Raw genomic sequence first — 113,754 nt, forward strand, 5'->3', positions numbered from 1 at the left:
CGCCTGCCCCAGCACAGTCGCGAGTTCCGCGAAGGCGAGAGGCGCAGGGCGCTCCACGCGCAACTCGTACCCCATAACGCGCGAGACTAGCGAACGTTCCCGGTTTTCCGGGGGGTGAATCCAGACATCCGGGCTACCGCATCCGAACGGTGTCCAAAACGCGTTCGAATCGCAGTCGAATTACGGTTACCTTCGCGATCTACCGCGCCGGACCGGCTCGAAGGCCGCCATCGCCGGCCCGTCCCTGCCGGAGTGCCGGTTGAGCATCGCCACGGCTCCCGCGAACGCCAGCAGGCCGCCCGCGAGGCCCACGCCGTACAGCCAGAGGCGCGCGGGCTCGGGGCCCGGCCTGCTGGGTTCGGTGGGCAGGGTCCCGTCACCGAAGCGCCTGCCGTCGGGCACCGGGACCTCCGCCGCGCCGGCCACCAGCCGGCCCGCCTTGGCCAGCGCCGCCGCGGCGTCGACGACGCCGAACCCGATGTGGTCGTCGTAGCCGGTGGCGGGACCCGCCGTCGCCGTGGAGGTGAGAGCCTGCGACACCATTTGCGGCGATATATCCGGGTATTTTGCTTTTATGAGGGCGGCGACCCCGGCGACCAGCGCGGTCGCCGAGCTGGTCCCCTCCGAGGATCCGTACTTCCCGCCGGGAACGACCACCGGCACGTCGACGCCGGGCGCCGAGACCAGGACCGACAGGTTGTCGCTGCTGAACGTCGCCGGCCTGCCCAGGTCGTCCACCGCGCCCACCCCGATGACCCCGGAGTATCCGGCGGGGAAGTTCCAGAAGGAGGTGGCGTTGTCCATGGCGTACTGGGAGTCCCCGTCGTTGCCCACGGCGGCGACGAGCACCACCCCCCGGGACAGCGCGTAGGAGACCGCCTCCCGCTCGCTCCGGTGCGGCCCGTAGGCGCCCAGCGACATGCTGACGACCTTGGCCCCGTGGTCGGCGGCGTAACGGATCGCGCGGGCCAGAGGGCTGTCGTTGCGCGAGCGCAGGTCCTCCTCGGGCAGGGCGGACCCGTCCTCGGGCCGCTCCTCGACGATCAGCGGCAGCGAGAGGATCCTGGCCTCGGGCGCGACGCCGAGAAGGCCCTCCTCCCCCTTGCCCGCCCCGGCGATGAGCGAGGCCATCGCGGTGCCGTGCCGCCCGGCGTCCGGGGTGTCCCTGTCGAACCTGATCGACCCCATGTCGGGACCGGAGATCACCCGCCCTCGCAGCTCGGCGACCTGGTCGTCCACCCCGCTGTCGACCAGTGCCACGATGACGCCCGACCCCTTGGTGACCTTCCAGGCCTCCTCGGCGTTGAGCATCTCCAGCACCCAGCGCTGGTCCTCGCGCACGTCCGCGGCGCCCTCGGCAGGCGCGGGCTCAGGCGGTGCCGACTCCGACCCAGGCCCTGACGACTCAGGTCGTGCCGACTCCGACGGCGCGGCCGGCTCCGGTGGCGCGGTCGACACGGGCCCGGCCAACGCCGAGGTGGCCGTCGCCGGGGCGGCGACCGGGACCGGACCCGCCACCGAGAGCGCGACCAGCACTCCCGCCGCCCAGAACCGCCGCCTCAGCACACGTTCCCCTGGGTGCACTGGGGCACGGCGCTGGGCTCGTCGCCGAGGGCGCGGGCGATGCGTCCCGCGACCGCCTGGGCCGCGGGCCACAGCTCGCTGTGCAGGATCTCCTCGGGGGAGACCGCCTGCCGGGTGCGGCCGTCGGTGTAGCCGGCGGTGGAGAAGACGATGTAGGGACCGACGCCCACCCAGGCGTTGCGCTGGCGTTGCGCGGCCCCGAACAGCTCGGTCGCCGTGCCGGGGAAGGCCACGGGGCGCACCCCCACCCGATCGTCCACGGCGAGCTGCGCGGAGGCGGCGATCCGCCGCTCCTCGTCGGCGAGCACGGCGATGCCCACGGTGAAGGCGAAGGAGGACGTCTGGTCGACGTAGGTGGCCCGCAGCAGGGTGCGGCAGCCGTACTCCGAGAGCACCGAGCCCACCGGCGCGTCCGTTCCCGCCGCGCAGGCCACCTCGGGGGCGAGGCCGACCCTGCGGGCGTACTGCTGGACCCTGCCGAGGCCGATGTACTGCAGCTCGACGGGAAAGACCAGGTCCGCGCTCCAGGTGTGCCAGCGCCTGGCGATGTCGTCCTGGATGTAGCGGGCCTGCTCGGCGGCGGTCAGCGGGCGCGAGCTCGTCTCGCGCACCAGGCCGACCGTACCGGTCAGCACGTTGGTGGCGGCGATGGCGAGGATCGTGCCCATCAGGATCAGGAAGATCGTACGAAAGCGGATGCCCTGTTCCAGGGTCGCCAGCTCGGTCCGCTTGACCGCCGCGCGGTCGCGCCCCGCCGCCGGCCAGGCCCGCACGCGGGCCCGCCTGGCCGCGGAGCCCGGCGCGGGCGCCCGCCGGATCCGGCCACCACCGGACCCGCCGATGCCGCCCACCCGGGAGCCTGACGGCGGCCAGCCGCCGCGAGCGCGGGGGGCGGGGGTTCCCAGAGGCCGCTCCGGCTCCTGGGACCGCCCTTGCTGCGACATACTCCGATGCTACGTCGAAGGACCTCTCCGCCCTATCGGCGGCGGGTATTTTCGCGGCACTCTCCGTGGCAGCACCAGGCCTCGGGAGTTCGCCCGGCACCGCCGGGAGCTCACGGCCAGGGGGCCGCGACCCGGTCGGGCCCAGGTTCGTCGAAGGCCTCCGGCGGGCGGGTACGGCCGACGAACACGGCGAGCGCGATCAGGGAGACGACCGCGCCGAACCCGGCGGCCACGGCCACGCCGCCGTACAGGGTGATCCGGTCCCGGTCGCGGTGGACGACCCGCACCGGCTCGACCGCCACGCCCAGCGGGCGGGCGGGGTCGTGTCCCCCGGCCCCCTCGGCGGTGAGGGTGTGCCGGGAGATCCTGGCGGCGGCGGCGAGGGCCCGGGTCGCGTTGACGACGCCGAAGCCCGTACCGGTGTCGTAGCCGCCCGTGGGCCGCCGGGTGGCTCCCTCGGTGATCGCCTGCACGACCAGCACGGGCGACATTTTTGGATATTTTGCCTTAATGAGGGCGACAACCCCCGACACCAGGGCGGTCGCCTGGGAAGTGCCCCGGCCGACCCAGTACTCGTCCCCCGGACCGGCGCCGAGGATGTCCACCCCCGGCGCGGCCACCAGGACCGAGGGGTTCCGGTTGGAGAACGAGGCCCGGCGCAGCCCGCGGTCCGTCGCGGCGACCGAGACCACTCCCGGGAAGGCCGCCGGGTAGGAGTAGGGGGCGTGGCCGCTGGCGTCCGGCTTCCCGGCACCCTCGTTGCCCGCCGCCGCGACGAGCACGACCCCCTTGGAGATCGCGTAGCGGATCGCCGACCGCTCCTCCCTGGTCGCCAGCTCCTTGGAGATCGACATGTTGATCACGTCGGCGCCGCGGTCCACCGCGTGCCTGATGCCCCTGGCCACCACGTTCTCGTAGCGCTCGGCGGTGTTGAACTCCCGGAAACCCGGCTCCTCGTCCTCCAGGATGACCCGTACCGACAGCACCCTCGCGCGGGGCGCGACGCCGATCACCCCGTCGGCCCCGCCCGGCCCGTGGCCGTGCCCGGCGATCAGCGACGCCATGTACGTGCCGTGCAGCCTCAGGGGGCTCACCCCCGGCGGGTTGGCCCCGGCCGTGAAGTCCTTGCCCTCGGTCACCGAACCGGCCAGGTCACGGTGGTCGCGGTCCACGCCGGAGTCGAGCACGGCCACGGTCACGCCCTCGCCCTCGGAGATCCGCCAGGCGGCGGGCAGGTCGAGGGTCCGCAGCACCTCCCGCTGGCTGTCCCTGACGTCGTCGGCCCGCGCGGCCGGAACCGGGGCCAGGATCACCGGCACCACCACCGCCGCCAGCACCACCGGCACCGTCCGCCTCGCGACGTTCCACAGCGCCCCCAGCGCCCCCAGCGCCCCCGGCACCCGGCCCCCCGGCCTCGCCCTCGCCCTCGCGGGCGGTCCGGCGGTGGCGGGGAGACGCCTCGGCGTGTTCAGCATCGCCACTCCGTGGAGACGCAGTCGGGGCGGGCGGGCATGGACAGATCGGCGAGGATGCGGTCGGCGATGTCCCCGGTGAACGCGAACAGGGTCGGCCGCTGCTCGCCGACCGCCCTGGCGGGCCGGCCGTCGGTCTGGCCGACCGTGGCCATCACCACGTACGGGCCCGCCCGCCGGGCGAGGCCCGCCTGGCGTCCCGCGGAGACGAACCGGTCGGTCACGGTGCCGCGGAAGGCCAGTGCCCTCAGGCCGGGCGAGGGACGGCCGCCCCTGGGCAGCGCCGCTTCGGCCCTGGTGGCGCCGGACTCGTCCGCGAAGGCCGCGACGCCGACGGTGACCACGATCCCCTGGAGCGCGTCGATGTAGGTGGCCCGCAGAATGCCCAGGCAGCCCGCCCGCCGCAGCGCCTTGCGCAACCTGGCGTCGACCGCGCCGTCACAGCGGGTCTCCGGCGAGATGCCCACCCGGCGGGCCTTCTCCTCACCGCCCTGCTCCGCGGCGTAGGGGACGGTCTCGGGGAAGACGCGCCCGGCGGGCCAGGCCTGCCATCGCCTGGCCACCTCGTCGAGGGCGGCCCGGTCGAGCTCCGCCTGGGTCGGCCCCCGGGTGAGTTCCGTCGCCGCGGCGCTGCTCGCCACCCCGGCCACGATCGCGCAGAGCAGCGTCAGGGCGGAAGCCACGACCAGCGTCGGCCATGAACGCCGCCGCTGACGTGGGACTTCATTCACGCACCCGACCTTAATGCGGTGTGGCGGGTGTCATCCGCCGTTCCGTCCAGATCCGTCAGCGTGGAGAGGACTTGGTGACCTCGGCGGAACCCCGGCGGAACCCTGAACGGCGGGCGCCCCGCGGAGCGGGTGCTCCACGGGGCGCGGGTCGCGCGGGACGCGAGGCCTTTCAGGTCGTGCGGGCCCGGGGCCTTCGGACGGAGCCTTCGAACAGGGCCTTAGTAGGTGGGCAGGCTCGGGTCGACCGTCTTGATCCAGCTGAGCACGCCGCCGCCCACGTGGACGGCGTCGGAGAAGCCGGCGCTCTTGACGACCGCGAGGACCTCGGCGGAGCGGGCGCCGGACTTGCAGTGCAGGACGATCTTCTTGTCCTGCGGCAGCCTCTCCAGCGCGGAGCCGTTGAGGAACTCGCCCTTGGGGATGAGCACGGCGCCGGGGATGGACACGATCTCGTACTCGTTCGGCTCGCGAACGTCGATCACGTAGATGCTCTCGCCCCTGTCCTGCCAGGACTTGAGCTCGGCGGCGGTGATCGTGGAGCCGGAGGCGGCCTCCTGGGCCTCCTCGGAGACCGCGCCGCAGAACGCCTCGTAGTCGTCGAGCAGCTGGGTGACCGTCGGGTTCTTGCCGCAGAGCACGCACTCGGGGTCCCTGCGGACCTTGACCGAGCGGTAGTTCATCTCCAGGGCGTCGTAGATCATCAGACGGCCGACCAGCGGCTCGCCGATGCCCGCGAGGAGCTTGATGGCCTCGTTGACCTGGATGGAGCCGATCGACGCGCACAGCACGCCGAGCACGCCGCCCTCGGCGCACGAGGGGACCATGCCGGGCGGCGGGGGCTCGGGGTAGAGGCAGCGGTAGCAGGGGCCGTGCTCGGCCCAGAAGACGCTGGCCTGGCCGTCGAAGCGGTAGATCGAGCCCCAGACGTACGGCTTGCCGAGGAGGACCGCCGCGTCGTTGACCATGTAGCGGGTGGCGAAGTTGTCGGTGCCGTCCACGATCAGGTCGTAGGCGGCGAAGATCTCCATCACGTTGTCGGTGGTGAGAGCCTCGTTGTGGACGACCACGTTGACGAGCGGGTTGATCTCCCTGACGCTGTCGGCGGCGCTCTCCGCCTTGGGTCGTCCGACGTCGGACTGGCCGTGGATGACCTGCCGCTGGAGGTTGGACTCGTCGACCACGTCGAAGTCGATGACGCCGAGCGTGCCCACTCCCGCGGCGGCGAGATAGAGCAGCGCGGGGGAACCCAGGCCTCCGGCGCCCACACAGAGCACCTTGGCGTTCTTCAGGCGCTTCTGCCCGGCCATGCCGACGTCAGGGATGATCAGGTGGCGCGAGTAACGACGCACCTCGTCGACGGTCAGTTCGGCTGCCGGCTCTACCAGCGGTGGCAACGACACAGTTCTGCTCCCGTTTCAGGGGTCCTTGATGCGGCTGGCGCAGCACGCTCCCCTCACAACCTAACCCGGTGCCCCCGTCATTCCCCAACCGGCGCGAGGACCGTCTCGGCGATCAGGAGCCCGGCCTCGCGGGCCACCCGCTCGGGGAACTCCATCTGGGCCACGTGCCCGGCGTCGGGCAGCAGCATCAGCCGCACGCGCGGGAACGTCCGGACGGCGCGGGCGGCCATCCGGGGGTTGACGAGGCGGTCGTGGCGGCCGTGGATGACCAGCGTGGGCGCGGTCACCATGGCCGCCTGCCGCCACAGGTTCGTCTCCCCGCGCCTGAAGTACTCGGCGACGATGCCGCGGGCCGAGTTGATCATCGCCTCCACCGCGTACGGCAGGCCGTCCCTGCGGCGCAGTTCGTCGGCCGCCTCCCTGAGCCGGTCCGGGTGGATCCGCCCCATGTCGGCGTAACACAGGGCGAGCGTGACGCCGAGCCTGCGCTCGGCGGGCACGAGGGTGAGCCGACTCGCGGCCCACTCGCCGATGCGGGGCACGGTGGACAGCGCCACCCGTGCCGGGCCGTACCGGGGCAGGAGGTCGGGCAGGGCCGGCGAGATCAGGGTCAGCGAGCGGACCAGGTCGGGGCGGGTGGCGGCGACCCGCACCGAGACGGCGCCGCCCAGGGAGTTGCCGAACAGGTGTACGGGGGTGTCGGAGACCCGCTCGATCAGGGCGGTGACGGTCCGGGCGTGGGCGTCGACGGAGTAGTCGCCGCCGGGCGGCTCCGGCGAGTATCCGGCGCCGGGCAGGTCGAGGGCGTGCCCGGACACCACTCCGGACAGCTCGCCCATCAGATCGGTCCAGTTGGTCGCGGAACCCGCGAGACCGTGCACGTAGACGGCGGTCTCGGCGGGCCCTCGCGGCGTCGACCGCACGTGGATCCGCTGGTCGCCGAGGTCGATCATCTCGCCCGGCCAGATGGGGATTGGGCTGTTCACCGCGCCTCCTCCTGTCGTTCCACTGCCTTCCACGATAGTTCGGCTCTCCACACGCCAGGCAACAGCCTCCGGGTCTCACAAAAGACACATAAGCCCATTTTCCCCCGATGTCCTTTATTACACGATTTATCATCATTAACTCGGCGGCACTTCCACCCCGCCCCCACCTGTCGAGCACAACCCCCGGCGGCGGAACCCCGCTCACCCTCGATGAACAAAAGCGACATTGAAGACATTTCACTTCAAAACGACTAATAAGAGTTCAACACGTGCCATAAATAGATAAGAGGTTAGCAAAACCCCTCGATTCCCGTTTCTCGCCAGACATGGGCGGAAATCATGACAAGCAGGGATGGCTCATCACCGGCCATCTCTGGCAATTCCGCCTTATGCGGAAAATGTCGAAAATCGGGATAACCGATCATTTCAAGGGGGAAACGCATGCCCAAGTTCAAGAGTGTCATCGCAGGGCTCGCGATCAGCACTGCGCTGACCGGTGGAGCCGTCGCCATGGGCGCAGCGACCACCGTCACGAGCGCCAGCGCGATGACCACCGCGATCACCACAGCCGCCTACCCGACCTGGGGCGGCGGCTGCGGCTGGCGTCGCGGCTGCGGCCGTTGCTGCGGTGGCCACCGCCACCACCGTCGTAGCCACCACCGCTTCAGGCTGATCATCAACAACCACAACAACAACGACAACTACCTGCGCAATGACAACCGCAGCGACCGTCTTCGGCCCCTGACCTTCGGCGGCGACGACGACTAGTCGCCAGGCCTGGAGTCGCGCGTCCCCGCGGAGGCGCGGCGCCGTCAGAGGACAGGACCACTCACGGCTCGATCCGCGATTTCCGGCGGCTTCGAAACCGTGACAGAGGGACAGGACCCCCGCATTCGCCGCGGCGCCGCCTCTCACCCAGAGAAGCCGGCCAAACAGCGACAGCGGAAACTTGAGGAGAGATCCCCAGGACCCTGACCCTCGCCACAGTGCGAGTTCTCATTTCACGAAGTCACAGGCGAGGCCCCGCGGTTTCCGGACCGCGGGGCCTTCGCGTGCGCCCCGGCTTCCCGCGCACCGCCTTTCCCGCCCCCGCCCGCACTCCGGTCCTCGCCCCCGTCCCGCCCCCGCCGTCTCGGCGCCGGTACGCGAGGGTCACCCCGGCCCACCGGCGGGCGGCGTCTCGCCCCCGCCTCCGTTTCCAAAGAACAAATCCGACATTAAATGCATTTCATTTCAAAACGACCAATAGGCATCCAACATCGACGATAAATAGCTAAGAGGAGTGCAAAAGCCTTCGATGTCCGTTTGTCAGCAGACATGTGAGGAAACTATGACAACCAGGGATGGCTCATCACCGGCTATCTCTGACGTTTTCCGGTTTATAGGGAAAATGTCGAAAACAGGGATAATTAGTCCTTCCAAGGGGGAAACGCAATGCCCAAGTTCAAGAGTGTCCTCGCAGGGCTCGCGATCAGCACGGCACTGGCCGGCGGGGTCGTCACCATGGGCGCGGCGACCACTGTCATGAGCGCCAACGCGATGACCACCACGGTCACCGCCGCAGCCTTCCCGACCTGCGGTGGCCACGGCGGGCGTCGCTGCTGCTGCGGCGGCGGCGGCCACTGCCACCGTCACCACAGCCGCAAGCGCTTCAGGCTGATCATCAACAACCACAACAACAACGACAACGAGCTGTTCAACGACAGCCGCAACGACCGCATCGTTCCGCTTCTCACCGGCGGCGTCCGCGAGTAGTCGCCGGCCCGAGGCCGCAACCCTGATCGGGGCGTGGTCGCAGGACGAGCTCATTCACGGTCGGATCCGCGCTAGTCCGCGGCTTCGAGACCGTGACGGAGGGACAGGATCCCCGTATCCGCCACGGCCGGACTTCCCACCCGGAAACATCGGTCGAACGGCGACAGGGAGAACCTGAGGAGAGATCCCCGGGAACCTGACCCTCATCTACAGTGCGAGTTCTTCATTTCACGAAGTCACAAGCGAGGCCCCGCGGTTTTCGAGCCGCGGGGCTTTCGTGCGTTATGTCCCATTTGTGGCGCACCTCCCGTTCCCCGCCACCTCGGGACTCCCGTCTCCACCACCTCGAAGCCGAAGCACACCGGCCGATCGCCCGCGGCAGGGGCCGGCCCCCTCCACGCCCCTTCCCCGAGTCCCTGTACCACGCCTGCGGAGCCGAGGCCCCGCGGCGGCACCGAGCGGCACGCGAGAGGACAGGCGCGAGCGGCACCGGACCGCCTCCCGGCGGTACCCGGACCCATTCTTCTCCGCCCCGAAGAACAAATCCGACATTAAATACATTTCACTTTAAAGCGATCAATAAGTATCCAACGTCGACGATAAATAGCTAAGAGTAGGGTAAAAGCCTTCGATCTCTGTTTGTCAGCAGACATACGAGGAAACTATGACAACCAGGGATGGCTCATCATCGGTCATCTCTAGCCATCTCTGGCAATTTCCGACTCATGCAGGAAATGCCAAAAATTGGTAAATCGATCCTTTCAAGGGGGAAACGCAATGCCCGAGTTCAAGAGTGTGCTCGCAGGGCTCGCGATCAGCACGGCGCTGGCCGGCGGGGTCGTCGCCATGGGCGCGGCGACCACCGTCACGAGCGCCAACGCGATGACCACCGCGGTCACCGCCGGCACCTTCACCACCTGGGGCGGCGGCGGCTGCTGCGGCCGCCGCCACAGCCACTACCGTCGTCACCACCACCGCTTCAGGCTGACTCTCGACCAGGACAACTGCAACCGCAACCGCCTGGAGAACAGGACCCGTTCCGACCGCCTGGTGCCCCTGGAGACGGACAACAGGCCTCCTGGCCCTCCCGGACCGCCTGTGGCCGCGTCCTGATCCACGCTTGACACGGGATCGGAATACGACGCCGGAAACGGCTGGAACCGTGTTTCAGAGCGGCTCCGGAACCGTGACGGAGAGGTAGAAGTCCCGTATCCACCAGGATCGCGTTCCTCCACGGAGAAATGCCGATCCGAACGGTGAGCGCGGAAGGCCGGGGAGAGATTTCCCGGGATTCCGGCTCTCGATACAGTGCGAGTTATCATTTCTCACGAATTGCAGGCGGGGGCTCCGCGGTTTTCCGACCGCGGGCCCCCGCCCTGTCATATCCGGGACACCCGACGCCCGGCGCGGGAGTCCCCGCCGGCGTTCTCCCGCCGCCCTCTCGGACCCCCATCTCCCCGGAACCACTCCTCCCCCTCCCGCCTCTGGCGGCGCGGCACACCTCCCGGCCTCCCGGCACGGTTCTCCCGGCCGGACACCTCGCCATCGGCATCGCACACAGGTTCGAAACGCGTCCGCGTGGATGCGAAACGCCGTCAACGCGGCAGGTGCCACCATGGGCAATCCGATGCCGCGTCTTTCTCGGCGCGCGACATCCGAGGTCGTACGCTGGGCGATGTCCGACGTTTGCAGGAGCCGGGTGAGGAGAGGGAACATGCCGAAGCCCGGATGACGACAGGGGATGTCAGACATATGAACGCGCGCGGCGACACATCGCACGGGAAAGCGGTCGACGACCTTCCCGAGGAGCTCTCCGTCGAGACGCCCGAGGCCGACGCCGCCGAGCAGCACCGGCCGGTGCGCGAGAACGGCTCCGGCGCGCCCGTCGATCTCCCGGTCGAGGTGGACCCCGCCGACGCCGCCGAGCAGAGCCGCACGGTGCGCGAGGGGGAGCCGGAGTGGCCCGACTCCATCCCCCTGGAGGCCGATCCCGCGGACACCTTCGAGCAGCGGCGCACCGTCGAGCTCGACGAGGACGATTATCGCTGACCCGGGTTACCCACGCGTAGGATGGCCACAGACGCCAGGAGCTTGACACGAGGAGACCACGTGACCGCTACCCCGGACGCCAAGCCCCGGGGCACCCGGCTGCCCCGGACGGCCCGCCGCCGCCAGTTGCTCAGCGCGGCGCAGGAGGTGTTCGTGGAGAACGGCTACCACGCGGCCGCGATGGACGAGATCGCCGAGCGGGCAGGGGTCAGCAAGCCGGTCCTCTACCAGCACTTCCCCGGCAAGCAGGAGCTCTACCTGGCCCTGCTCGACCTCCACGTGGACGACATGATCACCCGCTGTCGCGACGCCCTCGCCTCCACCACGGACAACAAGCAGCGCGTCCAGGCCGCGATCGGTGCCTTCTTCGACTTCGTCTCCAGCCAGGGTGAGGCGTTCCGGCTGGTGTTCGAGTCGGATCTCCGTAACGTCGCCCCGGTCCGCCAGCGCATGGAGCGCAACCTCCGCGAGAGCGCCGAGATGATCAGCCAGGTCATCCAGGAGGACACCGGCTGCTCCAGCGACGAGGCGCGCCTGCTCGGCGTCGGGCTCGTCGGCATGGCCGAGGTCAGCGCCCGTTACTGGATCAGCAGCAACGGCTCCATCCCCAAGGACGCGGCCACCCAGCTCATCGCCCGCCTGTCGTGGCGCGGCATCTCCGGCTTCCCCCGCACCGTCGCCGACCACTGAGAGACCCCGGCACCACCCGCGATCCCGGCGCCGGCCCGGGCCGGTTTCCCCCGCTCCCTCGCCGGACGTCGAGGAACCCTCCGATGTCCCGGCCCCCGACCGGCTGTTCGCCTATCGCGATCATCTGTTCGCTCGGCGCGATCAACCGGCGCGTCGGCCTCCCCGTGGGGCGACCATGGGACGAGCAACCCTCATCGAAAGGGAGCACGATGGAAATCAAGATCGGCGTACGTTCCGTACACCGTGAACTCGTAGTGGAGACCGACCTCACGGCCGAGCAGCTCGAGAGCGAGATCAGCGCCGCCCTCGCGTCCAGCAGCGGTGTCTTCACCATCACCGACGTCAACGGCCGGAAGATCATCGTCCCGGTCGCCTCGCTCGGCTTCATCGAGATCGGCGAGGAGGAGGCGCGCCCCGTCGGCTTCGGCGGCACGCTCTGACGGATTCCGGGCTCGCGCCAGGTCGCCCTACGCGGCATGGCGCGGTCCGCGGATCCGGCGCGAGCGTGGCCCTCAGCCGCCCGAGCACTCGTCCCGCTCGCCGAGCCCGCAGCAGCGCGGGCGTCTGACACGGCGGAGATGCTCCCGCCCCCGGCTGATGGCCGGACAGCCCGCGCCTCCCCTGCGCAGCACGGGACGCGAAGTCCAGCGGTTCGGCCCACATCTCGTCAAGGAACTGCCATAGCGGCGCGAGGCCCTCATGTCCCGCACGCTACCGGATTCGTCCGCGGTGCTCCGGCGTTCACGCCAAAGGTGAAGCGGGCTCCCCCACGTAGCGGGGCGGAAAGCGCTGATTCGTCACCACGGCGGACCGGCACCCGGAAGGTCGCCCGCGCCCGGTCCCGCCGGGCGGGAACGGCGGTCACGACGTCCGGAAGGCCGGTGGAGACCCGGACGCCGCGCTACGGGCCCGGGGTCAGCCCCAGGGCGGTCATCCGCTGGCCGTGCTTCTCGGTCAGCCGGGCGAACATCCGGCTGATGTCCTCCCCCGCCGCCTCCACCAGCAGGGCCGCGAGCTCGGGCCTGGCGGCGGCCACGTGCTGTCCCTGGCTCAGCGCCTCCCCCACCATGCGCCTGGCCCACAGCGCCAGCCGCCCGGCCTGTTTGGGATCCTCCTGGAGCGCCGCGCGGACCCTCTCGACGGCGAACTGCGACCGCCCCTCGTCCGCGAGGACCTCATCGACGAGGTTCCGCGTCTCGTCGTCCACGCCGATGGCCGCCTCGCGGTAGAAGTCGAGCGCGATCCCCGTGCCGACGTACGCCTTGACCAGAGCCTCCAGCCAGTCTCCGGGGAAGGTCAGGGCGTGCCAGTCGTCCAGCGGCCCGGTGAACGGCGCCATCGCCTTCTCGGGATCCACCCCGAGGGAGGCGAGCCGGTCGCGGAGCAACTCGAAGTGCGCGTACTCGGCCGCCGCGAGACCGCCGAGCGCCGCCTGGTCGGTCAGAGAGGGGGCGTACCGGGTGGCGTCCTCGGCGAGTCTGAGGAAGGCGGTCAGCTCGGCGTAGGCGAGGACACCGAGCAGGTCGGAGACACCGGGAGGGGAATCGGTCATGGAGGCAGCCTACGAGCTGAGCGACCTCGCGATTCACCGGGAATACGAAGAAATCGGTTCTCCGTTGTGGTATCGAGTACACTGCTCTGTGAAAGTGCGACCGCACCGTGTTAATCCGGGATATCCACTCTCGGACGCCCCCAAAAGTCGGCGTGACGCCGCAGCGGTCGCTGATGACATGAGAGGGCTGGACCTTCCGCGAGGACCCGGCACGGGGAACACGTTTTCTGCCCGTGGTCCCGGCAGGCCTGCCTTCAACGGAGATTTAGGCAGGCCAAGCTGACGACGTTCCGAGACCTCGGAGTCACCCCAGAGATCGCCGATGCCCTTGAGACCGAGGGCATCATCGCGCCGTTCCCGATCCAGGAAATGGCACTCCCCCTGGCCCTCAACGGCCAGGACATCATCGGCCAGGCGCGTACCGGCACCGGCAAGACCTACGCCTTCGGCGTGGCGATGCTGCAGCGTGTCGGCAAGCCGAGGAAGAACCGCAAGAAGCCCCGCGGGCTGGTCGTCGTACCGACCCGCGAGCTCGCCGTCCAGGTCACCGAGGACCTCGTGACGGCGGCCGGCAAGCTCGGCTCGCGGATCCTCACCGTGTACGGCGGACGCGCCTACGAACCCCAGATCGAGGCGCTCAAGCAGGGCGTCGACGTCATCGTCGGCACCCCGGGCCGCCTGCTCGACCTGGTCAAGCAGAAGCACCTCGACCTCAGCCAGATCGGGACGCTCGTCCTCGACGAGGCCGACCGGATGCTCGACCTGGGCTTCCTGCCCGACATCGAGCGCATCATCAAGCTCATCCCCGCGGAGCGGCAGACGATGCTGTTCTCCGCGACCCTGCCGGGCGAGATCGTCGCCCTGTCCAGGCGTTACCTCACCCGCCCCACCCACGTGCGGGCCGAGAACAACGACATCGAGGCCGAGGCGACCCCGCAGACGACGCAGTTCGTCTGGCGCACGCACCGGATGGACAAGATCGAGATCGTCGGCCGGCTGCTGCAGTGCGAGGGCCGCGGACTCACGATGATCTTCTGTGAGACCAAGCGCGCCTGCGACATGGTCGTCGAGCAGCTCAAGGAGCGCGGCTTCGCCGCCGCGGCCGTGCACGGCGACCTCGGCCAGGGCCAGCGCGAGCAGGCCCTGCGGGCCTTCCGCAACGGCAAGATCGACGTGCTGGTCGCGACCGACGTCGCGGCGCGCGGCATCGACGTCGACGACGTCACCCACGTCGTCAACTACGACTGCCCGCAGGACGAGAAGGCGTACGTCCACCGGATCGGCCGCACCGGCCGGGCCGGCAAGACGGGCGTCGCGGTGACCTTCGTCGAGTGGGAGGACCTCACTCGCTGGAAGGTCATCAACAACGCGCTCTCGCTCGCCTTCCCCGAGCCGGTCGAGACCTACTCGACCTCCCCGCACGTCTTCAGCGACCTGGGCATCCCCGAGGGCACCAAGGGCGTGCTGCCGCGCGCCAACCGCTCCCGGGCGGGCCTGGCCGCCGAGGAGGTCGAGGATCTCGGTGAGACCGGCCGCATCCGCTCCCGCTCTCCCCGCAAGGGGCGTGAGGACGACTCCCGCAGGGGGCGCGAGGACGATCGCGAGGAGCGCCGCGAGCGCCCCGCGCGCACGTCCCGCGAGCGCCGTCGCACCCGCGGAGGCCGTACCGGCGAGGAGATCCCCGCGCCGGTCGTGGCCGAGGAGGTTCAGCCCCCTGTCGTCGAGATCGCCGAGGTGGAGACGGACATGGCAGCCCGCAGGGACATCCGTGACGAGCAGCCCGCCGAGACCGCGCCCCGCAGGGGCCGGGCTCGCAAGGCCGGGCTGAACCCCGAGGTGAGCCTCGTCGGCACGGCAGAGACCCCGGCGACCCCGGCGACCCCGGCGACCCCGGCGACCCCGGTGGCCGCGGTGGCCGCGGTTCACGCCGAGCCCGCGGCGGAGGAGCCGGTTCGCCGGCAGCGCCGCGGCAGGCGCGAGCAGCCGGCGGACGTCCCGGCGACCCCGGCGATCTCGGCGATCTCGGAGGCCCCTTCGGCTCCGTCGTGGACCGAGGAGCGGGTGGCGGAGTTCACGGATCGCGGAGAGGACGACGACACCATGGCAGAGCGCTGGGACGACGAACCCGTGGTGGAGGCCTCCAAGCCCCGGCCGCAGCCCGAGAAGATCATCCCCCCGAGCCCGTTCGCGGTGATCTTCAAGTCGCCGGACCTCGCGTCGGAGGACGACGAGATCGCCCCCTCGGCGGCCTCGGAACGCGTGCAGAGCCGTCGCCGCCCGCCGGTACGAGGCGGTCAGCAGCAGCGGGGAACGCGTCGCCCCAACTAGCAAGTGTCACCATGAGAAGGGGCGCGACCATGTCGGTGGCGCCCCTTTTCACGCTCCCGGCCCCTCCCGGACGCACGGAGCGATGTCACCAAGAGAGGTATCGTGGGGCCACGTGAGTACGCCGCGTTTTCTGACCCTGCCTCCTGGCGTCCGCTCTCGCCAGATCGAGACGGCGGTGGGCGCCTTCGCCGTACTGGAGGCCCTGCCCGTCAGCGGCATTCCCGAGCGGTGGCCCGCCCTGCTGGTTCCCGGCCTGACCGGCAGCAAGGAAGACTTCATCGCGGTCCTGCAGACGCTCGCGCAGTCGGGCCGTCAGGTCGTCGCGATCGACATGCGCGGCCAGTTCGAGACGAACGGCCCTGACGACAGGAGCGCCTACACCTGCGCCGCGCTCGGCAACGACGTCGACGTCCTGGCCCAGGTGATCGGCCACGGCGGCCCGATCCACCTGGTCGGCCACTCGTTCGGCGGCCTGGTCACCCGGGAGGCGGTCATCGACGGCCGCACCCGGTTCGTGTCCTACACGCTCATGAGCTCCGGGCCCGGCGCGATCGTCGGGCCCCGCGAGCGCGCGGGCCGCTTCATGATCTCGGAGTTGCCCGGCGTCGGCCTGGAACACCTGTGGCACACCCGGATGGAGCCGGAGGCCCTGGCCTCGGGGGTGTCCGACGAGATCATCGCCTTCCTGCGCAAGCGGCTGTTCGCCAACTCGCCCGTCGGCATGATCACGATGACCGAGGAGGTGCTCTCCGCGCAGGACCGGTGCGACGAGCTCACCCAGGTCGGGGTCGACACCCTGGTCCTGTACGGCGAGCACGACGACGGCTGGCCGCCGCGCGTGCAGTCGGAGATGGCCCGCCGCCTGGACGCCGACTGCGTGGTCGTGCCGGGCGCGGCCCACTCCCCCGCGGTGGAGGCCCCGGAGACCACCGCCGCCGCCCTCATCCGCTTCTGGAACGCCGCCGAGAGCCGTCTGAGGAGCTGACCGGCCGGGGACCCCGTTGGACGGGCCGCCGGCCACCGTGTAACCATGTGCCGACCATGGCCAGCATCAAGGACATCGAGGACATCAAGGACGTCGAGGACATCGTCGTCCAGCCTCCGCACACCGTGACGTGGCTGGTGCACATCGACCGCTCCATGTGGGTCGGCGGGGTCGGCGGCCTCATGCTCCAGGCCCTGCACCCGCTCGCGATGCGCGGGGTCTGGCAGAACTCCGACTTCCGGCGGGATCCGTTCGGGAGGCTCCGCCGTACGGCGGACTTCGTGGGCAGGGTCACCTTCGGCAGTCCCGCGGAGGCCGACGAGATCGGCCGCCGCGTCCGGGGGATCCACCGACGGCTGCGCTTCGACGACCCCGACACCGGCCGGGTCCGCCGGGTGGACGACCCGGAGCTGCTGCTCTGGGTGCACTGCGCGGAGGTCTCCTCCTACCTGTCCGTGGCACGGCGGGCGGGCCTGGGGCTCGACGACCGCCAGGCCGACCGCTACCTGGCCGAGCAGCGCCACAGCGCCACCTATGTCGGCCTGCACGCCGAGGACGTGCCCGGCTCCGTGGCGGAGCTGGACGACTACCTCGCCTCGACACGCCCGCTGCTGAGGGTCACCCCCGAGGCCGTGTCCACGGTCCGCTTCCTGATGTGGCCGCGCCTGCCCGCCGGGCTGCGCGCCCTCACCCCCGGCAAACCCGCCTACTTCCCCTTCGGGGCGCTCTGCTACTACGCGCTGCCCGGCTGGGCCAGGCGGATGTACGGCGTGCTGCCCGAGGTGCCGCCGGGCGCGGTGACCGCGGCGCTGAGGGCGTTCCGGCTGGCCATGGACACGCTTCCCGAACGCGTCCACGACCGGGCGTTCATGCCCGCCACCCGCGAGATGCTCGCCCGCTCGCGCGAGCGGCTCGGCGCGGCGGGCTACGACATGGCGGGAGGGCTCAGGGGACTGACCGACCCGCGCCGCTGGCCGTCCCGGCCCTCCTGACGGCACCGGCGGCACGCTCTCGCGAACGCGGCCCCGGCCCGGTCGGGCAGGTCTCGCGGCTCAGTCGGCGAGGGCGGCCCAGGGCTCGCGGTCGTCGCCCGCGGCCTGGCCCTCGGGGCAGTGGCGGCGGAAGTCGCACCACGAGCACAGCGGGCCCGTGCGGGGCGGGAAGACCGCGTCGATCTCGGGGGGCACCGCGGGCGGGGTGCGGTCGCCGTCGCCGCGCGCCCTGGGTGGGGCGGTCCCCCTGGGCCGGGTGGTGGCCGACCACTCCTTGTAGCGCTCGTCGGCCTCGGAGGCCTCGACGGCGATCTCCTCGGCGTGGCCCAGGTGGCGGGCCAGCGACTCGTCGGTGTGCTCCCACTCCACGATCGAGGCGGTCGGCAGGTGGTGCAGCTCGACCCGGTGGCAGGGGCGGCGCATCATCCGGGAGGAGGCGACGGCGTAGACCGCCAGCGCGAGCGAGGAGCGGGCGTCGTCGGTGCTCAGCGGGCGGCGGCCGGTCTTGTAGTCGACCACGACCAGCTCCTCGCCGCGCCGGTCGAGCCGGTCCACGCGGCCGGAGAGCGCCACGACGGAGGTGCGCGTGGCGACCGTACGCTCGACGCCGACCGGCTCGGCGGACGGGTCGAGGCTCGCCACGTATCCGGAGACCATCTCCCCGGCCCGGTCGCGCCAGGTCCGCGACTGCTCGGCGTCGCGGAAACCCTCGTTGATCCATCCCCTGGTGAGCAGGCTCGCCGCGACCTCGGGCGTGCGCCGCTCGTACGGCTCGCGCCACCAGGCGGCCAGGGCGTTGTGCACGCTGGCGCCCACGCTGTTGTGCGCCCACGGCGGGCCCTTCTGCGGCGTGGGCCGGTCCATGTAGGTGAACCGGTAGCGGCGGGGGCAGTCGAGCCAGTTGTTCAGCCGCGACGGCGTGCAGGCGTAGAGCCGCCGCGGCATGCCCTCCAGGGGAAGCTGGTCCATTTAGAGCAGGTCGTTCCGGGGATTCAGCCGGATTCCCGCCGCGCGCGTGCCGTCGGTCAGCGGACCCTCCTCTTCCGGCGCCTCGGGGCCACGGGTCAGCGAGCCGGAGAGCCAGGCGTCGAACTGGGGCTCCAGATCACCGATGGTCGTCTCCTCGCCGTGCGCGGGCAGCACCCGGGTGCGGTGCGGCAGGGTGAACAGCCGCCCGCCGATGGCGGTCAGCTGGTCGGCCAGCGCGGGATACTCACCGCCGATCCTGCCGGGGCCGTCGGCCTGGAGGGTCTTGCCGGTGAAGACCACGTCCAGGGCCTCGCAGTACAGCGACACGCCGCCGTGGGAGATGCCCGGGGTGGACATGACCTCCAGCTGGACGCCGCCGACCTCGAACAGGCCCTCGTCCTCCATGTCGATGTCCGGCCAGGTGTCGGGCCAGGTCAGCCGCCACAGTGGCCGGTCCTTCGGGTGGAGGGCGACCACCGCCTCGTCTCTGGCCGCGACCTCGATGGCCGCGCCCACGTGGTCGGGCAGGCCGTGGGTGCAGATGATCGCCAGCACCTCACGCTCGCCGACCTTCTCCAGGATCCTCTCCGCGTCGCGCGCGGCGTCGATGACGATGACATCCTCGTCGTCACCCAGGATCCACGTGTTGTTCTCGACCTTGTGCTCGACGCCGTCGACATCGACGACGCCCTCGGTCACCACTCGCTCGATACGCGCTGTCACGCTTCCGAACTTTACTGCCTCCCCCCGCCCCCCGGTTCGGACGCGAGGGTCAAGGCTCCGGAGAGGGAGCGGGCGGGAAGGCGGGCGCGCGGGTGGGCGGTGTCAGGGTGCCGGGACGTCCAGACGCGGGGAGAACGCCCCGAAGGGCAGGTCGAGGGTCTGGTCCTGGTCGCGAAGGTCGCGAAGGCACAGCTCGGCCAGGGTGATCAGGTAACCGGCCTCGGGGGGCCACACGACCGCCCAGAGCCAGTTTCCCAGCGCCTCACCCGCGTAGACGGCCCGGTCGGGGGCGGCGGTGACGCACCACAGGGCGGCCGGATGGCCCCTGACGGCGATCTTGGCGTGCGGCGGGCCCTTGTCGAACCCGGTTCCCGGATCGGTGCCCTCCAGCCCCGCGAACGCCGCGCCGAGCCCCACTCCGGGCTCCTCGGCGATGATCAGCAGGTCGGCGGGACCGTGGGTCAGCGAGGGACCGGAGAGCGCGACCACGGTGGCCCGCACGTCGCTGCGCTCGTCGCCCACCTCGCCGAACCCCGTGACCAGCCACCCCGCGGGCAGCGGCCAGGGAACCCAGACGGGTACGCGGGAACCTCGGGTGACGGCCTCCACCGCGGCGGAGGACGGAGGTCTGGGTGGCTGGAACGGCAGGACATCGCCGTGGGGACCGCATCTCCAGGAGCTTGACCAAGCACTCGGCGGACGAAGCGGGCCGAAACACCGTGGGCACGTAGGGGCGGCTTTCACGACTACCCACGCTGCTTCTTCGGCGGGCCATCCGTCAAGAGGCGCGGTCGTTATCACAACGTAATCTTTTCCATGTGCGCGTAAATTGTGTCGGAGCGATCATCCTTGACGGCTCGGGGCGGATGCTTCTGATCCGCCGTGGCCGGCCGCCCGGTGAGGGCCTGTGGTCCATCCCCGGCGGGCGGGTCGAACCCGGGGAGTCCGATCCCGAGGCGGTCGCCAGGGAGGTCCTCGAGGAGACCGGCCTGACGGTCGTCCCCGGGCCCCTGGCCGGGACCGTGGACCGCCCCGGCCCCGGCGGCGCCGTCTACGAGATCCGCGACTATCTCGCCGTCGTCTCCGGTGGCACGCTCGCCGCCGGGGACGACGCCGCGGACGCCCGCTGGTTCGCCCCCGAGGAGCTTTGGCGCCTCCCCCTCACCCCGGGCCTGCTGGACGCGCTGGTCGAGTGGGCGGTCATCGCGCCCGGGTGAGCTCGCGGGGTCCGGTCACGGGACCGCCGCGAGCGTGGAGCACCGCGGTTCCCGGTCATCGCGACGAGGTGAGCGTGGAACGCCACAGGGTGAGGTGGTCCGCGCTGTAGGTGGTGGAGCGGCCCAGGGCCACGACCTGGCCGCCGGAGACCGCCACCGCGCCGAGCCACTGGGCGCCGTCGCCGTCCAGGCCGCCCTGGCTCGGGGTGTGGCGCTGCCACTTCAGCCCGTCCTCCGAGGTCCAGGCCGCGCTGTCTCCGGCCCCCGGCGCCCCGTGCCAGCCGACGGCCACCACGCCCTCCGGCGTCGCGGCGAGGTCCTGGACGGCGGACGCCCGGTCCGCGGGGAACCAGGAGAACTCCCAGCTCGCCCCGTTGTCGTCCGACACCGCGCCGAATGCCTTCGTGCCGTCCTCGGTCCTGGCCGTGCCCGCCGCGACGACGTACCCGCCGTACAGGACCACATGCCGCAGGCCCGCGGACGTCGCCCCCGGGGGCAGGACCGGTTTGCGCGCGGTCCAGTTGACCCCGTCGGCCGACACCCAGACCACCCCGGTCTCGCGCTCGGCCGTGCCGGTGCCGCCGACCGCCACGTACCCGGACGAGGTCGCCGAGACGTCGTGCAGCCGCACCCCCGTACCGCCCGCGGGAAGCTTGGCCGCCCTGGAGTAGCGCTTGAGGTCGGTGGAGAACCACAGGACGGGCACGGTGGCGGCGGGTCCGCGGTCCTCGCCCGCGATGACGTAGCCGGACGGCCCCGCCGCCACCGCGTGCGGGGCGAGGAAGTCGTGGTCGCCCGCCGGGGCGAGGGGACCCAGCACCGGCACCCTGCGCCAGCTCTGCCCGTCGGAGGAGGTGAGCAGCAGCGGTTCGGTGGAGGAGGCGTCGGTCATCGTGCTGCCCGCGGCCAGCCAGCCCCGCCTGCCGTGCGCGACGTCGGAGAGCGCCTGCCGCCTGGGGCCGCCGAGGAGCTGCGCCGGGCCGCCGGCCTTCCAGTCCTCGCCGCTCGCGCTGCTCCAGATCCCGGCGTCGCCGGAGACGGCGCCGACCGCGACGAACCTGCCGTCCCCCGCGGCCACCCTGGCCGTCTCGCGGGCGGCTCTGGCGAGGCCCTGGATCCCGCTCAGGGGCACCGGCCTCGGCTCGCCGCCCTTGGGCGCGGTGATGAGGACCACCCGGTTGTCCACGTCGGCGGCGCGCTCGTCGCCGCCGACGACGAGCGTGCCGGTGTCGGACAGCGCGAGTGCCCGCAGCGAGCCCGGCACCTCGCCGAGGTCGGTGGTCCTGTTCCAGTCGCGGCCGTCCTCGCTGGTGTGGACGGTGTAGCGCTCGAAGCCCGACTCGACGACCGCGGCCACCCCCGCCGAGGAGGAGGCGAGGCGCTTGACGCCCGTGCCCTCGGGCCCCAGGCCGGTGATGGTGCCGCAGGCCTTCCAGTCGGCGCCCTCGGGCGAGCAGTAGACGCGGACCTCGCCCTTGTCGCTGCGCTGCTGGGTCGGTACGAGCACGAACCCGCCGGCGGCCACGGCCAGCGCGCCCGGCTCCGGGACGACGTCGTTGAGCGCGGCGCCGGTCCGCTGCCAGTTCCTGCCCCCGTCGGCCGAGCGCAGGATGACCGAGGTGGACTGGCCCTGGGCCGGGTCCGCCAGCGCGACGACGGCGTCCCCCCTGGCGACGACCGCCTTGATGCCACGCACCTTGTCCGGCATGCCGATCTCCCGGGTCTCCACCCGGTCCCAGGCCCGCCCGTCCGGGGAGACCCAGGCGACGGCCCCGGTGGTGCCGTCGTCCAGTACGGCCGCGCCGACCGCGACGAACCCGGAGTCGGTCCTGGCCAGATCCATGATCTTGTCCCCGCGCGTGAAGGCGCCCAGCTCGCCGGGGTCGGCGGCGGTCCAGTCCTGTCCGTCGGAGCTGGTCCACAGGCCGTGCCCGGAGCCGAGGGGGTCGTTGCCCGCGGCCAGCCAGAGGCCGTCGCCGCCCGCCACCCGGCCCACCGTGGTCGGCCCCGGCTCGTATCCCTCCGGACCGGTCACCTTGCCCAGCCGCCAGGTCGTGCCGCCGTCGGGAGAGACCAGGAACAGCGGTCTGGGAACCGGGCTGGTGGTGTCGCTGCCGACCGCGACCATGACGGAGCCCACCGAGGCCACCGCGTTGAGCACCTGGTTGGATCCGTTGCCGCCGACACCGGCCTGCGGCACGAAGTTGTCGTCGCCCGAGCTCACCTCGTCGCCGACCAGCCGGAGACCGGTGGCGAACGGGCTGCTCACCCAGCCCCACAGGACCAGGCCACCGCCGACGGCGACGGTGAGGACCAGGACCATCAGGAACGGGATCACCAGACCCCGGCCGCGCCTGCGCCTGGTGGGTGTGGAACGGCGCACGGCGGAGGGCGCGCTGGCCGGACGGTGGTGCCGCCCGCCGTTCGGCCCCCGCCTGTCGGGCGGTCCCTGCGCGACGAGGAGGTCGGGCCTGGCGGGCCTGCCGCCGGGCGGGCGCCCCACCCGGCGTACGGGCTCGAAGTCGTCCTCGACCGGCACGGGGGACCGCTCGGGCCCGGCAGGCCGCTCGGGTCCGGGGCCGGGCGCGGATCCGCGATCCGGACCGGCGTCCGGCCTGGCCCGCGCTCCGGGTTCCGCCCTGGGCTCGGGGCCGGGTTCCGGGGCCGGCGCCGGTTCCGGCGTCGCCGCGATGCTCGGCTCGACCCTGATCCGCTCCTCGGGCACGGGTGGCGGCGGGGGCTCCGTCCGTTCGTCCCTCACCGGCTCCCTGGGGGGCGCCGAGGCGACCAGGAGATCGGGCCGCTCCGCCCTTCTCCTGCCCCTGCGCTCGGAGGCCGGCCCGGAGGCGACCAGGAGGTCCGGGCGGTCCACCAGGCGCGGCCGCCCCCGCTCGGGCGTGGCGTGGCGTCCCGGCCCCGCGGGCCTCTCCTCCTCGGGCGGAGGAGAGGCGGCGGCGGGGCCGGCGGGAGGCTCCTCCGGGGGCGGCGGTCCGGCGGGCCTGGAGGGAGGCTGGGGTGCGGGGCCGTAGGGGCGGGTGTACGGGCGGCGGCGCTCGCCGCCCAGTCCCTCGGGACGGGCCTGGGGCGGCTCGCTGTCGTCCGGAGTCGGTGCCGCGAACGGCGGGAGCATCCACGGGGAGGCCATGGGGCGCCCTCGCGCCCCGTCGTCGGAGGGACCCGGCGGGGAGTGCTGGATCGTCGGCGGGGACGTGTGGGACTCCTGGGACCTGCCTTCGTGTACAGCATCGTCGTGAACGCCGTCGTCGTCCGCCGGCCACTCTTGCGAGCGCGGGTCGTGAGGGCCCGAGGCCACGCTCAGCACCTCCTTGCAGGAAGCCCGTTCCAGCCCGGGGTCACCACCCCGGACCGTTCCAGTCGTCTCCGTAACAGCAGGCCGCAACCCCTACGGATGCGGCGAATCGCACGCGACCCTACTACTACCCCGTTCTCCGGAAACGATCACCTCCCACGGCCGGATACCCGGCCCCGCCCGTACACAGTCAAGAGCAACACGTCCGGGCCGCGATGACGAGACCTCTCTAGTCAGATTTATCAACCCAGCGCCGGAATTGTCCGGCTTTATCCTTTAAATTTCAAAAACATCAGCCACTGGAAGATCCCCCTGAATCCCCCGTCGCGGGGCCCGGACGGCCCGCGAGCCCGGGAGCACCTCGGCGCCGGCAGCCCCGCCCCCACCCTCCCGGCGTCGCGGGGCATGACCTCTTCGGCCATAAGCTCTTCGAGAAGAATCCGGCTTCGTCCACCCGTGTGCGGATTAGTTCACAGACTCCCGGAACGACGGCGTGTACACCTGACTTCACAACCCACCACCCCAGGGAGCAGATATGACACGGCTGGGGCCCGTATACACACTGGCGGCAGGAGCGGTGATGGCCGTCGCCCTCGGCGTGGCCAGCGCCACCACCTCACCCGCCACACAGACCGTCAACGCGCAGGACGACGCACCCCCTCCGGTGGCCCAGGCCACCACGGTGGCGTCGCCGACACCGGAGCCGGAGGTCGTCAAGACGGCCAAGCCCACCCCCGTCAAGGCCGACTACGCCGGGCGGGTCACCGGCAACGGCGGGCTGATCGCCATCTCCATCAGGAACGGCAAGGCGGTCGGCTACTTCTGCGACGGCAAGATCGAGGCCTGGATGAAGGGCAAGGCCGCCGACGGCAAGGTCACCCTGTCCGGCCACGGCAAGGCCTCGCTCACCGCCCAGCTCGGCGGCGGCAAGGCCGCGGGGACCCTCGGCTTCGGCGGCAGGAAGTGGAGCTTCAAGGCTCCGACCGTGAAGAAGCCCTCCGGCCTCTACCGGGCGACCGCGCTCGTCCGCGGCGCGAACGTCCGCGCCGGATGGATCTACCTCGACGACGGCACCAGGGTCGGCCTCACCCTCGTGGGCGACAAGGTCGCCGACGTGCCGATCCCCGAGCCGGGCGAGAACGCCGTCGTGAACGGCGTGGAAGTCGATCCGCAGGACGTCGACGAGTTCATCGAGGGGTTCTGATGAGTGACACGCAGATCACACCTGTCCAGCACCGGCAGCCGAACAACCTCGCGCCGCTCCTCGTCCCGCTCGTCGTCGGCGGGCTGGTCGCGGTCGGGCTGGGCGTCTACGGGCGGGTCCACGCGCCCACCGGGTACGCGATCGGCCTGGCCGGGTTCTCCGGGGCGCTGGCCATGAAGGCCTGGCTCACCACCGGCGCGTTCCTGCTGGCACTGGTCCAGCTCTTCTCGGCACTGGTCATGTGGGGCCGGATCAAGCTGGACGTGCCGTGGATCGGGACCCTGCACCGCTGGTCGGGGCGGGTGGCGTTCATCCTGACGATCCCGGTGGCGCTCCACTGCCTGTACGCGCTGGGCACCCAGTTCGACGTGCCGCGCGTGATGATCCACTCGCTGCTCGGCTGCTTCTTCTACGGCGTCTTCACCGCGAAGATGCTGTCGCTTCCCAAGCGGGGCCTGCCCGGCTGGACCCTCCCGGTCCTCGGCGGGCTGACCTTCGTCGCCCTGACCGGCCTCTGGCTGACCTCGTCGTTCTGGTTCTTCACCACCATCGGGGTCAAGCTGTAGGCGGGGTGAAGGCCGTGGTGCGCCGCAGACCTGCGGCCCTGCCCTTCGCCGCGACCACCAGCGCCATCTTCCTGGACGCCTCGTCGATCATCTCGTCGCCGAGCATGACCGCGCCGCGCCTCTCGACCGTCGTGTAGTACTCGTACGCGTCGAGGATCAGCTCGGCGTGGTCATAGTCCTCCTGCGGCGGCGAGAACACCTCGTTCGCGATCTCGATCTGGGAGGGGTGCAGCACCCACTTCCCGTCGAATCCGAGCGCCGCCGCCCGCCCCGCCACGCGGCGGAAGCCGTCCAGGTCCCTGATCGCCAGGTACGGGCCGTCGACGGCCTGCAGGTCGTGCGTCCTGGCGGCCATCAGGATCCGCATCAGGATGTAGTGGTAGGCGTCGCCCTCGGTGTAGCCGGGCGGCTGCTCCCCGACCACCAGGGTCCGCATGTTGATCGAGGCCATGAAATCGGCCGGGCCGAACACGAGCGTCTCCAGGCGCGGGGACGCGCCGCCGATGGCGTCCACGTTGACCAGGCCCCTGGCGTTCTCGATCTGGGCCTCGATGCCGATCCGGCCGACCGGGAGGCCGTTCGCCCTCTCGATCTGGGTGAGCAGCGTGTCGAGCCACATCACCTGGGCCGCGTCCTCCACCTTGGGCAGCATCAGGCAGTCGACGAACTCCCCCGCGCCCTCCACGACCTCGATGACGTCCCGGTAGGTCCACTGGGTGCCGAGGTCGTTGACCCGGACGACCCTCGTCCTGCCCGACCAGTCGCCCTCGCGCAGGGCGGCCACGATGTTCTTGCGCGCGCCCTCCTTGGCGAGCGGCGCGACGGAGTCCTCCAGGTCGAGGAAGACCTCGTCGGCGGGGAGCCCCTGTGCCTTCTCCAGGAATCTGGGGTTGCTGCCGGGCACCGCGAGGCACGATCGTCGGGAACGCATGGGGAACACGCTAACGCCCGTCGGTGGACGGACGACAGGCCGGACGGACGTTATGGCGTCCGCACAAAGACCCCGCCCCGTTCTTGGCGATGATCTCGTAGGACCCTTGCCGGAGATGTCAGAAGAATGGACATCAAGAATCTGCCAAAGGAGACACGCACCATGGCAAACGCTTCTTCGGTGGCCAGGCCCGCCGTACTGTCCGACCTCATCCCGGCCTCCCGCGTCCGCGACGTCGCGCTCGTGGTCGGTGGCGCCGCCCTGACGGGCCTGGCGGCGCAGCTCAGCTTCCCGCTGCCCGGCTCGCCGGTACCGGTCAGCGGCCAGACCTTCGCGGTCGTGCTGGTCGGCGCCGCCCTCGGCATGAACCGCGCGGTGCTGAGCATGGCGCTCTACATGCTGGCCGGGGTCGCGGGCGTGCCGTGGTTCGCCGACGGCGCCTCCGGCTTCGGCGGAGCGTCCTTCGGGTACGTCATCGGCTTCGTCGCCGCGGCGGCCGTCGTCGGCAAGCTCGCCGAGCGCGGCGGCGACCGCACCGTCCCGCGCACGATCGGCACGATGATCCTCGGCAACCTGGTCATCTACGCCTTCGGCCTGCCGGTCCTCGTCGCCGTCGCCCAGGTGGATCTCGCCACCGGCCTCGCCCTGGGCGTGGTGCCCTTCCTGCTGGGCGACGCCCTCAAGATCGTCGTCGCGGCGGGGCTCCTCCCCGCCGCCTGGAGGCTCTCGCGGCGCTGACCTCGCGGCGTGTACGGCCTGTACCGCCATTCGGGGGGCACAGGCCGTACATTCGTCTCATGGGTGTGATCGAGGAGGGCGCGAAGAAGTCGAGCGTCCTGTGGCTGTCGCTGGACCGGCCCCGGCTGGCCTGGCACACCTGGCACGACGGCGCGATCTACCTGGTCACCGGCGGGGGCGAGCAGCCGTTGCCGGGGCTGGCCGAGGCCGGGGAGGTGCGCGTGACGCTGCGCAGCAAGGACAACGGCGGGCACCTGGTGGCCTTCGAGGCCTCCGTGGAGGTGGTGGACCAGGCGAAGGCCTCCGACGCGGTCGCGGCGCTCGCCAAGGAGCGGCTCAACGCCCCCGACGGCACGAGGCTCCTGGAGCGCTGGGCGGCGGCCTCCAAGGTGATACGTCTCGTCCCGCGCGAATCCGCCTGACCGCCGCCGTCCGGGACGGCCCCGTCGGCCGCCGGTCCATCCGGCGACGCCCTTACCGGCTCATCCCGGCACCCCGACTCATCCCTTCTCACCCCACGGGAGCCGGTTCCCCGGCCTCTCGCACGGGTGCGGGCGCCGGCAGCGCGGCCGTGGCCCGCTGGGCCAGGTAGGCGCCGACCAGGACGATCACGCCGCCCGCGACCTGGAAGGGCCCGAGCGCCTCGCCCAGCAGGATCCAGGCGACCACCGCCCCGGCGATGACCTCCAGCGAGGCGACCGTGGAGCCGATGGCGGCCGACAGGCGGCGGATCGCGAGAACGCCGAGGACGTAGGCGGCGGCCGTGGCGACCACGATCAGCCAGACCAGCGCTCCGACGACCGGCAGCGTGTGGCCGCCCTCGGGGGTGGCGGTCCCGCTGAGCGCCTCCCAGGGGATGTTCCACGGCCGGGAGATCGGCAGGAGCGCCACGGCGGCGCCGAGCAGGCCCCAGGCGATCAGGCCGAGCGGGTCGACGTCGTCGCCGAAGCTGTCGCTGAGCAGGAAGTATCCGGCGCAGCCCGTCATCGCGGCGAAGGCGAGCAGCAGTCCCACCGGGTCGAGGGCGAGACCCGACCAGACCTCCACCACGATGCCGAGCCCGACCACGGCGACGACGGCACCGACGAAGGCCGCCCGCGGCAGCCGTACCCGCCGGACGAACCGCACCCAGAGCACCACCACCACCGGCGAGGTGTACTCGATCAGCAGGGTGACGCCGACCGGCAACCGGGTGATCGCCGCGAAGAACAGCGCCTGCACGCCGGCGACCGCGATCATCGCGTACGCCAGGAGGAACGGCAGCCGCGAGCGGGGGATGCGCAGCGCCGAGGGGCGGGCGACCGCGAGGATGCCGACGAGCAGCAGCCCGGCGCCCGCCATGCGGACCCAGACCGCCTCCAGCGGGGCCAGTCCCGCCGCGCCCAGGTATTTGGCCATGGGTCCCGAGAAGGCGAAGCACAGGGAGGACGCGAGCGCGATCAGCAGTCCTGCACGTCTCATGACCCACCGTTTCTGTAATTACCGTTAAGCACGTTTGATGCTGGCATGTCGGGATATCGGACAGCAAGCCGATTCCGGATTGTGAGCCGGGATGCGTGGCAGCGACCGGTCGGCCCGAGATGCGGCCTACGCTTCAGATGTGAGGATCTTCATCGCGCGTCTCGCCGGCACCCCGGTCTTCGACCCCGCCGGGGACCAGATCGGCCGGGTCCGCGACGTGGTGGTGGCCATCGCCGGCAGCGCGCCACCGCACGTGCACGGGCTGGTCGTCGAGGTGCAGCCCCGGCGCAGGGTCTTCCTGCCGATCACCCGGATACGGTCCGCCAAGGCCGGCGCCGTCGTCTTCAGCGGCCAGCTCAACATGCGCAGGTTCGAGCAGCGGGCGACCGAGACCCTGGCCATCGCCGAGCTGCTCGACCTCGGCGTGCAGGTCGACGGCGAGCGGATGACGGTCCTGGATCTGGCCATGGAGGAGACCAGGCGCTCCGAGTGGCTGATCACCAAGGTCGCGGTGGTCGGGAGTCCCCCCGGCATCGGACTGCGCCGGCGCGGCGCGACCAAGATCGTCGACTGGGGCGAGGTCCGCGGCTTCGGCGCCGTCCAGAAGGACCAGGGCGCGGCCAACCTGCTGGTCGCCTTCGAGTCGATGCGCGCCGCCGACCTGGCCGGGGCCCTGCACGAACTGCCCGACAAGCGGCGGGTCGAGGTGGCGGCGGCCCTCGACGACGTACGGCTCGCGGACGTGCTGGAGGAGCTTCCCGAACGGGACCAGATCGGCATCCTGAGCAGGCTCGCCCCCGAGCGGGCCGCGGACGTGCTGGAGGAGATGAACCCCGACGACGCGGCCGACCTGCTCCAGGACCTCCCCGCCGAGCAGGCCGAGGCGCTGATGGCGCTCATGGAGCCCGAGGAGGCCGCGCCGGTCAGGCGGCTGCTGATCTACCCCGAGAACACGGCGGGCGGGATCATGACGAGCGAGCCGGTGGTCCTGCCGCCGAACGCGACGGTCGCCGAGGCGCTGGCCAACATCCGCCAGCGCGAGCTCACCCCGGCGGTGGCCGCGCAGGTCTACGTGGCCCGCCCGCCCGTCGAGACGCCCACCGGCCGCTTCCTCGGCCTTGCCCACTTCCAGCGGCTGCTGCGCGAGCCGCCCTCGACCCTGCTCGGCGGCATCCTGGACACCTCCCTGGACCCGATCAGGCCGGGGTTCAGCCTGAACCAGGTGACCTCCTACCTGGCCAACTACAACCTCGTCGCGGCTCCCGTGGTGAACGAGGCGGGCCGCCTGGTCGGCGCCGTCACCGTGGACGACGTGCTCGACCACCTGCTGCCGGACGACTGGCGTGAGCGGGACGACCGGCCGAGGGAGGGCGAGAATGCCTGACCGCCTGGACCAGCCCAGGCAGCCCGGCCCGCGGTTGCGCCCCCACTACGACCCCGAGGCGTTCGGGCGGCTGTCGGAGCGGATCGCCCGCTTCCTCGGCACCGCCAGGTTCCTGGTCTACATGACGGGTTTCGTCGCCATCTGGGTCCTGTGGAACGTCTTCGCCCCACAGTCGCTGAAGTTCGACCCCTACCCGTTCATCTTCCTGACGCTGATCCTGTCGCTCCAGGCCTCGTACGCGGCGCCGCTGATCCTGCTCGCCCAGAACCGGCAGGACGACCGCGACCGGGTCCAGAACGAGCACGACCGCAGGGCGGCGGAGCGCAACCAGGCCGACCTGGACTACCTCACCCGGGAGATCGCCGCCCTGCGGATGGCGCTCGGCGAGGTGGCGACCCGCGACTACATCCGCTCGGAGCTGCAACGCCTGCAGGAGGACCTCCAGGAGCCCCAGGAGGCCGTGGAGTCGTGAGCCGGGGTTTGTCCCCGCCCGGCCCCCCGCCCGGCGGACGCGCGGGCTGAGCGCCGTACCCGGTGACACGGGACGGGGGGTGAACCGGGCGCCACGCCCGGCTCACCCCCCGCGGGCCTCCCGAGTATCAGAGGCTCCTGGAGATCACTCCTGGATCAGAAGAACCGGTTCTCCGGCTCCGGCAGGTCCAGCTGCCCCGGGCCGCTCCACCTGGTCGTGTCCTTCGGCACGTCGGTGCTCCGCAGGGTGCTGATCGCCAGCGGCAGGAGCACCCTGCTCCCGGCCAGGTCGACGGTGACGTTCGCGCCGGTGGCCGTCTCGTCGCTGTAGGTCGAGTCGGTGCCCGCGATCACGAGGGCCAGCCTGTGCCCCTTCTTGAAGACGTAGTCCTGCGGCAGCGTCTCCCAGCTCACCCTGCCGTAGGTGCCCGCGGGCAGCGGCGAGGGCGTGCTGAGCGAGTCGCGGTTCTGCACGTCGATCCAGCCCCGGGCGACGATCTCCAGCGGGCGGGTGGCCCGGTTGGTGACGACCTGCTTGTAGCAGGCGTCGTCGTCGGTCGTGCTCTCGCCGTGGCAGCTCTCCTCGGTGACCGTGGTGATGCCCTGGCCGCGCCGCCAGTCGATCCGGGTGTCCTCGCCGAAGTCGACGAGGAGTGCGGTCAGGTTCGAGGTGGGCTTGTCGAGCGCGACGCGCAGGTCCACCACGGGCGTGCCGGACAGGCGCAGGTCCAGCGGCAGCGCGCCGGTGGTGAAGGCCACCCTCCCCGGCTTGGCCGTGCCGACGTCGGCGACCATCGCCTCCTCGGACTGGCGGATGTCGGTGAACGTGGCGGTCTGACCGCTCTTCGCCGGTACGAGGCCGAACGAGCCGTCGGCCGCGGGACGGAAGGGGATCTTCAGGGCGAGCGGGGCGGGCCAGTCGTGCTGGGTGGTCCAGCGGTCGAGGCTGCTCTGCACGTCGGCGCGGGGCTCGCGCATGATGCCGTTGCGCACGCCGAGCAGCCAGTGGTCGAACCAGCGGTGCAGCGTGTCGACCCAGATGTCACGGCGCCCCTCGAAGTCGAAGGGGTCCACGTGCTGGTACTGCCCGACCCAGATCTTGCGGGGCACGTTCCGGTCGGCCAGGGCCTTCCACCACGTGGAGAAGTTGTCGGGCATGACGTTGAGGTCGTTGACCGTGTGCACGGCGAAGACGCTGGCACGCACCTTGGAGACGTCGGCCAGCGAGCCCGCGATGTAGTCGCGCTCGGCCCAGAAGCCGTTGTAGTTCCCGGTGTCGTCGCCGTCCTCGGCGTCCAGGCGCGCCCAGGTGGCCGCGCACTTGGCCGTGGGTTCGCTGTCGACGTAGTTGCCCAGCCACGACATGTAGTCGTAGTTGTAGATCACCCCGTTGGAGCGCTGGTACTTGTACCAGGAGCTGATCGCCGAGATCGGGACGATCGTCTCCAGTCCCTGCACCCCGGTCGCCGCCACGGCGTTGGCCAGCGTGCCGTCGTACGACTTGCCGATCATCGCGGCCTTGCCGGTGGTCCAGTCCGCGACCGCGGGCGTGCCGTCGGCGCGGTAGGCGGTGGCGCGGCCGTTCAGCCAGTCGATGACGGCCTTGCCGCCCAGCACGTCGGCCCGCCCTCCGACGTCGGGACAGCCCTCGGACCTGGTGGTCCCGATCATGTCGACGTTGAGGACGGCGTAACCACGCGGCACGAAGTAGTTGTCGTAGTACAGGGGGAATTTCGTGACGTTCCCGGCGGCGTCGTAGACCTTCCTCTCGGCCTCGTTCCCCCGGCCGGAGTTGTCGTAGTACGGGCTCTCGTCGATGATCACCGGCACCTTGAGCCCGGGACCGGACTCCTTCGGCCTGATGATGTCGACCCGGACCCGATCCGGCCTTCCGTCGGCGTCGCTGTCGACGCTCGACTCGACGTAGACGTGCTCGCGGACGGCGTCGGCGTACGAGAAGACCGGCTGGGTCCGTCCCCGCTCGACGGTGAGAGTGGGTTGGGCGGCCGCGTGGGCCGGGGTGACACCCGACGCGACCACGATGAGGGCGGTGAGGGCTGCTCGTAACGTTGGCATCGAGCCTCCGCACTAGTCGTGAATATCCGCAATCTCCACGAGTGTCCGTATAACCGGCAAGATCCTTTATGCGTTCGACATCACTCTGGGTCTGGCATGTGACATGGCGCCCGACGACCTTGTCCGGAGGAGGGTCAGGACGGCCGAGGCGGGTCGCGGCGGGACGGAAGACCGTCATGCCGCCCGGAAGAGCCCGCGGCCGCGTCTCGGGAACGCCTCGGTGACACTCCGCGCCGGAACGGCCCGGCCCGGCGCGACAGGCCGGCATGGACGGCATGGACGGCGCCGGACGGGACCCTGCCACCCGGGCAGGACCGGTGCCGGCACGGGGCCGTGCGACTCAGGACAGGCCGGTACCGGTGCCGGTCCCGCGGCTCAGTACGGGTCGGTGCCGGCCCGGGGGCCGGGGAAGAGCTTGGTCAGCATGGCCGCGCACCGCCGCAGCTCGTCGGCGTCGAGCATGTCCGGGAACTGGGCGCGGACCCCGCGCAGGTAGGTGGGGCCGGCCTCGGCCAGCCGCGCGGCGCCCGCGTCCGTCAGGACCGCGAACAGGCCGCGCGCGTCGCTCGTGCAGGTCTCACGCTCGACCAGGCCGTCGCGCTGGAGGCGGTCGATGAGCCGGGTCAGGCCACTGCGCGAGAGCAGCACCCGGTCGGCCAGGTCGTTCATCCTCAGCCGCCGCTCGGGTGCCTCGGACAGCTGCGACAGCACCTCGTACGAAGCCAGGGCCAGGTCGTGCTCGACCAGCAGGTCGGCCTCCAGGGCCCGGGTGATGCGAACCTGGGCCCGCTGGAGCATGCGCCAGACCACCAGCTCCGCCGAGCCGAGGCTCTCTCTTGACTCGCCCGCCGTGAGGGTCACGGAGTAACCTTAGAACGTTGCACGCGCATCTACACAGCGAATTGTCCGAATTCAGTGATCGTCGCCGGATTCGGAATTCCTTCCGGTGTCCCCGGGTTCATACCATGGACTCACGACGCCGACCGTTCCCCGATGGGATCGGCCTCCTGCCAAGCCATACGGGCGCCACGACGGGCAGGTCCTGCCCGTGAGACGCCTCATCGATAACAGACAAGGAGGGACGGCATCCCCCGTCGCCCCCGGGTGACGTGATTGCCGACACTTCGATGGCACCTACCCCGGAACTGGTGATGGCCGCCCTCGCGACCGTCAACGACCCTGAGATCCGTCGGCCGATCACCGAACTCGACATGGTCAAGAGCGTCGACATCTCCCCCGAGGGAGCCGTACGTGTCGCGATCTTCCTGACCGTGTCCGGCTGTCCCATGAAGGACACCATCACCCGGGACGTCACCGGCGCGGTCTCCAAGATCGACGGAGTGGCCGGTGTCTCCGTCGAGATGGACGTCATGAGCGCCGAGCAGCGCAAGACGCTGCAGACCAAGCTGCGCGGCAACAAGGGGCCCGAGAAGGAGATCCCCTTCGCCCAGCCCGGCTCGCTGACCCGCGTCTTCGCGGTCGCCTCCGGCAAGGGCGGCGTCGGCAAGTCGTCCGTCACCGTCAACCTCGCCGCCGCGATGGCCGCGAGCGGCCTGAAGGTCGGCGTCGTCGACGCCGACATCTACGGCCACAGCGTTCCCCGCATGCTCGGCATCTCCGAGCGCCCGACCAAGGTCGAGGACATGATCATGCCGCCGGTGGCGCATGACATCAAGGTCATCTCGGTCGGCATGTTCAAGCCCGAGGGCAACACCCCGGTCGTGTGGCGAGGCCCGATGCTCGACCGGGCCCTGCACCAGTTCCTGGCCGACGTCTACTGGGGCGACCTGGACGTGCTGCTGATGGACCTGCCCCCGGGGACCGGCGACATCGCGATCTCCGTGGCGCAGCGGATGCCGTCGGCGGAGCTCCTGGTGGTGACCACCCCGCAGCAGGCCGCCGCCGAGGTCGCCGAGCGCGCCGGATCGATCGCCGTCCAGACCCACCAGCAGATCGCCGGTGTCATCGAGAACATGTCGTGGCTGCCCTGCCCGCACTGCGACGAGCGGATCTCGGTCTTCGGCGAGGGCGGCGGCCAGACCGTGGCCGACGCGCTGACCCGCACCCTCGGCTCCCGCGTGCCGCTCCTGGGCCAGGTGCCCATCGACATGCGCCTGCGCGAGGGCGGCGACGAGGGCAAGCCGCTGGTGCTGACCGACCCGGACGCCCCCGCGGCCACCGAGCTGAGCCGCATCGCCGCCTCCCTGAGCAAGAAGTCGGGCAGCATCAAGGGCCTCCAGCTCGGCATCTCGCCCACCCGGCGCGGCTGAGCCCCGGCCGCTGTCGGCCACCGTCCCGCCGGACCGGCCACACGCCCCGGGGAAACGGACCGGCTCCACCCGGACCGGCCCGGCCGGTCCGGACTCTCCCCCGGCACGACGACGGCGGCGCCCCTTACGGGGCGCCGCCGTCGGCCGTATGAGACGCGTGTCAACCGGATGAGACCCGAAGACCGGGCGAGGTCCGGCGATCAGGTCGCGTCGGAGTCGTACGGGGGGATCTCGCCGTAGCCCAGCTCGTCGGCGACGCTCATCGCGTGGTCGGCCGGTTCGGCGGTGGCGGTGGTGGCCGAGGCGCCGTTCCAGTCGTCCTCGAGGTCGGCGGTGAGGTGCTTGCGGACGAAGTTCTTCGGGTTGAGGTCGGCCGGGTCGAAGTCGGCGAACTCGGGCCCGAGGCCCGTCCGCAGGTCGTCTCTCGCGTTGTTGGCCATCCGGCGCAGGTTGCGCAGCGTCTTGCCCGCCTGCGAGGCGGCCTGGGGAAGCTTCTCCGGGCCGAAGACGAGAAGGGCGATCACCACCAGCGCCACGATCTCAGGCCAGCCGAGTCCGAACACGGTGATCTCCTACCGGGAGGATGCCAGAAGCTCCTCTCCGGCCACACGCCGGAGAGGTTCCACACTAACGCCCCCACTCGTGAGCACGCGCCCCGCCCTCACGCTCAGGAGGGTTTGGGAGAGGGCTGCTCGGGGGCGGCGCCGACGGTCACCGTCGCGGTGTTCTCCTGGCCGCCACGCTGGTACTTGATCGAGAGCTTCTCGCCGGGGGCCCTGTTGCGGATCATGGCGATCAGCTCGTTGCCGTCCTGGAGCACGACACCCTCGACCTCCAGGATGACGTCTCCGGGCTTGAGCCCCGCCTGGGCGGCGGGACCGTTCGGCTCGACCGGCTGGGCGCCCTGCCTGGACTCGGTGGCGATGCGCACCCCGACGCCCTGGTACGTCGGGTCGATGGCGACGCCGATCCGCGACTTCTTGGCCTTGCCCGTGGTGATCAGCTCCTGGGCGACCCGCCGGGCGTGGTTCACCGGGATGGCGAAGCCCAGGCCGATGCTGCCGCTCTGGCCGCCGACCGATCTGCCGAGCGTGGCGATCGCCGAGTTGACGCCGATGACCTCGCCGTTGACGTTGACCAGCGGGCCCCCCGAGTTGCCGGGGTTGATCGCGGCGTCGGTCTGCACGGCGCTGAGCCAGGTCGCCTCGGAGCTGTTCTCCTCGCCCGCCTGGACGGGACGGTTGAGCGAGCTGACGATGCCGGAGGTGACGGTGCCGGTCAGCCCCAGCGGGGATCCGATGGCGATGACCGGATCGCCCACGACCACGTTGTCGGAGTTGCCGAGAGTGATCTCGGGGGCGCCGAAGGTCTCCGCGGGCTTGACCACGGCCAGGTCGGACTCGGGATCGGTGCCCACGACGATGGCGGAGGTGGACTTGCGGTTGTTGAACTGGATCTGGATCTGGCCGCTCGGTTCGGCGTTGGCCACCACGTGGTTGTTGGTCACCACGTAGCCACCCTTGATCAGGAAGCCGGAGCCGGTGCTGGAACTCGCTCCGCCCTCGACCGCCAGCGACACCACGCTGGGCAGGACCTTCGAGGCCACACCCGCGACGGATTCTGGGGGCCGGACGTTGGAACCCGTCGGCGCCCCTCCCAGGCTGAAGGAGGGGTCGCGCCCCGAGCCCGCGGGCTTGGTGAGGAGGTAGGTGCCGACGCTGCCCAGCGTGGAGGCGAGCAGCGCGACCATCAGGGCGAGGATCACCAGCGTGGCGGTACGCGGCCCGCGCCGGACGGGCGGGGGCGGCGGGCCGCCGAAGCTCCCGGGAGCCCCCAGGCTCCCCGGAGGCGGCGCCCAGCCCGGTCCCATGCCGAACGCCTGGGCGGGCGGCGGGGGTGGCGCGGCCGGGGAGGCGAAGGCCGCCGTGTCGTGCTTGGGCCTGCCCGAGGGGTCACCCCAGTGCTCCCCGGTGAAGCCGGGGTCCCGGCCGCCCTCGCCGGGCGGCACGTCCCTGTCGTCATACCTGTCGTCGTGGCGGAACAGCTCGGGCTGGTCCTGCCGCCCGCCCCAGCGGGCGCGGTCGGGCGGGGCGCCCAGCTGGCTCCAGCCGTCGTCCCGGGGCTGCTCCGCCTGGAAGGACCCCTCCCCGGCGGGCAGGAACTCCGGGCGGGAGAACTCAGGGCCTGAGGAGTCGGCGCGCCGGGACTCGGGAGTGCCGTGTCCGCCGTCGGTGAAGTCCGACGGCGTACGCCCCTCAGCATCGTGCGCCTCATGGGAAGTACGGGCATCGTCGGTCATCGAATACTCACTACTCCTTGCCTCGCAGGCGGCCGCTCACCGAGTCAACCCGGCAATCTTCCCCCGAGCGGCATACGAGATGTGTAAAGCATGCGTTATCCGAAGGGATTGACCCAGGAGAGCAGGCGGCTCGCGCCTCGGCCGAGCCGCGTCCAGAGATCGGGAACGGGCTCGTGCGGCAACGCCGCGACAGCGGCGTCGACCATGTCGGCCGGCGCGTCGGCAAAGACGGTGTAGACATGACCCCCACTCGCCCAGATCGTCTCCTGCCCAGCTGGGTCTCGAACCCAGATCGTATGCCCCTTGCGCTCCTCCGCATGCCAACCACGGAGGCGTTCCTCATCAAGCATCCCAGACTGGATAAAAACCGACACGACCGACAGGCCGTCCGAGTAGCCCAGGTACAAGTATCCAGGGGGGATGTCGTGCGCGGCGAACAGCTCCAGGCGTCCGGGCAGGGTGCGGGGGAACCGCCGGCCTTCGGCTTCCAGCCGGGGAAGCTCGGCCAGGTCCGGGCCGCCGGCGGCCATCGCGGGCACCGTCCCGCTCGCCACCGGGTCGAGCGTCAGATCGACGAAGGCCCCGGCGCTGACGACCCGGCCCTCCGCGTCCATGAGTTCGCGGCGCAGCACCGGGCCCCCGGACTCGTCGAGCCAGTATCGGGCGGCGGCCGTGCCGTCGGCCCGCAGGACGTCCACGAGGCGGGCGGGGCGCCCGCAGGCGAAGCCCTCTCCCACCGTCACGACCCGGTAGTTGCGGGCCAGGACCTCGAGCATCGCCTCGGACGGGCTGGACATGCCCCCGGCCGGGGTGCCGGGATCGGCCTTCCGCACGGAGCCGGAGGGCTCGGCGCGGACCGTCATTCCCTTTCCGGGGACGTTTCGCACCTCCAGCACCGAGGCGGCGGCGCCGGAGGAGCCGTCGGCGCCCCAGGCGGTGACGTACTGGGTGCCGGAGTATCCACGGGACCGGCCCGCGACCGCCGCCTCACGGAGCAGGTGCAGGCCGGTGTCCTCGCTCTCGACGTCGTCCGGCGGCACGGCGTGCGGGGACCGGACGGCGTACGCCGGACCGCCCGCCACCAGCCCCAGCAGCAACAGGGCGGCCAGGATGACCGTGGCGGGCAGCCGGATCACGGAGAGGGGGAGAGAATCGGCGTCGCCGATCCGCCATAGGGCGCGGTGTTCCTGTGCTGGTTGGCGAACATGTCGACCGGTGGCACGACGCGGGGGTTGGGGTCGGTCCCGCCTACCACGAACAGCGTCCCGATCGCCACGGCCGCCGAGGCGACGCCCACCGCGACGTATCCCGCCCTCCGGGCACGGCGAGGGCCCCCGGAACGGCCCCGGGGCCGGTTGTCGGGGGGAGCGACGCTGTGCATGCTCGGAATGGGCGCGCCGCCGAAGGTGCGTGAGGCCGGAAAGGGGCGCTCACGCGGGGGCAGCGGGCCGCCGGGCTCCGCCATCCGCAGCAGGGACATCGTCAGGTCCGTCGGCATCGAGGGACCGTCGAGGGACCGCAACCGGCTCTTCAGCGCCCGCATGGCGTCGACCTCGGCCCTGCAGGGGGCGCAGAAGGTCAGATGCGACAGGGCACGGTCGCGCTCGTGGTGATTCAGCTCACCGTCGACCAGTGCGGAAACGCGTTCTCCGAGGTGACTCATGCGCACTCCTTGCCAAGCGGCTCGTCGTGACATTCGTCATGACTGTGGTTTCTCATGCGAATTCCTCCCCGTGGGTAACGCTCGGGGGGAATTGGTCGTTCCGCGGCGCGCGATGCTCAAGCGCCTCACGCAGCTGCGCCCTCCCACGGTGGATCCGGCTGCGTACCGTGCCGAGCTTCACGCCCAGCGTCGCCGCGATCTCCTCGTAGGACAGCCCCTCGATGTCACACAGAACGACGGCCGCGCGGAACTCGGGCGCGAGCGCGTCGAGTGCCGCCTGGATGTCGGGCTCCAGATGGGTGTCGTCGTACACCTGTGCGGGAGAAGGCTCGCGCCCGCGCAGCCGCTCGGCGGCGTCGTCGGCGAGCCCCTCGAACCTGATGCGCTGCTTGCGCCGCGCCATGTCGAGGAACAGGTTGGTGGTGATGCGGTGCAGCCAGCCCTCGAAAGTGCCTGGCGTGTAGTTCGACAACGACCTGAAGACCCGGACGAAGACCTCCTGTGTGAGATCTTCCGCATCGTGCACGTTGCCGGTCAGCCGATAGGCCAGCCGGTAGACGCGCGCCGAGTGCGTCCGGACCACCTCCTCCCATGTAGGAGGCGTCCAATCAGACACGGGAGCTTCGGCCTGGTGGTCGGACTCCTCCACCAGCACTCCTCTCTCCGGGACCACCGCTATCGCCATAGTGCCTGGTTTCGTCCCTTCGTGCGCACTGACTACCTTCAGGACCGGCAAAGGCCGCTTAAACCGTGCAACGCACCGGGGGTGACATGAGTTCCCGATCGGGCCTGCCTCCCTTAGGCTGCGACCCAGTGCCTATATGACTGTGTACGGAGAAAGCGGGAGGAGAGGCCGATGGCAGAGACGCCGACAAGTCCGTTGGAGGCCACTCTGGCCTATGCCGACGAGTTCCACAGGGAGGACGACATCCTGCGGGCCGCGCGCATGCGCGGCGCGGAAGTGGGAGCGCCCCCGATCCTGCCCGGTGGCGGCGCCGCTCTCTGCTTCCTCGCCACCGCCATCAACGCCCGCGCCGTCGTGGAGATCGGCACCGGCTGCGGAGTCTCGGGGCTGTGGCTGCTCCGCGGCATGCGCCAGGACGGCACGCTCACCAGCGTGGACGTGGAGCCGGAGCACCAGCGGCTGGCCAGGCAGAGCTTCGCCCAGGCCGGATTCTCCGGCGGCCGGATCCGCCTGATCACCGGCCGCGCCCTCGACGTGCTCCCCCGCCTCTCCGACGGCGGCTACGACCTCGTCTTCTGCGACGGCGCCATGCACGAGTACGCCGACTATCTGGCCGAGTCCGTACGGCTGCTGCGGGTCGGCGGCATCGTCGTCTTCGACAACGCCCTCTGGGGCAACCGGGTGGCCGACCCCGTGCAGCGAGACCCCGACACGGTCTCCATCAGGGAGCTGGGCAAGCTGGTCCGCTCCGACGAGCGGCTCCGCCCGCTGATGATGCCCCTGGGGGACGGCATCCTGGCGGCCGTCAAGCTCGCCGACTGACACCGCCCCGTCAGCGTCCCCGGTCGTCCCCGGTCGTCCCCGGTCGTCCCCGGTCGTCCCCGGTCAGCGCTTCTGGAACCCCGACAGCCATTCGAGCAGCAGGCGCACGCCGAACCCGGTGGCCCCCTTGCTGAAGACGCCCTCGTCCGCGCCGCTGCGGCCGACACCCGCGATGTCCAGGTGCGCCCACGGCCGCCCACCGGTGAACTCGCGCAGGAACAGCGCCGCGGTGATGGAACCGGCGCCGTAGGTCGAGCCCGCCTCGATGTTGGTCATGTCGGCCACGGACGAGTCGAGCGCGGGAACGTAGTCCTCGATCAGGGGCATCCGCCAGAGCCGCTCCCCGCTGGTCGTCCCCGCCCCGGCCAGCGCGCCGGCCAGCTCGTCGTCGGAGGCGAAGACCGCGCCGAGGTCCTTGCCCAGGGCGATGCCGATCGCCCCGGTCAGCGTGGCGATGTCGACCATGACGTCCGGGTCCAGCTCCGCGTCGGCGTAGGCCAGCGCGTCGGCCAGGACCAGGCGCCCCTCGGCGTCGGTGTTGAGCACCTCCACGGTCCGGCCGCCGTACTGCGTGATCACGTCGGAGGGGCGCTGGGCCGTGCCGGAGAAGGCGTTCTCGGCGGCGGCGACGAGGCCGGTGACCCGCACCCGCACGCCGAGCGCGGCCAGCGCGCCCAGGACCGCGATGACGACGGCCCCGCCGGCCATGTCGGTCTTCATGAACACCATGTTGCTCGTCGGCTTGAGCGAGATGCCGCCGGTGTCGTACGTGATGCCCTTGCCGACCAGGACCACGTGGCCGGTCGCGTCCTCGGGCTCGTAGGAGAGCTGGATCAGCCGGGGCGGGTTCACCGACCCCTGCCCGACGGCGAGGATGCCGCCGAACCCGCCGGAGCGCAGTTCCCGCTCGTCCCACACCCGCACCGCGACACCCTGCTCGGCGGCGCGTTCGGCGAGCCAGGCGGGGGACTTCACCGAGGAGGGGGTGTTGGCCAGGTCCCTGGCGAGCGCCACGGCCCCGGCGATCACCTCGGCCTCGGCGACCTCCGCCTCGACCCCATCGCCGACGAACTCGAGCGTCACCGGGGCGGACTTCGCCTCGCCGATCCTGAAGGTGTACGTGGCCAGCAGCGCGCCCTCCACGAACGCGGCCACCGGCCCGCTCGGGAGCACGATCCTGATGGCGTCCCTGCCCTTGCCGCGCCGCGCCACCGCCGCGCCCGCCTTGCGCAGGGCGGTCGCCGAGCCGTCGCCGACCCCGTAGAGGAGCACCCGGCCGACGGCGTCGCCGTTCGCGACGGGAACCTCGACGATCTCACCCGCCTCGCCCTTGGCCTTGTGGTGGGCGAGCAGTGCCGCCGCGGGCACCGGCAGCTCGATCTCGGGCGCGAGGTCCTCGGCGAAGGGGACGGCCAGCAGCTCGGCGTCACCGGGGAGCCCGGAAAGCACGGTCCCGGCTTCCTCCCCGGTGGCGGGCTCCGCGCCCACGGGGGACACGGCGGAGAGCCCCTGCGCGTAGGGAACGCGAGGCAGGAGCAGATAGGGGGAGATGGGCATAGGGGTAACTCCAGTCATCAGGCCCGGCGTGGTGGAGAACGCCGGGGAGCACACCGCGGCCCTGGCGCGAGCCGCCGTGAGGCGGTCCGGCGGCCAGGGCCGTGTTCGTCGTCGGTCGCGCGGGCCATCGCAGGTGTCATGCTCCCCGAGCAAGCTCAAATAGGGCCCGGCTCCACCACTTCTGTCTTAGATCGGGATCAACCGACTATTTTCTTCAATTCCTCAGCGAGGGCACTTGCCTCGTCCGCCGAAAGCTCGACGACAAGGCGGCCGCCACCCTCCAGAGGAACCCGCATGACGATCCCCCTGCCTTCCTTGACGACCTCCAGCGGACCATCACCGGTCCTCGGCTTCATAGCCGCCATGCGTGTATCCCTTCCTGCTTCGGGCTCCGGATCTCCGACTGACCCGAGGGTGGCCGACGCATTCACGTCTTCTGTGATGTCCTATTATCCCGCCTCCGCACGGAGAATGGGAACGATCAGTCTCAGCGTCGGCTCATCCGGCGATCAAGACCGTTGTCCGGGGCCCCTCAGACGACCAAACTTGTCCTCGTGAACGCCCGCGCCGCTCTCTTCGATCTGTACGGGGACCACCTCAGGTCCCGAGGCGGTCGCGCGTCCGTGGCCGCCCTCGTCCGGCTGCTCGCCCCGCTGGACATCGCGGCTCCCGCCGTGCGCACCGCCGTCTCGCGGATGGTGCGGCAGGGCTGGCTCGCGCCCGCCCGGTTGCCCGGAGGCCCCGGTTACGAGGTCACCCCCAAGTGCGTGCACCGCCTCGACGAGGCCGCGCTGAGAATTTACCGAGTCGGGACGATCACGTGGAACGGCCGGTGGCACATCCTCGTGGTGGAACCCGTACGCGAGCGGTCCAGGCGGGAGCGCCTGCGCTCGGATCTGGCCTTCATCGGGTACGCGCCGATGTCGGAGACGACCTGGATCGGGCCGCGGCCCTCCCCCGAACTGGACGCGATCCTCGAGGGCGAGGACCTGTCCGTGGACCGGTTCGACGCGGTGCTCGACGGTGACCCCGCGGCGCTGGTCGCCAGGACCTGGGACCTGGACGGCATCGGGGCCGCCTACGAGGAGTGGATGGCCCAGGCGATGGAGCTGGTCGGCCGGCTGCCCGGCAACGCGAGCGGCGACCAGGTGTTCGCCACCCGGAGCAGGCTGCTGCACGGGTGGCGCAACTTCCTGTTCCGCGACCCCGGGCTTCCCGCCGAGCTCCTGCCCCGGGGCTGGCCTGGGGAGAAGGCCAGGATCTACTTCGAGCACGAGGCCGGACGGCTGCTCCCGGCCGCCGCCGCCTTCGTCGACCGCCACCTCGGCGAGGTGTAGCGGACATCGTGCCGCAACCGTGACGGACAACCGTGACGGAGACCGTGGCGGGCCCCTGGCGGACGTCCGCGGACGGAAGCGAGGCCTGAATCCGCCGGCGGAGCCGTACGAACGAGCCGCACAGACGACCCCGTACCGACAACCCCGTACAGGCAGGGCCCCGGTGAGCCCTCGGGCGAAGCCGGGACCGTTCGGAAGGAGCATCCGTTGAACGACGTTCTCTACTCCGTCGACGACGCCGTCGCCACCATCGTCCTCAACCGGCCGGAGGCGATGAACGCGCTGACGGTCCGGGCGAAGACCGCCCTGCTGGAGGCGCTGACCTCGGCGGCGCGGGCGTCCTCGGTGCGGGCGGTGGTGCTGACCGGGTCGGGACGGGCGTTCTGCGCCGGCCAGGACCTGACGGAACACGCCGCGAACCTGGAGGCGGGGCGGGGACTGGACGGGACCGTACGCACGCACTACAACCCGATCGTCCGGACGATCACCGAGATGGACAAGCCGGTCGTCGCGGCGGTGAACGGCGTCGCCGCGGGCGCGGGCGCCTCGCTGGCCTTCGCGTGCGACCTGCGGATCGCCTCGGAGAGGGCCAGATTCGCGACGGCCTTCTCGGGGATCGGCCTGGCCCCCGACTCGGGCGCCTCCTGGACCCTCCAGCGCCTGGCCGGCCCGGCGCGCGCGGCCGAACTCCTGCTGCTCGGCGAGCCCTTCGGCGCGGACCGCGCGCTCGAACTCGGGGTCGTCTCGCGGGTCGTCCCGCCCGGCGAGCTGGACACCGCGGCCCGCGCTCTGGCCGTACGGCTGGCGCAGGGTCCCACGAGCGCCTACGCGGCGACCAAACGCGCCCTGCGGTTCGCCGCGACCAGCTCCCTGGCCGAGGCCCTGGAGCTGGAGGCCGACCTCCAGGACGCCTGCGCCAAGACCGGCGACCACCTGAACGCGACCCGCGCCTTCCTCGCCAAGGAGAGCCCCGTCTTCGAGGGGCACTGACCTCCGAAGCCCCGGACGTCAGGGGCGCCGGCTCCGGGGGCGCGGACCGTGAAGGGCGCCGGCTCCGGGGGCGCGGACTTCTGGAATCGCCGGGTTCGAGGGCCGTCGGCGGCTTCCGCGGGCCGTTCCCGGCGCGGGGGCGTCAGGCCCGGCGTGTCCAGCAGTCGGCCAGGTGATCGTTGACCAGGCCGATGGCCTGCATCAGCGCGTAGGCGGTGGTCGGGCCGACGAAACGGAAGCCGCGCGCCTTGAGGTCCTTGGACAGGGCCTTGGAGCCGGCGGTCTGGGCGGGCACGTCCGCCAGGGTCTTCGGGACGGGCGCGCCGGGGTCCGCGTGCTTCCAGACGAGGTCGGACAGGCCGCCGCCGAGCGCGGCCCGCGCGTTGGCGATCGTCGCCTCGATCTTGGCCCGGTTTCTGACGATGCCCGCGTCGCCGAGCAGGCGGGCGACGTCCTCGTCGCCGAATCCGGCCACGGCCGGGATGGAGAACCCCTCGAAGGCCCTGCGGAAGTTCTCCCGCTTGCGCAGGATGGTGATCCACGACAGGCCGGACTGGAACGACTCCAGCGCGATCCGCTCGAACACCCGGTCGTCGCCGGTGACCGGACGGCCCCACTCCTCGTCGTGGTAGGCGACGTAGTCGGGGGCGGAGGTCGCCCAGCCACAGCGCACGAGCTCCACCGGCTCCACCGGCTCCACGGCCTCGACGTGGCCCGCGGCCCGCGAGGTCTCGGTCACCGCGGGTCCTCCGTCTCCTGCCGCTCCCCCGTACGAAGGCCGACGGAACCGGGAGACGACTCCTTCGAGTCCGAGGTCCCGGAATCCGAAGTCCCGGAAGTCCCGGAAGAGGGCGATGACGGCGAATCCGGCACCGAGGACGTCTCGGACGGTTCGGCCGGCCTGGCGAACCGCGACCTGCCGGACGGCCCGGCGGCCTCGGTCGTCCCGGGGGCCTCAGCGATCTCAGGGGTCTCGGAAAGCTTCTCCGGCTCGGACGGTTCCTCCGGCTCGGAGGGCCTGGCGAACCGCGACACACCGGACGACGTGCCTCCTTCGGCCGCCCCGGGGGCCTCAGGGTCCTTGGGAGCCTTCTCCGGCCCGGAGGGCTCACCGGACCCCTCGGGCTCGCGCCCGGCCGGCGACCCGTTGGACAGCTCCTCGGCCGCCCCGAAGCCGTCCCCTGCGGAAAGCTCGTACGGCGCCTCGAGCCCGCGCTGAGGGGGCTGGGAGCCGGGGTTGAGCTCGTGGCGGGCCTGGAGCCTGCCGGCGAGCAGTTCCGACACCCGCTGCTCCAGCACGGCGATCCTGGTGTCACGCTCGCTCAGGGCCCCGGCGACCCGGTTCAGGGTCTCGTCCACGCTCTGCGTGTTGTATCCGACGAGGCTCACCGGAAGCTGGAGGGCCATGAAGTCGACCGCGCCGAGCTGACCCGCCTGGGGCAGGTTCAGCGGGGGCACGTCGGGCGCGAACTCACTCAGCTCGCCTCCCCGGCCCATGGCGACCACCGTGACACCGGCGATGACGGCTACGGCAGCGAAAGCTAATACGACCAGCACATACGAATCGTGCCACATCTCCACTGGCCTAGGATCGGATCATGACGTTCCTCGTGCTCGGGCCCGGTGACCGGGACGAACCCGGCTGGGTCGAGGCCCGCTCGATCGGGGAGGTCGAGGAGCTCGTCCGTGCCGGGCACACCGTGGTCGTCACCCCCGCCCGGCTGGCCGCCGCCGAACCCGCCCCGTCCGCCGGGAACGTCGAGCACAGCGGCAACAGCGGGGACGCCGGAACCGCCGTCGCGGGAGAGCGGGACGCCGAGGCCGCGGAACTCACCGCGGCCTCGATCTGCGCCTGGGCCGGCGCCCGGGTCTTCCGTACGGAACGCGTCGACCAGGTGCGGCTCGCGGTCGAGATGACCGACTCCCTCGCCGGACGGCGTCCGCCCGCGCTAACCCGCCGTGGCCTCGCCTAGCTCCTCCGGGCTCGGCTCCAGGTGCCTGGTCGACTTCTCCAGCAGCCGGAACGCCTCGTCGACCGTGGTGGTCCAGGAGATGGCGTCGAAGACGTTCGGGCGGGTGAAGCCCGCCTCGTCCATGCCCTTGACCAGCTCCCGCAGCGGCGCGTAGATCCCCCAGGGATCGAGGACCACCAGCGGCTTGTCGTGCAGGCCGAGCGTGCGGGACGTCCAGATCTCGAACAGCTCCTCCAGCGTCCCGATGCCCCCGGGCAGCACCAGGAAGGCGTCGGAGCGGGCGTCCATCACCCCTTTGCGCTCGCGCATGTCGGTGGTGACCACCAGCTCGTCGGCGTCCTCGTCCGCGAGCTCGACGTCCACCAGCGCCTGGGGGATCACCCCGACGGTGCGGGCGCCGCCCGCGCGGGCCGCGCGGGCCACGGCGCCCATGCAGGAGACCCTGGCCCCGCCGCTCACCAGGGCGTGCCCCCTGCCGGCGAGCTCGGAGCCGACCTGCTCCGCGAGTTCCAGATACTTCTTGTCGATCTTCTGACTCGATGCGAGGAATACACAAATGAACACGTGCCGACCTTATTCGGCGTCGCCGACCGTGGTCATGGCCGCCTTCCGCTCGTCCTCCAGCCGCCCGCCCCTGTTGTTGTCGGCCTCGACGATGATCCGGACCGCCTCGTCCACGTCGTCGGTGACGTGAATGAGATCGACATCCGCCGGAGAGATCTTTCCCGTCCCCATGAGGGTGTTCTTGATCCAGTCGAGCAGGCCGCCCCAGAACTCCGTTCCCATGAGCACCACCGGGAAGGAGGTGACCTTCTGGGTCTGGACCAGGGTGAGCGCCTCGAAAAGCTCGTCCATGGTGCCGAAACCGCCGGGCAGCGTGACGAATCCGCAGGAGTACTTCACGAACATGGTCTTTCGGACGAAGAAGTAGCGGAACTCGATGCCGAGGTCGACGTACTCGTTCATGCTCTGCTCGAAGGGCAGCTCGATGCCCAGGCCCACCGAGACGCCTTCCGCCTCCACGGCCCCCTTGTTGGCGGCCTCCATGCAGCCGGGGCCGCCACCGGTGATCACGGCGTAGCCCGCCTCGGACAGCTTCCGGCCGAGCTGGACCCCCATCTCGTACTCGGGGCTGTCCACGGGGGTGCGCGCGGACCCGAAGACGGTCACCGCCTGGGGCAGCTCGGCGAGCTGGCCGAAGCCCTCGACGAACTCGGCCTGGATGCGCAGCACCCGCCACGGATCCATGTGCAGCCAGTCGGCCGGCCCCCTCCGATCGAGGAGTCGCTGGTCGTGGGTGGAGTCGGAGACGAGATCGCCGCGAACCACCGCGGCTCCCTGACGACGTTCCGGACGTGTTTTCTTCATGCGGGTCACCGTAGCGCCGTCCCAGAAAAATCTTGAAAAATCTCCATGAAAACATGGAACCGGACTTTGAACAGGGTGCGTCTAACTGCACGAGGGTGCTGCTCGGGACTGAAAGTGGCTTTCCCCGCCAAATGGCCGGCGAGGAAAGCCACTTTCATTTGTACCGGCCCCTCCCGGGTCCCGCACACCGGGGATCTCGCGAACGGCGCACCGGCCCCGAGGGCCCCGGCCTCCCTCAGGACAGCCAGCCGAGCATTCCGCGCTCGCAGTCGGCGATCTTCCTCAACGAGACGAACTCGTCCTTCTGGTGCGCCAGATTCGGATCTCCGGGACCGTAGTTGACCGCGGGCACGCCCAGGCCGGAGAAGAGCGAGACGTCGGTCCAGCCGAGCTTGGCGCGCGGCGTGCCGCCGACGGCCTCGACGAAGGCCGCCGCCACCGGATGGGTCAGGCCGGGCCGCGCCGCGGCGGCGGCGTCGGTGAAGCGGACCTCGTACCCCTCGAACACCTCGCTCACGTGGGCGCGTGCCTCGTCCAGCGACAGGTCGGGGGCGAAGCGGTAGTTCACGGTCACCACGCACTCGTCGGGGATCACGTTGCCCGCGACGCCGCCGCCGATGCCCACCGCGTTCAGGCCCTCGTGGTACTCCAGCCCGTCCACGACGGGAAGCCTGGCCCGGTAGGCGTTCAGGATCGCGAGCACCGGCTGGGCCGCGTGGATGGCGTTGACCCCGAGCCAGGACCTGGCGCTGTGCGACCGCTTGCCCCGGGTGACGATCTGGGCCCTGAGCGTGCCCTGGCAACCGCCCTCGATCACGCCGTCGGTGGGCTCCATGAGCACCGCGAAGTCACCCGCGAGCCAGTCCGGGTGCCTGCGGCTGAGCCGGAGCAGACCGTTGCGCTCGGCCTCGATCTCCTCGCAGTCGTAGAAGACGTAGGTCACGTCCCTGCTGGGCTCGGGAAGGCCTGCCGCCAGTTTCAGGGCGACCGCGACGCCGGCCTTCATGTCCGAGGTGCCGCAGCCGTACAACCGGTCGCCCTCGACCCGGCTGGGCAGGTTGCCGACGACGGGGACGGTGTCGAGGTGTCCGGCGATCACCACCCGCTCGCCGCGGCCCAGGTGGGTGCGGGCCACGATCGACTCCCCGTCGCGCTCGACGGTCAGGTGCCGGAGCGGCCGCAGCGCCTCCTCCACGGCGTCGGCCAGGGCCTTCTCGCCGCCGCTGACCGACTCGACGTCCACGATCCCGGCGGTGAGCTCCCCGACATCCTGTGTGAGGTCCAGACGCGTACTCATGCCCGCGACCCTAGTACTCGTACGGGAATGTGCTCGTACGGGATCCGGCCGAGTCGGGCTCCGCGAGAAGCCTTCCGCGCCCCGGCGGGATCCGGCCCGCCCCGGCCCCGCTCGCGCGGGAGGCGGTCACCCGTGCAGGAGGCGGTCGAGTTCGGCCCTGCCGGGCCGGTGGCCCTCCTCCAGACGTTCGAGCACCAGGACGCAGCGCAGGCCGAAGCCGCCGCCGGGAAACTCGCGCCACCGGGTGCCTCCGGTCGCCACGCACCAGTCGGGGACGCGCCCGCGGCCCAGTTCCTCACCCGTCCGCACGTCGACGACCGGGGTCGAGCCCGACAGGACCGTCCCGGCGCCGACCACGGCGCCCCGGCCCACGCGGGCCCCGTCGACGATCACGGCCCCGCCGCCGATCAGCGCGCCGTCCTCGACGACCACGGGCACCGTCCCCGGCGGCTCCCCGGTGGCGCGGGGGTCCTCCGCGCCGTCCTGGCCACCGGTCTCACCGACACCGGCTCCCCCGGACAGGCGGACGTTCCTGCCGATCTGGGCGCCCGCGCCGATCGAGACCCACGTGCCGACCGTGCTGCCCTCGTCCACGTGGGCGCCGATGTCGACGAACGAGGGCATCAGCACGACGCCCGGCGCCAGGTAGGAGCCCCAGCGGGCGATCGCCCCCGGCACGACGCGCACCCCCTCGACGGAGGTCTTCAGCGGGACGCGGTCGTGGTGGTGGAAGTCGCCCACCTGGGACCTGGCCATGCCGAGCACCCGGAACGCGAGCATGACGGCCCGCCGGGCGCGCTCGTCCACGACCACCTCGCCGGTGCGGGAGACCTCGGCCACCCTGGCCTTGCCGCTGTCGAGCATGTCCACCGCGCTCACCACGACGGCACGGGCCTCGGCGTCGGCGGGACTCAGCTCGGCCCTGCGCCACCACAGCTCGTCGACGGCCGCGGGCAACGGGCTGGCATCGCTCTGGGTCATGGCCCGGAGCCTATGTTCGCGGGGTTCTATCAGACCGCGCAATCGCTGGGGGCCTGTAGGTTCTTGACCGTGCGACGGCGCTTCTCAAAAGGGGTCATCGCGATCATCGTGATCGTGACCGTGCTCGCGGTGGCCATCACCGTGGGTCTCTTCACCTTGCTCAGGCGGGTGACACCGCTCGTCGACCTCGGCGAGGGATGCAAGATCACGACACCGGAGGGCTCGCTGGAGCTGGATCTCGAACAGGCCAAGGTGGCGGCGGTCATCGCGGCCGTGGCGGCCCGCAGGAAACTGCCCGAGCGGGCCGTGGTGATCGCCTACGCCACCGCCATGCAGGAGTCCAAGCTGGAGAACCTGACGGGCGGCGACCGCGACTCGGTCGGCGTGTTCCAGCAGCGCCCCTCCCAGGGCTGGGGCAGGCCCGAGCAGCTCGTCGATCCCGTCTACGCCTCGGGGAAGTTCTTCGCCGCGCTGGTGAAGGTGAAGGGTTACCGGAGGATGCCGCTACACGAGGCGGCCCAGGAGGTGCAGCGCTCGGCCGACGGGTCGGCGTACGCCCAGCACGAGGACGACGGGAAGATCCTCGCCGCGGGGTTCACCGGGCGCGTGCCCAAGGCCGTGCACTGCTGGTTCCCCGCCCCGGCGGGCAAGACCCCTCTCCCCGACGAGCGGGGGGCCGAGCGCGGGCTCGCCAGGGCCCTGGGACCGGGGGACGCCTTCGAGGCCCCCTCGCGCAGGCGCGGCTGGCTGGTGGCCGCCTGGTCGATCGCGCACGCCAAGACGTTCGGGCTGTCCAGGATCCGCTACGACGGCCAGTCGTGGGTCTCCGCGAAGGGCCACGACGGCTGGAAGGCCGAGCCGGGATCCTCCGCCAGGAAGGTCCGGCTCTCCTAGCCGCCCTGCCCGCCCTGCTTCTTCTCGATCCTGATCGTGCCGGGGGCGAGGGGCTGGGCGTGGGAGGAGCTCCAGCGCTTGCCCTGGAGGCGTTCGAAGCTGAGCAGACGGCCGTCGGCGGCCCGGTAGTCGGCGAAGTCGAGCAGGCCCCGCTCGGGCATCGAGGTGACGCCCTCCCCGCGGAAGGCCGCGGTGCCCCGGTCGACGGGGAAGAAGTCGACCCCCTCGACACTCAGCGTGGCCTTGGCGGGGATCATGCCCTCGGTGGGCACCGGCGTCCACAGCAGCACCTCCAGGTGCGGCGGTTCACCGCCCAGGCCGTCGCGCATCTGGATCGACAGCCACTGGTAGCGCCGGGTGCCGTCGTCGAGGAGGTACTCGGTCCACTGGCTGCCCTGCCATGACAGGTACAGGGCGCCGAGGACGCGGCTGCGCACCCCCTGACAGTCGATCGTGTCACCGACCTTGATCGTGCGAGGGTCGGGGTAGTCGATGCCGACACGGCCCATGGACGGTTGGGCCTGCGGCTGCGCGGCCTCAACCGAGAGGAGGGGGGTCTCGCCGGAACGCTCGGAATCGCCGGCCTTCCTGTCCTGGCGCGTCGTCGCGAAGAACGCGCCGAGCAGCAGGACGAGCGTGGCCACACTCAATCCGAGTATCACGGCGACCTCGGTGGTCATGCCGCGCGATCCTACTGGAGGCGGCGCACCGCCGCACTGATGCGTTCGTCACCGGCCGTCACGGCGATCCTGATGTGCCGGTCGCCCGCGGTGCCGTAGAAGTCGCCGGGCGCGACGAGGATTCCCCTGCCGGCCAGCGCGCGGACCTGGTCCCAGCAGCCCGCCCCGTTGGACGCCCACAGGTACAGGCCCGCGGTGGAGTGCTCGATCTTCCAGCCGGCCGCCTCCAGGGCGGGACGCAGCGCCGCGCGGCGGGCGGCGTAGCGGGCCCGCTGCTCCTCGGCGTGCTCGTCGTCGTCCAGCGCCACGGCCATCGCCGCCTGGACCGGCGCGGGCATGATCATCCCCGCGTGCTTGCGTATCTCCAGCAGCCGCTTGACCAGCGCGGGGTCGCCCGCGACGAACCCGGCCCGGTAACCGGCCAGGTTGGAGCGCTTGGACAGCGAGTGCACCGCGAGCAGGCCCTCGTGCGAGCCGCCGCAGACGTCCGGGTGCAGGATCGAGACCGGCCGCTCCTCCCAGCCCAGCTCGATGTAGCACTCGTCGGAGGCCACGACCGCGCCGTGCTCGCGCGCCCACGAGACGACCTTGCGCAGGTGCTCGGCGGGCAGGACCCTGCCGGTCGGGTTGGACGGGGAGTTCACCCAGACCAGCGGCACCCGCTCGGGCCCGAGCGTGAGCAGCCCGTCGGTGGCGTACGGCTCGGCGCCCGCGAGGCGCGCCCCCACGTCGTAGGTGGGGTAGGCCAGCTCGGGGAGGACCACCCGCTGCCCCGGACCGGCGCCGAGCAGCGTCGGCAGCCAGGCCACGAACTCCTTGGAACCGATCAGCGGCAGCACGTTCGCCTGGTCGAGGATCACGCCGTGCCTGCGTCGCAGCCATCCGGCGGCGGCCGAGCGAAGGCGCTCGGTGCCGTACGTCAGCGGGTATCCGGGGCTGTCCGAGGCGTCCGCGAGGGCCTGCCGCACGACGGCGGGCACCGGGTCGACGGGAGTGCCCACCGACAGGTCGACGATCCCGTCGGCGTGCGACGCCGCGAGCTCCTTCAGCGGCGTGAGCCGGTCCCACGGGAAGTCCGGCAGACCGTTCATCGGAACCTCGCCGGGACGCTCGTGGCCTCTGACGGGTCGGGAATGGCGTTCATGGTGATCAGCCGTCGTCCTTCGCTGGGGCGGGTCTGCCGAAGGCGGGACCGGAGGCGGGCGGCCGTCATGGCCGCCCCCCTCCGGCACCGCTTCTAGTGGCTCTCGGCCTGCGGAGGCAGGGCCGCGACGACCGGGTGGTCCTTCTCGATCTTGCCGACCTTGGAGGCGCCGCCGGGCGACCCCAGGTCCTCGAAGAAGTCCACGTTCGCCTTGTAGAAGTCCTTCCACTGCTCGGGCAGGTCGTCCTCGTAGAAGATGGCCTCCACCGGACAGACGGGTTCGCACGCGCCGCAGTCAACGCATTCGTCGGGGTGGATGTAGAGCATCCGCTCACCCTCGTAGATGCAATCGACGGGGCACTCCTCGATGCACGCCTTGTCCAGGACGTCCACGCAAGGCTGCGCGATGACGTAGGTCACCTCGGGCTCCTTCTTCTTTACGCACCTAGGCACGACTTCGACCGCGAGTTGCTACGCCCTAGTATTGCCGTGCCTGCCATGTGTCTGAAACGGGAGGGGGCAAAAGCCGATGGCCCTTGGTTTCAGCGCTCACCTGAACATCACCATAACCCCTTCCGACGTGGGCAAAAGAGTCACCACTCGGAGACGGGTTCCTGAAGGGTTCCGCGACGCGGTGGGTGAGCTGGAGTTCTGGCGCGACGGCGTGCTCGGCGTCCGCAGGCGAAACGGCGTCCTGGTGGAAATCGACGAGGAGACGCTCGCCGCGGCGAAGGTCGTCCCGGAATCTCCGCGGACCCCGCGCCCGCGCGTGAACGGCCCGGAGTCCCCGCACCCACCCGCGTGAACGGAGCGGCTCACCCGTCCGACCTCGGGCACCGGATATCGGGCACCGGCTCTCGGACATCGGCGGAGTCCCCCGCGGCGTCCCCGCGGCGCGTGCGGACGACGGCCGGACCCCGCCGGGTAAGCCACTCGCCAAGACACGTGTAAGCCGTTAGCCAATAAGGGCCGCGCCTGCTCGACCAGACGAATGACAGCGGAGAGTATTCCGTTCGTGACCGTACGTACCAGCGCCGCAGCCGCCGTGATCCTCACGGCCACGATCGCCGGATGTGGCGCCCCGGCTCCTCAGAACGTCCAATTCCCGCCTCTCAACGCGCAGGCCGCCTCCCTGAAGGAGGGCTTCTCGACAATGGAGCGCCTCGTCGAGGCGGCCAGGAAGGAGGGGGCTCTCACGGTGATCGCGCTGCCGCGCGGCTGGGTGAACTACGGCGAGATCATCGACACCTTCTCCGAGGAGTACGGGATCAGGGTCAACCAGCTGGAGCCGGACGCCAGCAGCGCGAGGGAGATCGCGGCCGCGGCCACGCTCAAGCCGGACGTGTTCGACCTGAGCATGGACGTCGCCGCGGCCAAGTCCGCCCTCTTCGCCCCGTACAGGGTCCAGGGCTGGCAGGACATCCCCGACCGCCTGAAGGACCACAGGGGCCTCTGGTACGCCGGGTACGGCGGCTACATGTCCATCGGCTACGACCCGAACAAGGTCGCGGCCCCCGCGTCCTTCTCCGACCTGCTCAAACCGGGACACAGCGTCGCGCTGCCCGGCGACCCCCGAGAGGTGTCCGCGGCCTTCAACGGGGTGATGGCCGCCTCCCTGCGGGGCGGCGAGGCGAGGGCCGAGCGGGGCGTGGAGTTCTTCCACCGCCTCAAGGGCGAGGGCAATCTCGCGGCCACGCCCAAGGCGGCCTCGGTGCTCGTCGACTGGGACTACCACAACGCCGAGCGGGCCGCCGTCGACAAGGCATGGAAGGTCGCGATTCCCGGTGACGCCGTGCTCGGCTCGTACTACGTCCAGGCCATCAACAAGAAGGCCCCGCACCCGGCCGCGGCCCGGCTCTGGCAGGAGTTCCTGTTCTCCGACAAGGGTCAGAACCTGTTCCTGAAGGGCTATGCCCGCCCGGCCAGGATGGAGGCCCTGCAGATGCGCGGCACCCTTGACCGTGAGCTGGCCGCGAAACTGCCCGCGACCAGTGCGAAGCCCGTGATCCTCTCCATCCCGGAGATCGACAGGGCCAGGGCCTACCTTCAGCGCGAATGGGTCAAGAAGGTGAGATGAACCTGAGGCTGCCGAGACTGATATGTCGTGACTTCCCAGAGGCTCTAAAGTGTCTGGAGAGGCCGACAGAGGCCTCGTGTCTCAGAATGTGAGCTGATCGTCTTGCGATACGACACCCCGAGCTCGATGAGGTGGAGCGCTCGCGCCTATGACAGCAGCTTTGGGTACGTTTCAGCGCACGGCGCCCCCCTGGTCGAGCTTCTCGACCCGCAACCGGGGGAGCGCATCGTGGATCTCGGCTGCGGCACCGGGATGCTGACGGCCGAGATCACCTCCCGGGGCGCCCGCGTCCTGGGGATCGACGGCTCGCAGGCGATGATCGAGAAGGCCCTGGCCCAGTATCCGGGGCTGGACTTCATCGTCGGCGACGGCCGCGACTTCACGGTGGCCCAGCCGTACGACGCGGTCTTCTCCAACGCCGCCCTGCACTGGATGGGCCGGGAGCCGGACGCGGTGATCACCAGTGTCCGCGAGGCCCTCGCCCCGGGCGGGCGGTTCGTGGCCGAGATGGGCGGCGCGGGCAACTGCGCCGCGCTGACGGCGGCGCTGTCCACCGCCTGGCGGGAGTACGGGCTGCGCGAGCCCGACCTGCCGTGGTACTTCCCCACCCCCGCCGAGTACGCCACAAGGCTGGAGAAGGGCGGCTTCACCGTCCGCCTGCTGGAATACTTCGACCGGCCGACCCCGCTCGACGAGTGCCCCGGCGGGGCGGCCGACTGGGTCCGGATGTTCGCGGGTTCGCTGCTCAAGGAGGTGCCCGCGGAGATGGTCGACCCGCTGCTCCGCCGGGTGAACGAGCTGGCGGCCCCCGCCCTCCGGCGGGAGAGCGGTTGGATGGCCGACTACGTGCGACTGAGGTTTGCGGCCGTACGCCGCTGAACCGACCCAATGTGCCGCGGCGATTTGCCAGACTATGGTCTGTTCCATGAGTCTCGTTCCCCGGCCACATGGAGTGACTCGGGCGGCTTGAGGGGCTGGTGAAGGGAACGGATGAACTTCTGTCTGAGTGACCTCGTGCCGCCGCTGCGCTGGAGCGACGCGGCCACGATCCCACTTCTGCGCGAACAGCCCGACCTACCGGACGCTTGGTGGCGGAGCCTGCCGATGGCCCGCGTGCTCGCCGTGCTGGGCCCGGAGAGGCTGGCCGACATCCTCGCCTCGGTCGCCCTGAACCACTGGCCGGCCGCCGCCGTGGGTGACGTGCTCCCCGCTCTGCACGTCCTGGACCCGGACGACGCGGACGAGCCCTACACGGCCATCGCCCTCGACCGGGCCGGGTCCTGGCCGGGCCTTCTCGCACTGACCGGCCACGACCTGCGCGACCAGCCGTTCATCCAGCCGGTACCACTGCTGCACGCCCTCTTCACGGCGGTCTTCACGCGCCTGGCGGCCCCCACCCACGCGGTCCCGGTCCCGGCGGCGCCCACCGCCGGAGCCGCCCGGACGCCCGTCTCCCCGCGTGAGTCCTCCGAGTCCTCCCCCGAGCCGGTGGCCTCCCCCACGCCCGCCGCCGGGGACCTCCCGGATCAGGACGCTCCGCCCGTCGCGGCGGCCCCCCGCCCCGGGAACGCGCCGGAGCCGGAGTCCCTCGCCGAGCCCGTGGCCCTGCCGAAGCGCAAGCCCCCCCGGGAGCGCGACGCCCTGCCGGTGCCCGAGGCCCGTCGCACGGTGGATCCGGACGCCGGCCCCCAGGAGGCCCCCGGGTCGCTCTTCCAGCCCGCCTCGGCGAGGAGGAATCAGCCGTCGAGCACCTCCGCGGGGGAAGAGCGGTTCGCGTCCGCCCCCGAGGACGTGAGGGCCGCCGAGGCCGGGTTCGCCGCAGAGGGCGGACCCGCGGAGACGGAGGCCGTCTCCGCGGCCGGCCCCGCCGGAGCCGTCGCCGGGACCGCGGAAGCGGAGGACGTCTCCGAGGCCGAGCCCGTCGCCGGGCCCGCGGCCGAATCCGGGGACGGCCGCGAGGACGACCCCGGACCCGCCGACGCCCCCGAGGCGGAGGACGTCCCCGAGCCGGTCGTGGAGACCCACGAGGACCACGAGCACGCGGAAGACCAAGAGCACGCCGAGGGCCGCGAGGACGCGGAAGACCTCGAGGACGACGGAGCCGCGCGGCCGCCGGTGCTGCCCGCGCCGAAGAGCCTGCACGCGCTGGTGGACGGCGTCTTCGCCAACGTGGAGGACAAGCGCTGGGCGGTGGCGCAGAACAGGCTGTTCAGCGACGCCCCGGCGACCGTGGAGGCGCTGGCCAAGCTCTTCGCGGTGTCCCCGGAGGTCATCGGCGACATCGAGGCCGACCTGCGCCGGGAGCTCGACGAGTGGACCGCCTCCGACGAGGCCGCCCCGTACCGGGAGCACCTGGAGGAGGTGAAGGGGATCCTCGGCAAGGCCGCGCCCAGGGAGCGGCTGATCAACGCGGCCCCCTGGCACACCCAGGAGCTGCACTCCCTCGACGTACCGGCCTGGCAGTTCGTGCTGGCCACCCTCCCCGGCTACCACCTGGTCGACGAGTGGCTGGTGGAGGGCGACATCACCGAGCTGCGCCACCGCACCCGCGACATGATCAGTGGCGCCAAGCCGCCGCTCACCATCAACAAGGCCCTCGACATGGTCTCCTCGCTGGGCATCCACCCCGAGGTGTCCAAGGAGTGGCTGGAGAACGTCCCGCAGCTCCGGATCCTCGGCGCGGGCGAGCGGCCTCCCCAGCGCTCGAACGGCGCCCCGGCCCTGACCGCGGAGAAGCCCGGCGACCTGAGCGGCGGGGCCGGCGGGATCGGCGGGGCGAACGGCGGGAACCCCGGGCAGGAGCCGAGGAAGGCGCCGTTCCGCCCGCTGAAGGACGTCTCGCTGACCAGGCGCTGCTTCCGGCAGCCGGACGGCCGCTGGTGGCTGAGGATCGACGTCACCCGGGAACACCTCGGCGGCGCCGAGTGCCCGCTGCCCAGCGGGTTCGCCGCCTACCTCGGGATGTCGCCCGGTGACGGCCGTACGGTCAGCAGCGCGGTCGGGGAACTGATTCTCAGCTGGCAGGACAGGCCCGTGCTGGAGTCGCTCATGACGCTCCTGGAGGACGTGGGCGCCAAGGAGGGCAGCCACCTGTTCCTCACCCTGTCGGACGAGGGCGTGCTGCGGGCCAGGCACCTGCCGGCCGCGGGCGAGGAGGTGGAGGCGACGGCGCGGGCACTGCGGCTCGTCGGCTACACCGCGACGGGCGGCACCCCCGAGCAGGCCGGGCGGGTGATCGCCACCCGGGTCGGCATGACGGGACCCGTGGCCACCCCCGAACTCCTCACCCGCCTGCGAGAACGCGGGGACCGCGATCTCCTGTCACTGTTGGCCTGACCCATGCCCCGCCTCGCCATCTCCCCGGACTTCCCCGTCGAACTCGGCGCCCTGGCCCAGCCGGTGCGCCGGGACGTCGTGGTCTCGGCGCGCAGGTTCCTGCAGAACGTGGCGGGCGCTCCGCACCCCGAGCGGGTCAGGGGGGCGAGGGACCCCCGGGTGGCGACCCTGAGGCTGGCCGACCGGCACCGGGGCGTCGTGGTCAAGCAGCGGGACGTCTACTGGCTGCTGACCGTGCTGCCGGACGCGGAGGCGTGGGCGTACGCGCAGCGCTACCGGTTCGGCGTCAACACGGCGCTGGGCGTGGTCGAGATGTGGGACGCCGAGGCGCTGGACCGGGTGCGGCCCGCGGTGCGCAGGGCGGCCGAGGCGTCCGCGACGCGGCTGTTCTCCGACTTCTGCGACAGCGACCTGGCCGAGCTGGGGGTCGACGGCCGGTTCCTGCCGCTGGTCAGGCAGATCACCGACCAGCTCACCCTGGAGGCGCTCGAACCGCTGCTGCCCCCGACGCAGTACGAGCCGCTGGCGGCGCTCGCCAGGGGCGAGTCGATGGCCGGGGCCTGGCGGGAGCTGGAGAACTGCCGCGCCGTCGCCGCGGACCCCGAGCCGATCAATCCCGAGGACTTCGGTGCCGCGCTCCTGCGCAGCCCGGACCGCGCCGTCTTCACCGACGACGCGCGCGAGCTGAACCGCGTGCTCGACGCGCCGGGCTGGTGCGTGTTCCTGCACCCGCCGCAGCACCGGCTGGCGTACTGGGAGTCCTACCAGCAGCCGACGCTGGTCACCGGCGGCGCGGGCACCGGCAAGACGCTCGTCGCCCTGCACAGGGCGGCCTACCTGGCCGGGCGCGCAAGCGGGCAGATCCTGCTCGTCACCTTCTCCCAGGGGCTGAGCGCCGAGCTCGCGGCCAGGCTCGACCAGCTGATCGAGGACGAGGTGATCCGCAAGCGGATCGAGGTCGGCAACGTGGACCGGCTGGCCCACCGCATCGTCGCCGAGGCCGAGGGCCGCCCGCCCGCCCTGGTCGGCGCCGCCGAGCTGACCGCGCTCTGGGAGGAGACCGAGACCGGTCACAGCCCGGCGTTCCTGCTGCGCGAGTGGGAGCAGGTCGTCCTGGCACAGAACCTGCGGACCCTGGACGAGTACCTGGACGCCCCCCGCCCGGGCCGCAGCGTCGAGCTGGTGGCCGGGGAGCGCGCCTCCGTGTGGAAGGCCGTCGAGCATGTCACCGGGCAGCTGCGCGAGCGCGGCAAGCGGACCCTGCTGCAGCTGGCCTCCGAGGCGTCGACGCTGCTCGGCCAGACGACCGGGGACCTGCTGGAGGAGACGGAGCCGGCGCGGGAGCCGTACCGGCACATCGTGGTGGACGAGGCCCAGGACCTGCACCCGGCGCAGTGGCGGCTGCTGCGGGCGGCGGTGCCGCACGCCCGCGACGACATGTTCATCGTGGGCGACCCCCACCAGCGCATCTTCGACACGCGGGTGACGCTCGGCGCCGTCGGGATCGACGCGATCCAGCAGCGCCTGCGGGTGTCGTACCGGCTTCCCAGGGAGATCCTGTCCTGGGGGGTCCGGTTGCGCGGGGGCGGTCCCGCCGACGGGCTCGTCAATGGTGTGCAGGAGCTTTACGGCTTCAGGGGCACCCGGCACGGGCTCCGGCCGATGGTCCGCGCTTACGATTCACCGCAGGATGAGCTGACGGGTCTGGTGGCACAGGTGGGACAGTGGGTGAATGAGGGTGTGACGCCCGAGGAGATAGCGGTGGCCGCCAGGACCGCCGGCCTCGTGCGTGACGCACGGGCCGCTCTGCGTGATCTGGGGGTACGGGTGACGACACTGCACGCCATGAAGGGGCTGGAGTTCCGGCGGGTCGCGGTGATCGGCGTGACCGACGGGATCGTGCCCGACCCCGACTCCCTGACCCCGGTCGGCGAGGATCCCGCCGCCAGGGCACACGATCTCCAGCGGGAACGCGGCCTGCTCTACGTGGCCTGCACCCGGGCGAGGGAACTCCTCTACGTTTCTCATTACGGGCGGGCCAGTCCCTTCCTTCCTACCTGACCACATAGTCTGAACTGCGGATATATTCCCCTTTGCCGGTTGGACCTCAATGAACCTCAGCCTGAGCGACATCGCGCCACCCTTGCGCTGGACCTCTCCCGGCCAGGTAGCGCCGATCGCGACCGACCCCCGCCTCCCCGAGGCGTGGTGGCAGGCGCTTCCGCTCGACACCGCCTGCTCGACCATCGGGACGTCCGAGGTCGCCGGTCGCCTGACCGACCTCGCCCTGGCGTGCTGGGGTCACCTGATGCTCGGTGACGTCCTCCCCCTGCTCAGGTTCGCCGACCCCGCCGCGAGCGTCCGCACGCCCGAAGGGCTCGGCCGCGAGGTGGTGCACAAGCTGTTCACCGGGGTGCTCGAGCGACTGCTCGAACCGGTCACCGAGGAGAGCGTCGCCAGGATCCGCCCCTCCCGGCCCGACCGGCCGCTGCCCGAGCTGATCGACGAGGTCTTCGCCACGCTGGACGAGCGGCAGCGGGCCATCGCCAGGGACCGGCTGTACGCCTCCCAGCGGGCCACGCTCGACGACCTCGCCCAGCGGTTCTCGGTCACCAGGGAGCGCATCCGGCAGATCGAGCGCGACCTGCGCGACCACGTCGAGGCCTGGCTCGCCAAGGACGACGCGGCGCCGCTGATCGCCCACGTGTCGTGGCTGCGGGGCCGGCTGGGCTCCGCCGTGCCCGCCGACGACCTGGCCGCCGCCGTGCCGTGGCACCGCACCGAGCTGGCCACGCTGGGCATCCCCTCCTGGCGGTTCGTACGGACCCTGCTGACCGGCTACGAGCAGGTGGACGGCTGGCTGGTCGCCGGGGGGGCGGACGAGCTCAGGGAGAAGACCCGGCAGCTGTTCACCGACGGGCCGCGCCCGCTGGACGAGGCCGTGACAATGGCCAGCCAGCTCGGCATCCGCGAGGACGTGGCCGAGCGCTGGCTCATCGCGGTGCCCCAGCTGCGGGTGCTGGAGAACCACGTGGTCCCGTGGCCGCGCAGCGTCAACGACAAGGCCGAGGCCGTGCTGGCGGTGGCGGGCGGCCCGCTGACGCCCGAGGAGATCCAGGAACGCATCGGCGAGGACTACAGCCTCGTCGGCATCCGCAACCAGCTCACCGCCGACGACCGCTTCCTGCGGGTCGACCGGAACAAGTACGGGCTGTCGCGCTGGGGCGGCGAGCAGTATCTGGGCATCCGGGAGATGATCGTCGGGGAGATCGAGCGGTCCAACGGCGAGGCGTCGGTCAACACGATCGTCACCAACCTCACCGGGCGCTACGACGTGAGCGAGAGCTCGGTCCGCGCGTACGCGGGCGGGCCCGGCTTCGAGCGCACGCAGCGCGGTTGGATCAGGGTGGCCGGGGCCGAGCAGGCCGACTACCAGCCGCGGCGGGACGTCTCGGAGACCCGGCGCTGCTTCCGCAGCCGCGACGGGCGCTGGTGGCACCGGGTGGACGTCAACGCCGAGCACCTGCGCGGCTCGGGTTCCCCGCTGCCGACCGGCTTCGCCGCGCACCTGGGCATGGCCCCCGGCGGCCAGCTGACCGCCTCCACCCCGTCGGGGGACGTGGTGATCAGCTGGCACAACCAGCCGACCATGGGGTCCATCCGCCCCGTCCTGATCGCCGCCAACGCCTCCGAGGGCGACCACGTCTTCCTCACGGTCTCCGACGGCGGCGAGCTGCTCACCCGCTACCTGCCCGCGGCCTCGCCGGCCCTGCCCGCGCTGAACCGGGCGCTGCACCTGATCGGCTACACGGCGCCGGTGGCGTCGGAGGCCGAGGGCATCCGCCTGATCGGCGCCCGCATCGGCCTGCCGGAGGGCTGCACCCGCGAGGAGGTGATCGCCCGCCTGCGCGACCGGGGCGACCGCGAGATCCTCGCCTTCCTCGAGGGCTGAGTGTCACGTCCCGGGCCCGGACACGACCGGGCCCGGGTGGCGCCCGTGTGGGCTCCTGCACCGTGGGCTCGGACACGATTGCGTAGGCTCGACCCATGCTGAGCCTGTATGACACGCGGAATCGCCGGGTTGAGCGGATCGTTCCCGAGGGGACCCGCTCCCTGCGGATGTACACCTGCGGCCCGACCGTCTACCGGTCGGCCCACGTGGGCAACCTCCGGGCCTACCTGCTGTCGGACCTGATCAGGCGGGTCAGCGAGCGGCAGCGGGTCCGGGTGGTGGCCTGCCGCAACATCACCGACGTCGGGCACCTGGTGGACGACACCGCGATCGACCCCTCGGGCGAGGACAAGGTGCTCGCCCAGGCCAGGGCCGAGGGGCGGAGCGTCCTGGAGGTCGCGCGGTTCCACGAGGACGCCTTCGTGGCGGACACGACCGCGCTGAACATCCGCCCGCCCGAGCACTCGCCCCGGGCGAGCGAGACGATCGACCTGATGGTCGAGATGATCGCCAAGCTGATCGAGAAGGGGAACGCGTACGCGGTGCCCGACGGCTCGGTCTTCTTCGACGCCGCCTCCTTCCCGACGTACGGGGAGATCTCCGGCAACCGGCTCGACCGGCTGAGGCCGGGCCACCGGATCGAGGCCGTCGACCCGCGCAAGCGGTTCCACGCCGACTGGGCGCTGTGGAAGCCCTCGGACCAGGGGCTGACCTGGGAGACCCCGTGGGGCCGCGGCTTCCCCGGCTGGCACATCGAGTGCTCGGCCATGTCGCTGCGGTTCCTCGGCGAACACATCGACCTGCACACCGGCGGGATCGACCTGCGCTTCCCGCACCACGAGGACGAGCGCGCCCAGTCCGACGCCACCGCCGGGCACGAGGTGGTGCGCCACTGGGTGCACGGCGAGCACCTGCTCTTCGACGGGCGCAAGATGTCGAAGTCCACCGGCAACGTGGTCCTGCTCAAGGACGTGGCGGACGCGGGCCTCGACCCGCTGGCCGTGCGGCTGGCGCTGCTGGAGCACCGCTACCGCCAGCAGATGAACCTCACCTGGGACACCCTGCGGGCCGCCGACAAGACCCTGCGGCGCTGGCGCGGCCAGGTGGCCGAGTGGTCGGAGTCGCCGAGCGGCCCGATGCCCGCCGACCGGGTCTCCCGGATCGAGGCCGCCTTCGACGACGACCTCGACACCCCGCTGGCGCTGCGGCTCCTGCGCGAGCTGGAGCGCGACGACTCGATCTCCCCCGGTTCCCGCTTCGAGGCGTTCCTGCACCTCGACCAGGTCCTCGCCCTGGACCTCTCCCTCGACATCGGCAGGACGGTCAGGCCGAGAAGCCTGCCCGAGGGCGCCGCCGAGCTGCTGGAGCGGCGCTCGCGGGCCCGCGACGCCAGGGACTGGGCCGCCTCCGACCGCCTCCGCGACGAGCTGGCCACCCTCGGAGTGAAGGTCACCGACACCCCGGAGGGCCAGACCTGGGCCTGACGGCCGCCCCGCCGGGAGGGACGAAAGCAGCAGATCACTCGTAATGTCGGTCGCGACCGATAGCGTCCTGATCATGAGTGAGATCGTCGTCGCCGTACGACCCGGCACGATCGCGGATGTGGACGGGATCGTCGCCTGCAGTTCCGCGCTGTTCGCCGAGGACGCCGGAACCCGTGACCCCGCCCTGAACGTGAACTGGCCCCAGGAGCACGGGCGGGCCCGTTTCGTGGACGCGCTGGACGATCCGGACCGCCTGGTGATGGTCGCCGAGGACGGCGGCCGGATCGTCGGCCACCTGACCGGGGCCCTGTCCGGGCCCACCGCGATGCGGCCGGTCACCGTGGCGACGCTCGGCAGCATGTACGTCGAGCCGTCCTACCGTGGCCGGAAGATCGGGACCAGGCTGGTGGAGGAGTTCAGGCAGTGGGCCCGCCACCACGGCGCCCGGTACGCCGGGGTGACCGCCTACGCGAGCAACGAGGCGGCCGTCCGCTTCTACCGGACCAACGGCTTCGCCGCGCGGTCCACGGTCCTGGAGACGGTGCTGTAGGGCCGGCGGGAACGTGCCAGGTCCGGGAGGCCCGTGGCGCGGGCGGGTGACGCGCGGGGCCGAGGGCGGGTAGGGGGCCGGTGTGGACGGGAAGCGCCGGGCGTTAGGTGTTGAATTGCCGGATGACAACTATCGCGCCCACCGGGGCCCAGCACACCATCGCGGCCGGCGGTTTCCAGGCCGTCATCACCGAGCTCGGGGCAGGACTCAGAAGCCTCACCCTGGACGGCAGGCCGCTCGTCGTCGACTTCCCCGAAGACCAGCCCCCGCTCGGCGGGGCGGGGCTGCCGCTGCTGCCCTGGCCGAACAGGGTCGAGGACGGCCGCTACACCTTCGACGGCGAGGACCGGCAGCTCGCGCTGAGCGAGCCCAAGACAGGCAACGCGATCCACGGCTTCTCCCGCTCGTTCCCCTGGCGGGTCCTGTCCCATGACGACGCCTCGATCCGGCTGGGGCTGCGGCTGTTCCCGCAGCTCGGCTACCCGCACGTCCTCGACCTCTCCATCCGGTACGCCCTGGGCGCCGCCGGTCTGGAGGTCGAGGTGAGCGCGGAGAACGTCGGCGCCGGCGACGCGCCGTACGGCTTCGGAGCCCACCCCTACCTGTCCCTCGGCGCCCTCTGCGCCCTCGACGACGCCGTGCTCGGGCTCCCCGCCGAGCAGTGGATCGCGGTGAACGACCGGAAGATCCCCACCGGCCGCCACGACGTCAAGGGCACCGAGTACGACTTCAGGACCGCCCGCCCGATCGGCGGGACGGAGCTCGACACCGCGTTCACCGGCCTGGAGCGCGGCGCCGACGGGCGGGTGCGGGTCACGCTGGCCGGCCCGGACGGGACCGGGGTCGAGCTGTGGGCGGGCGAGGGCGTCGAGTGGCTCCAGCTCTACACCGGTGACACCCTGCCGGAGGGCCACCGCCGCCAGGGGCTGGCGGTGGAGCCGATGACCTGCCCGCCGAACGCCTTCCGCACCGGTGAGGACGTCATCCGGCTGGCCCCCGGCGACCGCGCCGTGCACCACTGGGGAATCGGCCCGATCTGACGTCTGACGCCCGGCCGTCGGACCGGGCCCCGCCGGAGCGGCCCGCCGAAGGCGCGGGAACTCTTTCGGGAACGAGAAAAGGCCCCTGGTCAGGAGGGGCCCCTCAACGTCGCGGAAAGACCCTCGGGAAAGTTCCGAGGAAGGCCCCTTGTCAGGGAGGGGCCCACCAACGTCGTGGAAAGACCCTCAGGAAAGTTCGGTGGGGCTGACGAGGATGCCGTCCTCGTCGCTGTAGAGCCAGGCGCCGGGGGTGAAGACGACCTCCCCGAAGGTGACCGGCACGTCGAGCTCGCCGGCGCCCTCCTTGGCGCTCTTGGCCGGGTTCGAGCCGAGGGCCTTGATCCCCAGGTCCAGTCCGGCGAGGGCGGCCGTGTCGCGGACGGCGCCGTTGACGACGACGCCGGACCAGCCGTGCGAGACGGCGGAGGCGGCGATGACGTCGCCCATCAGGGCGGTGCGCAGGGATCCCGCGCCGTCCACGACCAGCACGCGGCCCTCGCCCGGGGTGGCCAGGACCCGCTTGACGAGGGCGTTGTCCTCCAGGCAGCGGACGGTCGCGATCGGCCCGGCGAACCGGGGACTCGGGCCGTAGGAGCGGAACTGGGTCGGGCAGCTCGCGACCGCCGAGCCGTGGGCGTCGACCAGGTCGGCCGTGGAAAGTCTCATGCGTGCATCTTCACAATTACGGCTGCGCCGACGACACGGGGGTGGTGCCACACTTGCGGGAGCTTGTCGCCTAGGAGGTTTTTGTGAGGTTCCGCCCGTACGCCTGGATGCCCCGCCCGCTCACGTGGCTGGCACGGGTGCTCACCGTGTTTCTGGTGCTCGGGCTGCTACTCGCCGGAGCGGGCGTGTGGAGCGTGCGGGCGTCGTTCCCGCAGCTCGACGGCGAACTCAAGGTGAGAGGCTTGAAGGGGAAAGTCACCGTATATCGCGATAAGACGGGTATCCCGCACATCTACGCTGACTCCCCCGACGACCTGTTCCTGGCCCAGGGCTACGTGCACGCCCAGGACCGCTTCTTCGAGATGGACTTCCGCCGCCACGTGACCGCCGGGCGGCTGTCGGAGATGTTCGGCTCGGCGACGCTGACCGAGGACAGAGTCATCCGGACCATGGGCTGGCGGAAGGTGGCCGAGAAGGAGCTGCCGCTGCTCGGCGAGCAGACCCGGCACTACCTGGACGCCTACGCCCGCGGGGTGAACGCCTGGATGGCGCGCAACGACGGCTTCGCCGACAGGAGCCTGGAGTACGTGCTGCTGCGGGCGACCAGCCCGGACTACAGGCCCGAGCCGTGGACCCCGGTCGACTCGCTGGCCTGGCTCAAGGCGATGGCCTGGGACCTGCGCTCCAACATGGCCGACGAGATCGGCCGGGCACTCGCGGCGAGCAAGCTGCCGCGCGGCCGGGTGGAGCAGCTCTGGCCCGGTTACCCGTACGGCACCCACCAGCCGATCGTCACCCGGGGCTCGGTCGGCGAGCGCGGGTTCGACCAGGGCCAGGAGCCGAAGAAGGTCGACACCGAGCAGTCCGGGGTGGCTCCGGCGACGGGAGCGCTGACCCGGGCGGCCGAGGCCCTCCGCGCGGTGCCGAGCCTGATGGGCGACCCCGCGGGCGGCCACGGCATCGGCTCCAACTCGTGGGTGGTCGGCGGCGAGCACACCGCGTCGGGCAAACCGCTGCTCTCCAACGACCCCCACCTGGGGCCGGGCATGCCCTCGGTCTGGTACCAGGCCGGGCTGCACTGCCGCGTCAAGAGCGCCGAGTGCCCGTTCGACGTCACCGGGTTCACCTTCTCCGGCGTGCCGGGCGTGGTCATCGGCCGCAACGACAAGATCGCTTGGGGCTTCACCAACCTGGGCCCGGACGTCGCCGACCTCTATATGGAACGGGTCAAGAACGACTCGTACCTGTTCATGGGCGACTGGAAGCCGCTGACCACCAGGACCGAGACGATCAAGGTGGCCGGCGGCGCCGACGTACGGCTCAAGGTGCGCGACACCATGCACGGGCCGATCATCTCCGACGTCCTGGAGAACGTGAGGAACACGCTTCCGGGCATGGACGCGGCCTTCAAGGAGCAGGCCGACGCGGTCGCGCTCAAGTGGACGGCCCTGGAGCCGGGCCGGACCGCTGACGCGATCTTCGCGCTGAACACCGCGCAGGACTGGCAGCAGTTCAGGGCCGCGGCCGCCAGGTTCGAGGTGCCCGCGCAGAACCTGGTCTACGCCGACACCGCGGGCAACATCGGCTACCAGGCCCCCGGGCGGATCCCGGTGCGGACCCGCGGCGACGGCACCTGGCCGGTGCCCGGCTGGACCGGCGAGTACTCCTGGCAGTCGACGATCCCCTTCAACGAGCTGCCCAGCCTCTACAACCCGCCGGAGGGCTACATCGTGACCGCGAACAACGCGGTCATCGACCCCACCCGCTACCCGTACACCCTCACCAAGGACTGGGCGTACGGATACCGCTCCCAGCGCATCCTGGATCGCCTCCGCGAGGCGGTGAAGGACGGCGGCAAGATGGACGTGGCCGCGATGAGCGAGTTGCAGCAGGACAGCGACAACGGCCTCGCCCGGTTCCTGGTGCCCAAGCTGCTGGACGTCGAGATGGCCGGGCCCGCCAAGGACGCCCGCGAGCTGCTGCGCGAGTGGGATCGCACGCAGGGCGCGGAGTCCGGGCCCGCGATGTACTTCAACGCCGTCTGGCGGCACCTGCTCGTCGAGACCTTCAACGACGATCTCCCCGAGGGCGCCAGGTCCCAGGGCGGCGACCGCTGGTTCGAGGTCGTCCGGGTCATGCTCGACCGGCCGGACGACGCGTTCTGGAACGACACGGCCACCCCGGGCGCCGAGACCCGCGACGACATGCTGCGGCGGGCGATGGCGATGGCCTACGACGAGCTGAACGACCTGCTCGGCCCGAACGTCAAGGACTGGCGCTGGGGCGACCTGCACTCCCTGGAGCTCGTCCACCAGAGCTTCGGCACCTCGGGAATCGGCCCGATCGAGTGGCTGTTCAACCGGGGCCCGTTCCCGGTGTCCGGCAGCGACGACGCGGTCAACGCCGCCGGGTGGGACGCGCAGGACGGCTACGCGGTGAACTGGCTGCCGTCCATGCGGATGGTGGTGGACCTGGCGGACCTGGACAAATCCCGGTGGATCAACCTGACCGGCGCCTCCGGCCACGCGTTCCACGACAACTACTGGGACCAGGCGCCGCTGTGGGCGGACGGCGAGACCGTTCCCATGCTCGCCCGCAGGGACTCCGTCGAGAAGGCCGCCACCCACACCCTGACGCTCAGCCCCTGACGGCGCGGAGGCCCTTCCGGGCCGCGGGACGAGCGCGTCCGCGGCCCGGCGGCCCGCCCTTCCGGCCGCCGGCCGTCAGGACGTGGGACATCAGGCCGTCAGGTCGTCAGGACGCGGGACTCCCCGATGGCGAGGTCCCACAGGTCGGCGCGGTCCAGCCCGGCCTCCGCCCAGGCCATCCTGGCCTCCTCCACCGGCGCGAGAAGCGACTCCCCGGACAGCACGAACGTGCCCCAGTGCATGGTCGCCATCCGGCGGGCTCCCACGTCCTGGCAGGCCCGTACGGCCTGCGCGGGATCGACGTGCGCGGCCTTCATGAACCAGCGGGGCTCGAAGGCCCCCACCGGCATCAGGGCCAGGTCGATGCCTCCCGGATAGCGGGCCCCGATCTGGGCGAAGCGCTCACCGTACCCGGTGTCGCCGGCGAAGTAGATCGTCTGGTCGTCGGAGGCGATCACCCAGCCACCCCAGAGGGACTTGCAGGTGTCCCACGCCGACCGGCGGCTCCAGTGGTGGGCGGGGACGAAGTCGAAGCGGACGCCGCCCACCCAGGTGCTCTCCCACCAGTCGAGCTCGGTGACGTCGCGGAACCCGCGCCGGGTGAACCAGGACCTGAGCCCCGCCGGTACGAGGACGGGCGTGGCGCGCGGCAGCCGCCGCACGGTCTGCGCGTCCAGGTGGTCGTAGTGGTTGTGGCTGATCACCACGGCGTCGATCCGGGGCAGGTCCGCCCACGCGACGCCGGGCGGGGTGAGCCGGGGCCGGTGAATGCCGACGATCTTCCTCGCCCAGACCGGGTCCGTGAGGATGGTCAGCCCGCCGATCTGCACCACGTACGTCGCGTGCCCCACCCAGGTGACGACCGCGTCGGTACCCGTCGCCGGGGGAAGCCCGTCCCGGTGGACCGGGATGCGGTCCTCGTCCCCGACGCCGGGCCGGAGCGTGCCGTGCCAGGCGACCGCCAGCAGCTCCTGGAACGTCGGGATCGGCGAGGTCAGCCGGTCCTTGAAACCACCCGGCCATGACCTCCGCGGCAGGGGCTCGGGCCGCCTCGGCGGCGCCGGTCGCACGGGAGGCGCGGACCGCGCGTAGGGCACCGGTCGCGCGGATCGCCCGGGCGGTTCGGGAGGGCGGGGTACCGCCCCGGGCACCGCGGCCCGCCGCTCGGCGGGCCGATCCCGCACCGCCCGGCCGGCGGTCCGGCCCAGCTGCCTGAGCGCGCGTACCGGTCGCGTGGTGAAGCGAGCCGACCATCCGGAACGCCGCTGGGGCTCTTCGAGAAGGCCGTCGGGTTCCGCGGGCACGTGGGAGGCGATTGCTGGGTGGGATGTCTGTGACATGGGCGGCCCCCTTCGGTCATCAACAGCTCACCCCTTGTAGATCCCCTCCCAGAGAGATTCATTCCTTTTGCGGGGGTCTAGTGTGAAACCACCAGGGAGATCTGCGGGTGTAGTTGCCGTCCTCCAGGTTCGCCAGCCGCTCGAAGAGGTTCCACGAGGCCTGGTTGCCGCAGATCATCATGGAGACGACCACCGCGACGAGATAGAGCGGGAGCATCGGCAGGCCCACGCAGCACATGTACTGGGAGGCGTGCCGGTCCTCGTGCCTGAGCAGGGCGCCGGTGAGGAACCCCTCCGGGTGCTTGGTCAGCACCACGTTGCCCACGGTGAACGCCGAGGCGATCGGGAACCGGAAGCGGTAGCCGTACGCCAGGATCAGCCCGTCGGGCCCGGCGGTCACCCGGGCACGGCCGAGGCGTGCCAGGAGCAGCCCCAGTGGGGTGGACAGGTTGACGTAGTTGAGCGTCCGCCGTACCCGATGCAACCGCCGCATACCGGGATTGTGCGTCATCCGGCCGACCCGCGACAGTGGCTTTCCCCGGCCTTTCCCGCCCTTTCCCCGCTTTTCCCGCGTGTGACGAGGTCGTCAGGGAGCGGTCGGGCCCGGCGGTACGGGTGGGCCGGGCGGTGCCTGCGGTACGGGTGAGGATCGCGGTCCGGAGCCGTACCCATGCGGGGTGAGCAGCCACGACCCGGCCACGGCGGCCGACGGCGAGAGCAGGACCCCCGTCACGACCGCCACCAGGCCCCCGTAGAGGTAGAGGTAGCCGGACAGGTCGTTGGCGATGACCAGGTCCCCCTCCGGCCGCGCGGAGATCCAGATCACGGTGACCAGCGCCCAGCCCGCCGCGAACGACAGGGGCGCCGCCTTGCCGCGCGTCATCCGGCCCGCCCCGTAGGTCACCGCGAACAGCAGGGCGAGGCAGACGATGGCGGAGATCGGGACGGGCCTGACGTACCAGGAGTGCTGGAACCCGCCGAGGACGCCCATCAGGAGCCCGAGCATGACGAGCACGGCGTTGGCCGCCACGGTGACGACCGTCTCCGAGGGCTCACGCACGGCTGGTACCTGCTCCATCACAAGCATCGAGGCTAGTCGATCCCGGCGAAGAGGTCGTCCTCGCGGTCGTACGGCTCGCCGAGCCCTCCCGCCTCGATCGGCGCTCCGGGACCGGCGGGCCCCGGCGCGCCGGAGCGGAGGATGAAGTGCTCGACCCCGAGCACCTCCTGGCCGACGTTGTTGGACAGGGCGAACCAGGGCGGGCTCACGCTGATCTGGGTGGCGTGCGCCCGCATCGCGTCGATCTTCCGGCCGACGTGGGCGCGGGCGTCGATCTCGGTGGTGACGTCCTTGTCCTCGCAGCCGAACGGCAGGTCGTCGACCGGCTCGGCGAGGAAGGGGGCGCCCCTCTCGCGCATCGCCTCCTCGGTCCTGTACATCACGGATCGGGGCATGGCGGTGTGGTAGATCTTGGCGACCCGCCACGGCCCGCCCGCACCGGATCCCGGTTCGGATCCCGATCCGGCCTTCGGTCCGGAGACCGCTCCGGGCCCCGGTCCGGACACCGGTTCGAACGCCGGGTCGGCGGCCAGCTCGACGGCCCGCCAGGCGACGCGGTGGGCCTGGATGTGGTCGGGGTGACCGTAGAAACCGTTCTCGTCGTAGGTGACGAGCACCTGGGGCCGCACCTCGCGGATGATCCTCACGAGCTCGCCCGCCGCCTCGTCCGGATCGGCCCGCCAGAAGGCGTTCGCCCTGTGGTTGGAGGCGACGCCCATCATGCCGGAGTCCCTCCAGCGGCCGGGACCGCCCAGGAACCGGTGGTCGGTGACGCCGAGCGCCGCGCAGGCCGCGGCGAGTTCCCCGACGCGATGCTCGCCCAGGGTGTCGTCGCGATCGGCGGCCAGGTGGGCGAGCTCCGGGGGGATCACCTCCCCCTCCTCCCCCAGGGTGCAGGTCACCAGCGTGACGTGCGCGCCCTCGGCGGCGTACCTGGCCATGGTGGCTCCGCTGCCGATCGTCTCGTCGTCCGGATGGGCGTGCACGAGCATCAGGCGCCGATCAGTCATGCGTCCGAGGGTATCGACGCCGCCCATCGTGCGGAACGCCGGATTCCCGGTCCCTCCACGCCTCGGAAACAAGACACTCGATGCGGAACTGGCAAGATGGCTCGTATGAGTGAGAGCTTCCCTCGCCTGCACGCCAGAACCCGTCGATTCACCCTTGGAGTGCCGCGCGGCTTCACGATCGCCCCGGGCGGTGACCGCGTCGTGTTCCTCCGGAGCAGGAGCGGCTTCGACCCGGTGACCTGCCTGTGGGAGTACGACGTCCTCAGCGGCGCGGAACGCCTGATCGTCGACCCGCGCGCCCTGGCGGCGGACGAGGAGGACCTGCCGCCCGCGGAGCGGGCGCGCCGCGAGCGGAGCCGCGAGCAGGCCGGGGGCGTCGTCGGGTACAGCACCGACGCCGCGGTGACCGTCGCGGCGTTCGCGCTCTCCGGCGGTCTCTACGTCGTCGACCTGAAGACGGCCCTCGTACGGCGGCTGAAGACCTCCGGGCCGGTGATCGACCCCCGGATGTCCCCCACCGGCGTCCACGTCGGTTACGTGACCGGCGGCGCGTTCCACATCCAGGACCTGGAGGACGAGGTCGACCACGCGCTGGCCCGCCCCGAGTCCCCGGAGGTGACGTACGGCCTGGCCGAGTTCATCGCCGCCGAGGAGATGGACCGCATGCGGGGCTACTGGTGGTCGCCGTCCGGCGACGCGATCCTGGTCGAGCGGGCCGACGAGTCGCCGGTGCAGCGCTGGCACATCGCCGACCCGGCCAACCCGGCCCGTCCCGCCGCCGAGCAGCGCTACCCCTCCGCGGGTACGGCCAACGCCGGGGTCGAGCTCTTCGTCCTCACCCTCGACGGGGCCCGCGTCGCCGTGCCCTTCGACGACGAGTACCTGGTCAACGCCACCTGGGACACCCACGGCCTGTCGATCGTCACCATGACGCGCGACCAGCGGACCATGCGGCTGCTCGACGTCGACCCGGCCACCGGTACCTCCACGGCCGTGCGCGAGGACACCGACCCCGCCTGGGTCGACGTCGTCACCGGCGTCCCCGGCCACCTGTCCGACGGCAGCCTCGTCTGGGCCGCTACCTCGGAGGGCGGCCACCGCCTCGTCGTCGGCGACTCCCCCGTCACGCCGCCCACCCTCCAGGTCCGCGAGATCCTCGACATCGACGGCGAGACCGTGCTCTTCCGGGCGAGCGGGGAACCCACCGAGATCGCCGTCTGGGCCTACCGGAGGGGCCAGATCACCCTTGTCAGCCCGGCCGAGGGCGGCGTCTACAGCGGCCACACCGCGGGCGGCACCCTCGTGATCACCGGCCAGACCCTCGACAGCGAGGGCTCGGTCACCCGCGTCCTGCACAACGGCACGCCCCGCGGCCACATCGTCTCGCACGCCGAGCGCCCCAGCCTGGACCTGCGGGTCTCCCTGATCAGGGCGGGCGAGCGCGACCTGGCCACCGCCGTGCTCCTGCCCTCCGGCCATGTGCCCGGCTCGGCGAGGCTGCCGGTCCTCATGGACCCGTACGGCGGACCGCACGCCCAGCGCGTGCTGGCCGCGGCCGGAGCGCACCTGACCAGCCAGTGGTTCGCCGACCAGGGCTTCGCGGTGGTCGTGACCGACGGCCGGGGCACCCCGGGCCGCGGCCCCGAGTTCGAGCGGGCCGTCCTGCACGACCTGGCCACCCCGGTCCTGGAGGACCAGATCGACGCCCTGCACGGCGCCGCCGCGCGGTTCCCCGACGACCTGGACCTGTCGCGGGTCGGCATCCGGGGCTGGTCGTTCGGCGGCTACCTGGCCGCCCTGGCCGTGCTCCGCCGCCCCGACGTGTTCCACGCGGCCGTCGCCGGGGCCCCGGTGACCGACTGGCGCCTGTACGACACCTGCTACACCGAGCGCTACCTCGGCCACCCCGACGAGGGCCACTACGACTCCTCGTCCCTGTTCGCCGACGCGGAGAAGCTGGACCGCCCCCTCCTGCTGATCCACGGCCTGGCCGACGACAACGTGGTCGCCGCGCACACCCTGCGTCTGTCCTCGGCCCTGCTGGCCGCGGGCCGCCCGCACAACGTGCTGCCGCTGTCGGGGGTCACCCACATGACCCCGCAGGAGGCCGTGGCGGAGAACCTGCTGCTGCTCCAGGTCGACTTCCTGAAGAAGGCGCTCTCCTGAGCTCTCCTCGGTAAGGCTCGGGCCCGAGCCTTACCGAGGCCTCAGTGGTTCTGGCCGGGAGGGTAGGGAACGGTGTAGCCCTGCTGCGGGGTGTACGCCTGCGGGGCGGTGTAACCCTGCTGGAGGTTGTGGCCCTGCGGGGCGGTGTAACCCTGCGGGGCGTAACCCTGCTGAGGGGCGTGCCCCTGCGGCGGGTAGTGCTGCGGAGCCGGGGGCTGCGGGGGAGGCTGCGGAAGGCGAGCGGTCCGGCGCTCGGCGGCTCCGCAGGCGGCGCCGGCGACCATCAACGCGATGCCCCCCAGCGCGAAGACCTGTGCCCGTGGCATGTTGTTGGGGTCCTCCTCCTCCATGGCCAGCAAAAAGGCTATGCACAGCACTATGCAGCCGAAGGTGAGATAGAGGATGCGGCCTATACCCATGGGGCGAGAGTGTAGCTTCCCGGGCCGAAGCGCTTCGGACGTGACAGGCACGTCTACCCCCGGCCATTGCGGACGGCCCGCTATACCGAATCTGCCGTCTTTCAAGATTTCGTCAACACGACGGTCCTAACATAAGTGCCCAAACCGGGCGCGAGTGGTCCGTACAGCCGACGGGATTCCTTGCCTTCCAGGCCAGGTTCCGGACCATGGGCGCACCGGCACGAATCCGCACTTCGCAGGGGGAGGCGCCACGGGGCGGGGCCGATCCCTGTCGCCGTGGCCTTCGTCGTCTTCACGGGAGGATCCACCACTGATGATGGTCACTCGCACGAGAATCGCCGCAGGCCTCGCGGGCCTCGTCCTGGTCGCCGGGACGGCGGCCCCCGCCGCCGCCGCGGCGACCGGTGTCACACCGTCCTTCGACGTGGTGGCGCTGGGCGACTCCTACGGATCCGGCACGGGGGCCGGGGACTACGAGCCGGGCACCGAGGGGACCTGCTACCGCAGCCGCAACTCCTCCTCCGCGATCCTCGTCGAGGAGCTCCGGCAGCGCGGCACGAATGTGAAATTCGCCAACGTCATGTGCAGCGGCGCGGCCGTCCAGGATCTGCGGCAGACGTTCAAGGGGGAACCCCCGCAACTCGACGCGCTCCGCCGGAACACCGATCTGGTGACGCTGAACATCGGCGGCAACGACATCGACTTCGCCGGATACGGCAACGTGTGCGTCCAGGCGGACTGCACGGGCGCGCCCACCGCGGCGATCCTCGACCGCATGCCCGCCCTGAAGCGGTCCCTGAGCGGCCTCCTCACCGAGATCAGGCGCCGCAGCCCCCGCGCCCAGATCGTCATGACCGGGTACGGCAGGGCGGTCACCCGTGGCCAGAACGCCACCGGCGTACCACTCGACCCGATCTGCGACGCCGGTGTCCTCAGCGCCGAGGAGCGCCTGGCGGGTGCCAAGGTCTCCGGCGCGCTGGACGCGACCCTGGCCAGGACCGCGCAGGCCGCCAGAGCACGCGGGATCGACGTCCGGTTCGTCGGCCCGCACCTGAACTCGACGACCCTGCGCCCCGAGTTCGCCGGGCACTCGCTGTGCGAGTCGACCGACCCGTTCTACCGGGGATTCGACGCCCTCGCCCCCGGCCAGGAGGGCGGCGTCGCGGTGCTGCACCTCAACCGGCAGGGCCACGCCGCCCTCGCCGACCTCATCCGGCGCAAGGTCCCGATCCTCTCCGCCCCCTGACCCGCGTCCCGGAAAGCGCGCGGAACGAACCGGGGACGGCGCGCCTCCAGGTGAGAGCCACAGGAACCCGCTCTCACCTGGAGGAGCCGTGCCAGCTGCTCCACAGCGCCGCGTACGAGCCCCCCGCCGCGACCAGCTCGTCGTGGGAGCCGAGCTCGCTGATGCGGCCGTCCTCCACCACCGCGACGCGGTCGGCGTCGTGGGCCGTGTAGAGGCGGTGGGCGATGGCGATGACCGTACGGCCGTCGAGGACGGCGGCGAGCGAGCGTTCCAGGTGGCGGGCGGCGCGGGGGTCGATCAGCGAGGTGGCCTCGTCGAGGACGAGGGTGTGCGGGTCGGCCAGGACCAGCCGGGCCAGGGCCAGCTGCTGCGCCTGGGCGGCGGGGATGGACTCGCCGCCGGAGCCGACGGCCGTGTCGAGTCCTTCCGGCAGGGCCTCGACCCACTCCCAGGCGTTGACGGCCTCCAGCACCTCGCGGACCCGCGCGTCGTCGGCGTCCGGCCGGGCGATCAGCACGTTGTCGCGTACGGTGCCCCGGAAGACGTGGTGCTCCTGGGTCACCAGGGCGACATGGCCGCGCAGGTCGTCCAGGGGCAGCTCCACCAGCGGGACGCCGCCGACCGTGACCTCTCCGGTGCGGGGTCCGTGGACGCCCGCGAGCAGGCGTCCCAGCGTGGACTTGCCGGCCCCTGACGGGCCGACCATGGCGAGCCGCTCGCCGGGCCTGACCGTCAGGTCGATGCCGTGCAGCACGTCGTGGCCCTCGCGGTAGGCGTAGCGGACGCCGTCCGCCTTCAGCTCGCTGCCCTCGGGGGCGGCGGAGCCGGGCTCGCGGTCGTCGGGCACCTCGGCGACGCCCAGCAGGCGGGCCATGGAGGCGCCGCCGACCTGGAGCTCGTCGATCCACATGAGCAGCCGGTCGAGCGGGTCGATGAGCTGCTGGACGTACAGCGTGGCGGCGGTGACCTGCTCCAGCGAGACCCACCCCTGGATGTAGAAGAGGCCGCCGATGACCAGCGTCGCCACGATCGGGATCACGTAGCCGAGCTCGACCGAGGGGAACCAGACCGTGCGCAGCCCCATCGTGTATCTCTCGGCCGCCCACGACTCGGCGATGTCGGCGTCGGTGCGCTGGTGGCGCCGCCGCTGCAGGCCCAGGGCCTCCACGGCGCGGGCGCCGTTGACCGTCTCGGCCAGGCCGTCGGTCATGTCGGCGTACGCCGCGCTCTCGCGCAGGTAACCGTCCCTGGCCCGCTTGAGATACCAGCGGGTGGAGATCCACAGGATGGGGACGGCCAGCAGCGAGGGCAGCGCGAGCAACGGCCCGACCAGCACCAGCGCGCCGACGGTGATCACGCAGGTGACCAGCGCGATCAGCGTCTCGGGCACGGCGTGCCGCACCGTGCGCGACAGCGAGTCGACGTCACGCGAGGTCCGCGAGATCAGGTCGCCCGACCCGGCGCGCTCGACCGTGGACAGCGGCAGGCCGAGCACCCGCTCGACGAACTCCTCGCGCAGCTCGGCGAGGACCTTCTCGCCGAGCCTGGAGGAGGCGTAGACGGCGAACCTGACCAGCACCGCCTGGGCGACCACGAAGCCGCCGATGGCCAGTGCCACCTGGGTGACGTCGATCCCCGAGCCGTCGTGGACGCCCTGGACGAGACCGCCGAGCAGCCACGGCACCGCCAGGCCCGCGACGGCGGCCAGGGCATGCAGGACCAGCGCCACTGTCAGGTCGCGGGGGTACTTCAGGGTGAGCCTGCGGGCGTACGCCCGGACCTGCGCCTGGTCGGCGACGGGCAGGATCTGCCTGCTCATGACGTCTCTCCCCGGGTGACGACGGCGGTGTAACCCGGGTGGGCGGCGAGCAGCTCCCGGTGCGTGCCCTCGGCGCGCACGACGCCTCCCTCGACGTAGATGACGTGGTCGGTGCGGTCGAGCACCAGCGGGCTGGTCGTGCAGACCAGCGTGGTCTTGCCGGCGCGGGCCTTGACCAGCCGGTCGGCGATACGCGCCTCGCTGTGGGCGTCGACCGCGCTGGTGGGCTCGATGAGGATGAGCACCTCCGGGTCGAGGGTGAGCGCCCTGACGAGCCGGAGCCGCTGCTGCTGGCCGCCGGAGAACTCCCGGCCCGCCTCGGCGACGCGTCCGTCGAGACCGCCGGGCAGCGCCTCGACGATGTCCTCGGCGCACGCGGTCCGCAGGGCCTGGTCGAGCTCCTCGTCCGTGGCCCGGCCGGTGACGTCGAGCTCCTCCCTGAGCACTCCGGCGAACAGCTTGGCGTCGTTGTCGGCGACGAGGACCCGGCGGCGCACCTCGGAGATCGGCAGGGTCTCCAGCGCCACGTCGCCGAAGTCGACGTCGCCCTCGCTGTAGCGGCCGAGCCGGTCGGCGATGGTCGCCGCCTCCTCGGGAACGGCCGCCGCGACGGCGGTGAGCACGCCGGGACGCACGGCCACCCCGGAGGCCACGTCGCGCAGCAGGCCGCCCTCGGAGCGCCCGGTGCCGCCCTCCACCTCGGGCCGCAGCGCGAGGATGCGCACCACCCTGCGGGCGGCGACGTGCCCCTTGGTCAGCTTGTCGGCGGCCTCGGTGAGGGTGCGCACGGGTGCGATCAGGAAGGCGGCGTAACCGTAGAAGGCGACGAGCTGACCGGCGCTGATCTCGCCGCGCATCGCGAAGGTCGCGCCGAGCCAGGTCACGCCGGTGACCAGCAGTCCCGGCAGCAGGACCTGCGCGCCCTCCAGCAGGGACTCGACGGCGGCCACCCGCACGCCCGCGTGACGCACCCGCTGGGACTCGGCGCCGTAACGGTCGGCGAAGACCCGCTCGCCGCCGATGCCGCGCAGCACCCGCAGGCCGGTGACGATGTCGGCGGCGCGGGTGGACAGGTCGCCCTGCAGGTCGCGGTGGGCGTTCTGACGGCGGTGCAGCGGCTTGAGCAGGGGGGCGACGGCGACCGCCATGAGGGGCAGGCCCACCAGGACCATCAGGCCGAGCGGCGGCGAGCTGCTCATCAGGATGACGGTCACGACAGCGATGGCGACGGCCGCGCCGCTGCCCCGGATCAGGATGTCGACCGCGTTGCCGATGTGGGCGATGTCGGAGTTGCCGACGCTGACCACCTCGCCGGTGGACATGCGCTTGGGCAGGGTCGCGCCCAGCCGGGTCGACTGCCTGGCGGTGACCTGGACGGTCCGGTAGGCGGCGGCCAGCCAGTTGTAGACGGCCATCCGGTGACGCAGGACGCCCGTGACGGCCTGCGCGATCCCCAGGGCGAGCACCACCCCGCCCCAGGTGGCCAGGGACGACACGTCCCTGGCCGTGATGGCGTCGATCCCTTTGCCCATCGCGTACGGCACGAGCGCCATCGCGAGCCACCACAGGACGGCGTAGGCGATGCCGAGGAGCATCGGGCCCCCCTGCATGCGGATCACCCACCGCAGGTATCTGACCGGGCTGCGGGCATCGGGAACGCCGGGATCGGCGGCGGGTAAGGAGCGCATGGCCATGCAAGGGTTACAAACTCCGCCCTGACCAGGCAAATCATTTTCGACCCTCGGGCGTGTCGCCGTCAATCAGAGTTGACAAACGGCTCGCGTCAACTTAGATTGACGGCATGAGTGATACGGCGCAACTGGCATCCGACGCCGGTAGCCGCGATCCGGCCGTGGGCCTGCGAGCCGTGCGGGCCCTGCGGACGCTGGTCGACCGGCTGGAGGCCCTCCAGGTGGAGAACGCACGGGACCAGGGCTGGTCCTGGCAGGAGATCGCGCACTGCCTGGAAGTGACCCGGCAGGCGGTGCACAAGAAGTACGCGGGTGGCCGAGGTTTGCTGAGACGGGAGAGATAGCGATGTTCGAACGGTTCCACCGCGAGGCCCGCCAGGCGGTGACCCTCGCGCAGGAGAACGCCCGCAGGCTGCGGCACGACGTCATCGGCACCGAGCACATCCTGCTCGGACTGCTCGGCCAGCCGGAAAGTCTTTCCGCGCGGGTGCTGGGCCGTCACGGCCTCGACCACGACGGCGCCTACCGGTCGGTCGTCCGCCTCACCCCGCAGAAGCCGGGCGACGCGCTCGACGCCGAGGCGCTGGAGTCGATCGGCATCGACCTGTCGGCCATCAGGGAGAAGGTGGAGGCGGCCTTCGGGCCGGGCGCCCTGGACCGCAGGCCCGACACCGAGCGGCGGGGCCGCGTGCTCGGCGGCTTCCACATCCGCTTCAGCCCCCGGGCGAAGAAGACCCTGGAGCTGTCCCTGCGCGAGGCCATCAACCTCAAGCACAACTACATCGGCGACGGCCACATCCTCCTGGGCATCCTGCGCGAGGGACAGGGGCTGGGCAGCAAGGTGCTGGCCGACGCGGGCCTCGACGCCGCGAGCCTGCGACGGGAGATCGTCGCCGAGCTCGGCTAGCCGCACCGACTTGGGAGGCCGGGTACGCGGCCGGCGGGTGGGCGCGTACCCGCTCACCGTCCCCGCTCACCGTCCCCGCTCACCGCGTACCGTTCTCCCCGTACCGCTCAGCGCTCAGCGCGATCGGGCGAGCCGGAACCCGAGGTCGTCGACGCGGAAGGTCGGGTGGCTCTTGCGGCGGCACGACGCCCGGCATCCCCGGGGGAGGTCGTACGCGCCTCCGCCACGGAACACGCGGTACGGGCCGTAGACCTCGGGATCGTAGACGTCCCAGCACCACTCCCACACGTTGCCGATCATGTCGTGGAGGCCCCACGCGTTCGGCGCCCTGGTCGCGACGTCGCGCACCTCGCCGCCGGAGTTCCCCCGGTGCCAGGCGATGTCGTCCAGCTCCCCGTAGCGGACGCCGGAGGTCCCGGCCCTGCACGCGTACTCCCACTCGGCCTCGGAGGGGAGGCGATAGCCGTCGGCCCCCCGGTCGCAGGCCACGTCCTGCCCGTCACGGTCGTCGCCCACCGAGTAACAGGGGTCGAGACCCGCCGCCAGGGAGAGGAGATTGCAGAACCGGACCGCCTCCATCCAGGAGACCTCGGTCACCGGCGTCCGGGGGCCCGCCGGGCTCGCGGGCACCTCGCCCAGGACGGCGCGGTACAGCTCGCGGGTCACGGGATGCGGCGCCAGCCGGAAGGCCTCGATCTCGACCTTCCAGATCCTCTTCGTCCCCTCGTCCCGCAGGAAGGTCCTCCCCGCGGGGACCTCGACCATGCGCTCGGCGACCGCCTGGGGCGACGTCGGTTCTGGACTCATCGCGGGTTCTCTCCTCTGCGATCGGTTCGTGCCGGCGACAGGCCGGGGCGACCCCGATCCGGAACGGGAGAACGGGAGCCGCCCCCGACAGGGGCGACTCCCGTCTCCGGGGAACCTACTTGGCGGCGCGCAGGTAGTCGCGGTTCATCTGGGCGATGGTGTCCAGCGGGATGCCCTTGGGGCAGACCGCCGTGCACTCGCCGGTGTTGGTACAGCCGCCGAAGCCCTCCGCGTCCATCTGCTCGACCATGGCCTTGGCGCGGGAGTCGCGCTCGGGCTGGCCCTGCGGCAGCAGACCCAGGTGGGTGATCTTGGCGGCGGTGAAGAGGGAGGCCGAGCCGTTCGGGCAGGCGGCGACGCAGGCGCCGCAGCCGATGCAGGTGGCCGCGTCGAACGCCGCGTCGGCGTCGACCTTCTTCACCGGGACGCTGTGCGCGTCGGGGGCCGATCCCGCCGGGACGGAGACGAAGCCGCCCGCCTGGATGATGCGGTCGAACGCCGAGCGGTCCACGACCAGGTCCTTCACCACCGGGAAGGGCGCGGCGCGCCACGGCTCGATGGTGATGACCGCGTTGTCCTCGAAGTGCCGCATGTGCAGCTGGCAGGTGGTGGTGGCCACCTGCTCGCCGTGCGCGACACCGTTGATGACCATGCCGCACATGCCGCAGATGCCCTCGCGGCAGTCGTGGTCGAAGGCGACCGGGTCGTCGCCCTCCAGGATGAGCCGCTCGTTGAGGACGTCGAGCATCTCCAGGAAGGACATGTCCGGGGACACGTCCTCGACCCGGTAGGTGACCATGCGGCCCTTGTCCTCGGGACCGTTCTGCCGCCAGACCTTGAGTGTCAGGTTCACTTGTAACTCCGCTGGCTCATCTTGACGTACTCGTAGTCGAGATCTTCCTTGTGCAGGATCGGGCCCTGCTCCCCGTACTCCCAGGCGGCGACGTAGGCGAAGTGCTCGTCGTCGCGCAGGGCCTCGCCGTCGGCGTCCTGCGACTCGGCGCGGAAGTGGCCGCCGCACGACTCGGTGCGGTGCAGCGCGTCGATGCACATCAGCTCGGCCAGGTCGAAGAAGTCGGCCACCCGCCCGGCCCGCTCCAGCGCCTGGTTGAGCTCTCCGGCCTCGCCGGAGACCTTCACGTTCCTCCAGAACTCCTCGCGCAGCTCGGGGATCCGCTCCAGGGCCTTGCGCAGCGACTCCTCGGTACGCTCCATGCCGCAGTAGTCCCACATGATCTTGCCCAGCTCGCGGTGGTAGGAGTCGGCGGTGCGGTCCCCGTCGTTCGACAGCAGCCTGGCGATCTTCTCGCGCACCGCGACCTCGGCCTCGGCCACGGCCTCCTCGTCGACCTCGCCGTACGGGCCGTTCGCGAGGTAGTCGCCGATCGTGGTCGGCAGCACGAAGTAGCCGTCGGCCAGGCCCTGCATCAGCGCGGACGCGCCGAGGCGGTTGGCGCCGTGGTCGGAGAAGTTGGCCTCGCCGATCACGAACAGGCCCGGGATCGTGGACTGCAGGTCGTAGTCCACCCACAGGCCGCCCATCGTGTAGTGGACGGCCGGGTAGATGCGCATCGGCTGGGCGTAGGGGTCCTCGCCGGTGATGCGCTCGTACATCTCGAAGAGGTTGCCGTACTTCTTCTCCACCGCGTCGCGGCCCAGCCGGCGGATCGCGTCGGCGAAGTCGAGGTAGACGCCCAGCCCGCCGGGGCCGACTCCGCGGCCCTCGTCGCAGACGTTCTTGGCGGCGCGGGAGGCGATGTCGCGCGGGACCAGGTTGCCGAACGCCGGATAGATGCGCTCCAGGTAGTAGTCGCGCTCCTCCTCGGGGATCTCCGAGGCCGGGCGGGTGTCGCCCCGCTCCAGCGGCACCCACACGCGGCCGTCGTTGCGCAGCGACTCCGACATCAGGGTCAGCTTCGACTGGTACTCGCCGCTGACCGGGATGCAGGTCGGGTGGATCTGGGTGTAACAGGGGTTGGCGAACATCGCGCCGCGCCGGTGCGCCCGCCAGATCGCCGTGGTGTTGCAGCCCTTGGCGTTGGTCGACAGGAAGAACACGTTGCCGTACCCGCCGCTGGCCAGCACGACCGCGTCGGCCAGGTGCCGCTCGATCTCGCCGGTGACCATGTCGCGGACGATGACGCCGCGCGCCCGGCCGTCGGAGACGATCAGGTCGAGCATCTCGTGACGGGTGTGCATCTCGACGGTCCCGGCCGCGATCTGCCGCTCCAGCGCCTGGTAGGCGCCGAGCAGCAGCTGCTGGCCCGTCTGGCCCCTGGCGTAGAAGGTGCGGGAGACCTGCGCGCCGCCGAAGGAGCGGGTGTCGAGCAGGCCGCCGTACTCGCGGGCGAACGGCACGCCCTGGGCCACGGCCTGGTCGATGATGTTCACGCTGACCTGGGCGAGCCGGTAGACGTTGGACTCGCGGGCGCGGAAGTCGCCGCCCTTGACCGTGTCGTAGAACAGCCGGTAGATCGAGTCGCCGTCGCCCCGGTAGTTCTTGGCCGCGTTGATGCCGCCCTGGGCCGCGATGGAGTGCGCGCGCCGGGGCGTGTCCTGGTAGCAGAAGGACTTGACGTTGTAGCCCAGCTCGCCGAGGGTCGCGGCGGCCGAGCCGCCCGCCAGCCCCGTGCCCACGACGATGACGTTGAGCTTGCGCTTGTTGGCCGGGTTGACCAGCTTGGCGCCGAACTTGCGCTTCTCCCAGCGGTCCTCGATCGGGCCGTCGGGGGCCTTGGTGTCGCGGATCGGCGCGCCCTCTGTGTATCCCGTGGTCATGCCCCGCTCACCGCTCCTCGCTCGCCATGCGGAAGATCCGCCTCTCGTCCGCCGTACGGGAGATCCGCTCCTCGTACGCCGTCGTGCCCGTCACGCCGGGCCCCGCTCACTTGATCACTCCGATGACGACCGCGACCGGGACCGCGAGGAAGCCGACGACCAGCAGCGCCGACAGGCCCGTGGCGGCGGCCCTCAGCGAGCGGTAGCTGCGGCGGCCCGCCAGGCCGAGCGTCTGGAAGGCGCTCCACAGGCCGTGGCGCAGGTGCAGGCCGACCATGACGACCGCGAGCACGTAGAACAGGGTGATCCACCAGCGGGACGGCGCGAAGCCCTCGACCAGGCGCTCGTACGGGGTGGAGCCGGCACCCGCCGGGTTGACCGCGCCGAACGTCAGGTCCAGCAGGTGGTAGACCACGAACAGCACGATGACGACGCCGCCGTAGCGCATGGTGTGGACCGCGTAGCCGCTCGCCCGGGACTTGCGCCTGGCCGCGTACTTGACCGGACGGGCCTTGCGCGCCCGCCGGGCCAGGGAGATCGCCGACCACATGTGCAGCCCGACCGTGACGACCAGTCCGATCTCGATGAGGGTCAGCAGGGTGCGGTACGGGAGGATCGGCTCGCCCACGGTCCGCAGGAAGGCCGCGTAGGAGTTGAAGGACTCGGCGCCGAAGAAGCTCTTGAGGTTTCCGACCATGTGGCCGACAAGGAAGAGCACCATCAAGGCGCCCGTGACGGCCATCACGGCCTTCTTGCCGTTGGAGGAGCGGAGGAAACCGCCCCGCCGCCTGGGCGGCGCCGGCTTCACTGGGGCGTCCGCCGGGGGTTTCACCGACGCGGTGGCGGATCCGCGCTCAATCGTGGCAGTCACGTTCGTCACGCTAGGTAGGAGGGTTTACCGGCGTCCAAGTCATCATGGATGTGGTTTCCATAGCCTGCGGCTATTAACTCTGCTTCCCTGAGGCTTCCGCGGCCGCGGCCCCAGGGTGGTGCGAGCAATCTCACACCTTCCTCGCCAAAGCCTCACATCGTCTCGCACACCACCCCCCGCCCCGGATCCGAGGCCGCGGGGCCGGTGCGCTAGGGTCCCGCGTCCGGGATTCCGGGCGCTCGAGGTCCCCGGCGGATCCTCGGCGCTCAGGACCTCACCCGCCCGGCGACTCGCGCCCCCGGCGACGCGCACACCGGGGGAGCCGTACGCGGAGGAGCCTCTACGCTAGGGAAACGTGCAGCTCCAGCAACTCGCCTACTTCGTGGCGGTCGCCGAGGCCCGGCACTTCACCCAGGCCGCCGAGGGAATGCGCGTCGCCCAGCCTTCGCTGAGCAAGCAGATCAAGGCCCTGGAGGCCGAGCTCGGCGCGCCGCTGTTCAGCCGCGCCCGGGGGAACGTCACGCTGACCCCGGCGGGTGAGGCGCTGCTGCCGCTGGCCCGCAGGATGCTGGCCGACGCCGAGACCGCCAGGAGCGAGGTCGGCGAGCTCGCGGGACTGCGCCGGGGACGGGTCCGGCTGGGCGCGACCCCCTCGCTCTGCGCCGGGCTGCTCGCCGACGCGCTGGCCAGGTTCCACCACGCCTACCCCGGCATCGAGCTGTTCGTGGAGGAGGGCGGCTCCCGCGACCTGGTCCGCACCCTCGCCCGCGGCCAGCTCGACCTGGCACTGATCATCATGCCGCTGCACAGCGACGACCCCGCCCTCGTCACCGAGGAGATCCTGCGGGAGAACCTCGTCGTCGCCTCCCCTTCGAACGATCACCCCCGCCGGCCGTACGTGCGCATCGAGGAGTTGCGGCGGCGGCCGATGGTGATGTTCAGGCGCGGGTACGACCTGCGGGAGGCGACGCTCAGCGCCTGCAGGCAGGCCGGGTTCGAGCCCAGGTTCGCGGTGGAGGGCGGCGAGATGGACGCCGTGCTGCGTTTCGTGGAGGCCGGGCTGGGGATCGCGCTGGTTCCCTCGATGGTGCTGGACGGCCGCCCGGGACTGGCCGGGACGCCGCTGGCGCCCCCCGGGCTGCGCCGCACCATAGCCATCGCGCACCGCAAGGACGTCGAGCCCACCCGCGCCGCGCAGGCCTTCCGCTCGGCCCTGCTCCTCTTCCTCACCGAGGCCGCCCGCGACGGCAGCCTCCCCCAGGGACTCGACCTGATCACCGAGAGCTGATCACCGAGAACCGGTCGCCGGTCGCCGGTCGCCGGTCGCCGGTCGCCGGTCGCCGGTCGCCGGTCGCCGGTCGCCGGTCGCCGGTCGCCGAGAGCTGATCACCGAGAGCCGGCCCCCGTCCAGCGGATCCGCTCCGGAAACCGTCACCGCGGCACGCGGCGCGGGCGCTCGCCGCGTGCGACGGCGGGGGTTTGCGGGCCGTGCGACCGGGCAGCGGCCATGGATGCCCGGCGGCCGGGTGGGCGCTCGACGGGTGCTCGACGGGTGCTCGACAGCCGCTGTGGCGCGTTCCTGACGTGCGGCAGGTCACGATATCGGCCGCGTGGATCACGGGAACTGATCAACACCCTCTAAGTCCCGGTGTCACACTATTCTACGTAGCGTCGACAGGTTCTCCCGATCTCACGAAGAGGCGTCAGTGACCGCCCCCGCCAATGAAACGCTCACACTCCTCCTCATCGAGGACGACGCGGGCGACGCCTTCCTCGTGGAGGAACTGCTCAGCGAGGCGGACAACCCACCCAAGATCATCTGGGTGCGCAGCATGGCCGAGAGCCGGGAGCGCCTCACCGAGGACGTGCGGTGCGTGCTCGTCGACCTCTCCCTGCCCGACGCGACCGGCCTCGAGGCGCTGGAGCAGGTGCTGTCGATGGCTCCGCACGCCGCCGTGCTCGTGCTGACCGGCCTGAACGACACCCACGTCGGCGTGGAGGCCGTCGCCGCCGGCGCCCAGGACTTCCTGGTCAAGCAGGACGTGGAGGCCCGCCTGCTGGCGCGGGCGATCCGCTACTCGATAGAGCGCAAGCGCGCCGACCTGGCCCAGCGCAAGCTCGTCGAGGCCGAGCTGCTCACCAAGGAGAACTCCCGCCTCGAGCGCGGGCTCCTGCCGGTCCCGCTGCTGGCCCCCGGGGTCCTGGACCACCAGGCCCGCTACCTGCCGGGACGCAGGCGCGCCCTTCTGGCCGGTGACTTCTGGGACACCGTGCAGAGCCCCGACGGCGCCATCCACGTGGTGGTCGGCGACGTGTGCGGGCACGGGCCCGACGAGGCCGCCCTGGGCGTCGCGCTCAGGATCGCCTGGCGGACCCTGGTCCTGGCCGGGCACACCGGCAACGAGCTGCTCGGCACCCTGGAGTCGGTGCTCCGCCTGGAACGCAAGTCCGCGGAGATCTTCACCACTCTGTGCATCGCCACGATCGACCCCACGCTCGACCGGGCGCGGATGCACGTGGTCGGCCACCCGCCGCCGCTGCTGATCCGCGACGGCGTGATCGGCGTGGTGCCCGGCACCCCCTCGGGGCCCCCGCTGGGAATCTTCCAGGACGTCCAGTGGACGGCGATCGACGTTCCGCTCGGCGACGACTGGTCGCTGCTGCTCTACACCGACGGCCTGATCGAGGCCACCGTGGGCGGCGGGCCCGACCTGCTCGGTACCGAGGGCCTGCTCAGGCTCGTCCAGGAGCAGGGCGGGATCGAGCTCGACCGGCTCATCGAACGCGTCATCGAGCTGAACCGCGACGCGCTCAGCGACGACCTGGCGACCGTGCTCATCTCTCGAAGCGGAAAACGATGACCGACCGTTCGGAGCGCCCGGATCACGGCCTCAGTCCTCGCCCCCTGCCCGCGTTCACCCCCGCGAAGAAGTTCGGGAACCTTCCGGTGGGACGCTGGTTCACGCTCGCCGGGGTGGGCATCGCGCTGGTCTTCATGGTCTCCGCCGTCGTCACGATCAAGTCGATCGAGGAGACGCGAGAGGCGAGGGAGACGCTGGTGGACGTCGTCGACCCGGCGGCGCTGCGCCTTCTGGAGATCTCCAACGCGATGACCTCGCAGGAGAGCTCGGTGCGGGCGTACGGCAGGACCAACGAGGAAGTCTCCCTGCGGGACTACCGGAACGCGATCGCCGCGGAGAAGACCTCGCTGGAAACGCTCGTCACGCTGCTCCCCCGGATGCCGGAGCGGCAGGCGGTCACCGCCGAGGTGGTCCGGTTGAAGGCGACGGGAGAGGCCTGGCGGCGCGACTACGCGGAGAAGGTCATCGCCGCCGTACCGACCCTGAAGACCGACGCCGCCCGGCAGAACGCCCCCATCAACGCCACCCGGTTCAACGAGATCCGCCAGTCCCTCGCCGGTCTCCAGAACCATCTGAACCGGCTGCACGAGGCCGGCGTCGTCCGGCTCGACCTCGGCTGGCAGGCCTTCTACATCGCGCTCATCGGGGTGGCCTCGGCGCTGGTCGTCGCCGGGATCGCCGCGGTGCTCATCGTGCGGTACGCGGTGCTCCGCCCGCTGGCCGAGCTGAACCAGCAGGTCCGCGCGGTCGCCCAGGGCGATTTCGACCACAAGCTCAGGGTGGAACGCCCGGCCGAGCTGTCCGAGCTGTCGGGCCATGTCGACGCGATGCGCCGCCGCATCCTCGCCGAGTGGCGCCGGTCCTCGGAGACGCGGCGCAAGCTGGAGGACCAGGCGGCGGAGCTGAAGCGCTCCAACGGCGAGCTCGAGCAGTTCGCCTACGTGGCCAGCCACGACCTGCAGGAGCCGCTGCGCAAGGTGGCCAGTTTCACCCAGATGCTCGAACAGCGCTACGGCGACCAGCTCGACGAGCGCGCCAAGCAGTACATCGCCTTCTCCGTCGACGGCGCCAAGCGCATGCAGATGCTGATCAACGACCTGCTCGACTTCTCCAGGGTCGGCAGGATGGGCGGCGAGCGCACCAGGATCGACGCCACCGTGCCGTTCAAGGCCGCGCTGAACAACCTCGGCGCCACCATCGAGGACGCCGGGGCGACGGTGACCCACGACGAGCTGCCCGAGGTGTACGGCAACCGGGCGCAACTGACCCAGCTCTTCCAGAACCTCATCGGCAACGCGATCAAGTTCCACTCGCAGGAACCGCCGGTGATCCACATCGGGGTGCGGCGCGACGGGGACATGTGGGAGTTCTCCTGCACCGACAACGGCATCGGTATCGACAGCAAATACACTGACCGCATCTTCCTCATCTTCCAGCGCCTGCACGGCCGGGACGTGTACGCGGGCACGGGCATCGGGCTGGCGCTCTGCAAGAAGATCGTCGAGTACCACGGTGGCCGCATCTGGGTGGACACCGAAGGCGCCGGAGGCGGCGAGACCGCCAAGAACGCCGAAAGCCCCGGGAACACCGAGAACGCCGAGAACGCCGAGAACGTCGGGCACACCGGACACACTGAGAACGTCGAGAACGCCGAGAACGCCGAGAACACCGCAATCGCCGAAAAGACCGAGAACAGCGAGAACGTCGGGAAGACCGCCCCGTCGGGCACGACCTTCCGCTGGACCCTTCCCACAGGAGACACCGATGAATGACCTGCGCTGGATCGACGTGCTCCTGGTCGAGGACGACCCGGGCGACGTCCTGCTGACGCGGGAGGCCTTCGAGCTCAACAAGGTCCGCAACAAGCTGCACGTGGTCAACGACGGCGAGCAGGCCATGGCCTTCCTGCGCAAGGAGGGCGACTACGCCGACGCGCCCCGGCCCGACCTGATCCTGCTCGACCTCAACCTGCCCCGCAAGGACGGCCGGGAGGTGCTCCAGGACATCAAGGCCGACGAGAAGCTCCGCGGGATCCCGGTGGTCGTGCTGACCACGTCGGAGTCCGAGGAGGACATCCTGCGCAGCTACAACCTGCACGCCAACGCCTACGTCTCCAAGCCGGTCGACTTCGACCAGTTCATCAGCGTGGTCCGGCGGATCGACGACTTCTTCGTGACCGTCGTCAAGCTGCCCAACTCCAGCCAGCACTACTGACGGCCCGCCGGGGCACGGGCGAGGGAGGAGGACAGGGGTCGCCCACTCGCCACAGCCGCCTCCACAACCTCCCGAGACCTCCCTGTGATCGTCCACCTCGTGAGACGTCGCAGGCGAGGGGCTCCTGCCAGGCGAACGTGACAGGAATCACACCGGGTCAGTGAAATTGTGAGAGACCCCTTACACACAACCCCTGGGCTCCGTCGTAACGTATCCCCCACCAACATGCGCGCGCACGTGTGAGCCGGCGCGACGATGGCCCGGACGCGCGGCACAACTGAAACAACCCGGACCCCTGGGCGAGCGGGGTCCGCGGGAGGTGGAGAGGTCTCGATGACCCAGACAACGGCCGAGAGCCCGGCCAGAAGGCAACGTGCGCAGATCAAGGAGCGCACTCTGCGGACCGACCAGTGGTGGCGCTATCCGCTGGTCACGTTCATCATTTTCACGGCATTCCTCGTCTACGCCACGTGGGCGATCTTTGATACAAAATACTTCGTATCGCCGTACCACGCGCCGTTCGCGTCGCCCTGTCTGGCGACGAGCTGTCCGCCGGACGCGCGACTGTTCGGCCTCGCCCCCTTCGGCGACTGGTACACCCTGCCTCCCGGCCTGCTGATCCTCGGCCTTCCCGCGGGGTTCCGCTTCACCTGCTACTACTACCGCAAGGCCTACTACCGGGGGTTCTGGCTCTCGCCCCCGGCCTGCGGGGTGAACGAGCCGCACACGAAGTACTCCGGTGAGTCGCGGTTCCCGCTGATCCTGCAGAACATCCACCGCTACTTCTTCTACGCGGCGATCGTCGTCGGCCTCGTCCTCGCGTACGACGCGGTGAAGGCGCTGATCGAGAAGCCGGCCGGCCTGGGCACCTGGATCCTGATCGTCAACGCGGTCCTGATCAACCTGTACACGCTGTCGTGCCACTCCTGCCGGCACATCACGGCCGGGCGCCTGAACCACTTCTCCAAGCACCCGATCCGCTATCGGGCCTGGGGCTTCGTCTCCAAGCTCAACGCCAAGCACTCGCAGCTCGCGCTGATCTCCATGTTCTCCGTCATGGGCGCCGACCTGTACGTGCGCCTGGTCGCCAAGGGCATCATCGCCTTCTCGTTCGCATAAGGATCTCCTGTGGAAATCGAGCGTCACGAATACGACGTCGTCGTCATCGGCGCCGGCGGTGCGGGTCTGCGGGCGGCCATCGAAGCCCGCCAACAGGGCAAGCGGACGGCGATCGTCTGCAAGTCGCTGTTCGGCAAGGCGCACACGGTCATGGCCGAGGGCGGCGCGGCCGCCGCCATGGGCAACGTCAACAGCGACGACAACTGGATGGTGCACTTCCGTGACACCATGCGCGGCGGCAAGTTCCTCAACAACTGGAGGATGGCCGAGCTGCACGCCAAGGAGGCTCCCGACCGGGTCTGGGAGCTGGAGGCGTGGGGCGCGCTGTTCGACCGCACCAAGGACGGCAAGATCAGCCAGCGCAACTTCGGCGGGCACGAGTACCCGCGGCTGGCTCACGTCGGTGACCGCACGGGCCTGGAGCTGATCCGCACCCTGCAGCAGCGGGTGGTCGCGCTCCAGCAGGAGGACGAGAGGCTCCACGGCGACGCCGAGGCGTACATCAAGGTCTTCCAGGAGTGCACGGTGACCCGCCTGCTCAAGGAGACGGGGCCCGGCGGGAGCGGCGCGATCTCCGGGGCCTTCGGCTACTGGCGGGAGAACGGCAAGCTCATCCTGTTCGACGCCCCCGCGGTCGTGCTGGCCACCGGCGGCATCGGCAAGTCGTACGTGGTCACGTCCAACTCGTGGGAGTACACCGGCGACGGCCACGCGCTGGCCCTGCTGGCCGGCGCGAAGCTGATCAACATGGAGTTCATCCAGTTCCATCCCACCGGGATGGTCTGGCCGCCCTCGGTGCGGGGCATCCTCGTCACCGAGTCCGTCCGGGGCGACGGCGGGGTACTGAGAAACTCCGAGGGCAAGCGCTTCATGTTCGACTACATCCCCGAGGTGTTCAAGGACAAGTACGCCACCAGCGAGGAGGAGGGCGACCGCTGGTACACCGACCAGGCCAACAACCGCCGCCCTCCGGAGCTGCTCCCCCGCGACGAGGTCGCGCGGGCCATCAACTCCGAGGTGAAGGCCGGCCGTGGATCACCCCAGGGCGGCGTCTACCTGGACGTCTCCACCCGCCTCCCGGCCGCGGAGATCATCAAGCGGCTCCCGTCGATGCACCACCAGTTCAAGGAGCTGGCCGACGTCGACATCACCAAGGAGGCCATGCAGGTCGGCCCGACCTGCCACTACATCATGGGCGGCGTCGAGGTCGACGCCGACACCGGCGCGGCGGACGTGCCCGGCCTGTTCGCGGCCGGTGAGGTCTCCGGCGGCATGCACGGCTCCAACCGGCTGGGCGGCAACTCGCTGTCCGACCTGCTGGTGTTCGGCCGCCGCGCGGGCGCGGGAGCGGCCTCGTACGTGGACGGTCTGGCGGCCCGGCCGAAGATCTCCGAGGAGGCCGTGGCCGAGGCGAGCGCGGAGGCGCTGGCCCCGCTGGAGCGCGCGGGCGAGAACCCGTACGAGGTCCACCACGAGCTGCAGCGGACGATGAACGAGCTGGTCGGCATCATCCGCAAGGCCGAGGAGGTCTCCGAGGCGCTGGAGGCGGTGGAGAAGCTCAAGGAGCGTGCCCAGGGCGTCGGCGCGGCCGGCAGCCGCATCTACAACCCGGGCTGGCACCTCGCCCTCGACCTGCGCAACATGCTCCTGGTCTCGGAGTGCGTGGCGAAGGCGGCGCTGTTGCGCCAGGAGAGCCGCGGCGGTCACACGCGCGACGACTTCCCCGGCATGTCGTCCGAGTGGCGGACCAAGATCCTGCGGTGCGGTCTCACCCCGGACGGCTCCGGCGTCACGGTGCAGGATCAGGTGCAGCCGCCGATGCGGGACGACCTCATCAAACTGTTCGACCGCGACGAGCTGAAGAAGTACATCACCGAGGAAGAGCTGGCCGCCTTTGACGCGCTGGCCAAGGAGTAACCATGAGTTACAAGGCGAAGTTCCGCGTGTGGCGGGGCGAGGGCGGCGAGGGCAAGCTTGAGGACTTCACGGTCGAGGTGAACGAGGGCGAGGTCGTCCTCGACATCATCCACAGGCTTCAGGCCACCCAGGCCCCCGACCTGGCCGTCCGCTGGAACTGCAAGGCCGGCAAGTGCGGCTCGTGCTCGATGGAGATCAACGGCAGGCCGAAGCTCGGATGCATGACCCGGATGTCCACCTTCACCGAGGAGGAGACGATCACCGTGACGCCCATGCGGACGTTCCCGGTGATCAAGGACCTGGTCACGGACGTGTCGTTCAACTACCAGAAGGCCAGGGAGATCCCGTCCTTCACCCCTCCGGCCGACGTGAAGCCGGGCGAGTTCCGCATGCAGCAGATCGACGTCGAGCGGTCCCAGGAGTTCCGCAAGTGCATCGAGTGCTTCATGTGCAACAACGTCTGTCACGTCATCCGTGACCACGAGGAGAACAAGACCAACTTCGCCGGTCCGCGCTTCCTGATGCGGATCGCCGAGCTGGACATGCACCCGTACGACGTGGCCGACCGCAAGGACTCCGCCCAGGAGGAGCACGGTCTCGGCTACTGCAACATCACCAAGTGCTGCACCGAGGTCTGCCCCGAGCACATCAAGATCACTGACAACGCGCTGATCCCCATGAAGGAGCGCGTCGTCGACCGCAAGTACGACCCGCTGGTCTGGCTGGGCAACAAGATCTTCAAGCGTTCCGGCTCGAAGACCTGACCCTCCCCACCGCTCACGACGGCGCCGTCTCCGGATTCCCCCGGGGGCGGCGCCGTCGTGTTACCCCGTTGTTTCCTCCCGCCGCGTTTCTCAGTCACGCCACAGCCGCTGTGTCTGCTTCCGCATGACCTCGTTGGCGCGGACGGCGAAGTCATGGATGATCGCCAACTCCGCGTCGTCGTAGCTCTCGACGAGATCGGCGTAGGCCCGGTTGACGTCCGCCAGGATCTCCTGCAGCGCGCGGTAGGGCCCCTCGCGTACCAGCTCGACGAGGACACGACGCCGGTCGGCGTCGTCCCGGCTGCGGCGCACGTACCCCGCTTTCTGCAGGCGGTCCACGACCGCGGTGATGGCGCCGCCGCGCGTCAACCCGATCCGTACGGCGAGGTCGTGCGGGGTCAGGGGGCCCTCCTTGTCGAGGACGGCCAGGCAGTTGAAGTCGGTCACATTGATTCCGGCCCGGCCGGCGACGCCGACGTGGAACAGCGCCGCCCGCATGGCTGTCAGGCGCCCCTGGTCGGACACGGCCATGATCATCTCCATGCGGCTCTTCCGCTCCGTTGACATGGCGGACCCCTCTTCCTATTCTCTCTAAAATAGAGACACTCTAAATAAGAGACTCTCTATTTTGGCTCCAAAAGAATAGGCGACCCTCCGGGAGGAAACCATGTCCGCCGCCCCACCCAGAACCGGTCCTCCTGTGTCGCGCCGGCGCTGGATCGCTCTCGGCGTCGTCCTGAGCGCCGCCTTCATGGACAACGTCGACGCGACCATCCTCGGCATCGCGCTGCCCCGCATACAGCGCGACCTCGGCGCCGACCACACCACCGCGCAGTGGAGCCTCGCCGGCTACGCCCTGGCGTTCGCCCTGCTGCTGATCACCGGCGGGCGGCTCGGTGACATCTTCGGCCGCCGGCGCCTCTTCCTGATCGGCGTCGCCGGGTTCACCGTCGCCTCCGTCGCGTGCGGTGCCGCCACGACGCCGGAGGCGCTCGTCGGCGGTCGCCTCGCCCAGGGCGCGATGGCCGCGTTGATGGTGCCCCAGGTGATGTCGGTCATCGTCGTCATGTTCGCCCCCGCCGAGCGGACCCTGGCGTTCTCACTTCTGGGCGCGGTTCTCAGCATGGGCAGCGTCAGCGCTCCGCTGCTGGGCGGGCTGCTGACCGAGTACGACGTACTGGGCTCAGGCTGGCGCGCGATCTTCTACGTCAACGTGCCCATCGGGGTCCTCGCCTTCTGCGCGGCGGTGCGGTTCATGCCCGAGACCCGCTCGGAGCGGCCGCTCCGGCTCGACCTGGCGGGGGTGGCCCTGGTGACGCTCGCCACGCTGGGGATCATGTACCCGCTCGTACAGGGTCCCGTGGCGGGATGGCCCGCCTGGACGTTCGCCGCGATGGCCGCGGGGGTCGTGGTCCTGGTGCTGTTCGCCGCCCAGCAGCGGCGCCGTCACCTCCGGGACGGTTCCGCGCTCGTACCGCCCACGCTGTTCCGGCGAAGGTCGTTCACCGCCGGGATGGCCGTGGTGCTGCTGCTCTTCTCCGGCGTGACGTCGTTCTTCCTCGTGCTGACCTACCAGCTGCAGTCCGGCCTGGGGTGGACGCCGCTGCACACGGCGCTGGTGACGCTGGCCTGGCCCGTCGGCATCACCGCGACCACCCACCTCGCGTTGCGCCACGGTGCGGCACACGGTCGCCGCCTCATCGGCACGGGCGCGCTCACGATGGCCGCGGGCACCCTCGCCGTGATCGTCTCCGTACGGGTCCTGGGATCCGATCTGGCCTGGCCGCACGTCGCGGCCGCCGAGCTGGTCATCGGTCTCGGCATGGGACTGTGCGTGCCGATCCTCACCGGCGTGGTGCTCGGCGACGTCCCCGCCGACGACGCCGGTGCCGGTTCCGGCGTCGTCAACACCGGCATCCAGTTCGGCACCGCGGTCGGGATCACGATCGTCGGGGCCGTCTTCTTCGCCCTGGCCTCCGCGGGAACCGGTGACCTCGCGGACCGGTTCGGCACGGCGACCGCGACGACGCTCTGGTACAACGTCGGTGTCTTCACCCTGGCCGCGCTGCTGAGCCCGCTGCTTCCCGCTCCGTCCACGACCGAGCCGTAGGGATCCCTCCCCGGACGGTCAGGATCGTCCGAGATCAGGTGGAACGGCGGAAGAGGCCGCGCTTCTTCTTGCCGGTGTCCTGGCCGGGGAGCGGGTAGACCGCCGTCGGGGTCGGCTCGGCGGGAAGCCGGTCGCCGGAGCCCTTCTCACCGGGGCCCTGGGCGGGACCGCCCTGCGGCTCGGGCCCGAAGGGCCTGGCCGTCTCCCCTGCGGGACGCCCCGCCTCGCTCCGCGCTTCCTGGCCGGACGGCGTGAAGCCGTCCTGGGGACCGCCGTGGAGGGGCCGATCCGCCGAGGGACCCTGGCCGGAGGCGTCCTGGGGAACGGGACCGGTGCCGAACGGCCGGAGGTCGTCTCGCGGACCGTCGGCTCCCAGATCGCCCCGGGCGGGCTCCTGCGGGAACGGCGCCCCGGGGAACTCCGGCACCCCCTGCGGGAGGCGCCCCTCTCCGGAGTCGAACCGCGAGGTGCTCTGGAAGGCGGCCGGTGAGGCGTCCTGGGCCGCCGGACCGTAGGGCGCCTGTCCGGGCCGCCCCGGCTGCACGTGGCCGGTCTGCGGGTCGTACGGGTCGTACGGGCTGTGCGGGTCGTGCGGGTCACTGTGGCCGGCGGCCGGCTGCTGCTCGTAGCCGGGCGCGGGCAGGTACGCCGTCGTCTGGTCGTACCCGTGGGGGGACCGCTCGGGGGTGTAGCCCTCCGGGTAGACCGGGGCGTACATCTGCATGGGCACGAAGCTGATGATCGGCGCGTAGGCCGTACCGCCCTGGTAGGGGCCGGGACCGTAGCCGGGACCGCCGGGGTAGGCCATCGGCTCCATCGGGTCGCGGCCCATCCCGCGCGGACCGGCCCGGCGGATGGCCGCGGCGTGCGCCAGGCGGCGCAGCCTGCCCTCGAAGATCAGAACGGCGAACAGCACCAGCAGTACCAGGATCAGCGCGGGGATGCCGAGCTGGCGGCTCAGCGTGGCCCCGTCGAACTCGGAACCCGCGTTGCGGATCTCGTACACGGAGGTACCGGAGGCGCTCTCGTCGAGCGCCGCGGTGTCCGACGGCGTGGGCGTGGCGGTGGGGAGCGGGGTCGGCTCGGGGTTCGTCGGCGGGAACTGGGGGTCGTTGTTCTCCGGCGAAGAGGTCTCGGCGGGCGGGGTCACCGGAGGCGCGGTGTTCTGGACCGGCGGCGGCTGCACGACCGCCGTCTCCTGCGGGGGCGGCGGGGCCGAGGACGTCTTGGGAGGCTTGGGGGGCTTCGGCGACGCCGGGACGGTGATCGTGGTGGTCACGGTCTTCTGCGGCACCGCGGTCTCCTCGGAGCCGCCCTGGGGATCCTCGGTGACCGTGACGGTGACGATCGGCGTGGCCTCCTCGCAGGGGCCTGCCGGATCGACGTCACAGCCCTCGACCTGCGACGGGGTGACACCCACCACCCTGACGGTCGCGCCGGCCGCGGAGGATCCGGTGAGCGGCGCCAGGGCGAGCAGGACGGCGCCGCTGAGTCCCACGGACATCACAACGGCGGAGACAGCTGCCCTGTGCCGTGCTCGCGTCACCGGTGCCCTCCGCGAAATCAACCATGAACACGTCAAGGTAAATACTAGTTGGGCAAAAGTAACAGCAAACCGCGTTTTACAAAACGTGTCGCGACCGGCGGCGGCGCTGGATCCTCCTCTGCAGCCACAGGAGGCCGAGCAGCGCTCCCACCGCCGCTCCCACCGCCGGGAGACCTCGGACCCCTGTCAGCAGCGGACTTGACTCGGCGACCGGCTGGACCTGGCCGCTCGGACCGTCGACGTCCTGCGGGAGGGGTGCGCCCTGCGGGCGCGGGTCCTGCGAAAGGGGCACCTGCGCGGCGGGGAAGGGACCCGCCTGCGGCAGTTGGAGGCCGTTCACGAGGCCGGGCATCTGGCCCGCCCCCGCCATGCCCATCGAGACCGGTGGCATCATGGGCCCAGGCGCGCCCGGCGCTCCCGCCCCGCCCGGCTGCGCGCCCGGCATCTGCTGCGCGCCGGGCATCTGCGGCCCGCCCGGCTGCTGACCCGCTCCCGGATAACCCGCTCCGGGGTGGCCGGGAGGCAGGGGCCCGCCCATCGGACCGCCCGCACCTCGCGGCGGCACGCCGGGCTGTCCCATGCCCGGCTGCCCGATCCCCGGATAGCCCGGCATCATCGGCTGCCCCATGCCCTGTCCCGGCATCGCGGGCTGCCCGCCGACCCCCGGATAGCCGGGAACCATCGGCCCGACCACCGGCCGGCGCGCTCCGGGGCGGCCGGCGATCTTCTGCCCGCCCCCCGGGGTGACGGGACCGAGCGCCTGGAGGCCCGGCCCCATCTGCGGCCCTCCAGGCAGGCCGGTCATCGGCAGGCCGACTCCCGGCTGGCCTGGACCCGCGTGCCGAAGGGCCGACCGGCCCGCTTCCCGCCCGCGCGCACCGGACCGGCCGGCCGCGTGCCGTTGCCCGCGCGCCTTCCGCCCGCCCGCCTTGCGACCCGTCGGGGAGCCCACGGCCGAGTGGTGCCTGCCGTTCTGTCCCCGAAGCGTGGGGGCGGCGGGCACTCCCTCCGGCGGTACGGCGGCCTGCCCCTGACCGGGCACGCCGGTACCGGCCTCGGGCGCGACGCCCGGGGCCGCGGCGCCGTCCGGAAGCCGCGTGCCCTCCGGCGGAAGACCCGGGGTGACCGGACCCGCGGGACGACCGGGAACGGCGCCCGCCCCCGGGACCCGGACCGGGGCGGGAGCCACCGGAGCGGCCGCGGGGGATCCGGCCTCCTGCTGCCCGCCCGGCGCGGTGACCCGCGTCTCGTGGGAGGCCGCCGGGCCTCCCGTCGCTCCCGCGTCCCCGGGAAGCGCACCCGCCCGCGGGCTCACCGGCGCGCCGGCCCTCGGCGACGCTCCCGGCCCGGCGGGAAGCGCGGAAGCCGCCGGGCCAGGACGCGCGGCGGTGCCGTCCGCCCCCGTACCCGCCGCGCCCGGCCCCGCGGCCGGGGCGACGAACGACTTTCCGAGAAGATCGAGCAGGAACGCCGACGTGCGCTGCTCGGCCCTCCGTGCCTCTGCGGCCTCTGCGGCCTCTGCGGCCTCTGCGGCCCGCGGGGTGTCCGGTGCGGCCAGGGGAGCACCCTCGGCCTCCCCGGCCGTCCGGGGAACCCTGAGGACCATGCTGGCGGCACCTGGCGCCCCGACACCGCGTGCGCCCGCGGACCTGTCCTCCCTCGCGGCGCGGGCGTGTTCCAGCGTCTCCGGCCCCGCGACGACACCCCCGCCCGGCCGCATCGCCGCGTCCGAGCTCTTGATCGTGCTCTGGGCCTGCTGACTCACCGGCTCACCGTCGGGTCCGCTCATCCGGGCCAGGGCGGTCACCGTGACGTCCTGCGGGCGCCGCGGCACGGCGAGCAGCACGTCGACGGAGCCGCCCCGGGCGGGCAGGGCGCCGATCACGCACACCCCCGCCCCCCTGGGTACGGGTACCGAGGACCTGGTCTCCTCAGGGCACTCGATGCCCGCGAGCGCCTCGGCGGGGGTCGTCAGGACCGCCAGCCGCGCGTCGGAGCCCGGTCCCTGCAGGCGGATGCGGAAGCGGATCGCCTGGTCGGCGCGGCTTCCCGGCGCCCACGTACCGGTGTCGGCGGCGACGGCCAGGTCGAGGGGCGGCGCGGCCGGCTCGTCCATCTGGACGGCGTACACCCCCGTGGACCCGAGGATGAGCACCCCCGCTCCAACAGCGGACACTAACCCAGCACCACGCCACCATACGGTCACCGCATATCTCCGTTCCCCGGGTACGGACACGCGACATCGCCACGTCCAGTAGCAGTTATGTCACGTTGCGGAGTCGATCAATCCTTATTGAACCGACCTTGCCCATCGTTGAGACGACCTTGTACCGCCCGGACGATTGGAAGGTCCGCGGGGAGCCACGCCACCTCGTAAAGCTCGTCCACGCCCAGCCAGCGCAGATCCAGGTGCTCCCTCGCCTCGGGCTTGCCCTCGGCGACCACGGCGAGCCAGACCCGGAGGACGTAGCCGCCGGCGAGCGCCCAGTCGCCGCCGACGCGCTCGCCCACCTCGATCAGCACGCCGAGCTCCTCCTGGCACTCCCTGATCAGTGCCGTGTGCTCGTCCTCGCCGGGATCGACCTTCCCCCCGGGAAGCTCCCACCCTCCGGCCAGCTCGGGAGGGTCGGCACGCTGGGCGGCGAGCAGTTTTCCGTCACCGTCGACGATGGCTGCGCCCACAACGACCTTTTCCATGGCTCCCGATTCTGTCAGCCCTGCTCCCGCGCCTTGAGTTGCGCGAGGATCTGAGGATGTTGCAACGGCCGGGTGAATCCCACGATCCCGGTGCGCTCCCGGTAGGTGGTGACCTTGATCGGCCCGCACAACCGGCATCTCGCCTCGACCATCTTGCCCGGAGAGACCACCATTCCCACGTGCCCGGGACGGTCTGGGCCGGTTCCTGGCCCGGAGTTGAAGAAGACGAGGTCCCCCGCCTGCTCCTCTCCCTCGGGAACCTCTATGCCGAACGGCCACTGGCCGAACGTGGTGCGCGGGATGGTCAGGCCGACGCTCCGGTAGGCCATGTAGATGATCCCCGAGCAGTCGTAGCCGGCCGGGCCCGTGCCGCCCCAGATGTAGGGCTTGCCGCGCTGGGCCAGCGCGTACTCGAGGATCGCGGCCACCGTGCTCGTCGGCGCCGCCTCCAGCATGGGCTCGTCGCAGCTCTCGTCCGCCTCGGGCGGGGTCGTGACCTCGCCGTCCTTGGCGTACTTCCCGGCGATCTCCATGACCTGGTCGACGTACCACCAGGCACGGTTGTAGACGAACAGCGAACGCCGCACGTCCTCCGGCGCGCCGTTCCGCTTCAGCATCTTCGCCGCGCCTAGGATGGCGTCCGCCGGGTTGTACACGTCGGCCCAGCCGTCTCCGTCGCCGTCGGAGGCGTAGCCGTTGAACGTGGACGGGATCTTGATCTTGGCCTTGCCGCCCCACGTGCTGATGAGAAACTGCATCGGCCCGGCGGCGCCCGCGTAGTTGGTGCCGCTCCGCACGCCGGGGAGCGTGGAGCGGCCGTGGTTGGTCTCGCGCTTGCCGACCCCGGCGAGCACGTTCCACTGCACGCCGACCTTCCGGCCGTGCTCGCGGTACAGCTTCAGATACTCCTCGGGGATGTCGGACGTCGCGGTCTCCGACAGGTCCTCCGCCGCCTGCGCGTTCTCCCCGCAGTCGGGTTGCGTCTCCCCGGTGACCGACGGGAAGGACGGGAAACTGCTGATCATCATCATCGGCGCCATGATCAGCGTGATCAGGCAGAGCCCGGCGACTCCGAGGATCAGGGCGAGCCGGAGGTGTTTGCCGTCCCTCATGCGACCTCGCCGCCCGTCCCGCCGCGCCGGTACACGACCCCGCCGCGCATCCACTCTCGCCCGTACACGACCCCGCCGCGCCGGTACACGACCCCGCCGCGCATCCACTCTCGCCCGTACACGACCCCGCCGCGCCGGTACGCGATCCCGCCGGTCATCCGGTCGCGCCGGTCTCGAAGGGCTGGTCGTCCCCCTCCTGGCCGGAGTCGGCGGGCTGAAGGTCGTGGACCCGCCATTCCGCGCCGACCTGGATGAGCGTGACGGCGTACTCCGCGGTCCTCTCGTTCACCCCGCTCCTGGCCGTGACGTTCTGGGTGCCGACGACCACGAAGACCACCGAGGCGCTGTCGATCTGCCGGATCCCCTTCACGCGCGCAGTCCCGACGGAGACGACCTCGTCGGCCTTGTTCGCCTCGACGGTGCCCGGCGAGGTGACGGTCCGCAGCAGCGCCCCCGAGAACTCAGTCGTGACGTATCCCTTGAGACGGTCGCCGTAGACCGCCGGATCCTCGTCGTAGCTGAAGGTGCCGTACTCGGCGGTGAACCGCTGCGCGTAGTCGGCGGCCGCGGCCAGCTCCTGCTTCGTCATCGGCAGGTAGGAGTAGACGTCGAAGGGCGCGTTGCTGGCCGTCGCCGCCGGGCGCGCAGGCTCCGCGGCCGGTTCCCTGCCTGACGCCACCGTGCGGGTGACGCCCGCCGGCTCCGCCCGGGTCTCCGGGCCCTCCCCGGTGTCCGACCACATGGTCACGTAGACGCCGACCGCGGCGAGTATCACGACCAGCACCGCGAAGACGGCTCCCCGCCGGCTGCCTCCCTCGATCATCGTCAGTCCTTGCCGCGGTTGGACGGACGCAGCCAGAACGGCGGCGGCTCACCGGCCTCCCCGCCGCGCTCCGCCCGCCTGGTGATCCAGAGCGGCGGCGCCTCGGACGACCTGCCTCCGGAGTCCCGGTTCCGCGAACCACCGGAGCTCCGCGAGGAGCCACCGCCGCCGAAGATGCTCCCGCCGGAGCCTCCGGACCCCGAGGAGCCACGCGAGGACCCGCCGCCGTTACGCGATCCCGAACCGGAGCCGCCCCGCGAGGAGCCGGAACCCGAGGAACCCCGGGAGGAGCCGCCGCCGCCGAAGATGCTCGTGCCCGAGCGGCCGCCCCCCGAGGAACCGGAGGAACCCGAGGGCCTGCCCGCCGAGGGCGCCGAGGGCCTGACCGCCGGCGCACCGGACGACCTGCCGCCCGAGGACGACCCGCCGCCCGAGCCTCCCTGCGGGGCCCAGCCGCCGGAACGGCCGCCGAACCAGCCGCCCGACCCGCCCGAACCGCCCGACCCGCGCCCGGAGGAGCCTCCGGACCTGGTTGGGGACGCGCCGCCTCCCGTACCGGCTCCGGAGAGGTTGAGCGGCGGCGCCGCGCCGGGGCGGGCCGCGGTGACCGGCCTTCCGGTGCCCCTGCGCCGCCCGGCCGCCTGGGAGTCGGTGTCGAGCGGAGCCGGTTGCGCGCCTGCGGGGACCCGGGTGCCCGACGGTGTGGCCGGCGTGGCACCGCCGTCCTCGCCGCGGACCCTGCCCTGGGCGACCGAGGCGGCCGCCGCCGCGCCGACGGAGGCTCCGCCGGCCATCGCGGCCGCCTGCAGCATCGGCTCGGCCTTGCGCATGCCCCACCGGCCCGCCCTGGCCGCCGCGACCGGCGGCAGCACGGACGCGGCCCGCTGCAGGGTCGGCGCGGTCGCCGCGTCGCCGAGCATCCGGGTGGTGAGCGTGTGCCCGTCCATGGACGAGAACAGATGCTGGAACGGCCGCCGGTAGAAGAACACCGCGATCGTCAGGATCGCCATGAACATGACCTGCATGCCCCACGGCATCGCCGTGGAGATGATCAGGGCGTAGCCGTACACGAGCACGCCGAGGACGAGGGCGAGCACGGCCTGTCTGAGCAGGGTGCCTATCAGCATCTCCACCCAGCGCATGGCGATGATCCGCCCGGATCCCGGATGGACGCCGATCAGCAGGAAGACCGGCGCGAGGATCAGCAGCAACAGGAAGCCGACCTTGAGGACCAGCAGCGAGACCGCCACCAGGAAGATCAGCAGTCCCGCGACCACCGCGGCCATGAGGGCGCCGATCGCGACCCCCAGGCGGCTCGTCCAGTCCTTGCCCTGGAAAAGGGGGAAGACCGGCGTGTTCTGCAGCTTGTCGGCGACCTCGGTCTCATATCGTGCCTGGTGGGAGTTCGCCTCCGGCATCTGCTCGGCCTTCATCTCGGCCGCGTCGATCGTCTGGATCTCCAGCAGTTTCGCGCCGAACACCTTGATGATGGGAGCGTCGGCGTCGGCCGTGCCGAACTGGCCCATCAGCCACGGCTTGCAGACCAGGGTGGACCAGAGCGCGTCGGAGTTCTGCTCGACGCCGGGCACGCCGCTCTGGCCGTACCCGCCGCTCTTGACCTGCGGGTTGGCGTCGCCCTTGGCCGGCAGGCAGGAGGTCCCGCCCGCGCCGGGGAGCCCGGAGAAGGCGGAGTTGACCACCTCGCCGGTCTTGTCGGTGACGACCTTGCCCAGCCCCGTGAGATCGCCGGGGCGGCTGAAGAACCAGACCGCCACGGTGACCGCGAGGACCATCCAGATGACGCCCTCGGCGGTGGTGGTGGCGCGCTTGCGGATCAGCCCGTACCAGGCCAGCCAGATGGCGCCGAGGATCACCAGCGGCCGCAGGTACGGCCAGTACATGGCGTCGGCCAGGCGGACCACCATGTCGTCGACGACGTTCTTGATCGATTCCAGCGGGCCCTCGGTGGCCGCCGCCTGGTAGGTCGTGATGGTCAGCCTGTCCAGCGCCTTGGCCCACAGGAAGACCGTGTTGGCCATCGCGTTGCCCATCACCGCCGCGATGTCGTCGCAGCCGAGCAGGTGGGTGTGCCAGAACTGGCCGCTCATGCCGTACGTCGCGTAGTTGCCCTGCACCGCCGGGGCCTGTGCCGCCGGGGCACCCGGCTGGGCTCCCGGCTGGGCTGCGTCGGGAAGCGGCGGCTGGATCAGGCCGTCGACGCCTCCGGCGACCATGTCCGGGGACAGGTCGGGAGACATGTCGCAGGGGGCCGCGGCGACGGCCGTGGACGTGTCGGCGGGGAACACCAGCGGCAGCGCGAGGAAGGCGGCCAGCGCCACCAGCCCGATGGCGATCCGCCTGCCCAGCCGTCCCCTGCGGGAACCCCTCTCGCGGGAGCCCGTCGCCTCGCGAGGCCCACGAAGCCCGCCGCGCACGCCAAGCCCTTTCGGCCCCTTGAGGGACCGTCTCTCTCGAGAGCCCTCAAGCCCCTTGCGGGAGCCTTTCATGACCGCACCTCCAGCGCCGCAGCCCCCGGCCTACCGACTCTGTCGCCCCCAGGAAGATCATGCACTTTCTCGTCGGGTTTGTCGTGGGTCGGATTCGTGTCCAGCCAGCGCAGCAGCTCATCCGAGATCAGGTCCACCCCGATACGGCCCGCGCGACCGTCCAGATCCCGGAAGACGCATTCGCCGTTGCCGAGCGAGCGCAGCACCGCCTTGTGCTCCTCGGACGGTTCGACCCCGAGCAGCGCCATCACGTGCTCCACCTCGACCCGTTCCGTGGAGCGGAACGCGAAGACCGACGACAGGCAGTTCGTCACCTGCTCGCTCAGCAGGTCTCCGGCGTTCTGCGAGACCAGGACCAGCGCCGTGTTGCGGGAGCGGCCCATCCGGCTGACCTCGGGCACCAGCTTGGCGCCCTCGGGGGTAGAGGTGATCGCCCACGCCTCGTCCAGGAAGATCGCCTTGGGCGTCCGCCGGTCCAGGCCGTTCATCAGACCCCGCGCGAACTGCGCGACGAGGTAGAGCAGCGCCACCGACAGCCTCTGCTCGTACGAGTAGTCGTCGCGGCCGGTGGAGGCGTCGGGCAGCGTCAGGCCGCCCAGGGTGAAGACCGTGGTCCAGCCCTCGGTGTCGATCTGGTCGCCGCCCGAGGGGTCGAAGCAGAGCCTGGCCAGATGCATGTCCGACATGGAGCGGAGCACCGCGCCCAGGTTCTTGGAGGCGGCGTCCTCGGTCCGCTCCAGGAAGTCGACGACCTTGCCCAGCGACGGGTCCTCGGCGTTGGACACCGCGGCGACCGCCTGGATCATCGCCGACTCGCGTTCCTCCGACATACGGGGCAGCAGCAGACGCAGGGTCTCGGTGGCCATCGTCTTCTTGGCCGCCAGGTCGTCGCCGAACGAGAACGGGTCCAGCAGGCCGGGAGCCGCCGAGCCCAGGGGGATGATCCGCGCCTTCCTGCCCCGCTTCTTCAGCAGCTGCACCAGCGAGTCGGCGTCGCCCTTGGGGTCGATGACCGCGACCGTCACCCCGCGCAGCGCCATCTGGTAGATCATCAGCAGTGCCAGCGTGGTCTTGCCGCCGCCGGGTTCGCCGGTGATGGCGATGGCCGTCGGCCGGTTGCGCGTCGCCGCCACCAGCGGGTCGAAGTGCACGATGCTGCGGGCCCGGCCCAGGGTCTCCCCGACGTACGGGCCCATCCAGCCCGAGGCGCTCTCGTCCACCCGGTCGCCCAGGTCGACGGTGGCGGTGGCCATGCCGCCCGCGATGGTGCGCAGCGGCTGCCGCTGCGCGTAGGCGTTGACCCGGACCCGCTCTCCCGGCAGCGTCTCGCAGAACAGCGAGAACTGGTCGCCGGTGGAGTTGACGATGTCGATGCCCATGTCGCGGTAGTGCTCCACGACCGCCTCGACCCGCTGCACGCAGATCTCCTCGGTCGGGGCCGACACGATCAGGCGGTGCCAGCCGTACACGAACGGCAGGCGCTCCTTGGTGATGCCGTGCTCCAGCATCCGGGCCGCGTCGATCTGCTCGGCCAGGGCCAGCGGCGCCTCCGCGCCCGCCTCGCGGATGTGGATGTCCATGTCGCGGGCGTGGGCGAGCTTGCGCGCCACGTCCTTGCTCGCCTTGACCGGCGGGATCAGCCGCATCCTCGAACTGATCTCCACGGGGAAGGGCAGCTGGTCGGCGAAGTGCATCCACGGCTCGCCGTCGGGGAAGGGCATGAGGTCGGGGAAGCGGGCGAAGGACATGTGCGCCACGTAGGAGTCGCCCTGTGGCTGCTCGATGCGCAGCAGTGCCCTGCCGTTGTGGATCTGTCCCTCGACGAGGGACTCGATCTCCCCCTGCCCCCACCGGCGCTTGGGGCTCGCCGAGGCCGGAGGGTCGCCGAGGGACCCGGTCGTGGCGTGCTGGAAGAGCCAGGCGAGCTCGACGGAGGTGGCGTGCCTGGCGTACAGCGCGCTGGCGGACAGCGCCCTGCCCAGCCGCTCCGCCTGCTCGGACCACTTGGCGATCTCGGCCTTGGGGACGTGGTCGTCCTCGATGCCCAGGGCCTTCTCGCTGCGCTGGTAGAAGCCGAAGAGCTGCGAGAGGACCCCGGTGCCCAGCTGCCGCCCGCGCGTGCCGAGCCGTACGCCGAGGTAGACCTCCTTGGTCCAGAAGTCCTTGGCCCAGACGTGGCGGTACATGTCCTCCAGGTAGTCGCGCCAGCCCGGCCCCTCGTCGGAGGTGGCGTTCAGCGCCATCGCCCACTCGGCGGCGGGGTAGGTGCGGTGCGCCACGCGCAGGTGGACCTCGGCGTCGGGCATGCGGATGGCGGCCAGCGCGATCGTGATGTTGGTGGCCAGCGCCTCCCGCTCCTCGGGGGTGATGAACTCGTAGCTCACGGTGGGAAGCCTGAAGTAGGCCCAGACCGACGAGTCGGTCAGCAGGATCCGATCATCGAAGTATCGGACGGCCAGGCGGCTGCGCGTCCGGGAGGCGCGGCTCACAGCCCCTCCCCCACCGCTCGCGCGGCCCCGTCTCCACGGCCTCCGGACCCCTCGCCGGCCCGGATCCCGTCGCACCCGCTCGCCCGCGCCTCGCCCGGCCCGCCCCGACGAACCCCGCCAAGGCGGCCCGTACCGGCCTGCTCCGGTCCGTTCCGGCCCGGCCCGGCCGTACGAACCTCGTACGACCCGTTCACCCGCGCCCGGTCCGACCCGCCCACCCGGACGCCGGCCTGCCCGCTCACCACCTGCACCTCGTCTCGCCCGTTCACCACATCTCCTCGCGCCCGGGGGATCACTGGGCTAGTTCCTCCTCGCTGGGTCGACCCGCCTGAACCGTTCCGAAGCCCGCCACGACGACACCGGCCAGGGCGAGGTACGCCCGGCGGCCCGGTGCCCTCAGGTGGGACGGTTCCACCCGATCGGCCCTGCCGGGGGCCAGCGCGTCCTCCCAGGGAACCCGGACGATCGCCCGGCACCTGCCCCGCGCGACCGCCTCCGCCTGTTCCACGTCGGCCATGCTGCGGCGGCTCACCCCGTTGACGACCATGACCGCCCGGTGGCGCAGGTCGGCGCAGCCGTGCCCGTCGAGCCACTCGTAGGTCATGGCCACCGCGTCCGGCCCGTCCTCGCTGGCCGGGACGACGAGGACGAGCTGATCGGCGTAGGGGAGGACCCGTGCGGCCAGGGCCGCCGCCGGGTCCACGACGATCGTCTTGTAGTGCCGGTCGAGCATGTCCATCGCCTGGCCGAGCCGCCGGTCGGAGAAGAGCGTGCGGTCCGACAGGCGCTGCTCGGCACCGGCGTCGCTGTCTCCGGCGAGGACCTCCAGCCCCGAGGCGCAGCGGCTGGTGTAGGCGCGCATGCCGAGGTATCCCTGGACGTTGTCGAGCCCGGAGAGCAGGGAGCTCAGGGTCTCGGGCGACTCGCCCTGGATCCTGCCGGACAGGGCGTGGGAGCCGGTGCTGGCGTCGACCGCGAGAATCCGGTCCTCCCGGTAACGGGCGAGGGTGTGGCCGAGCATGAGCGCGGTCGTGGTCTGCCCGGCGCCGCCGGTGCAGCCCAGGACCACCACCCGGCGGCTGCCGCTGAACACCGCCCTGGCCCGCGCCTCGTCGATCTCCGAACCGTCCGTACGGCCACCGCCGCCGGGTCCGATCACCACCTGGGCGAGCCGCCGCCAGCCGCCCGAGGAGTCCCGGCCGACCACCGACTCCACCCGGCGGACCCTGGTCTCGGCCTCGCCGCGCGGGGAACCGGTCACCGGCACCGCGGGGGTGACCGGATCCGCCGTGGCCGATCCCGACGGGACCGCGCGGATCGACATGCCGCCTCCCTGGACGCCTCCTTGGACGCCGGTACCCGCCGGGGCACCGGGCCCTGCCTGCGCGCCCGCGTTCCTCTCCGGCGGCCAGGCCTGCGACGTGCCGGCGGGCCGCCCGATCGGCGCGGGCTGCCCCTTGCGGTGCTGGCGCCGCGCGCTCTCCTCGTCCTGCCTGTCCTGCCTGTCCTGCGGGAGCCCGGCCGCCTCCGCGGCGCGGTGCCCGATCGGCGCCGGTCCGACGAACCTCGGCACGAAGGACGGAACGGCCGGGGCGGAGGGTTTCCGGGCGGGGTCGGGCACGACGGCCGACCGCTCGGCGGGCACCGCACGGGCCGGGGCGGGCGTCTCCACCCGAGGCGGCTCGGAAACCGAGGGCGGCGGCACGGCCGGGGCCTCCGGCCGCTGCCGGACCGAAGGCTTCGGGGTGGGGGCGACGGTCTCGGAGGGCGCAGAGGGCACAGAGGGCGCGGCGGGCGCGATCACCTCGGGGGGCGAGACCGGCGGGGTCGACGCGGGAGGCGCGGCCGGGGCGGCCGGGGCGGGAGGCGCGATCGGGGCGGTCGCGGCGCGCTGGGCCTCGGCGGAGGCCGCGAGCCTGCGCAGGCGCCGCAGCGCCTCGGTGCCGATGGGGGCGGCCGGAGCCGCGGTCGCGCCGGACGCCGCCGGGGCCTCGTCCTTCGAGTCGCTCGCCCGCCCCTCGGCGGATCCGGCCGCCGGAACACGATCCGCCCGCCCCCCGGACCGTCCGGTGGAGCGGTCGGCGGACGGCCGCGAGACCGAGCCCGCGACCGGCGTGCCGGGCACGGACCCGGCGTCCTCGGTGGGCGCGGTGGGCGCGGTGGTCCTGGAGTCCCTGGAGCCTGACGCGGCGGTCTCGGACTCCTTGGAGTCCTTGGAGTCCTTGGAGGCGGGAACCTCGGAGGCGGCCCCGGGCTCGACGAGATCGGAGGTCGGGGTCGCGACGGGCACCGAGAGGGACGACACGACAGGCAGGGGCGCGGAAGTCACGGAAGGCATCGGGAGAACGACGGGGACGACGACCGGGGGCGTCTCGACGGCCCAGGAAGTCTCGACGGCCGAGGGCCGGCCGAGAGCCGGGGCGGCGCCCTGGCGGGGGGCGTGGACCTCGGCCCAGGCGACGCGCTCGCGGGCCACCGGAGCGGTGGCGGCGGCCGCCGCGGCAGCGGCCACGGCGGGACGCACCTCGCGCGAGCGGGCGGCGGCGCGCTTGGACTGGGCGTGCCTGGCCTTGCGCGACGCCTTGACCCGTACGGCCGCGTGCTGCGGCGCGGCCCGCCAGATCCGCCCGGTCAGCGTGACCTCGGCGGGCTCGGAGAGAGGGGCCATCCGGCACCAGGTGCGCGGCTCCCCCACGTAGCGGGCCTGCGACTGGAGCAGCTCGGTGAGCCTCTTGCTCTCGATCACCGGCCGGGTGGAGAGCCAGGTGACGACACCGGGCGGCACCAGGTAGAGCACGTGCCAGGGGGCGGCGAAGGGCAGGCCGAGCAGGTAGAGAAGCAGCGACCACGGGGCCAGCACTCCCACGAACCCACCGATCCAGACGATCGGGAGCGGCATCGGCAGCCGTAGGTCGTACAGCTTGTAGAGCCGCTTCTCGATCCTCCAGATATTGGTGTACGTGGGCAGATCCACGTGATCCTCCTCTCCGCCTCTCCTTGTTTGACCGTTCGAACCCGGTCTCAACCCCCCGAGATGCCCAGTGCGCCCGCGATCGCCTTGGCAGTCACCTCGATGATGTTCGGCACGTAGAAGATCACTCCGATGGCGATCGCCAGGATGATGAACTGGACGAACCTGGTGATCTCACGGGTGAAGAGGAAGAAGAGGGCCACCACCGAGACGATGACCAGGAAGAGTGGGGCGAAGAAGCTGCGGAGGAAGTCAGCGAGGCCTTCGGTGTTGACGCCCGCCGGAGGAGCTGTGGGCTGAGCGAGCTCTATCGCGCTCAGCAGCATGGTCTTGAGAATCACTTCTTGTCCTCCGTACTCACGATCGTGCCCGCCGGGCGGCGACGGGCCCTCGGCGCGTAAGCGCGGGGACCCGGATCGGCGGCTCATCGATCAGGGGGGGTCTGCTCACCGTGGACCGGCACCATTCGATCATGCGTTACCCCGCCACAGATCGGTATGCGCCGCGGATGTCCTTGACGAACCATTTGTCGCCTTGCTTGACCATGGTGAGCAAGTAGGACTGTTCCAGCTTGCCTCCTGTTTGGCCGGGGTCGGCGGGTTCCGGCTCGGCGGACGGCTCCGCCTTCGACGGGACACCCCACAGAACCGTCGCGGTCACCTTGCGGGTGGTTCCCCCTGCGAGGGGCACCATGAAGTCCTTGAGCTGCTGGAAGGTGAACGCGCCCCCGAACCCCTGCAGGGTGACCCCGGCGTCGGCGTACTGCTGCAGCGCGGTGGTGTCACCCGCGTACGCCCTGAAGAAGTCCTCCAGCGTGGTGCGCAGTTCCTGCTCCGCGGCCCGGTCGCGCTCGGGCGCGGCCTTGGGCGGCAGGTCGGCCACCCTCGGCGCGGGCAGGATGCCCGGACGCCCGGCGACGACGAACCTCTTCGCGGCCCGGTCGTGGTGGACGGGCACCGACAGGAGCTGGCGGCGGTCATCCGACTGGTAGGCGACGGTGACGACGGCGTTGTCGGCGTCGACGACCTCGATCCCGTACGGTTGCACCGCTCCAGCGCTCATCCTGCCGAAACCGTCCCAGCCGAACTGCGCCTCGGCGCCCTCGGGCAGGTAGGGGGCGAGTCTCGACTCCCTCTCCGAGAGGCGGGCCCCGTCGAAGTTCAGGTAGACCTCGGCGAACTGGGCCGCGAAGGCGGAGGCCTGGGCCGTGGGGAATCCGCCGTCCGGCACGGACACCGCGCCGGAGGGGGCGTTCTGCTGGGTGAAGCGCTCGAAGGGCGCGCGGACCCCGTTCACCACGATGACGACGATCAGCGCCCAGAGCACGGCGCGGCCGGTCCACACCAGCCAGCGACCGCCTCCACCGGACCAGCGTCCGCGCGACGCGCCCCGCCCGCGTGCCGGAGCGCGATCGAGATCGGAATCGTCGGGAAAGTCCGGGTATGCCGACAGCTCGGGGTCGCCAGCGATCCGGGGATCACGCTGGACCGTCGACCTTCGAGCCATCACGCCTCCGCTCGCGTCAATCCTCGGCCGGTGCGGGGTCGTATCGCCGCCGATCCCATTGGCCATGGTGACGCACTTACTCTAGCCGCCCAGCCGATTCTTCCAGGAAAGCCACGCCTATGCTGCAGGCATCGCGATGACTGAGCAAACCGGGTCTGGAACGCCGACGAGGCCGCCGATGTCGCCGATGACCCGTGAAAAGCGCATTACCCCTGGCCAGCGCGTGGGCTGATTACTCAAACGCCACCCATTGCTAACTGGACGGTTCCCGGACTGTCGCGACCTGCGCATTTAACACGAAATACGTCACCCAGGGTCACAAACCCCAAATAACGTGACTCGGCACGCCCGGCCAGGGATGGATCATCGGATGGGATGGACGAGCCTCCCGGTCTGTCATCGCCCCGGAAGGGAACACCCGGCCGCCCCGCCGACGGGCCGGGACCTCCCTCGTGGCACGCGAGCGGTCAGACGTTGAAGCGGAACTCCACCACGTCGCCGTCGCGCATGACGTAGTCCTTGCCCTCGATGCGGGCCTTGCCCGCCTGGCGGGCGGAGGCGATGGATCCGGCCTCCACGAGCTCGTCGAAGGAGACGATCTCGGCCTTGATGAAGCCGCGCTGGAAGTCGGTGTGGATGACCCCGGCCGCCTCGGGGGCGGTGGCGCCCTTGCGGATCGTCCAGGCCCTGGTCTCCTTGGGGCCGGCGGTCAGGTAGGTCTGCAGCCCCAGGGTCTCGAAGCCCACCCTGGCCAGCTGGGTCAGGCCCGACTCCTCCTGGCCGACGGACTGCAGGAGCTCCAGCGCCTCGGCGTCGTCGAGCTCGACGAGCTCGGACTCGATCTTCGCGTCGAGGAAGACGGCCTCGGCCGGCGCGACGAGCGCCGACAGCTGGGCCCGGAGCCTCTCGTCCACCAGTTCGTCGGCGTCGAGGTTGAAGACGTACAGGAACGGCTTGGCCGTCAGCAGGTGCAGCTCGCGCAGGTCCTTCGGGTCGATGCCCGCGCCCTTGGCCCCGGCGTACAGGGTGGTGCCGCCGTCGAGGAGCTTGAACGCCGCCTCCGCCGCGTCGAGCGCGGCCTTGCGGTCCTTGTTGGTCCTGGACTCCTTCTGCAGGCGCGGAATCGCCTTCTCCAGCGTCTGCAGGTCGGCGAGGATCAGCTCGGTGTTGATCGTCTCGATGTCGCGTCCGGGGGCGACGCCGCCGTCCACGTGGGTCACGTCGGGGTCGTTGAAGACCCGGATGACCTGGCAGATCGCGTCGGTGTCACGGATGTTGGCGAGGAACTGGTTGCCTCGCCCCTGTCCCTCCGAGGCGCCGCGGACCAGACCCGCGATGTCGACGAACTCGACCTTCGCCGGCAGGATCTTGGCGGATCCGAAGATCTCGGCCAGCTTCTCAAGACGCGGGTCGGGAACGCCGACGATGCCCACGTTGGGCTCGATGGTGGCGAACGGATAGTTCGCCGCCAGGGCGTTGGCGGTCTTCGTCAGCGCGTTGAAAAGCGTTGACTTGCCGACGTTGGGCAATCCGACGATGCCGATGCTCAGGCTCACGTGAGCCGAGTTTACGCGGAATGACCCACTGCTACCCGCCACGGACGGGTCACAGGTCCGAGTCACGGGCACGGGCGGGGCCGGTTCCGGTCCGGAAGCGGGCCGGCTTCGGGAGCGGGCCGGCTTCGGGAGCGTGTCGGCGCGCCAGAAGCGGCCGGGCCTGGAATCATGCCGGGGTGGATGTCATGGCGCTCTCCTTCCAGCTCGCGGTGGGCCTCGCCGCGGGACTCGCGATCGGGTTCCTGCTGGGCCGGGCGCGCGCCTCCTCGGGAGCCGCGGACGTCGCGGCGCGCCTGGCCGACGCCGAGGCCCGCGCGAAGATCGCCGAAGAGAAGGTCGCCTACATCGAGGGGCAGCTCTCCGAACGGTTCCAGGCCCTGTCGAGCCGGGCGCTCGACGTCAACAACCTGCGGTTCCTGGAGCTGGCGGAGACGAGACTGGCCGCCAACCGGGCCGAGGCGGCCGGCGAGCTGGAACAGCGCAAGCAGGCCGTCGAGCACCTGATCGAGCCGCTGAAGGACACCCTGGCCCGCGTCGAGACGCAGCTGCGCGACACCCAGACGGGCCAGCGGGCCGCCCACGCCGAGCTGGCCAAGCACATCGACGTCGTCCGCGAGAGCAACGAGCAGCTCCGCGCCCAGACGAGCTCGCTGGTACGGGCCCTGCAGCGGCCCGAGGCCAGGGGCAGGTGGGGGGAGCTCCAGCTCCGCAGGGTCGCCGAGATCGCCGGGATGCAGCGGTTCTGCGACTTCGACGAGCAGGTGAGCGTCACCACGCCGGACGGTGTCCTGCGGCCCGACATGATCGTGCGGCTGGCCGGCGGCAAGAACATCGTGGTCGACTCCAAGGTCTCGCTGTCCGCCTATCTGGAGGCCGCCGAGTCGGCCGATCCCGACCACCAGTCGGCCCGGCTCGACGCCCACGCCCGGCACGTGCGCGACCATGTCGACCGGCTCGCCTCGAAGCCCTACTGGCAGGCGTTCAGCCCGGCGCCGGAGTTCATGGTGCTGTTCATCCCCGGCGAGGCGTTCCTCGCCCCGGCCCTGGAACGCGACCCCGCCCTGCTGGAGTACGCCATGCGGCGCCGGGTCCACATCGCCACGCCCACCACGCTGATCACCATGCTCCGCACCGCGCAGTACGCCTGGCAGCAGGCCGCGCTCGGCGAGAACGCGCGGGCGATCTTCGAGGTCGGCAAGGAGCTGTACGAGCGGCTG

At 71.4% G+C, this 113,754-nt stretch carries 103 protein-coding genes (2 of these 103 running past the window's edge); 45 read left to right on the forward strand and 58 right to left on the reverse strand.

All coding sequences use genetic code 11. The features are described 5' to 3' along the window. From ACVCAG_RS26410 to ACVCAG_RS26440, 7 genes are all read right to left on the reverse strand, one after another. Positions 1–57: the start of a hypothetical protein gene (locus ACVCAG_RS26410; protein ID WP_350947866.1), read on the reverse strand. It extends 294 nt beyond the left edge of the window; only the first 57 of its 351 coding nucleotides appear in the window; it begins with the start codon at positions 55–57; its stop codon lies off the left edge, out of view. A 129-nt stretch (positions 58–186) separates the two neighbouring features. Continuing rightward, on the reverse strand, positions 187–1,566 hold the full coding sequence (locus ACVCAG_RS26415; protein ID WP_447190474.1) for a S8 family peptidase: 1,380 nt from the start codon (positions 1,564–1,566) through the stop codon (positions 187–189). Beyond that, positions 1,560–2,528 (reverse strand): hypothetical protein, encoded by a 969-nt coding sequence (locus ACVCAG_RS26420; RefSeq protein WP_440085501.1) that lies wholly within the window; start codon positions 2,526–2,528, stop codon positions 1,560–1,562. The genes ACVCAG_RS26415 and ACVCAG_RS26420 overlap by 7 nt, the downstream gene beginning before the upstream one ends. A 110-nt stretch (positions 2,529–2,638) precedes the next feature. Beyond that, entirely contained in the window at positions 2,639–4,003 is a 1,365-nt protein-coding gene (locus ACVCAG_RS26425; RefSeq protein WP_447190475.1) for a S8 family serine peptidase, read from the reverse strand. Next, a complete protein-coding gene (locus ACVCAG_RS26430) occupies positions 3,997–4,731 on the reverse strand; it encodes a hypothetical protein (RefSeq protein WP_447190476.1) in 735 nt (244 codons plus the stop codon). The genes ACVCAG_RS26425 and ACVCAG_RS26430 overlap by 7 nt, the downstream gene beginning before the upstream one ends. A gap of 218 nt (positions 4,732–4,949) precedes the next feature. Beyond that, entirely contained in the window at positions 4,950–6,131 is a 1,182-nt protein-coding gene (gene moeZ / locus ACVCAG_RS26435) for an adenylyltransferase/sulfurtransferase MoeZ (protein ID WP_440085504.1), read from the reverse strand. A 77-nt stretch (positions 6,132–6,208) separates the two neighbouring features. After that, entirely contained in the window at positions 6,209–7,117 is a 909-nt protein-coding gene (locus tag ACVCAG_RS26440; protein WP_440085505.1) for an alpha/beta fold hydrolase, read from the reverse strand. A 441-nt stretch (positions 7,118–7,558) separates the two neighbouring features. On the opposite strand from ACVCAG_RS26440, the gene ACVCAG_RS26445 reads away from it, so the two are divergent. From ACVCAG_RS26445 to ACVCAG_RS26470, 6 genes are all read left to right on the forward strand, one after another. Next, positions 7,559–7,885, forward strand: coding sequence for a hypothetical protein (locus ACVCAG_RS26445; protein WP_440085506.1), 327 nt, complete (start codon positions 7,559–7,561; stop codon positions 7,883–7,885). Between the two features lie 666 nt (positions 7,886–8,551). Further along, positions 8,552–8,872, forward strand: coding sequence for a hypothetical protein (locus ACVCAG_RS26450; RefSeq protein ID WP_440085507.1), 321 nt, complete (start codon positions 8,552–8,554; stop codon positions 8,870–8,872). 777 nt (positions 8,873–9,649) lie between these two features. Continuing rightward, on the forward strand, positions 9,650–9,985 hold the full coding sequence (locus ACVCAG_RS26455; RefSeq protein ID WP_440085508.1) for a hypothetical protein: 336 nt from the start codon (positions 9,650–9,652) through the stop codon (positions 9,983–9,985). A 639-nt stretch (positions 9,986–10,624) separates the two neighbouring features. After that, on the forward strand, positions 10,625–10,921 hold the full coding sequence (locus tag ACVCAG_RS26460) for a hypothetical protein (RefSeq protein ID WP_440085509.1): 297 nt from the start codon (positions 10,625–10,627) through the stop codon (positions 10,919–10,921). A 60-nt stretch (positions 10,922–10,981) separates the two neighbouring features. Continuing rightward, positions 10,982–11,611, forward strand: coding sequence for a TetR/AcrR family transcriptional regulator (locus tag ACVCAG_RS26465; protein WP_362685409.1), 630 nt, complete (start codon positions 10,982–10,984; stop codon positions 11,609–11,611). A gap of 209 nt (positions 11,612–11,820) precedes the next feature. After that, positions 11,821–12,051 carry a DUF3107 domain-containing protein gene (locus ACVCAG_RS26470; RefSeq protein ID WP_440068504.1) on the forward strand — a complete coding sequence of 77 codons (231 nt, stop codon included), beginning with the start codon at positions 11,821–11,823 and terminating at the stop codon, positions 12,049–12,051. A 461-nt stretch (positions 12,052–12,512) separates the two neighbouring features. Here ACVCAG_RS26470 and ACVCAG_RS26475 read toward each other — a convergent pair whose 3' ends face one another. Further along, positions 12,513–13,163 carry a ferritin-like fold-containing protein gene (locus tag ACVCAG_RS26475; protein WP_440085510.1) on the reverse strand — a complete coding sequence of 217 codons (651 nt, stop codon included), beginning with the start codon at positions 13,161–13,163 and terminating at the stop codon, positions 12,513–12,515. A 369-nt stretch (positions 13,164–13,532) separates the two neighbouring features. Between ACVCAG_RS26475 and ACVCAG_RS26480 the strand changes: the two genes are divergently transcribed. The 3 genes from ACVCAG_RS26480 (at position 13,533) to ACVCAG_RS26490 (ending at position 17,468) form a co-directional block, all read left to right on the forward strand. Next, positions 13,533–15,491, forward strand: coding sequence for a DEAD/DEAH box helicase (locus tag ACVCAG_RS26480; protein WP_440085511.1), 1,959 nt, complete (start codon positions 13,533–13,535; stop codon positions 15,489–15,491). Positions 15,492–15,603: 112 nt separating this feature from the next. Continuing rightward, complete coding sequence (locus ACVCAG_RS26485; protein ID WP_440085512.1) at positions 15,604–16,476, forward strand: alpha/beta fold hydrolase; 873 nt, start codon at positions 15,604–15,606, stop codon at positions 16,474–16,476. 56 nt (positions 16,477–16,532) lie between these two features. Next, complete coding sequence (locus ACVCAG_RS26490; protein ID WP_447190477.1) at positions 16,533–17,468, forward strand: oxygenase MpaB family protein; 936 nt, start codon at positions 16,533–16,535, stop codon at positions 17,466–17,468. A gap of 60 nt (positions 17,469–17,528) precedes the next feature. On the opposite strand, the gene ACVCAG_RS26495 is transcribed toward ACVCAG_RS26490, so the two are convergent. The 3 genes from ACVCAG_RS26495 to ACVCAG_RS26505 all read right to left on the reverse strand — a co-directional run bounded on the left by ACVCAG_RS26495 (position 17,529) and on the right by ACVCAG_RS26505 (position 19,961). Then, entirely contained in the window at positions 17,529–18,437 is a 909-nt protein-coding gene (locus ACVCAG_RS26495; protein WP_447190478.1) for a RecB family exonuclease, read from the reverse strand. Beyond that, positions 18,438–19,160, reverse strand: coding sequence for an MBL fold metallo-hydrolase (locus ACVCAG_RS26500; protein ID WP_440085515.1), 723 nt, complete (start codon positions 19,158–19,160; stop codon positions 18,438–18,440). A 102-nt stretch (positions 19,161–19,262) separates the two neighbouring features. Continuing rightward, positions 19,263–19,961 (reverse strand): DUF6758 family protein, encoded by a 699-nt coding sequence (locus ACVCAG_RS26505; RefSeq protein WP_440085516.1) that lies wholly within the window; start codon positions 19,959–19,961, stop codon positions 19,263–19,265. Between the two features lie 17 nt (positions 19,962–19,978). Here ACVCAG_RS26505 and ACVCAG_RS26510 point away from each other — a divergent pair, with 17 nt between their 5' ends. Further along, positions 19,979–20,377, forward strand: coding sequence for an NUDIX hydrolase (locus ACVCAG_RS26510; protein ID WP_447190479.1), 399 nt, complete (start codon positions 19,979–19,981; stop codon positions 20,375–20,377). A 55-nt stretch (positions 20,378–20,432) separates the two neighbouring features. Here the strand turns inward: ACVCAG_RS26510 and ACVCAG_RS26515 are convergent, their stop codons facing one another. After that, positions 20,433–23,522 (reverse strand): hypothetical protein, encoded by a 3,090-nt coding sequence (locus ACVCAG_RS26515; RefSeq protein WP_447190480.1) that lies wholly within the window; start codon positions 23,520–23,522, stop codon positions 20,433–20,435. A gap of 745 nt (positions 23,523–24,267) precedes the next feature. Here ACVCAG_RS26515 and ACVCAG_RS26520 point away from each other — a divergent pair. Then, positions 24,268–24,891: a hypothetical protein gene (locus ACVCAG_RS26520; RefSeq protein ID WP_440085519.1), complete on the forward strand. Its 624-nt coding sequence runs from the start codon at positions 24,268–24,270 to the stop codon at positions 24,889–24,891. Further along, positions 24,891–25,457, forward strand: a complete 567-nt coding sequence (locus ACVCAG_RS26525) for a DUF6529 family protein (RefSeq protein ID WP_362685373.1) — start codon at positions 24,891–24,893, stop codon at positions 25,455–25,457. The genes ACVCAG_RS26520 and ACVCAG_RS26525 overlap by 1 nt, the downstream gene beginning before the upstream one ends. On the opposite strand, the gene ACVCAG_RS26530 is transcribed toward ACVCAG_RS26525, so the two are convergent. Continuing rightward, the gene (locus tag ACVCAG_RS26530; RefSeq protein ID WP_440085520.1) at positions 25,447–26,388 is read right to left on the reverse strand and encodes an aldolase/citrate lyase family protein; all 942 of its coding nucleotides are present in this window, start codon (positions 26,386–26,388) and stop codon (positions 25,447–25,449) included. The genes ACVCAG_RS26525 and ACVCAG_RS26530 overlap by 11 nt on opposite strands. Before the next feature lie 162 nt (positions 26,389–26,550). On the opposite strand from ACVCAG_RS26530, the gene ACVCAG_RS26535 reads away from it, so the two are divergent. Continuing rightward, positions 26,551–27,126 carry a biotin transporter BioY gene (locus ACVCAG_RS26535; protein WP_440085521.1) on the forward strand — a complete coding sequence of 192 codons (576 nt, stop codon included), beginning with the start codon at positions 26,551–26,553 and terminating at the stop codon, positions 27,124–27,126. A gap of 59 nt (positions 27,127–27,185) precedes the next feature. Beyond that, positions 27,186–27,548 (forward strand): hypothetical protein, encoded by a 363-nt coding sequence (locus tag ACVCAG_RS26540; protein WP_440085522.1) that lies wholly within the window; start codon positions 27,186–27,188, stop codon positions 27,546–27,548. An 88-nt stretch (positions 27,549–27,636) separates the two neighbouring features. On the opposite strand, the gene ACVCAG_RS26545 is transcribed toward ACVCAG_RS26540, so the two are convergent. Then, a complete protein-coding gene (locus ACVCAG_RS26545; RefSeq protein ID WP_447190481.1) occupies positions 27,637–28,587 on the reverse strand; it encodes an EamA family transporter in 951 nt (316 codons plus the stop codon). Between the two features lie 139 nt (positions 28,588–28,726). Here ACVCAG_RS26545 and ACVCAG_RS26550 point away from each other — a divergent pair, with 139 nt between their 5' ends. Then, positions 28,727–29,971, forward strand: coding sequence for a magnesium transporter MgtE N-terminal domain-containing protein (locus ACVCAG_RS26550; RefSeq protein ID WP_440085524.1), 1,245 nt, complete (start codon positions 28,727–28,729; stop codon positions 29,969–29,971). Then, positions 29,964–30,443, forward strand: a complete 480-nt coding sequence (locus tag ACVCAG_RS26555) for a DUF1003 domain-containing protein (protein WP_440085525.1) — start codon at positions 29,964–29,966, stop codon at positions 30,441–30,443. Before ACVCAG_RS26550 ends, ACVCAG_RS26555 begins: the two co-directional genes overlap by 8 nt. Positions 30,444–30,598: 155 nt before the next feature. Here ACVCAG_RS26555 and ACVCAG_RS26560 read toward each other — a convergent pair whose 3' ends face one another. Both ACVCAG_RS26560 and ACVCAG_RS26565 read right to left on the reverse strand, forming a co-directional pair. Beyond that, the gene (locus tag ACVCAG_RS26560; protein ID WP_447190482.1) at positions 30,599–32,518 is read right to left on the reverse strand and encodes a Xaa-Pro dipeptidyl-peptidase; all 1,920 of its coding nucleotides are present in this window, start codon (positions 32,516–32,518) and stop codon (positions 30,599–30,601) included. A 375-nt stretch (positions 32,519–32,893) separates the two neighbouring features. Further along, positions 32,894–33,379, reverse strand: coding sequence for a MarR family transcriptional regulator (locus tag ACVCAG_RS26565; protein WP_440085527.1), 486 nt, complete (start codon positions 33,377–33,379; stop codon positions 32,894–32,896). A gap of 266 nt (positions 33,380–33,645) precedes the next feature. Between ACVCAG_RS26565 and ACVCAG_RS26570 the strand changes: the two genes are divergently transcribed. Beyond that, positions 33,646–34,788 (forward strand): P-loop NTPase, encoded by a 1,143-nt coding sequence (locus ACVCAG_RS26570; protein WP_440085528.1) that lies wholly within the window; start codon positions 33,646–33,648, stop codon positions 34,786–34,788. Positions 34,789–34,988: 200 nt separating this feature from the next. Here ACVCAG_RS26570 and ACVCAG_RS26575 read toward each other — a convergent pair whose 3' ends face one another. The 5 genes from ACVCAG_RS26575 to sigE all read right to left on the reverse strand — a co-directional run bounded on the left by ACVCAG_RS26575 (position 34,989) and on the right by sigE (position 39,435). Beyond that, complete coding sequence (locus ACVCAG_RS26575) at positions 34,989–35,351, reverse strand: sec-independent translocase (RefSeq protein WP_440085529.1); 363 nt, start codon at positions 35,349–35,351, stop codon at positions 34,989–34,991. A 104-nt stretch (positions 35,352–35,455) separates the two neighbouring features. Next, entirely contained in the window at positions 35,456–37,087 is a 1,632-nt protein-coding gene (locus tag ACVCAG_RS26580) for a trypsin-like peptidase domain-containing protein (protein ID WP_440085530.1), read from the reverse strand. 95 nt (positions 37,088–37,182) lie between these two features. Next, the gene (locus ACVCAG_RS26585; RefSeq protein ID WP_440085531.1) at positions 37,183–38,223 is read right to left on the reverse strand and encodes a sigma-E factor regulatory protein RseB domain-containing protein; all 1,041 of its coding nucleotides are present in this window, start codon (positions 38,221–38,223) and stop codon (positions 37,183–37,185) included. Next, positions 38,220–38,750 carry a zf-HC2 domain-containing protein gene (locus ACVCAG_RS26590; RefSeq protein ID WP_440085532.1) on the reverse strand — a complete coding sequence of 177 codons (531 nt, stop codon included), beginning with the start codon at positions 38,748–38,750 and terminating at the stop codon, positions 38,220–38,222. The genes ACVCAG_RS26585 and ACVCAG_RS26590 overlap by 4 nt, the downstream gene beginning before the upstream one ends. 52 nt (positions 38,751–38,802) lie before the next feature. Next, complete coding sequence (gene sigE / locus ACVCAG_RS26595; protein ID WP_329085768.1) at positions 38,803–39,435, reverse strand: RNA polymerase sigma factor SigE; 633 nt, start codon at positions 39,433–39,435, stop codon at positions 38,803–38,805. Positions 39,436–39,606: 171 nt separating this feature from the next. Between sigE and ACVCAG_RS26600 the strand changes: the two genes are divergently transcribed. Continuing rightward, positions 39,607–40,257 (forward strand): class I SAM-dependent methyltransferase, encoded by a 651-nt coding sequence (locus ACVCAG_RS26600; RefSeq protein WP_440068458.1) that lies wholly within the window; start codon positions 39,607–39,609, stop codon positions 40,255–40,257. Positions 40,258–40,320: 63 nt separating this feature from the next. Here the strand turns inward: ACVCAG_RS26600 and ACVCAG_RS26605 are convergent, their stop codons facing one another. Next, positions 40,321–41,814, reverse strand: coding sequence for a M17 family peptidase N-terminal domain-containing protein (locus tag ACVCAG_RS26605; RefSeq protein ID WP_440085533.1), 1,494 nt, complete (start codon positions 41,812–41,814; stop codon positions 40,321–40,323). Between the two features lie 197 nt (positions 41,815–42,011). Then, complete coding sequence (locus tag ACVCAG_RS26610; protein ID WP_362685327.1) at positions 42,012–42,179, reverse strand: DUF3117 domain-containing protein; 168 nt, start codon at positions 42,177–42,179, stop codon at positions 42,012–42,014. Positions 42,180–42,368: 189 nt separating this feature from the next. On the opposite strand from ACVCAG_RS26610, the gene ACVCAG_RS26615 reads away from it, so the two are divergent. Then, complete coding sequence (locus tag ACVCAG_RS26615) at positions 42,369–43,151, forward strand: PaaX family transcriptional regulator C-terminal domain-containing protein (RefSeq protein ID WP_440085534.1); 783 nt, start codon at positions 42,369–42,371, stop codon at positions 43,149–43,151. Positions 43,152–43,358: 207 nt separating this feature from the next. Beyond that, positions 43,359–44,141, forward strand: coding sequence for an enoyl-CoA hydratase-related protein (locus tag ACVCAG_RS26620; protein ID WP_440085535.1), 783 nt, complete (start codon positions 43,359–43,361; stop codon positions 44,139–44,141). Positions 44,142–44,283: 142 nt separating this feature from the next. Here the strand turns inward: ACVCAG_RS26620 and ACVCAG_RS26625 are convergent, their stop codons facing one another. Both ACVCAG_RS26625 and ACVCAG_RS26630 read right to left on the reverse strand, forming a co-directional pair. After that, complete coding sequence (locus tag ACVCAG_RS26625; RefSeq protein WP_440085646.1) at positions 44,284–44,841, reverse strand: DNA-3-methyladenine glycosylase I; 558 nt, start codon at positions 44,839–44,841, stop codon at positions 44,284–44,286. A gap of 35 nt (positions 44,842–44,876) precedes the next feature. Next, positions 44,877–45,716 carry a hypothetical protein gene (locus ACVCAG_RS26630; RefSeq protein ID WP_440085536.1) on the reverse strand — a complete coding sequence of 280 codons (840 nt, stop codon included), beginning with the start codon at positions 45,714–45,716 and terminating at the stop codon, positions 44,877–44,879. A gap of 23 nt (positions 45,717–45,739) precedes the next feature. Here ACVCAG_RS26630 and ACVCAG_RS26635 point away from each other — a divergent pair, with 23 nt between their 5' ends. Continuing rightward, positions 45,740–46,114 (forward strand): hypothetical protein, encoded by a 375-nt coding sequence (locus ACVCAG_RS26635; protein ID WP_440085537.1) that lies wholly within the window; start codon positions 45,740–45,742, stop codon positions 46,112–46,114. Here the strand turns inward: ACVCAG_RS26635 and ACVCAG_RS26640 are convergent. The 4 genes from ACVCAG_RS26640 to ACVCAG_RS26655 all read right to left on the reverse strand — a co-directional run bounded on the left by ACVCAG_RS26640 (position 46,091) and on the right by ACVCAG_RS26655 (position 49,760). Beyond that, positions 46,091–46,678 carry a TIGR00730 family Rossman fold protein gene (locus ACVCAG_RS26640; RefSeq protein WP_440085538.1) on the reverse strand — a complete coding sequence of 196 codons (588 nt, stop codon included), beginning with the start codon at positions 46,676–46,678 and terminating at the stop codon, positions 46,091–46,093. The two genes, ACVCAG_RS26635 and ACVCAG_RS26640, sit on opposite strands and share 24 nt — an antisense overlap. A 9-nt stretch (positions 46,679–46,687) precedes the next feature. Beyond that, positions 46,688–47,482 carry a TIGR00730 family Rossman fold protein gene (locus ACVCAG_RS26645; protein WP_440085539.1) on the reverse strand — a complete coding sequence of 265 codons (795 nt, stop codon included), beginning with the start codon at positions 47,480–47,482 and terminating at the stop codon, positions 46,688–46,690. 235 nt (positions 47,483–47,717) lie between these two features. Continuing rightward, complete coding sequence (dapE, locus tag ACVCAG_RS26650) at positions 47,718–48,779, reverse strand: succinyl-diaminopimelate desuccinylase (RefSeq protein WP_440085540.1); 1,062 nt, start codon at positions 48,777–48,779, stop codon at positions 47,718–47,720. Positions 48,780–48,905: 126 nt separating this feature from the next. After that, positions 48,906–49,760 carry a 2,3,4,5-tetrahydropyridine-2,6-dicarboxylate N-succinyltransferase gene (locus tag ACVCAG_RS26655; RefSeq protein WP_440085541.1) on the reverse strand — a complete coding sequence of 285 codons (855 nt, stop codon included), beginning with the start codon at positions 49,758–49,760 and terminating at the stop codon, positions 48,906–48,908. A 69-nt stretch (positions 49,761–49,829) separates the two neighbouring features. On the opposite strand from ACVCAG_RS26655, the gene ACVCAG_RS26660 reads away from it, so the two are divergent. Continuing rightward, complete coding sequence (locus tag ACVCAG_RS26660) at positions 49,830–50,654, forward strand: hypothetical protein (protein WP_440085542.1); 825 nt, start codon at positions 49,830–49,832, stop codon at positions 50,652–50,654. On the opposite strand, the gene ACVCAG_RS26665 is transcribed toward ACVCAG_RS26660, so the two are convergent. From ACVCAG_RS26665 to fdxA, 3 genes are all read right to left on the reverse strand, one after another. After that, positions 50,651–51,334: a DUF4178 domain-containing protein gene (locus ACVCAG_RS26665; protein WP_440085543.1), complete on the reverse strand. Its 684-nt coding sequence runs from the start codon at positions 51,332–51,334 to the stop codon at positions 50,651–50,653. The two genes, ACVCAG_RS26660 and ACVCAG_RS26665, sit on opposite strands and share 4 nt — an antisense overlap. Positions 51,335–51,345: 11 nt before the next feature. After that, the gene (dapC, locus tag ACVCAG_RS26670; protein ID WP_440085544.1) at positions 51,346–52,425 is read right to left on the reverse strand and encodes a succinyldiaminopimelate transaminase; all 1,080 of its coding nucleotides are present in this window, start codon (positions 52,423–52,425) and stop codon (positions 51,346–51,348) included. A 146-nt stretch (positions 52,426–52,571) separates the two neighbouring features. Beyond that, complete coding sequence (gene fdxA / locus ACVCAG_RS26675; RefSeq protein ID WP_344902423.1) at positions 52,572–52,898, reverse strand: ferredoxin; 327 nt, start codon at positions 52,896–52,898, stop codon at positions 52,572–52,574. A gap of 109 nt (positions 52,899–53,007) precedes the next feature. Here fdxA and ACVCAG_RS26680 point away from each other — a divergent pair, with 109 nt between their 5' ends. The 9 genes from ACVCAG_RS26680 to ACVCAG_RS26720 all read left to right on the forward strand — a co-directional run bounded on the left by ACVCAG_RS26680 (position 53,008) and on the right by ACVCAG_RS26720 (position 64,917). Further along, positions 53,008–53,283, forward strand: coding sequence for a putative acetyltransferase (locus ACVCAG_RS26680; protein ID WP_440085545.1), 276 nt, complete (start codon positions 53,008–53,010; stop codon positions 53,281–53,283). Between the two features lie 210 nt (positions 53,284–53,493). Next, on the forward strand, positions 53,494–54,555 hold the full coding sequence (locus ACVCAG_RS26685) for an ABC transporter substrate-binding protein (RefSeq protein WP_440085546.1): 1,062 nt from the start codon (positions 53,494–53,496) through the stop codon (positions 54,553–54,555). 126 nt (positions 54,556–54,681) lie between these two features. Then, positions 54,682–55,434, forward strand: a complete 753-nt coding sequence (locus ACVCAG_RS26690; protein WP_440085547.1) for a methyltransferase domain-containing protein — start codon at positions 54,682–54,684, stop codon at positions 55,432–55,434. Positions 55,435–55,545: 111 nt separating this feature from the next. Beyond that, a complete protein-coding gene (locus ACVCAG_RS26695) occupies positions 55,546–57,891 on the forward strand; it encodes a hypothetical protein (RefSeq protein ID WP_440085548.1) in 2,346 nt (781 codons plus the stop codon). A gap of 3 nt (positions 57,892–57,894) precedes the next feature. Beyond that, positions 57,895–59,952 carry a UvrD-helicase domain-containing protein gene (locus ACVCAG_RS26700; RefSeq protein WP_440085549.1) on the forward strand — a complete coding sequence of 686 codons (2,058 nt, stop codon included), beginning with the start codon at positions 57,895–57,897 and terminating at the stop codon, positions 59,950–59,952. Positions 59,953–60,001: 49 nt separating this feature from the next. Next, on the forward strand, positions 60,002–61,843 hold the full coding sequence (locus ACVCAG_RS26705) for a sigma factor-like helix-turn-helix DNA-binding protein (RefSeq protein WP_447190483.1): 1,842 nt from the start codon (positions 60,002–60,004) through the stop codon (positions 61,841–61,843). Positions 61,844–61,938: 95 nt separating this feature from the next. Beyond that, positions 61,939–63,327 carry a cysteine--tRNA ligase gene (cysS, locus tag ACVCAG_RS26710; protein WP_440085551.1) on the forward strand — a complete coding sequence of 463 codons (1,389 nt, stop codon included), beginning with the start codon at positions 61,939–61,941 and terminating at the stop codon, positions 63,325–63,327. Between the two features lie 73 nt (positions 63,328–63,400). Then, positions 63,401–63,877: a GNAT family N-acetyltransferase gene (locus ACVCAG_RS26715; protein WP_440085552.1), complete on the forward strand. Its 477-nt coding sequence runs from the start codon at positions 63,401–63,403 to the stop codon at positions 63,875–63,877. Positions 63,878–63,999: 122 nt separating this feature from the next. Continuing rightward, positions 64,000–64,917 (forward strand): aldose 1-epimerase family protein, encoded by a 918-nt coding sequence (locus ACVCAG_RS26720; protein WP_440085553.1) that lies wholly within the window; start codon positions 64,000–64,002, stop codon positions 64,915–64,917. A 186-nt stretch (positions 64,918–65,103) separates the two neighbouring features. On the opposite strand, the gene rraA is transcribed toward ACVCAG_RS26720, so the two are convergent. Continuing rightward, positions 65,104–65,583 carry a ribonuclease E activity regulator RraA gene (rraA, locus tag ACVCAG_RS26725; protein ID WP_440085554.1) on the reverse strand — a complete coding sequence of 160 codons (480 nt, stop codon included), beginning with the start codon at positions 65,581–65,583 and terminating at the stop codon, positions 65,104–65,106. Between the two features lie 107 nt (positions 65,584–65,690). Between rraA and ACVCAG_RS26730 the strand changes: the two genes are divergently transcribed. Beyond that, entirely contained in the window at positions 65,691–68,231 is a 2,541-nt protein-coding gene (locus ACVCAG_RS26730) for a penicillin acylase family protein (protein ID WP_440085648.1), read from the forward strand. A gap of 98 nt (positions 68,232–68,329) precedes the next feature. Here the strand turns inward: ACVCAG_RS26730 and ACVCAG_RS26735 are convergent, their stop codons facing one another. From ACVCAG_RS26735 to mshB, 4 genes are all read right to left on the reverse strand, one after another. Further along, positions 68,330–69,571, reverse strand: a complete 1,242-nt coding sequence (locus ACVCAG_RS26735; RefSeq protein WP_440085555.1) for an MBL fold metallo-hydrolase — start codon at positions 69,569–69,571, stop codon at positions 68,330–68,332. 58 nt (positions 69,572–69,629) lie between these two features. Next, entirely contained in the window at positions 69,630–70,064 is a 435-nt protein-coding gene (locus tag ACVCAG_RS26740; protein WP_440085556.1) for a hypothetical protein, read from the reverse strand. A 93-nt stretch (positions 70,065–70,157) separates the two neighbouring features. Next, positions 70,158–70,649 carry a DUF6113 family protein gene (locus ACVCAG_RS26745; protein WP_440085557.1) on the reverse strand — a complete coding sequence of 164 codons (492 nt, stop codon included), beginning with the start codon at positions 70,647–70,649 and terminating at the stop codon, positions 70,158–70,160. A gap of 14 nt (positions 70,650–70,663) precedes the next feature. After that, a complete protein-coding gene (gene mshB, locus ACVCAG_RS26750) occupies positions 70,664–71,641 on the reverse strand; it encodes an N-acetyl-1-D-myo-inositol-2-amino-2-deoxy-alpha-D-glucopyranoside deacetylase (RefSeq protein WP_440085558.1) in 978 nt (325 codons plus the stop codon). Positions 71,642–71,746: 105 nt separating this feature from the next. On the opposite strand from mshB, the gene ACVCAG_RS26755 reads away from it, so the two are divergent. After that, positions 71,747–73,807: a prolyl oligopeptidase family serine peptidase gene (locus ACVCAG_RS26755; RefSeq protein WP_440085559.1), complete on the forward strand. Its 2,061-nt coding sequence runs from the start codon at positions 71,747–71,749 to the stop codon at positions 73,805–73,807. 41 nt (positions 73,808–73,848) lie between these two features. Here the strand turns inward: ACVCAG_RS26755 and ACVCAG_RS26760 are convergent, their stop codons facing one another. Beyond that, positions 73,849–74,226: a hypothetical protein gene (locus ACVCAG_RS26760; RefSeq protein WP_440085560.1), complete on the reverse strand. Its 378-nt coding sequence runs from the start codon at positions 74,224–74,226 to the stop codon at positions 73,849–73,851. A gap of 313 nt (positions 74,227–74,539) precedes the next feature. Here ACVCAG_RS26760 and ACVCAG_RS26765 point away from each other — a divergent pair, with 313 nt between their 5' ends. Further along, the gene (locus ACVCAG_RS26765; protein WP_440085561.1) at positions 74,540–75,472 is read left to right on the forward strand and encodes a GDSL-type esterase/lipase family protein; all 933 of its coding nucleotides are present in this window, start codon (positions 74,540–74,542) and stop codon (positions 75,470–75,472) included. Between the two features lie 73 nt (positions 75,473–75,545). Here the strand turns inward: ACVCAG_RS26765 and ACVCAG_RS26770 are convergent, their stop codons facing one another. Both ACVCAG_RS26770 and ACVCAG_RS26775 read right to left on the reverse strand, forming a co-directional pair. Continuing rightward, positions 75,546–77,291: an ABC transporter transmembrane domain-containing protein gene (locus ACVCAG_RS26770; RefSeq protein ID WP_440085562.1), complete on the reverse strand. Its 1,746-nt coding sequence runs from the start codon at positions 77,289–77,291 to the stop codon at positions 75,546–75,548. Then, positions 77,288–78,979 (reverse strand): ABC transporter transmembrane domain-containing protein, encoded by a 1,692-nt coding sequence (locus ACVCAG_RS26775; RefSeq protein ID WP_440085563.1) that lies wholly within the window; start codon positions 78,977–78,979, stop codon positions 77,288–77,290. The genes ACVCAG_RS26770 and ACVCAG_RS26775 overlap by 4 nt, the downstream gene beginning before the upstream one ends. A 113-nt stretch (positions 78,980–79,092) precedes the next feature. On the opposite strand from ACVCAG_RS26775, the gene ACVCAG_RS26780 reads away from it, so the two are divergent. Together ACVCAG_RS26780 and ACVCAG_RS26785 are read left to right on the forward strand one after the other, a co-directional pair. After that, a complete protein-coding gene (locus tag ACVCAG_RS26780; RefSeq protein WP_362685234.1) occupies positions 79,093–79,326 on the forward strand; it encodes an RNA polymerase subunit sigma-70 in 234 nt (77 codons plus the stop codon). Between the two features lie 2 nt (positions 79,327–79,328). Then, positions 79,329–79,889 (forward strand): Clp protease N-terminal domain-containing protein, encoded by a 561-nt coding sequence (locus tag ACVCAG_RS26785; RefSeq protein WP_440085564.1) that lies wholly within the window; start codon positions 79,329–79,331, stop codon positions 79,887–79,889. Positions 79,890–80,003: 114 nt separating this feature from the next. Here the strand turns inward: ACVCAG_RS26785 and ACVCAG_RS26790 are convergent, their stop codons facing one another. The 4 genes from ACVCAG_RS26790 to ACVCAG_RS26805 form a co-directional block, all read right to left on the reverse strand. Further along, complete coding sequence (locus tag ACVCAG_RS26790; RefSeq protein WP_440085565.1) at positions 80,004–80,696, reverse strand: formylglycine-generating enzyme family protein; 693 nt, start codon at positions 80,694–80,696, stop codon at positions 80,004–80,006. 115 nt (positions 80,697–80,811) lie between these two features. Further along, positions 80,812–81,549, reverse strand: coding sequence for a succinate dehydrogenase/fumarate reductase iron-sulfur subunit (locus tag ACVCAG_RS26795; protein ID WP_440085566.1), 738 nt, complete (start codon positions 81,547–81,549; stop codon positions 80,812–80,814). Then, positions 81,546–83,474: a fumarate reductase/succinate dehydrogenase flavoprotein subunit gene (locus tag ACVCAG_RS26800; protein ID WP_440068396.1), complete on the reverse strand. Its 1,929-nt coding sequence runs from the start codon at positions 83,472–83,474 to the stop codon at positions 81,546–81,548. Before ACVCAG_RS26800 ends, ACVCAG_RS26795 begins: the two co-directional genes overlap by 4 nt. 106 nt (positions 83,475–83,580) lie before the next feature. Beyond that, positions 83,581–84,345, reverse strand: coding sequence for an EscU/YscU/HrcU family type III secretion system export apparatus switch protein (locus tag ACVCAG_RS26805; RefSeq protein WP_440085567.1), 765 nt, complete (start codon positions 84,343–84,345; stop codon positions 83,581–83,583). Positions 84,346–84,700: 355 nt separating this feature from the next. Here ACVCAG_RS26805 and ACVCAG_RS26810 point away from each other — a divergent pair, with 355 nt between their 5' ends. The 7 genes from ACVCAG_RS26810 to ACVCAG_RS26840 all read left to right on the forward strand — a co-directional run bounded on the left by ACVCAG_RS26810 (position 84,701) and on the right by ACVCAG_RS26840 (position 93,220). Then, a complete protein-coding gene (locus ACVCAG_RS26810; protein WP_440085568.1) occupies positions 84,701–85,633 on the forward strand; it encodes a LysR substrate-binding domain-containing protein in 933 nt (310 codons plus the stop codon). A 418-nt stretch (positions 85,634–86,051) separates the two neighbouring features. Continuing rightward, entirely contained in the window at positions 86,052–87,206 is a 1,155-nt protein-coding gene (locus tag ACVCAG_RS26815; protein ID WP_440085569.1) for a SpoIIE family protein phosphatase, read from the forward strand. Beyond that, complete coding sequence (locus ACVCAG_RS26820) at positions 87,203–88,978, forward strand: ATP-binding protein (protein ID WP_440085570.1); 1,776 nt, start codon at positions 87,203–87,205, stop codon at positions 88,976–88,978. Before ACVCAG_RS26815 ends, ACVCAG_RS26820 begins: the two co-directional genes overlap by 4 nt. Continuing rightward, entirely contained in the window at positions 88,971–89,420 is a 450-nt protein-coding gene (locus tag ACVCAG_RS26825; RefSeq protein WP_362685208.1) for a response regulator, read from the forward strand. Before ACVCAG_RS26820 ends, ACVCAG_RS26825 begins: the two co-directional genes overlap by 8 nt. A 333-nt stretch (positions 89,421–89,753) precedes the next feature. Beyond that, complete coding sequence (locus ACVCAG_RS26830) at positions 89,754–90,539, forward strand: hypothetical protein (RefSeq protein WP_440085571.1); 786 nt, start codon at positions 89,754–89,756, stop codon at positions 90,537–90,539. A 9-nt stretch (positions 90,540–90,548) separates the two neighbouring features. Continuing rightward, positions 90,549–92,456, forward strand: coding sequence for a fumarate reductase/succinate dehydrogenase flavoprotein subunit (locus ACVCAG_RS26835; protein ID WP_447190484.1), 1,908 nt, complete (start codon positions 90,549–90,551; stop codon positions 92,454–92,456). A 2-nt stretch (positions 92,457–92,458) separates the two neighbouring features. Continuing rightward, on the forward strand, positions 92,459–93,220 hold the full coding sequence (locus ACVCAG_RS26840; RefSeq protein ID WP_362685199.1) for a succinate dehydrogenase/fumarate reductase iron-sulfur subunit: 762 nt from the start codon (positions 92,459–92,461) through the stop codon (positions 93,218–93,220). 90 nt (positions 93,221–93,310) lie between these two features. Here ACVCAG_RS26840 and ACVCAG_RS26845 read toward each other — a convergent pair whose 3' ends face one another. Continuing rightward, positions 93,311–93,787, reverse strand: a complete 477-nt coding sequence (locus tag ACVCAG_RS26845) for a MarR family transcriptional regulator (RefSeq protein WP_440085573.1) — start codon at positions 93,785–93,787, stop codon at positions 93,311–93,313. Positions 93,788–93,887: 100 nt separating this feature from the next. Here ACVCAG_RS26845 and ACVCAG_RS26850 point away from each other — a divergent pair, with 100 nt between their 5' ends. After that, positions 93,888–95,330 (forward strand): MFS transporter, encoded by a 1,443-nt coding sequence (locus ACVCAG_RS26850; protein ID WP_440085574.1) that lies wholly within the window; start codon positions 93,888–93,890, stop codon positions 95,328–95,330. Positions 95,331–95,364: 34 nt separating this feature from the next. Here ACVCAG_RS26850 and ACVCAG_RS26855 read toward each other — a convergent pair whose 3' ends face one another. The 13 genes from ACVCAG_RS26855 to ychF all read right to left on the reverse strand — a co-directional run bounded on the left by ACVCAG_RS26855 (position 95,365) and on the right by ychF (position 112,537). Further along, entirely contained in the window at positions 95,365–96,834 is a 1,470-nt protein-coding gene (locus ACVCAG_RS26855; protein WP_447190485.1) for a hypothetical protein, read from the reverse strand. Between the two features lie 118 nt (positions 96,835–96,952). After that, a complete protein-coding gene (locus tag ACVCAG_RS26860) occupies positions 96,953–99,031 on the reverse strand; it encodes a hypothetical protein (protein ID WP_447190486.1) in 2,079 nt (692 codons plus the stop codon). A gap of 128 nt (positions 99,032–99,159) precedes the next feature. Then, a complete protein-coding gene (locus tag ACVCAG_RS26865) occupies positions 99,160–99,573 on the reverse strand; it encodes an NUDIX domain-containing protein (protein WP_440085577.1) in 414 nt (137 codons plus the stop codon). 14 nt (positions 99,574–99,587) lie between these two features. Beyond that, on the reverse strand, positions 99,588–100,685 hold the full coding sequence (locus ACVCAG_RS26870; protein ID WP_440085578.1) for an NlpC/P60 family protein: 1,098 nt from the start codon (positions 100,683–100,685) through the stop codon (positions 99,588–99,590). After that, positions 100,682–100,843, reverse strand: a complete 162-nt coding sequence (locus ACVCAG_RS26875) for a hypothetical protein (RefSeq protein ID WP_440085579.1) — start codon at positions 100,841–100,843, stop codon at positions 100,682–100,684. Before ACVCAG_RS26875 ends, ACVCAG_RS26870 begins: the two co-directional genes overlap by 4 nt. Beyond that, positions 100,840–101,508: a hypothetical protein gene (locus ACVCAG_RS26880; RefSeq protein ID WP_440085580.1), complete on the reverse strand. Its 669-nt coding sequence runs from the start codon at positions 101,506–101,508 to the stop codon at positions 100,840–100,842. The genes ACVCAG_RS26875 and ACVCAG_RS26880 overlap by 4 nt, the downstream gene beginning before the upstream one ends. A 2-nt stretch (positions 101,509–101,510) precedes the next feature. Further along, entirely contained in the window at positions 101,511–103,943 is a 2,433-nt protein-coding gene (locus tag ACVCAG_RS26885; protein WP_440085581.1) for a type IV secretion system protein, read from the reverse strand. Between the two features lie 68 nt (positions 103,944–104,011). Further along, a complete protein-coding gene (locus ACVCAG_RS26890; protein ID WP_440068369.1) occupies positions 104,012–106,504 on the reverse strand; it encodes an ATP-binding protein in 2,493 nt (830 codons plus the stop codon). Then, on the reverse strand, positions 106,501–106,773 hold the full coding sequence (locus tag ACVCAG_RS26895) for a hypothetical protein (protein ID WP_440085582.1): 273 nt from the start codon (positions 106,771–106,773) through the stop codon (positions 106,501–106,503). Before ACVCAG_RS26895 ends, ACVCAG_RS26890 begins: the two co-directional genes overlap by 4 nt. A gap of 23 nt (positions 106,774–106,796) precedes the next feature. Beyond that, positions 106,797–109,478: a TcpE family conjugal transfer membrane protein gene (locus ACVCAG_RS26900; protein ID WP_440085583.1), complete on the reverse strand. Its 2,682-nt coding sequence runs from the start codon at positions 109,476–109,478 to the stop codon at positions 106,797–106,799. A gap of 47 nt (positions 109,479–109,525) precedes the next feature. Beyond that, the gene (locus ACVCAG_RS26905) at positions 109,526–109,801 is read right to left on the reverse strand and encodes a hypothetical protein (protein WP_329093688.1); all 276 of its coding nucleotides are present in this window, start codon (positions 109,799–109,801) and stop codon (positions 109,526–109,528) included. Positions 109,802–109,952: 151 nt separating this feature from the next. Further along, on the reverse strand, positions 109,953–110,981 hold the full coding sequence (locus tag ACVCAG_RS26910) for a conjugal transfer protein (RefSeq protein ID WP_447190487.1): 1,029 nt from the start codon (positions 110,979–110,981) through the stop codon (positions 109,953–109,955). Between the two features lie 467 nt (positions 110,982–111,448). After that, positions 111,449–112,537: a redox-regulated ATPase YchF gene (gene ychF, locus ACVCAG_RS26915; RefSeq protein ID WP_440085585.1), complete on the reverse strand. Its 1,089-nt coding sequence runs from the start codon at positions 112,535–112,537 to the stop codon at positions 111,449–111,451. Positions 112,538–112,722: 185 nt separating this feature from the next. On the opposite strand from ychF, the gene rmuC reads away from it, so the two are divergent. Then, positions 112,723–113,754: the 5' portion of a DNA recombination protein RmuC gene (rmuC, locus tag ACVCAG_RS26920; protein ID WP_440085649.1), read on the forward strand. The gene runs 273 nt beyond the window's last position; only the first 1,032 of its 1,305 coding nucleotides appear in the window; the start codon lies at positions 112,723–112,725; its stop codon lies beyond the right edge, outside the window.

Source organism: Streptosporangium sp. G12 (assembly GCF_052983175.1).

Bases quoted from the DNA above. Each gene is read 5' to 3' on its own strand.
- ACVCAG_RS26470 (WP_440068504.1), top strand. From the start codon at position 11,821: ATGGAAATCAAGATCGGCGTACGTTCCGTACACCGTGAACTCGTAGTG.
- ACVCAG_RS26490 (WP_447190477.1), top strand. From the start codon at position 16,533: ATGGCCAGCATCAAGGACATCGAGGACATCAAGGACGTCGAGGACATC.
- rraA (WP_440085554.1), bottom strand. From the start codon at position 65,583: ATGAGACTTTCCACGGCCGACCTGGTCGACGCCCACGGCTCGGCGGTC.
- ACVCAG_RS26580 (WP_440085530.1), bottom strand. From the start codon at position 37,087: ATGACCGACGATGCCCGTACTTCCCATGAGGCGCACGATGCTGAGGGG.
- ACVCAG_RS26705 (WP_447190483.1), top strand. From the start codon at position 60,002: ATGAACCTCAGCCTGAGCGACATCGCGCCACCCTTGCGCTGGACCTCT.
- ACVCAG_RS26775 (WP_440085563.1), bottom strand. From the start codon at position 78,979: ATGCGCTCCTTACCCGCCGCCGATCCCGGCGTTCCCGATGCCCGCAGC.
- ACVCAG_RS26455 (WP_440085508.1), top strand. From the start codon at position 9,650: ATGCCCGAGTTCAAGAGTGTGCTCGCAGGGCTCGCGATCAGCACGGCG.
- ACVCAG_RS26755 (WP_440085559.1), top strand. From the start codon at position 71,747: ATGAGTGAGAGCTTCCCTCGCCTGCACGCCAGAACCCGTCGATTCACC.
- ACVCAG_RS26740 (WP_440085556.1), bottom strand. From the start codon at position 70,064: ATGCGGCGGTTGCATCGGGTACGGCGGACGCTCAACTACGTCAACCTG.
- ACVCAG_RS26690 (WP_440085547.1), top strand. From the start codon at position 54,682: ATGAGGTGGAGCGCTCGCGCCTATGACAGCAGCTTTGGGTACGTTTCA.
- ACVCAG_RS26530 (WP_440085520.1), bottom strand. From the start codon at position 26,388: ATGCGTTCCCGACGATCGTGCCTCGCGGTGCCCGGCAGCAACCCCAGA.
- ACVCAG_RS26600 (WP_440068458.1), top strand. From the start codon at position 39,607: ATGGCAGAGACGCCGACAAGTCCGTTGGAGGCCACTCTGGCCTATGCC.
- ACVCAG_RS26745 (WP_440085557.1), bottom strand. From the start codon at position 70,649: ATGGAGCAGGTACCAGCCGTGCGTGAGCCCTCGGAGACGGTCGTCACC.
- ACVCAG_RS26535 (WP_440085521.1), top strand. From the start codon at position 26,551: ATGGCAAACGCTTCTTCGGTGGCCAGGCCCGCCGTACTGTCCGACCTC.
- ACVCAG_RS26820 (WP_440085570.1), top strand. From the start codon at position 87,203: ATGACCGACCGTTCGGAGCGCCCGGATCACGGCCTCAGTCCTCGCCCC.
- ACVCAG_RS26605 (WP_440085533.1), bottom strand. From the start codon at position 41,814: ATGCCCATCTCCCCCTATCTGCTCCTGCCTCGCGTTCCCTACGCGCAG.
- ACVCAG_RS26515 (WP_447190480.1), bottom strand. From the start codon at position 23,522: ATGGCCTCCCCGTGGATGCTCCCGCCGTTCGCGGCACCGACTCCGGAC.
- ACVCAG_RS26655 (WP_440085541.1), bottom strand. From the start codon at position 49,760: ATGACCCAGAGCGATGCCAGCCCGTTGCCCGCGGCCGTCGACGAGCTG.
- ACVCAG_RS26910 (WP_447190487.1), bottom strand. From the start codon at position 110,981: ATGGCTCGAAGGTCGACGGTCCAGCGTGATCCCCGGATCGCTGGCGAC.
- ACVCAG_RS26480 (WP_440085511.1), top strand. From the start codon at position 13,533: ATGGCACTCCCCCTGGCCCTCAACGGCCAGGACATCATCGGCCAGGCG.
- ACVCAG_RS26730 (WP_440085648.1), top strand. From the start codon at position 65,691: ATGCCCCGCCCGCTCACGTGGCTGGCACGGGTGCTCACCGTGTTTCTG.
- ACVCAG_RS26635 (WP_440085537.1), top strand. From the start codon at position 45,740: ATGACGTTCCTCGTGCTCGGGCCCGGTGACCGGGACGAACCCGGCTGG.
- ACVCAG_RS26765 (WP_440085561.1), top strand. From the start codon at position 74,540: ATGATGGTCACTCGCACGAGAATCGCCGCAGGCCTCGCGGGCCTCGTC.
- sigE (WP_329085768.1), bottom strand. From the start codon at position 39,435: ATGGCGATAGCGGTGGTCCCGGAGAGAGGAGTGCTGGTGGAGGAGTCC.
- ACVCAG_RS26665 (WP_440085543.1), bottom strand. From the start codon at position 51,334: ATGACCACCGAGGTCGCCGTGATACTCGGATTGAGTGTGGCCACGCTC.
- ACVCAG_RS26450 (WP_440085507.1), top strand. From the start codon at position 8,552: ATGCCCAAGTTCAAGAGTGTCCTCGCAGGGCTCGCGATCAGCACGGCA.
- ACVCAG_RS26870 (WP_440085578.1), bottom strand. From the start codon at position 100,685: ATGAGGGACGGCAAACACCTCCGGCTCGCCCTGATCCTCGGAGTCGCC.
- dapE (WP_440085540.1), bottom strand. From the start codon at position 48,779: ATGAGTACGCGTCTGGACCTCACACAGGATGTCGGGGAGCTCACCGCC.
- ACVCAG_RS26555 (WP_440085525.1), top strand. From the start codon at position 29,964: ATGCCTGACCGCCTGGACCAGCCCAGGCAGCCCGGCCCGCGGTTGCGC.
- ACVCAG_RS26560 (WP_447190482.1), bottom strand. From the start codon at position 32,518: ATGCCAACGTTACGAGCAGCCCTCACCGCCCTCATCGTGGTCGCGTCG.
- ACVCAG_RS26840 (WP_362685199.1), top strand. From the start codon at position 92,459: ATGAGTTACAAGGCGAAGTTCCGCGTGTGGCGGGGCGAGGGCGGCGAG.
- ACVCAG_RS26445 (WP_440085506.1), top strand. From the start codon at position 7,559: ATGCCCAAGTTCAAGAGTGTCATCGCAGGGCTCGCGATCAGCACTGCG.
- ACVCAG_RS26735 (WP_440085555.1), bottom strand. From the start codon at position 69,571: ATGTCACAGACATCCCACCCAGCAATCGCCTCCCACGTGCCCGCGGAA.
- ACVCAG_RS26700 (WP_440085549.1), top strand. From the start codon at position 57,895: ATGCCCCGCCTCGCCATCTCCCCGGACTTCCCCGTCGAACTCGGCGCC.
- ACVCAG_RS26875 (WP_440085579.1), bottom strand. From the start codon at position 100,843: ATGACCGGCGGGATCGCGTACCGGCGCGGCGGGGTCGTGTACGGGCGA.
- ACVCAG_RS26645 (WP_440085539.1), bottom strand. From the start codon at position 47,482: ATGAAGAAAACACGTCCGGAACGTCGTCAGGGAGCCGCGGTGGTTCGC.
- ACVCAG_RS26420 (WP_440085501.1), bottom strand. From the start codon at position 2,528: ATGTCGCAGCAAGGGCGGTCCCAGGAGCCGGAGCGGCCTCTGGGAACC.
- ACVCAG_RS26520 (WP_440085519.1), top strand. From the start codon at position 24,268: ATGGCCGTCGCCCTCGGCGTGGCCAGCGCCACCACCTCACCCGCCACA.
- ACVCAG_RS26780 (WP_362685234.1), top strand. From the start codon at position 79,093: ATGAGTGATACGGCGCAACTGGCATCCGACGCCGGTAGCCGCGATCCG.
- ACVCAG_RS26590 (WP_440085532.1), bottom strand. From the start codon at position 38,750: ATGAGTCACCTCGGAGAACGCGTTTCCGCACTGGTCGACGGTGAGCTG.
- ACVCAG_RS26770 (WP_440085562.1), bottom strand. From the start codon at position 77,291: ATGAGCAGGCAGATCCTGCCCGTCGCCGACCAGGCGCAGGTCCGGGCG.
- ACVCAG_RS26525 (WP_362685373.1), top strand. From the start codon at position 24,891: ATGAGTGACACGCAGATCACACCTGTCCAGCACCGGCAGCCGAACAAC.
- ACVCAG_RS26460 (WP_440085509.1), top strand. From the start codon at position 10,625: ATGAACGCGCGCGGCGACACATCGCACGGGAAAGCGGTCGACGACCTT.
- ACVCAG_RS26865 (WP_440085577.1), bottom strand. From the start codon at position 99,573: ATGGAAAAGGTCGTTGTGGGCGCAGCCATCGTCGACGGTGACGGAAAA.
- ACVCAG_RS26630 (WP_440085536.1), bottom strand. From the start codon at position 45,716: ATGTGGCACGATTCGTATGTGCTGGTCGTATTAGCTTTCGCTGCCGTA.
- ACVCAG_RS26680 (WP_440085545.1), top strand. From the start codon at position 53,008: ATGGCCCTTGGTTTCAGCGCTCACCTGAACATCACCATAACCCCTTCC.
- ACVCAG_RS26830 (WP_440085571.1), top strand. From the start codon at position 89,754: ATGACCCAGACAACGGCCGAGAGCCCGGCCAGAAGGCAACGTGCGCAG.
- ACVCAG_RS26720 (WP_440085553.1), top strand. From the start codon at position 64,000: ATGACAACTATCGCGCCCACCGGGGCCCAGCACACCATCGCGGCCGGC.
- ACVCAG_RS26425 (WP_447190475.1), bottom strand. From the start codon at position 4,003: ATGCTGAACACGCCGAGGCGTCTCCCCGCCACCGCCGGACCGCCCGCG.
- ACVCAG_RS26760 (WP_440085560.1), bottom strand. From the start codon at position 74,226: ATGGGTATAGGCCGCATCCTCTATCTCACCTTCGGCTGCATAGTGCTG.
- cysS (WP_440085551.1), top strand. From the start codon at position 61,939: ATGCTGAGCCTGTATGACACGCGGAATCGCCGGGTTGAGCGGATCGTT.
- ACVCAG_RS26790 (WP_440085565.1), bottom strand. From the start codon at position 80,696: ATGAGTCCAGAACCGACGTCGCCCCAGGCGGTCGCCGAGCGCATGGTC.
- ACVCAG_RS26850 (WP_440085574.1), top strand. From the start codon at position 93,888: ATGTCCGCCGCCCCACCCAGAACCGGTCCTCCTGTGTCGCGCCGGCGC.
- ACVCAG_RS26785 (WP_440085564.1), top strand. From the start codon at position 79,329: ATGTTCGAACGGTTCCACCGCGAGGCCCGCCAGGCGGTGACCCTCGCG.
- ACVCAG_RS26540 (WP_440085522.1), top strand. From the start codon at position 27,186: ATGGGTGTGATCGAGGAGGGCGCGAAGAAGTCGAGCGTCCTGTGGCTG.
- ACVCAG_RS26695 (WP_440085548.1), top strand. From the start codon at position 55,546: ATGAACTTCTGTCTGAGTGACCTCGTGCCGCCGCTGCGCTGGAGCGAC.
- ACVCAG_RS26800 (WP_440068396.1), bottom strand. From the start codon at position 83,474: ATGACCACGGGATACACAGAGGGCGCGCCGATCCGCGACACCAAGGCC.
- ACVCAG_RS26475 (WP_440085510.1), bottom strand. From the start codon at position 13,163: ATGACCGATTCCCCTCCCGGTGTCTCCGACCTGCTCGGTGTCCTCGCC.
- ACVCAG_RS26855 (WP_447190485.1), bottom strand. From the start codon at position 96,834: ATGTCCGTGGGACTCAGCGGCGCCGTCCTGCTCGCCCTGGCGCCGCTC.
- ACVCAG_RS26715 (WP_440085552.1), top strand. From the start codon at position 63,401: ATGAGTGAGATCGTCGTCGCCGTACGACCCGGCACGATCGCGGATGTG.
- ACVCAG_RS26845 (WP_440085573.1), bottom strand. From the start codon at position 93,787: ATGTCAACGGAGCGGAAGAGCCGCATGGAGATGATCATGGCCGTGTCC.
- ACVCAG_RS26610 (WP_362685327.1), bottom strand. From the start codon at position 42,179: ATGGCGGCTATGAAGCCGAGGACCGGTGATGGTCCGCTGGAGGTCGTC.
- ACVCAG_RS26825 (WP_362685208.1), top strand. From the start codon at position 88,971: ATGAATGACCTGCGCTGGATCGACGTGCTCCTGGTCGAGGACGACCCG.
- ACVCAG_RS26570 (WP_440085528.1), top strand. From the start codon at position 33,646: ATGGCACCTACCCCGGAACTGGTGATGGCCGCCCTCGCGACCGTCAAC.
- ACVCAG_RS26905 (WP_329093688.1), bottom strand. From the start codon at position 109,801: ATGCTGCTGAGCGCGATAGAGCTCGCTCAGCCCACAGCTCCTCCGGCG.
- ACVCAG_RS26545 (WP_447190481.1), bottom strand. From the start codon at position 28,587: ATGAGACGTGCAGGACTGCTGATCGCGCTCGCGTCCTCCCTGTGCTTC.
- mshB (WP_440085558.1), bottom strand. From the start codon at position 71,641: ATGACTGATCGGCGCCTGATGCTCGTGCACGCCCATCCGGACGACGAG.
- ACVCAG_RS26495 (WP_447190478.1), bottom strand. From the start codon at position 18,437: ATGGACCAGCTTCCCCTGGAGGGCATGCCGCGGCGGCTCTACGCCTGC.
- dapC (WP_440085544.1), bottom strand. From the start codon at position 52,425: ATGAACGGTCTGCCGGACTTCCCGTGGGACCGGCTCACGCCGCTGAAG.
- ACVCAG_RS26880 (WP_440085580.1), bottom strand. From the start codon at position 101,508: ATGATCGAGGGAGGCAGCCGGCGGGGAGCCGTCTTCGCGGTGCTGGTC.